Origin of the sequence: Mycolicibacterium alvei, from assembly GCF_010727325.1 — a bacterium.
Lineage (GTDB): Bacteria > Actinomycetota > Actinomycetes > Mycobacteriales > Mycobacteriaceae > Mycobacterium > Mycobacterium alvei.
The window spans coordinates 4447525-4562867 of the sequence record NZ_AP022565.1 but is presented as its reverse complement, the minus strand read 5'-3'; the positions used below and the strand labels follow the sequence as shown (position 1 = coordinate 4562867).

Annotated in this window: 97 protein-coding genes, 1 tRNA gene and 4 pseudogenes (2 of these 102 only partly in view); 48 read left to right on the top strand and 54 right to left on the bottom strand. The window is 65.6% G+C overall.

From position 1 onward, the window contains the following. On the bottom strand, nucleotides 1-1032 hold the 5' portion of the coding sequence (locus G6N44_RS21650; protein ID WP_163670234.1) for a cytochrome P450. The gene continues 186 nt to the left of window position 1, outside the view; only the first 1032 of its 1218 coding nucleotides appear in the window; the start codon lies at nucleotides 1030-1032; its stop codon lies off the left edge, out of view. Between the two features lie 2 nt (nucleotides 1033-1034). Then, entirely contained in the window at nucleotides 1035-2453 is a 1419-nt protein-coding gene (gene purB, locus G6N44_RS21645; protein WP_163667451.1) for an adenylosuccinate lyase, read from the bottom strand. A 50-nt stretch (nucleotides 2454-2503) separates the two neighbouring features. Between purB and relZ the strand changes: the two genes are divergently transcribed. Continuing rightward, entirely contained in the window at nucleotides 2504-4231 is a 1728-nt protein-coding gene (gene relZ, locus G6N44_RS21640; RefSeq protein ID WP_163667448.1) for a bifunctional ribonuclease/(p)ppGpp synthase, read from the top strand. Here relZ and G6N44_RS21635 read toward each other — a convergent pair. Next, nucleotides 4228-5667, bottom strand: a complete 1440-nt coding sequence (locus G6N44_RS21635; protein ID WP_163667446.1) for an APC family permease — start codon at nucleotides 5665-5667, stop codon at nucleotides 4228-4230. The two genes, relZ and G6N44_RS21635, sit on opposite strands and share 4 nt — an antisense overlap. 17 nt (nucleotides 5668-5684) lie before the next feature. Beyond that, the gene (locus G6N44_RS21630; RefSeq protein ID WP_163667444.1) at nucleotides 5685-6314 is read right to left on the bottom strand and encodes a TetR/AcrR family transcriptional regulator; all 630 of its coding nucleotides are present in this window, start codon (nucleotides 6312-6314) and stop codon (nucleotides 5685-5687) included. 126 nt (nucleotides 6315-6440) lie between these two features. Here G6N44_RS21630 and G6N44_RS21625 point away from each other — a divergent pair, with 126 nt between their 5' ends. Beyond that, nucleotides 6441-7274, top strand: coding sequence for an alpha/beta hydrolase (locus G6N44_RS21625; RefSeq protein ID WP_163667441.1), 834 nt, complete (start codon nucleotides 6441-6443; stop codon nucleotides 7272-7274). 8 nt (nucleotides 7275-7282) lie between these two features. On the opposite strand, the gene purD is transcribed toward G6N44_RS21625, so the two are convergent. Next, nucleotides 7283-8551, bottom strand: coding sequence for a phosphoribosylamine--glycine ligase (gene purD, locus G6N44_RS21620; protein ID WP_163667438.1), 1269 nt, complete (start codon nucleotides 8549-8551; stop codon nucleotides 7283-7285). A 108-nt stretch (nucleotides 8552-8659) separates the two neighbouring features. Here purD and G6N44_RS21615 point away from each other — a divergent pair, with 108 nt between their 5' ends. Both G6N44_RS21615 and G6N44_RS21610 read left to right on the top strand, forming a co-directional pair. Continuing rightward, complete coding sequence (locus G6N44_RS21615) at nucleotides 8660-9886, top strand: cytochrome P450 (RefSeq protein WP_179964601.1); 1227 nt, start codon at nucleotides 8660-8662, stop codon at nucleotides 9884-9886. 26 nt (nucleotides 9887-9912) lie between these two features. Beyond that, nucleotides 9913-10542 carry a TetR/AcrR family transcriptional regulator gene (locus tag G6N44_RS21610; protein ID WP_163667433.1) on the top strand — a complete coding sequence of 210 codons (630 nt, stop codon included), beginning with the start codon at nucleotides 9913-9915 and terminating at the stop codon, nucleotides 10540-10542. 14 nt (nucleotides 10543-10556) lie between these two features. Here G6N44_RS21610 and G6N44_RS21605 read toward each other — a convergent pair whose 3' ends face one another. Further along, nucleotides 10557-11255, bottom strand: a complete 699-nt coding sequence (locus G6N44_RS21605) for a M15 family metallopeptidase (protein WP_235682834.1) — start codon at nucleotides 11253-11255, stop codon at nucleotides 10557-10559. A 116-nt stretch (nucleotides 11256-11371) separates the two neighbouring features. Here G6N44_RS21605 and G6N44_RS21600 point away from each other — a divergent pair, with 116 nt between their 5' ends. Continuing rightward, complete coding sequence (locus G6N44_RS21600) at nucleotides 11372-12580, top strand: DUF6973 domain-containing protein (protein ID WP_163667427.1); 1209 nt, start codon at nucleotides 11372-11374, stop codon at nucleotides 12578-12580. A 101-nt stretch (nucleotides 12581-12681) separates the two neighbouring features. After that, nucleotides 12682-13041 (top strand): hypothetical protein, encoded by a 360-nt coding sequence (locus G6N44_RS21595; protein WP_163667424.1) that lies wholly within the window; start codon nucleotides 12682-12684, stop codon nucleotides 13039-13041. Nucleotides 13042-13051: 10 nt separating this feature from the next. On the opposite strand, the gene G6N44_RS21590 is transcribed toward G6N44_RS21595, so the two are convergent. From G6N44_RS21590 to G6N44_RS21570, 5 genes are all read right to left on the bottom strand, one after another. Next, nucleotides 13052-14278, bottom strand: a complete 1227-nt coding sequence (locus tag G6N44_RS21590; protein ID WP_163667422.1) for a hypothetical protein — start codon at nucleotides 14276-14278, stop codon at nucleotides 13052-13054. Next, nucleotides 14268-14711: a carboxymuconolactone decarboxylase family protein gene (locus tag G6N44_RS21585; RefSeq protein ID WP_163667419.1), complete on the bottom strand. Its 444-nt coding sequence runs from the start codon at nucleotides 14709-14711 to the stop codon at nucleotides 14268-14270. Before G6N44_RS21585 ends, G6N44_RS21590 begins: the two co-directional genes overlap by 11 nt. A gap of 2 nt (nucleotides 14712-14713) precedes the next feature. Beyond that, nucleotides 14714-15568 carry an NAD(P)-dependent oxidoreductase gene (locus G6N44_RS21580; RefSeq protein ID WP_163667416.1) on the bottom strand — a complete coding sequence of 285 codons (855 nt, stop codon included), beginning with the start codon at nucleotides 15566-15568 and terminating at the stop codon, nucleotides 14714-14716. Then, entirely contained in the window at nucleotides 15565-16317 is a 753-nt protein-coding gene (locus G6N44_RS21575; protein ID WP_163667413.1) for an SDR family oxidoreductase, read from the bottom strand. The genes G6N44_RS21580 and G6N44_RS21575 overlap by 4 nt, the downstream gene beginning before the upstream one ends. A gap of 82 nt (nucleotides 16318-16399) precedes the next feature. Beyond that, on the bottom strand, nucleotides 16400-17869 hold the full coding sequence (locus tag G6N44_RS21570) for an aldehyde dehydrogenase (RefSeq protein ID WP_163667410.1): 1470 nt from the start codon (nucleotides 17867-17869) through the stop codon (nucleotides 16400-16402). A gap of 188 nt (nucleotides 17870-18057) precedes the next feature. Here G6N44_RS21570 and G6N44_RS21565 point away from each other — a divergent pair, with 188 nt between their 5' ends. The 9 genes from G6N44_RS21565 to G6N44_RS21525 all read left to right on the top strand — a co-directional run bounded on the left by G6N44_RS21565 (nucleotide 18058) and on the right by G6N44_RS21525 (nucleotide 25393). Beyond that, the gene (locus G6N44_RS21565; RefSeq protein ID WP_163667407.1) at nucleotides 18058-18669 is read left to right on the top strand and encodes a TetR family transcriptional regulator; all 612 of its coding nucleotides are present in this window, start codon (nucleotides 18058-18060) and stop codon (nucleotides 18667-18669) included. Further along, nucleotides 18666-19868 carry a cytochrome P450 gene (locus G6N44_RS21560; protein ID WP_163667405.1) on the top strand — a complete coding sequence of 401 codons (1203 nt, stop codon included), beginning with the start codon at nucleotides 18666-18668 and terminating at the stop codon, nucleotides 19866-19868. The genes G6N44_RS21565 and G6N44_RS21560 overlap by 4 nt, the downstream gene beginning before the upstream one ends. Next, nucleotides 19869-20678 (top strand): SDR family oxidoreductase, encoded by an 810-nt coding sequence (locus G6N44_RS21555; RefSeq protein WP_163667402.1) that lies wholly within the window; start codon nucleotides 19869-19871, stop codon nucleotides 20676-20678. A gap of 7 nt (nucleotides 20679-20685) precedes the next feature. Then, a complete protein-coding gene (locus G6N44_RS21550) occupies nucleotides 20686-22047 on the top strand; it encodes a lanosterol 14-alpha demethylase (protein ID WP_163667399.1) in 1362 nt (453 codons plus the stop codon). A 10-nt stretch (nucleotides 22048-22057) separates the two neighbouring features. Then, nucleotides 22058-22264: a ferredoxin Fdx gene (locus tag G6N44_RS21545; RefSeq protein ID WP_065457680.1), complete on the top strand. Its 207-nt coding sequence runs from the start codon at nucleotides 22058-22060 to the stop codon at nucleotides 22262-22264. A gap of 1 nt (nucleotide 22265) precedes the next feature. Next, the gene (locus G6N44_RS21540; RefSeq protein ID WP_163667396.1) at nucleotides 22266-22805 is read left to right on the top strand and encodes a nuclear transport factor 2-like protein; all 540 of its coding nucleotides are present in this window, start codon (nucleotides 22266-22268) and stop codon (nucleotides 22803-22805) included. Nucleotides 22806-22898: 93 nt separating this feature from the next. Next, the gene (locus G6N44_RS21535; RefSeq protein ID WP_163667393.1) at nucleotides 22899-24032 is read left to right on the top strand and encodes an NDMA-dependent alcohol dehydrogenase; all 1134 of its coding nucleotides are present in this window, start codon (nucleotides 22899-22901) and stop codon (nucleotides 24030-24032) included. A gap of 94 nt (nucleotides 24033-24126) precedes the next feature. Continuing rightward, the gene (locus G6N44_RS21530) at nucleotides 24127-24540 is read left to right on the top strand and encodes a nuclear transport factor 2 family protein (protein WP_235682833.1); all 414 of its coding nucleotides are present in this window, start codon (nucleotides 24127-24129) and stop codon (nucleotides 24538-24540) included. Nucleotides 24541-24565: 25 nt separating this feature from the next. Beyond that, nucleotides 24566-25393 carry an SDR family NAD(P)-dependent oxidoreductase gene (locus tag G6N44_RS21525; RefSeq protein ID WP_163670230.1) on the top strand — a complete coding sequence of 276 codons (828 nt, stop codon included), beginning with the start codon at nucleotides 24566-24568 and terminating at the stop codon, nucleotides 25391-25393. 6 nt (nucleotides 25394-25399) lie between these two features. On the opposite strand, the gene G6N44_RS21520 is transcribed toward G6N44_RS21525, so the two are convergent. Beyond that, nucleotides 25400-26368: an acyl-ACP desaturase gene (locus G6N44_RS21520; RefSeq protein WP_163667390.1), complete on the bottom strand. Its 969-nt coding sequence runs from the start codon at nucleotides 26366-26368 to the stop codon at nucleotides 25400-25402. Nucleotides 26369-26522: 154 nt separating this feature from the next. On the opposite strand from G6N44_RS21520, the gene G6N44_RS21515 reads away from it, so the two are divergent. Beyond that, nucleotides 26523-26939 carry an HIT family protein gene (locus G6N44_RS21515; protein ID WP_163667387.1) on the top strand — a complete coding sequence of 139 codons (417 nt, stop codon included), beginning with the start codon at nucleotides 26523-26525 and terminating at the stop codon, nucleotides 26937-26939. Here the strand turns inward: G6N44_RS21515 and G6N44_RS21510 are convergent. Beyond that, nucleotides 26899-28332 carry a sensor histidine kinase gene (locus G6N44_RS21510; RefSeq protein WP_163667384.1) on the bottom strand — a complete coding sequence of 478 codons (1434 nt, stop codon included), beginning with the start codon at nucleotides 28330-28332 and terminating at the stop codon, nucleotides 26899-26901. The genes G6N44_RS21515 and G6N44_RS21510 overlap by 41 nt on opposite strands. 30 nt (nucleotides 28333-28362) lie before the next feature. After that, on the bottom strand, nucleotides 28363-29085 hold the full coding sequence (locus G6N44_RS21505) for a response regulator transcription factor (protein ID WP_163667381.1): 723 nt from the start codon (nucleotides 29083-29085) through the stop codon (nucleotides 28363-28365). A 96-nt stretch (nucleotides 29086-29181) separates the two neighbouring features. On the opposite strand from G6N44_RS21505, the gene G6N44_RS21500 reads away from it, so the two are divergent. Continuing rightward, complete coding sequence (locus G6N44_RS21500; protein WP_163667379.1) at nucleotides 29182-30000, top strand: hypothetical protein; 819 nt, start codon at nucleotides 29182-29184, stop codon at nucleotides 29998-30000. A gap of 26 nt (nucleotides 30001-30026) precedes the next feature. Next, nucleotides 30027-30101, top strand: a tRNA-Thr gene (locus G6N44_RS21495). 30 nt (nucleotides 30102-30131) lie between these two features. Here the strand turns inward: G6N44_RS21495 and G6N44_RS21490 are convergent. After that, complete coding sequence (locus G6N44_RS21490) at nucleotides 30132-31526, bottom strand: IS110 family RNA-guided transposase (protein ID WP_163667376.1); 1395 nt, start codon at nucleotides 31524-31526, stop codon at nucleotides 30132-30134. A gap of 257 nt (nucleotides 31527-31783) precedes the next feature. On the opposite strand from G6N44_RS21490, the gene G6N44_RS21485 reads away from it, so the two are divergent. Next, on the top strand, nucleotides 31784-32188 hold the full coding sequence (locus tag G6N44_RS21485; RefSeq protein WP_163667372.1) for an HNH endonuclease: 405 nt from the start codon (nucleotides 31784-31786) through the stop codon (nucleotides 32186-32188). A 4-nt stretch (nucleotides 32189-32192) separates the two neighbouring features. Here the strand turns inward: G6N44_RS21485 and G6N44_RS21480 are convergent, their stop codons facing one another. Continuing rightward, a complete protein-coding gene (locus tag G6N44_RS21480) occupies nucleotides 32193-32558 on the bottom strand; it encodes a DoxX family protein (RefSeq protein ID WP_163667369.1) in 366 nt (121 codons plus the stop codon). Nucleotides 32559-32698: 140 nt separating this feature from the next. On the opposite strand from G6N44_RS21480, the gene G6N44_RS21475 reads away from it, so the two are divergent. Further along, nucleotides 32699-33496, top strand: a complete 798-nt coding sequence (locus tag G6N44_RS21475; RefSeq protein ID WP_163667366.1) for an enoyl-CoA hydratase/isomerase family protein — start codon at nucleotides 32699-32701, stop codon at nucleotides 33494-33496. On the opposite strand, the gene G6N44_RS21470 is transcribed toward G6N44_RS21475, so the two are convergent. From G6N44_RS21470 to G6N44_RS21460, 3 genes are all read right to left on the bottom strand, one after another. Then, the gene (locus G6N44_RS21470) at nucleotides 33480-34625 is read right to left on the bottom strand and encodes a glycoside hydrolase 5 family protein (RefSeq protein ID WP_179964427.1); all 1146 of its coding nucleotides are present in this window, start codon (nucleotides 34623-34625) and stop codon (nucleotides 33480-33482) included. The two genes, G6N44_RS21475 and G6N44_RS21470, sit on opposite strands and share 17 nt — an antisense overlap. Before the next feature lie 90 nt (nucleotides 34626-34715). Beyond that, a complete protein-coding gene (locus G6N44_RS21465) occupies nucleotides 34716-35417 on the bottom strand; it encodes a cutinase family protein (protein WP_163667363.1) in 702 nt (233 codons plus the stop codon). 86 nt (nucleotides 35418-35503) lie between these two features. Continuing rightward, a complete protein-coding gene (locus tag G6N44_RS21460) occupies nucleotides 35504-36181 on the bottom strand; it encodes a M15 family metallopeptidase (protein ID WP_235682832.1) in 678 nt (225 codons plus the stop codon). 80 nt (nucleotides 36182-36261) lie between these two features. Here G6N44_RS21460 and G6N44_RS21455 point away from each other — a divergent pair. From G6N44_RS21455 to G6N44_RS21435, 5 genes and pseudogenes are all read left to right on the top strand, one after another. Then, a pseudogene (locus G6N44_RS21455) lies at nucleotides 36262-36441 on the top strand (hypothetical protein); the annotation flags it as partial. Between the two features lie 139 nt (nucleotides 36442-36580). Beyond that, nucleotides 36581-38950, top strand: a complete 2370-nt coding sequence (locus G6N44_RS21450) for a xanthine dehydrogenase family protein molybdopterin-binding subunit (protein WP_163667361.1) — start codon at nucleotides 36581-36583, stop codon at nucleotides 38948-38950. Nucleotides 38951-38952: 2 nt separating this feature from the next. Then, complete coding sequence (locus G6N44_RS21445; protein ID WP_163667358.1) at nucleotides 38953-39648, top strand: SRPBCC family protein; 696 nt, start codon at nucleotides 38953-38955, stop codon at nucleotides 39646-39648. Further along, nucleotides 39645-40529, top strand: coding sequence for an FAD binding domain-containing protein (locus G6N44_RS21440; protein WP_163667355.1), 885 nt, complete (start codon nucleotides 39645-39647; stop codon nucleotides 40527-40529). Before G6N44_RS21445 ends, G6N44_RS21440 begins: the two co-directional genes overlap by 4 nt. Then, entirely contained in the window at nucleotides 40522-41010 is a 489-nt protein-coding gene (locus tag G6N44_RS21435; RefSeq protein ID WP_163667352.1) for a (2Fe-2S)-binding protein, read from the top strand. Before G6N44_RS21440 ends, G6N44_RS21435 begins: the two co-directional genes overlap by 8 nt. A 134-nt stretch (nucleotides 41011-41144) precedes the next feature. Here the strand turns inward: G6N44_RS21435 and G6N44_RS21430 are convergent, their stop codons facing one another. Further along, nucleotides 41145-41981 carry an SDR family oxidoreductase gene (locus tag G6N44_RS21430; RefSeq protein ID WP_163670223.1) on the bottom strand — a complete coding sequence of 279 codons (837 nt, stop codon included), beginning with the start codon at nucleotides 41979-41981 and terminating at the stop codon, nucleotides 41145-41147. An 11-nt stretch (nucleotides 41982-41992) separates the two neighbouring features. Beyond that, entirely contained in the window at nucleotides 41993-42901 is a 909-nt protein-coding gene (locus G6N44_RS21425) for an enoyl-CoA hydratase (protein ID WP_163667349.1), read from the bottom strand. Between the two features lie 266 nt (nucleotides 42902-43167). On the opposite strand from G6N44_RS21425, the gene G6N44_RS21420 reads away from it, so the two are divergent. The 5 genes from G6N44_RS21420 (at nucleotide 43168) to G6N44_RS21405 (ending at nucleotide 46125) form a co-directional block, all read left to right on the top strand. Next, nucleotides 43168-43551, top strand: a complete 384-nt coding sequence (locus G6N44_RS21420; RefSeq protein WP_170309460.1) for an intersectin-EH binding protein Ibp1 — start codon at nucleotides 43168-43170, stop codon at nucleotides 43549-43551. Between the two features lie 68 nt (nucleotides 43552-43619). Beyond that, the gene (locus tag G6N44_RS21415; RefSeq protein WP_163670221.1) at nucleotides 43620-43940 is read left to right on the top strand and encodes a hypothetical protein; all 321 of its coding nucleotides are present in this window, start codon (nucleotides 43620-43622) and stop codon (nucleotides 43938-43940) included. Nucleotides 43941-44046: 106 nt separating this feature from the next. Next, nucleotides 44047-44433, top strand: a complete 387-nt coding sequence (locus tag G6N44_RS21410) for an intersectin-EH binding protein Ibp1 (protein WP_179964599.1) — start codon at nucleotides 44047-44049, stop codon at nucleotides 44431-44433. 45 nt (nucleotides 44434-44478) lie between these two features. Further along, entirely contained in the window at nucleotides 44479-44643 is a 165-nt protein-coding gene (locus G6N44_RS29105) for a hypothetical protein (RefSeq protein ID WP_170309417.1), read from the top strand. Continuing rightward, the gene (locus tag G6N44_RS21405; protein ID WP_163667343.1) at nucleotides 44644-46125 is read left to right on the top strand and encodes an alpha,alpha-trehalose-phosphate synthase (UDP-forming); all 1482 of its coding nucleotides are present in this window, start codon (nucleotides 44644-44646) and stop codon (nucleotides 46123-46125) included. A 38-nt stretch (nucleotides 46126-46163) separates the two neighbouring features. On the opposite strand, the gene G6N44_RS21400 is transcribed toward G6N44_RS21405, so the two are convergent. The 12 genes from G6N44_RS21400 to G6N44_RS21345 form a co-directional block, all read right to left on the bottom strand. Continuing rightward, a complete protein-coding gene (locus tag G6N44_RS21400) occupies nucleotides 46164-46649 on the bottom strand; it encodes a mammalian cell entry protein (protein WP_163667340.1) in 486 nt (161 codons plus the stop codon). Between the two features lie 3 nt (nucleotides 46650-46652). Further along, nucleotides 46653-47348 carry an Rv1363c family protein gene (locus G6N44_RS21395; protein WP_163667339.1) on the bottom strand — a complete coding sequence of 232 codons (696 nt, stop codon included), beginning with the start codon at nucleotides 47346-47348 and terminating at the stop codon, nucleotides 46653-46655. Next, a complete protein-coding gene (locus tag G6N44_RS21390) occupies nucleotides 47348-49036 on the bottom strand; it encodes an MCE family protein (protein ID WP_163667336.1) in 1689 nt (562 codons plus the stop codon). The genes G6N44_RS21395 and G6N44_RS21390 overlap by 1 nt, the downstream gene beginning before the upstream one ends. Then, nucleotides 49037-50233, bottom strand: coding sequence for an MCE family protein (locus G6N44_RS21385; protein WP_276039312.1), 1197 nt, complete (start codon nucleotides 50231-50233; stop codon nucleotides 49037-49039). Continuing rightward, a complete protein-coding gene (locus G6N44_RS21380) occupies nucleotides 50230-51630 on the bottom strand; it encodes an MCE family protein (RefSeq protein ID WP_163667333.1) in 1401 nt (466 codons plus the stop codon). Before G6N44_RS21380 ends, G6N44_RS21385 begins: the two co-directional genes overlap by 4 nt. Continuing rightward, on the bottom strand, nucleotides 51627-52685 hold the full coding sequence (locus G6N44_RS21375) for an MCE family protein (protein WP_163667331.1): 1059 nt from the start codon (nucleotides 52683-52685) through the stop codon (nucleotides 51627-51629). Before G6N44_RS21375 ends, G6N44_RS21380 begins: the two co-directional genes overlap by 4 nt. Then, the gene (locus tag G6N44_RS21370) at nucleotides 52678-53727 is read right to left on the bottom strand and encodes an MCE family protein (protein WP_163667328.1); all 1050 of its coding nucleotides are present in this window, start codon (nucleotides 53725-53727) and stop codon (nucleotides 52678-52680) included. Before G6N44_RS21370 ends, G6N44_RS21375 begins: the two co-directional genes overlap by 8 nt. After that, a complete protein-coding gene (locus tag G6N44_RS21365) occupies nucleotides 53727-54932 on the bottom strand; it encodes an MCE family protein (protein ID WP_163667324.1) in 1206 nt (401 codons plus the stop codon). The genes G6N44_RS21370 and G6N44_RS21365 overlap by 1 nt, the downstream gene beginning before the upstream one ends. 6 nt (nucleotides 54933-54938) lie before the next feature. After that, nucleotides 54939-55781 carry an MlaE family ABC transporter permease gene (locus tag G6N44_RS21360; protein ID WP_163667321.1) on the bottom strand — a complete coding sequence of 281 codons (843 nt, stop codon included), beginning with the start codon at nucleotides 55779-55781 and terminating at the stop codon, nucleotides 54939-54941. Next, nucleotides 55778-56542: an MlaE family ABC transporter permease gene (locus G6N44_RS21355; protein ID WP_163667318.1), complete on the bottom strand. Its 765-nt coding sequence runs from the start codon at nucleotides 56540-56542 to the stop codon at nucleotides 55778-55780. Before G6N44_RS21355 ends, G6N44_RS21360 begins: the two co-directional genes overlap by 4 nt. Before the next feature lie 271 nt (nucleotides 56543-56813). Continuing rightward, nucleotides 56814-57731: a 3-oxoacyl-ACP reductase gene (locus G6N44_RS21350; protein ID WP_163667315.1), complete on the bottom strand. Its 918-nt coding sequence runs from the start codon at nucleotides 57729-57731 to the stop codon at nucleotides 56814-56816. Nucleotides 57732-57744: 13 nt separating this feature from the next. After that, entirely contained in the window at nucleotides 57745-57936 is a 192-nt protein-coding gene (locus tag G6N44_RS21345) for a ferredoxin (RefSeq protein ID WP_163667312.1), read from the bottom strand. Between the two features lie 165 nt (nucleotides 57937-58101). Here G6N44_RS21345 and G6N44_RS21340 point away from each other — a divergent pair, with 165 nt between their 5' ends. From G6N44_RS21340 to fadD17, 3 genes are read left to right on the top strand one after another with little or no spacing between them, the layout of a single operon-like run. Beyond that, nucleotides 58102-59280 (top strand): acyl-CoA dehydrogenase family protein, encoded by a 1179-nt coding sequence (locus G6N44_RS21340; RefSeq protein ID WP_163667309.1) that lies wholly within the window; start codon nucleotides 58102-58104, stop codon nucleotides 59278-59280. Nucleotides 59281-59293: 13 nt separating this feature from the next. Next, the gene (locus G6N44_RS21335) at nucleotides 59294-60391 is read left to right on the top strand and encodes an acyl-CoA dehydrogenase family protein (protein ID WP_163667306.1); all 1098 of its coding nucleotides are present in this window, start codon (nucleotides 59294-59296) and stop codon (nucleotides 60389-60391) included. 2 nt (nucleotides 60392-60393) lie between these two features. After that, the gene (gene fadD17, locus G6N44_RS21330) at nucleotides 60394-61905 is read left to right on the top strand and encodes a long-chain-fatty-acid--CoA ligase FadD17 (protein ID WP_163667302.1); all 1512 of its coding nucleotides are present in this window, start codon (nucleotides 60394-60396) and stop codon (nucleotides 61903-61905) included. A 211-nt stretch (nucleotides 61906-62116) separates the two neighbouring features. Here the strand turns inward: fadD17 and G6N44_RS21325 are convergent, their stop codons facing one another. Together G6N44_RS21325 and G6N44_RS21320 are read right to left on the bottom strand one after the other, a co-directional pair. Then, on the bottom strand, nucleotides 62117-63322 hold the full coding sequence (locus G6N44_RS21325) for an IS4 family transposase (protein ID WP_163667300.1): 1206 nt from the start codon (nucleotides 63320-63322) through the stop codon (nucleotides 62117-62119). 45 nt (nucleotides 63323-63367) lie between these two features. Next, nucleotides 63368-64534 carry an NADH:flavin oxidoreductase gene (locus G6N44_RS21320; RefSeq protein WP_163670216.1) on the bottom strand — a complete coding sequence of 389 codons (1167 nt, stop codon included), beginning with the start codon at nucleotides 64532-64534 and terminating at the stop codon, nucleotides 63368-63370. A 39-nt stretch (nucleotides 64535-64573) separates the two neighbouring features. Here G6N44_RS21320 and G6N44_RS21315 point away from each other — a divergent pair, with 39 nt between their 5' ends. Beyond that, nucleotides 64574-65548 (top strand): NAD-dependent epimerase/dehydratase family protein, encoded by a 975-nt coding sequence (locus tag G6N44_RS21315; protein ID WP_163667298.1) that lies wholly within the window; start codon nucleotides 64574-64576, stop codon nucleotides 65546-65548. Here G6N44_RS21315 and G6N44_RS21310 read toward each other — a convergent pair. Then, nucleotides 65534-66088 carry a helix-turn-helix domain-containing protein gene (locus G6N44_RS21310; RefSeq protein WP_163667296.1) on the bottom strand — a complete coding sequence of 185 codons (555 nt, stop codon included), beginning with the start codon at nucleotides 66086-66088 and terminating at the stop codon, nucleotides 65534-65536. The two genes, G6N44_RS21315 and G6N44_RS21310, sit on opposite strands and share 15 nt — an antisense overlap. Nucleotides 66089-66188: 100 nt before the next feature. On the opposite strand from G6N44_RS21310, the gene G6N44_RS21305 reads away from it, so the two are divergent. Continuing rightward, a complete protein-coding gene (locus tag G6N44_RS21305) occupies nucleotides 66189-67742 on the top strand; it encodes a succinic semialdehyde dehydrogenase (RefSeq protein WP_163667293.1) in 1554 nt (517 codons plus the stop codon). A 48-nt stretch (nucleotides 67743-67790) separates the two neighbouring features. Here G6N44_RS21305 and G6N44_RS21300 read toward each other — a convergent pair whose 3' ends face one another. Together G6N44_RS21300 and G6N44_RS21295 are read right to left on the bottom strand one after the other, a co-directional pair. Continuing rightward, nucleotides 67791-68912, bottom strand: coding sequence for an NAD(P)H-dependent flavin oxidoreductase (locus G6N44_RS21300; protein ID WP_163667290.1), 1122 nt, complete (start codon nucleotides 68910-68912; stop codon nucleotides 67791-67793). Continuing rightward, a complete protein-coding gene (locus G6N44_RS21295; protein ID WP_163667287.1) occupies nucleotides 68909-70561 on the bottom strand; it encodes a medium/long-chain-fatty-acid--CoA/3-oxocholest-4-en-26-oate--CoA ligase in 1653 nt (550 codons plus the stop codon). The genes G6N44_RS21300 and G6N44_RS21295 overlap by 4 nt, the downstream gene beginning before the upstream one ends. A gap of 69 nt (nucleotides 70562-70630) precedes the next feature. Here G6N44_RS21295 and G6N44_RS21290 point away from each other — a divergent pair, with 69 nt between their 5' ends. Continuing rightward, nucleotides 70631-71431: a crotonase/enoyl-CoA hydratase family protein gene (locus tag G6N44_RS21290; RefSeq protein ID WP_163667284.1), complete on the top strand. Its 801-nt coding sequence runs from the start codon at nucleotides 70631-70633 to the stop codon at nucleotides 71429-71431. A gap of 55 nt (nucleotides 71432-71486) precedes the next feature. Here G6N44_RS21290 and G6N44_RS21285 read toward each other — a convergent pair whose 3' ends face one another. The 3 genes from G6N44_RS21285 to G6N44_RS21275 form a co-directional block, all read right to left on the bottom strand. Beyond that, nucleotides 71487-72692 (bottom strand): cytochrome P450, encoded by a 1206-nt coding sequence (locus G6N44_RS21285; RefSeq protein WP_163667281.1) that lies wholly within the window; start codon nucleotides 72690-72692, stop codon nucleotides 71487-71489. Then, nucleotides 72689-73369 carry an acetoacetate decarboxylase family protein gene (locus G6N44_RS21280; protein ID WP_163670213.1) on the bottom strand — a complete coding sequence of 227 codons (681 nt, stop codon included), beginning with the start codon at nucleotides 73367-73369 and terminating at the stop codon, nucleotides 72689-72691. The genes G6N44_RS21285 and G6N44_RS21280 overlap by 4 nt, the downstream gene beginning before the upstream one ends. A 133-nt stretch (nucleotides 73370-73502) precedes the next feature. Next, the gene (locus G6N44_RS21275; RefSeq protein WP_163667278.1) at nucleotides 73503-74534 is read right to left on the bottom strand and encodes an LLM class F420-dependent oxidoreductase; all 1032 of its coding nucleotides are present in this window, start codon (nucleotides 74532-74534) and stop codon (nucleotides 73503-73505) included. A 58-nt stretch (nucleotides 74535-74592) separates the two neighbouring features. Between G6N44_RS21275 and G6N44_RS21270 the strand changes: the two genes are divergently transcribed. The 8 genes from G6N44_RS21270 (at nucleotide 74593) to G6N44_RS21235 (ending at nucleotide 81573) form a co-directional block, all read left to right on the top strand. Continuing rightward, nucleotides 74593-75585, top strand: coding sequence for a Zn-ribbon domain-containing OB-fold protein (locus tag G6N44_RS21270; RefSeq protein ID WP_163667275.1), 993 nt, complete (start codon nucleotides 74593-74595; stop codon nucleotides 75583-75585). A gap of 13 nt (nucleotides 75586-75598) precedes the next feature. Continuing rightward, complete coding sequence (locus tag G6N44_RS21265) at nucleotides 75599-76660, top strand: thiolase family protein (RefSeq protein WP_163667272.1); 1062 nt, start codon at nucleotides 75599-75601, stop codon at nucleotides 76658-76660. Next, complete coding sequence (locus G6N44_RS21260; protein WP_163667269.1) at nucleotides 76660-77841, top strand: thiolase family protein; 1182 nt, start codon at nucleotides 76660-76662, stop codon at nucleotides 77839-77841. The genes G6N44_RS21265 and G6N44_RS21260 overlap by 1 nt, the downstream gene beginning before the upstream one ends. Before the next feature lie 2 nt (nucleotides 77842-77843). Continuing rightward, the gene (locus tag G6N44_RS21255) at nucleotides 77844-78722 is read left to right on the top strand and encodes a TIGR03619 family F420-dependent LLM class oxidoreductase (RefSeq protein ID WP_163667266.1); all 879 of its coding nucleotides are present in this window, start codon (nucleotides 77844-77846) and stop codon (nucleotides 78720-78722) included. 1 nt (nucleotide 78723) lies between these two features. After that, a complete protein-coding gene (locus tag G6N44_RS21250) occupies nucleotides 78724-79143 on the top strand; it encodes a nuclear transport factor 2 family protein (protein ID WP_163667263.1) in 420 nt (139 codons plus the stop codon). A gap of 62 nt (nucleotides 79144-79205) precedes the next feature. Next, a complete protein-coding gene (locus G6N44_RS21245; RefSeq protein ID WP_163667258.1) occupies nucleotides 79206-79838 on the top strand; it encodes a hypothetical protein in 633 nt (210 codons plus the stop codon). Nucleotides 79839-79945: 107 nt separating this feature from the next. Then, nucleotides 79946-81091: a 3-ketosteroid-9-alpha-monooxygenase, oxygenase component gene (locus G6N44_RS21240; protein WP_163667256.1), complete on the top strand. Its 1146-nt coding sequence runs from the start codon at nucleotides 79946-79948 to the stop codon at nucleotides 81089-81091. Between the two features lie 5 nt (nucleotides 81092-81096). Continuing rightward, nucleotides 81097-81573 (top strand): hypothetical protein, encoded by a 477-nt coding sequence (locus G6N44_RS21235; protein WP_163667253.1) that lies wholly within the window; start codon nucleotides 81097-81099, stop codon nucleotides 81571-81573. On the opposite strand, the gene G6N44_RS21230 is transcribed toward G6N44_RS21235, so the two are convergent. The 4 genes from G6N44_RS21230 to G6N44_RS21215 are packed head-to-tail and all read right to left on the bottom strand — an operon-like array spanning nucleotide 81570 to nucleotide 85658. After that, nucleotides 81570-82592, bottom strand: a complete 1023-nt coding sequence (locus G6N44_RS21230; RefSeq protein ID WP_163667250.1) for a TIGR03617 family F420-dependent LLM class oxidoreductase — start codon at nucleotides 82590-82592, stop codon at nucleotides 81570-81572. The two genes, G6N44_RS21235 and G6N44_RS21230, sit on opposite strands and share 4 nt — an antisense overlap. 7 nt (nucleotides 82593-82599) lie before the next feature. Next, nucleotides 82600-83748 (bottom strand): sulfotransferase family protein, encoded by a 1149-nt coding sequence (locus G6N44_RS21225; protein WP_163667247.1) that lies wholly within the window; start codon nucleotides 83746-83748, stop codon nucleotides 82600-82602. Further along, nucleotides 83745-84527: an SDR family oxidoreductase gene (locus G6N44_RS21220; protein ID WP_163667245.1), complete on the bottom strand. Its 783-nt coding sequence runs from the start codon at nucleotides 84525-84527 to the stop codon at nucleotides 83745-83747. Before G6N44_RS21220 ends, G6N44_RS21225 begins: the two co-directional genes overlap by 4 nt. 3 nt (nucleotides 84528-84530) lie before the next feature. After that, on the bottom strand, nucleotides 84531-85658 hold the full coding sequence (locus G6N44_RS21215; RefSeq protein WP_163667242.1) for a hypothetical protein: 1128 nt from the start codon (nucleotides 85656-85658) through the stop codon (nucleotides 84531-84533). Nucleotides 85659-85768: 110 nt separating this feature from the next. Here G6N44_RS21215 and G6N44_RS21210 point away from each other — a divergent pair, with 110 nt between their 5' ends. Then, complete coding sequence (locus G6N44_RS21210; protein WP_163667239.1) at nucleotides 85769-86674, top strand: IclR family transcriptional regulator; 906 nt, start codon at nucleotides 85769-85771, stop codon at nucleotides 86672-86674. A gap of 6 nt (nucleotides 86675-86680) precedes the next feature. Here G6N44_RS21210 and G6N44_RS21205 read toward each other — a convergent pair whose 3' ends face one another. The 6 genes from G6N44_RS21205 to G6N44_RS21180 all read right to left on the bottom strand — a co-directional run bounded on the left by G6N44_RS21205 (nucleotide 86681) and on the right by G6N44_RS21180 (nucleotide 96209). Next, on the bottom strand, nucleotides 86681-87004 hold the full coding sequence (locus G6N44_RS21205) for a hemophore-related protein (protein ID WP_163667236.1): 324 nt from the start codon (nucleotides 87002-87004) through the stop codon (nucleotides 86681-86683). 84 nt (nucleotides 87005-87088) lie between these two features. After that, on the bottom strand, nucleotides 87089-89971 hold the full coding sequence (locus G6N44_RS21200; protein WP_163667233.1) for an MMPL/RND family transporter: 2883 nt from the start codon (nucleotides 89969-89971) through the stop codon (nucleotides 87089-87091). 31 nt (nucleotides 89972-90002) lie between these two features. Further along, entirely contained in the window at nucleotides 90003-92891 is a 2889-nt protein-coding gene (locus tag G6N44_RS21195; protein ID WP_163667230.1) for an MMPL/RND family transporter, read from the bottom strand. Beyond that, entirely contained in the window at nucleotides 92888-93307 is a 420-nt protein-coding gene (locus tag G6N44_RS21190; protein ID WP_163667227.1) for an MmpS family transport accessory protein, read from the bottom strand. The genes G6N44_RS21195 and G6N44_RS21190 overlap by 4 nt, the downstream gene beginning before the upstream one ends. Before the next feature lie 356 nt (nucleotides 93308-93663). Further along, a complete protein-coding gene (locus G6N44_RS21185) occupies nucleotides 93664-94443 on the bottom strand; it encodes an alpha/beta fold hydrolase (RefSeq protein ID WP_163667224.1) in 780 nt (259 codons plus the stop codon). Between the two features lie 23 nt (nucleotides 94444-94466). Continuing rightward, a complete protein-coding gene (locus G6N44_RS21180; protein ID WP_163667221.1) occupies nucleotides 94467-96209 on the bottom strand; it encodes an AMP-binding protein in 1743 nt (580 codons plus the stop codon). 435 nt (nucleotides 96210-96644) lie between these two features. On the opposite strand from G6N44_RS21180, the gene pks2 reads away from it, so the two are divergent. Genes pks2 through htpG form a run of 3 tightly spaced genes read left to right on the top strand, consistent with a single transcriptional unit; the run spans nucleotide 96645 to nucleotide 105650 of the window. Next, on the top strand, nucleotides 96645-102872 hold the full coding sequence (gene pks2, locus G6N44_RS21175) for a sulfolipid-1 biosynthesis phthioceranic/hydroxyphthioceranic acid synthase (RefSeq protein ID WP_235683113.1): 6228 nt from the start codon (nucleotides 96645-96647) through the stop codon (nucleotides 102870-102872). A gap of 57 nt (nucleotides 102873-102929) precedes the next feature. Then, on the top strand, nucleotides 102930-103748 hold the full coding sequence (locus tag G6N44_RS21170) for a GAP family protein (protein WP_235682831.1): 819 nt from the start codon (nucleotides 102930-102932) through the stop codon (nucleotides 103746-103748). Between the two features lie 9 nt (nucleotides 103749-103757). Further along, nucleotides 103758-105650: a molecular chaperone HtpG gene (gene htpG / locus G6N44_RS21165; RefSeq protein WP_163667215.1), complete on the top strand. Its 1893-nt coding sequence runs from the start codon at nucleotides 103758-103760 to the stop codon at nucleotides 105648-105650. Here the strand turns inward: htpG and G6N44_RS29980 are convergent. The 3 pseudogenes from G6N44_RS29980 to G6N44_RS29975 form a co-directional block, all read right to left on the bottom strand. Beyond that, nucleotides 105651-106331, bottom strand: a pseudogene (locus tag G6N44_RS29980) (thioesterase domain-containing protein); the annotation flags it as partial. Nucleotides 106332-106415: 84 nt separating this feature from the next. Beyond that, nucleotides 106416-115208, bottom strand: a pseudogene (locus tag G6N44_RS21160) (amino acid adenylation domain-containing protein); the annotation flags it as partial. A gap of 39 nt (nucleotides 115209-115247) precedes the next feature. After that, nucleotides 115248-115343: pseudogene (locus G6N44_RS29975) on the bottom strand (non-ribosomal peptide synthetase); its annotated part runs 1689 nt beyond the window's last position; the annotation flags it as partial.

The window sequence follows — 115343 nt, the reverse complement described above, 5'->3', positions numbered from 1 at the left end:
CGGATTGGGTTTACGAGTGATGTCGAACACGTCTGCCCGCTCGAACACCAGCGAATCCCGGTTCGCCGAGCCCTCCCAGACCTGCACCTTCTGCCCGGGCTCGATGTCGCAACCACCCAAGGACACTGCCCGGGTTGCGGTGCGCCGCTTGGACGGAGACGGCGAGGTCCAGCGCACCATCTCCTCGATCGCCGTGGGTAGTTCCCCCAGGTCCTCGCGCAACAACGCCATCTGCGAAGGGTTTTCGATCAGCGCCAGCAACCCGCCCGCCACCGAGTTACGGGTGGTCTCGGCGCCCGCACTGAACAGCAGGCTGAAGAACAGGTACAGCTCGAGGTCCGACAGGGCCGCCGCTTCGTCATCACGAAAGGCGTTGGCCACCACAGACAGCATGTCGTCGGTCGGCTCGGACCGCTTTGCCGCAATCAACTCGGCGCCGTAGGTGTACATCCGCGAGCCGGCCTCTTCGGCCGACATCTGCGCCATCGCCGCCGACCGCGAACCACCGAAGTCAAACTGGGGCTCGATCGCGTGGAACAGCCAATGTCGTTCGGATTCAGGAATTCCCAACAGGATGCAGATCATCTGCATGGGCAGTTCGGCGGCCACGTCGATCAGGAAATCGAACGGCTCGCCCACCACCACCTCGTCGAGCAACCGGCGCGTCCGTGCCCGTAGGTCGTCTTCCACCCGCCGGATCATCCGCGGGGTCAGCCCGGAGCTGACCAGCCGGCGGATCTCGGCGTGTCGCGGGTCGTCCATCATGTTGAGCACCTGCCCGGCGATGGCCAGGTCCTGCAGCAGCGTGCCGCCGTAGGGCCGCGAGCCGCCGGTCACCGAGGAGTAGGTCTCCGCGTCCCGCAGTACCGCAAGGGTTTCGGCGTGGGTGGCCACCGACCAGAAGCCCTCACCGTCGGGAGTATGTTCCGTCGGCGGGTGCCAGTACACCGGGGCCTCGCGCCGGTGCGCAGCGAACAACCCGTGCGGGAAACCGGCGGCGAAATTGTCCAGATCGGTGAGGTCGGCCACCAACGTCACAATATGGCGCCCGAGGTGTACTTGGCGGCCTCGGGGTAGCGGCTGACCAGGTCGTCGACGGCTGCGACCACCCCGTCGACCTGGGCCCCGGCCGCTCCGGTGAAAGCCTGCTTGTCGGCCAACGCGGTCTCCAGGGCAACGCGGTCCAGCGGCAGTCGCGGGTCGGCGGCGAGCCGGTCCAGCAGGTCGGGCTCCAGCCCGCGCTCACGCATGTCCAGTGCGACGGCGACGGCGTGCTCCTTGATCACCTCGTGCGCGGTTTCGCGGCCCACCCCGGCGCGCACCGCGGCGATCAGGATGCGGGTGGTGGCCAGGAACGGCAGGTAGCGGTCCAGCTCGCGCTGAATCACCGCCGGGTAGGCACCGAACTCGTCGAGCACGGTCAGGAACGTCTCGGTCTGCCCGTCGACAGCGAAGAACCCGTCGGGCAGGGCGACGCGTCGTACCACCGAGCAGAACACGTCGCCCTCGTTCCACTGCGCGCCGGCCAGTTCAGCGGCCATCGACGCGTAGCCGCGCAACACCACCTGTAGACCGTTGACCCGCTCGCACGAGCGAGTGTTCATCTTGTGCGGCATGGCCGACGACCCGACCTGGCCGGGCGCGAAACCCTCGGTGACCAGTTCGTGGCCGGCCATCAGCCGGATCGTGTGCGCCAACGACGACGGCCCGGCACCGACCTGCACCAGTGCCGAGAGCACGTCGTGGTCGAGCGAGCGCGGGTATACCTGCCCAACGCTGGTGAAAACGTCTGTGAATCCCAGGAACTCGGCAACCCGGCGCTCCAGTTCGGCCAGCTTTTCGGTGTCCCCGTCGAACAGGTCGAGCATGTCCTGGGCGGTGCCCATCGGCCCCTTGATGCCGCGCAACGGGTATCGGTCGATCAGCTCACGCAGCCGGGTCAGGGCCAGCAGCGTCTCTTCGGCGGCCGAGGCGAACCGCTTGCCCAGCGTGGTGGCCTGGGCGGCCACATTGTGCGACCGGCCCGCCATGACGACGTCGCGGTAGACGACGGAGCGCTCGGCCAGCCGGGCCACCACTGCGATGCCGTGGGCGAACACCAGTTCCAGGGAACTGCGGATCTGCAGTTGCTCGACGTTCTCGGTGAGGTCGCGGCTCGTCATGCCCTTGTGCACGTGCTCGTGACCGGCCAGCGCATTGAACTCCTCGATGCGCGCCTTCACGTCGTGGCGGGTAACCCGCTCACGGGCCGCGATGGAGGCGAGGTCGACGTTCTCCAGGACCCGCTCGTAGTCGTCGATCACGCCGTCGGGCACCGGGACACCCAGCTCGGCCTGCGCACGCAGCACGGCGAGCCAGAGTCGGCGTTCGGCGACGATCTTGGCCTCCGGCGACCAGATCGCGACCATTTCGTCGCTGGCGTAGCGGTTGGCCAGAACATTCGGGATCGTCACGAACACACAGCTTACGGCCCGGGCCGGGGTACCAATGAGACAGTGGACGGATGTACTTCGTCGGACTCGACCTCGCGTGGGGCGAGAAGAATCAGACGGGTGTCGCTGTCGTCGACTCCAGTGGCCGCGTTCTTCACGTCGGTGTGGCGCAGGACGACGACGATATCGGGGCTGCGATCGAGCCCTACATCGGCGGCGACTGCCTGGTTGCCATCGATGCGCCCCTCATCGTGAAGAACCCGACCGGCCACCGGCCGTGCGAGCGGGATCTCAACCGGGACTTCCAGCGGTTCGACGCCGGGGCGCGCCCGGCCTTCACCGAGCGGCCCGAGTTCAAGCATCCGCGTGGTGCGCGTATCGCGTCGGCGCTTGGCCTCGACATGGATCCGTCGTCGTCGTCGAACCGGCGGGCCATCGAGGTCTACCCACACCCGGCGAGCGTCGTGCTGTTCGGGCTCGACAAGACCCTGAAGTACAAGCGCGGCGCGTTCGACGACCGGCAACGCGAACTGCTCAGGTTGATGACGTTCATCGAGGAACTCGACACAGCGACGCCGCGCCTGCGGGCGAACCGCAGTGTCAGCTGGGTGGAACTGCGCAAGCGGATCGAGGCCGCCACCCGGCCGGGCCAACTCGACCGCGACGAGGATCCCGTCGACGCCCTGCTCTGCGCCTATATCGCCCTGTACTGGTACCACCGGCCCGAGGACGTGACGATCTACGGCGACTTCGCCTCGGGCTACATCCTCACCCCGTCCCTGCCCCCCGACCGGCTCCCCCGGTCACGGCCGGCACCGGTGCGACAGGCGGCGCCCTCGACCGCGGTGGCCGAGTACGCTTCCCGGCGCCCGGACCTGGTGGCCGTCACCGAGCAGTACCTCAAGCTGGTCACCGGACTGCTCGACGACGCGGGGATCAACTACCTGAGCATCACCGCCCGTACCAAGAGCATCGATTCGTTCGCCGCGAAGGCCCACCGGCGCGCCGCCGACGGCACCCCGCTGTACAGCGATCCGTTGGTGGAGATCACCGATCAGGTGGGCCTGCGCGTCATCACCTACCTGCGTGCGGATGTCGACGCGGTGGCCAACCTGCTGGCCGAGGAGATGCGGCTGCTCGATGACCAGGACATGGGTCTGCACACCGCCCGTCAGGGCCGGTGGGGGTATGCGAGCCGGCATCTGCTGTTCGGGGTCGGGGGCGAACAGTATCCGGCGTCCATCCAGGTCCGTACCGTGCTGCAGCACGCGTGGGCGGAGTTCGAACATGACGTGCGGTACAAGGGCTCGGTACCGGCCGAGCATGTCAGCGAGCTGGACCGCCGGTTCACTTTGGCGGCGGGGCTTCTGGAATTGGCCGACCGCGAGTTCACCGAGATCCGGGAACGGCTGCGGCTGACCATGACCGAAGGGGAAGAGGACCCCAAGTTCGCCGCGCCCTCTTCGGACTCCCGCATCGCCACCCCGGTGCTGGCCACCTATCTGGGCAACCGTTTCGCCGACGCCGGCTGGTCGCGGACCGACCACTACGGCTGGATCTCGGGGCTGCTGCTCGAACTCGGCATCACCTCGCTGGAAGCGCTGACGGGCTTGCTGGATTCGGTGGACACCGACGAGATCAACCGGCTGATGGGCTACCGATACCCGCCGGGCGCGGTGCGCCGCCTCGATGACGCGTTGTTGGCCGTGTTCGATGACCGCTACCTCGGTCTCGACGGCAATGCACACCGGGTCGCGTTGCTGCAGAACCGGATTGCGAAGCTGCGCACCGAATCCTAAGGTGCGTCGCCGAGGTGGGTGGGGTCGGTGATGCCGGTCCCGCGGATGCCGAGCTGCCGGTTGATCATCATGGTGATGCCGAACAGTACGACGCCGGTGGCGACGAGTGCCAGGGCCAGAATGTACTGCTCCGACGGCCGTCCCGAGGTGGGCAGCACCAGGTACAGAGACGCGATGAAGCCGATGACGGGCAGCGCGGTCGGGGTCTTGAAGTGGCCGCCCGCTTTCTGGACATCGCGCCGCAGCACCAGTACTGCCACGTTGACCACCGAGAAGACCGCGAGCAGCAGCAGCGACGTGGTGCCGCCGAGGATCGCGACGGTGTCCCCGCTCGCGAACGCCGACACGTAGAAGATGAGTCCGAACGCGATGAGCGTGGTGAAGATGATTGCCACCCAAGGCGTATGGCGCTTCGGATGCACCACACCGAACATCGGCGGTAACACATGTTGGCGGGCCATGCCGTAGATCAACCGACTGGCCATCAGCATGTTGATCAATGCGGTGTTGGACACCGCGAACATCGAGATGATCGGCAGGATATTCGAGAACGGGAGCCCCGGCGCGGCGGTTTCCATCACCTTCACCAGAGGGGACGAGTCGGACTCGGCAAGTATTCCGACCGGCACCAGTGCGACCGCGATGACAGCCACGACGACATAGACGACGCCGGCGATACCCAGGCCGGTCAACAACACCTTGGGGAAGATCCGCACCGGGTCCTTGGTCTCCTCGGCCATGTTGACCGAGTCCTCGAATCCGACCATCGCGAAGAACGCCAGCGACGTCGCTGCGGTGACGGCGATGAAGGCGTTCTTCTCGCCTGAGGTGTCGAAGGCTACGACGCGGGAGAAGTCGACGTCGACCCCGCTGACGATGGCCCACAGTCCCACCACGATCACGATCACCAGGCCGGTGATCTCGATGAACGTCAGAACCACGTTCAGCTTGACACTTTCGCTGACCCCTCGCAGATTCACCGCGGCGATCAGTGCCATGAACAGCAGAGCCAGCGCGACAGTTCCCAGCCGCTGCCAGCTGAAAATATGGTCGAGGTTGATCTCGATCGCATCGAAGAAGCTGATCGCGAAGAACCTCGAAGCCGTTGAGGCCGAGGTGATTCCGGAGCACATCACAATGAAGGCCACCAGGAACGTGATGAACTGGACACCAAAGGCCTTGTGCGCGTAAAGCGCTGCGCCGGCCGCCTGTGGATACTTGGTGACCAGCTCCAGATAGCTGAATGCGGTGATGGTGGCGATCACGAACGCCACGAGGAAGGGAAGCCAGGCGGCGCCGCCGACTTCCTTGGCAACCTGCCCCGTCAATGCGTATACCCCGGTGCCGAGAATGTCGCCGACGACGAACAGCAGTAACAGTCCGGGCCCCATCACCCGCTTGAGCTGTGGCTGCGCCGCGGTTGCGGGTTGCGACATTCCCCCTCCTTCACCGGTCAGACGCGTACCACCCGTTCGTCGACGGGCGCCAATACGTCGATGACGTCGATCAGTGTGGCCCTGGCGTTGGCCCTGGGCCCCTCCCCTTCGTCGCCCAACGATGCCACAACAGCTCCGTCAACGGCACACACCAGGGCGGTGAGCAGTTCGGCCCGCACCGAGCGGCCTGAGCGTTCCACCACCTCGACGACAGCATCGGTGCGCTGTTGCCGGATCCGGCGCTGGATATCGCGCAGGCCGGGTTGCCGGGCGCAGGCGATGTAGCGCTCGTAGCGCGAGATCAACTCCTCGGTGCCGCGCCGTTCCCGAGATTCCCCGAGCAACAGATCGACAAGGACATCCGCGGTCGATTCGGCACCGCGGCGGCGTCGCGAGAGCGCGGCCACGCCGGCGGTGAGTTGTTCGGCTTCCTGGGTCCCGATGTATTCGACGGCCTTCGCGATGAGGTCGTCCAGCGAAGAGAAGTAATACGTCGTCGAGGCCAGCGGGAGCCCCGCCCGACGCGCCACGGCACGGTGCCGGACGGCGTCGAAACCGCCCTCACATAACAGTTCAGCGGCCGCCCTGACGAGGGCGTACCGCCGACGTTCCCCTTTAGGGGTGACCGCTGCCGTCACCTTTAGCATGGTGCCAGTCGACCCCCCTCCACATACGGCTTTCGGTCAATAATCAGGCTTTACTCAGGTTTTGCTGGCGGGTCGGCAACGCTGCGAGAATGCCACTGACCGCCGCCTTTGTCGGGCGGTGGCAAGATGGCCCGCATGCCCAACTTGAGCCGTCGCGCAGTCTTGCGCCTCGGCGTCGGCGCGGCTGCCGGTGCCGCCGGCGCCGTTGCCCTCGCCTCCGCCCCGGGTTCGGTGGCCAGCCCCGTCGCAGCGCCCACGATGTCTCGCGGCTCGTTCGCCTCGGCCGCACGCGGCGGGATGAACACCAACTGGGCCATCGCGCGCCCGCCCGGCCAAACCGGCAAACTCCGTCCGGTCATCGCCTTGCACGGCAAAGGACAGGACGCCGCAGGCGTGATGGCCGGCGGAGTCGAGCAGGGACTGGCCGAGGCCGTGGCTGCCGGGCTGCCGGCGTTCGCTGTGGTCGCCGTCGACGGTGGTGGAAGTTACTGGCACCAGCGCGCGTCCGGTGAGGACTCGGGCGCGATGGTGCTCGACGAGCTGATCCCGATGCTCGGCGATCAGGGCCTGGACACCTCGCGCGTGGGCTTCCTGGGTTGGTCGATGGGCGGTTATGGCGCACTGCTGCTGGGTGCACGTCTCGGGCCGGCACGCACCGCCGCGATCTGTGCGGTCAGCCCCGCGCTGTGGACGTCCCCGGGTGCCGCAGCGCCCGGAGCCTTCGACAGCGCCTCGGATTACGCCGCCAACAGCGTCTGGGGGCAACCCGCGCTGGGATCGATTCCGATCCGGATCGATTGCGGCAACAGTGATCCGTTCTATTCGGCCACCAAACAGTTCATCGCCGAACTGCCCACTCCCCCGGCCGGCGGCTTCTCCCCCGGTGGGCACGACGGAAGCTTCTGGAGTTCGCAGTTACCCGCCGAGATCGCCTGGATGGCGCCGCTGCTGGTCGCCTGACCCTGGGGCTAGATGCTGATGTGTCCCTGGGCGGCGGCGAGGCCGATGTCGCCACGGAAGTGGCTGCCCGGCAAGCGGATCGACTTGGCCAGCGCGTATGCCGCATCGCGTGCGCCGGGCAGGTCCGCTCCGGTGCCGACCACCGACAGCACCCGGCCACCCGAGGACACCACCGCGCCGTCCTCGCGGCGGGCGGTGCCGGCATGCAGTACACCGTCGGCTTCCGATCCGTGGATGACGTCACCGACGCGCGGACGGCCCGGATAGTTCTCCGCGGCTACCACCACGGTGACGGCGTAGCCGTCGCGCCACTGCAGGTCGCCGAAAGAGGCGAGCTCGCCGGTGGCCGCGGCGTTCAGCAGCTTCCCCAGCGGCGAATCCAGCAGAGCCAGAACCGCTTGCGTCTCCGGATCACCGAAGCGACAGTTGAACTCCACCACGGCCGGACCGTTCGAGGTGATCGCCAGGCCGGCGTAGAGCAGACCCGAGAACGAGCTGCCGCGGGCTACCAGTTCTGCCGCAACGGGTTTCACCACCTCGTCGACAATCTGGGTTTTCACCGAGTCCGGCAGCCAGGGCAGTGGGGCGTAGGCACCCATACCACCGGTGTTCGGTCCGGTGTCTCCGTCGCCGACCCGCTTGAAGTCCTGGGCGGGCAGCAGCGGAACCACGGTGGCGCCGTCGACGACACAGAACAGCGATACCTCCGGGCCGTCCAGGAACGACTCCAGCAGCACCGGATGTCCCGAGTCGAGCAGGCTGGCGGCATGCGCCCGGGCGGCGTCGCGATCGGCGGTGACCACCACGCCCTTGCCTGCGGCCAGGCCGTCGTCCTTGACCACCCAGGCGGCCTGGCCGGCGGGCGGACCGAACCGGTCCAGCGCCGCGTCGAGGCGGGCCGGGTTGTCGATGATCTCGCTGCTCGCAGTACGCACGCCGGCCGCGGCCATCACGTCCTTGGCGAAGGCCTTGGAGCCCTCGATACGGGAGGCGTCCTTGCTCGCACCGAAGCAGGCGATCCCGGCGGCCCGCACCGCGTCGGCCACGCCGAGCACCAACGGAACCTCGGGGCCGATCACCACCAGGTCGCTTTGGAGGCGCTGGGCCAGCTTGACCACGGCCTCTCCGGAGGTGATGTCGACGTCGTACTGATCGGCAATGGACCGGGTCCCGGCGTTGCCTGGGGCCACCGCCAACTCGTCGACCTGCGGGTCGCGGCGCAGGGCCAGCAGCAGGGCGTGTTCACGGGCACCGGATCCGATAACGAGGACGCGCACGGTCGTAGCGTAGCGGGAAACATCCGGGCATACACTTGACGCCACAGTGTATGGTCAAGGCAGGAATGTGCTCGCCGTCACACGAGGAGATGACCCGGCTTGACCACCATGAGTGCCTGCCCGTTCGGCGCCGGCTACGACTTCACCGATCCCGACGTCCTGCTCCGCGGAATCCCCGTCGACGAATTCGCCCAACTGCGTAAGACCGCACCGGTGTGGTGGAACGAGCAGGCCGATTCGATCTTCAACGACGGCGGTTACTGGGTGATCACCCGTCACGAGGACATCAAGACCATCTCCCGCGACGGCGGCGCTGTGTGGTCGACCAATGCCAAGGGCGCGGTCATGCGACTCCCCGAGGGGGTGACCGCAGAACAACTCGACCTCACCAAGGCGCTGCTGATCAACCACGACGCCCCGGAACACACCCGCCTACGCAAGCTGGTATCGCGACTGTTCACACCGCGTTCGGTGGCAGCGCTGGAGGAGAAGCTGGCCGTCGCAGCCCGTGACATCGTGGCCGCGGCAGCCAACAAGGACCGTGGCAATTTCGTCGACGACATCGCGATGAGCCTGCCGCTGCAGGCCATCGCGGACCTGATCGGCGTACCCGAGGAAGACCGCGAGAAGCTCTTCCACTGGACCAACGCCATCATGAACACCGACGATCCGGACTTCGACGCCGATCCGACGATGGCGAACGCCGAGCTGATGGGCTACGCCTACACCATGGCCGAGCAGCGGCGGCAGTGTCCGGCCGACGACATCGTCACGCGCCTCGTGCAGGCCGATGTCGATGGAGACTCGCTCGGCGAGGTGGAATTCGCGTTCTTCGTGATCCTGCTGGCCGTGGCCGGCAACGAGACCACCCGCAACGCCATGACCCACGGCATGAACGCATTCCTCGAAAACCCCGACCAGTGGGAGCTTTTCAAGCGCCAACGCCCGGAGACCGCCGTCGACGAGATCATCCGCTGGGCCACCCCGGTGCACTGTTTCCAGCGCACCGCCCTGGTCGACACCCAGATCGGCGATATCACCGTGAAAGCCGGGCAGCGCGTCGGCCTGTTCTACAGCTCGGCCAATTACGACGAAGAAGTCTTCGAATCCCCGTTCACATTCGACATCCTGCGCAATCCCAACCCGCACCTGGCCTTCGGCGGCAACGGCGCGCACTACTGCATCGGCGCCAACCTGGCCCGGATGGAGATCAAGCTGATGTTCAACGAGATCGCCGACCAAATCCCCGACATCACCAAACTGGCCGAGCCACAACGACTCCGGTCCGGGTGGATCAACGGCATCAAGGACCTGCCGGTCTCCTACCGCGGGTGATCCAGCCGTTGTTCTAGGATTCGCCCATGCGAACGCACGGGTGGTCCGGCTCCGCGCCGGCCAGCGACGAGGAGGCGATTGCCCGCATCCTCGTCGCTGCCGGCAACGCCATCGATGAACGGGGCGCCGACTTCTCGATCGCCGACGTGGCCCGCACCCTCGGCGTCACCCGACAGACCGTGTACCGCTATTTCCCGAGCACCGACGCCCTGCTGGTGGCGGCCGCGGTACACGCGGCCAGCGACTTCCTCGACCGGTTGGCCGCTCACATCAAGGGCATGACCGATCCGTTGGAGGCGGTCACCGAGTCGATTGCCACCTCGTTGGCATGGCTGCCCGAGGACAAGCACATCGGTTTGCTCGTGGCTCCTGGGCGCCCGAACGCCCACACCGAGTCGGTCACCTCGGACGTGGCGGTCGACTTTGCCCGAGCCATGTTGCACAAGATGGATGTCGACTGGGCTCAGGTCGGTTACACCGACACCGAACTCGACGAACTCGCCGAGTACGTTCTGCGAATCATCCAGTCCTTCGTCATCGACCCGGGGCGCCCGCCGCGCACCGGCGAAGCGCTGCGCAGCTACCTGCGCCGGTGGGTCGGCTCGGCCGTGGTGGCCGGCCAATTGGTGTCCGAGAGGCCGTCCGCCGGGCTTTAGACGGGTTCGGCACATCAACGTCGTTCGAAATGCTGGTAGTCGATCGGGTCATGCCAATGCCCACCCCAGCGCCACCCGTGCTCGGCGAAGATCCGCACCACGGCGTCACCGTCGCGGATCATCCCCGGATCGGTGCGGGTGCGGTCCAGATATACGCGTGCGGCGTTCGGCTGCAGGTCACCGGAGACCGAGAGGTACGGGTTGACCAGCGGGTTGATGTCGACCGCACGGCCGTAGGCGTGCAATGACCACGATCCGCTCGGCAGGCCCCGGCAATTGAACGCCGAGGTGTTGTCGTCCTGCATCGACAGCTCGTCGTCGGCGCGCGGATAGTGGTCCACCGTGTGCATCTTCTCGATCGGGAATCGCGCCGCATGCAGTTCCCCGAAGATCGCGATCACGTCGCCGACCAGATCACGGTGCACCACCAACTCGCCGCGGTGTGAGTGGCCATCAAAACCGATATACGACAATGTGATTCGGCGAAGGTCGGCGGGCGGTGCCGGGCATCCCGGCCGCCAGCTGGCGCCCAGCGCGGCCTCGTCGACCGGCTCCACAAGCGCCGGTTGCTGCGCCACCGAACCGGGCTGCGGCAAGGTGCTGGGAGTCCTCGGCGCCGTCACCGAATCGGGCGCACCACCGGCACACGCCACCGTGCACCCGGCGATAAGGCTCACCACCAGGGCACATACGCGGACCGTTGCGATGCCCACCCCCGCGACTCTAGATCGCGGACTGGCAGGCCCGGCCTCGGCGGCCGAAAAATTAGCGCCCTGAGTGGGGTTTGCCGGCACATAGACTTGAGACCCCATCCAGCCGGAGGTGAGCCGTGGGGGCCCTCGACGCCTTCCACACGACGTGGTCGCAGGCGCCCACCACGTTCGGTGAGGGTGCCCCGACGACGGGCGATACCTTCGACGGCAGCTCGCAGCTGCGCGACATGCAATCCACCATCGAGTCCGCGGCGCCTGATGACCGCTGGCAAGGCACGGCCTCTCAGGCCTACGCGGCCAAGAACGCCGAGCACGCGGCCGTCTACGGCAAGCTCGCAGATCTCGACCAGCGCATGGCCGCCGAAGTCAGCCGGGCAGCCGAGGTGGTCAGCTCCGGGCGGCAGAATCTCGAACACACCCGGAGTTGGGTGAGCAGCGTGGAGGCGTCGATCCCGCCGGGCAAGACCGGCGAAATCATGCGGGTGATCCTGGCCAGCAAGGGCATCGGACAGATCAGCGACGTCGTCACGCAATCGACTGGAGACATGGGTGATATCGGTCGACGCATCGAGGACATCCGCAAGGAATACGACGCGATCGCCGGCGAGAAGGCGGGCGCCGGTGTGCCGGAAGGCGAGCCCCCGCCGGTGGATCCACTCGACGAACTCAAGCGTAAATACCAGGTCGACGAGGATCCTGACGGCAAGCTCGACTGGGAGCCGGGTTGGCCGTTCAACATGTTCACCGAACCGCACCAGGTCACAGCTACCGAGGGGCGGATACTCGACGGCCTCTCAGTACTTGACCTGCGCGACCTCGACCAACTCACCGAGGCCGCCAAAAGCGATGCAATCAATCGATTTCCACCACCGCGGGGCCCTAACGACACGGCCGACAACCACACTGATGCATTCCGGCACGCATACTGGAACGCCCTGATGACTCAGCGCTTCGGTGAAAAATGGACACAGGATTTCACAACGGCACACGAGCGCCTACCACGCAACCCGTCCACAGCAGAAGCCATGGACCTCTACAACAACGAGGTAGGTAGAAACATTGCTCGAGCGCATCCCGACGCGACTCCGGCCGAGCTTGCCAACTATGTCGAGCAGGCCGTCCGACAAGGCGACACCGTGGTGGTGGCGCCGAACAGCGGTGGCGAACGGTTGGCCTGGAGCAACACAGTCAACGAGGGCGAAGCCGGTATCACTAGTCTGTCGACCATCCCCGGTCAGTCGCCTACGCCGACCGGGGCCGGACCAGGTGGGATCTACGACCCCGGTCAACCGGGTGGCTATGGAACATCAGCGGGAGGATATTAGTTGTGCCCAAATTGTCAGCATTACGGGTCGCACTCAGCGTGCTGCTGCTGTGTTTCTCCCTACCCAGCTGCGATCTGGTCCGGCAAGCAACGAGGCAGTCAATGGATATCGACTACAACGATCAAGGACTCAACGATGGCCTGGTCATGCTACTGGACGAGAACAAATCAGCCAGATTGAGCGACTTCACCAGCTGGGACTGGGACGAGGTTCATCTCTTCAACGAGTACTCAGAACGGGAGTACATCGAGAAGGTGGTCGGTGCGCCCGTTATCAAGAGCAAGTTCCTGAACTCCAAGGCCAACCTGCTGGTCTTTGAGCTCAATGGCAAACCCGTCAAAGCCGCTGGCGTCTCGCCGGATTTTCTCCGCCCAGAAGACCACCGGGTGACCTTCCCCGCCAACACGGTTCTGAAGCCCTCAGGCGGTGGAATTCTCATGCTAACCGTACCCGCTAACTAGAGCGATCCGATCACAACACGGTCAGCGGCAGTGACTTCCGCGACTCGAACACGAACTCGGCCCCGCCACTGAACTTCACGATCGCGACCTCGCCGAATTCCTTTGCCGCAGTATCAGTTTCAATCACCCGGGCGGTCCACTCCGCGTCGGATCCGATCACCTCGACCGACAGGTGCGGGTCGACGGCGGCGACGACGGCCTGCAGGGGCCGGGTCTCGGTGGGCGAAACCAGGGCCACCCAGGAACCGTCCTCATGCGCCGGCGACCGACGCACGGACACCGTGTCGGGACCGAACTCGGCGTCGACGTAGGCGGCCGGGTTGAGTAACGGGTGCAGTTCCAGCACGCGCACCGCACCTTCGACGCCGCCGGGCAGGCCCAGCGCCTTATGGATGCGCTCGGCGCCGACCCCCGCCACCCCGATCAGCTGCTTGGTGCAGATATCGGTCGCCAGCGCGGTGTTCGCCCCGGCCCGCTTGTCCACCGCGAGAATGAACGACAGGTTCAGCAGGTGCATCTGCAGGCACACCTCGTCGGCCATCCGGACCAGCGCGGAATGGGAGAATGCCGCGAAGTCGAAATCCGACAGCAGCGGCCCCGAGTAGTCCGAAGCACCCTCATCGGAGGGGTCGATCGGGTCCAAAACCGTTTGCGCTGCGTGGGTCCGGCCGATCACCTCGAGTGCCGGGATGTCGTCGACCTCCGGGTAGGACTCGTCGATGATGACGGTCCAGGCACAGTGAGGCTGCCGGTCGGCCGGCGTGCGCGGCGGCCGGTGAATCGGACGCACCTGGCATTTGCGGTTGGTAGCCAAGGCGGTGGCGTCGAACGTGGGGTCCTCGATGTCGTGGCACATGCCGCGCACGTAGTCCTCGCCCATCGGCTCGACGTCGAGCAGCGCCCCGCAGTGGTCGAGCTGGAACTCGCCGTGCCAGCGATCATGAACGGTATAGCGGAAATCCATGAACTGCGGCGGTGCGCCGATGTCGAGTTGCAGGCCCTTGAAGATGGTGATGATGTCGACACCCTCGTACTTCAGCGCCTTCTGCATCCGCCGGGTGTAGATGGGGCTCGAACCCGCCCACTCCTCGATGGCGATCTGCAGCATCTCTTCACGGCCGAAATTGCTGATGCACCAAGCCATCCCGGAGCGGTCGATCATCTGGCCCATGAGCAGCAGCTCGGGTACCAGCTTGACCAGTTCGTCGTGGGTCAGCGAGGCATACCTACTTGTCATCGAGCTCGCTCCCGGTGTTCATCTTGACTGCGGCGTTGACGTTCGCCTTCCGATCCTCGGCCAGCCCCTTCTCAGCGGCCTTGCGGCGCTTGGCCACAACCTTCGACACGGTTCCGTTGAGACCGGATCCGAGCGGGAAACCGAGGTACTGGGTGAGGAAGATGGCGACGTCCTTGAGCTCCTCCTCGGTGAACTCACCGTTGAGCAGCGCGGCATTGACCTGGATCTCGGCGAGGTCCTGCGAGCCGACGGCGGTCACCGCGGACAACGTCATCAACCGCTTCTCCCGCATCGACAGTCCAGGCTTGGACCAGATGGTGCCGAACAGATGGTCGACGGTCAGGTCGAAGTACGGATCCCCCTCGATGTTCGGCATCTCCCAGCCGTAGACCTCGTTCATCTTGGCCAGGCCCTTGGCGCGCAACTCGTCCATCGTCACTCCTGATCGTTCGTGTGCGGTACGCCGAGGCCGTCAGCGAGCCGCTGCAAGGCCACCTGAGCCAACGGAAGATCCACTCCTACAGCATCACCCAGGCCCAGCGCCAGGCTCAGATCCTTCTCCCCCAGCCCTCGGGTGTGGGTGAACGCGTCGTAGAGCCAGTGATCCGGGGTCAGCTCGGCCATGTTCTCGCGCACGATGATGGCGCCCGGCCCACTCGTCAACGCATCGGTGTGACGCACCACCCGGCCCAGCGCGCCCAGGTCCAGCCCGGCCGCCTCGGCCAGTTTCATCGCCTCACAGGCCGCCGCGTACGAGGTGAAGGTCAACATGTTGCGGGCCAGTTTCATCCGGGTGCCCGCGCCGGGTTCACCGGCATGGATCACCATCGAGCCGAACTGCTTGAGCGCCGGTTTGATCCGCTCGTAGACGGGCCGATCGGCGCCGACCATGATGGCCAGCTCACCCTTCTCGGCGGCCGCACCGCCACCGCTCACCGGGGCGTCGACGATGTGGATGCCCCGCGGCTTGTACTGCTCGGCGAGCTCGGCCGCGGTGGTGTCGCTGATCGTCGAGTGGATCACGATCACGGTCTCCGGCTTGATGTTCGGTGCCAGATCGGCGATCACCGACCGCACCTGTTCATCATTGAGCACCGTGATGCTGATGATGTCCGCGTCAGCAACACCCGTGACGTCGTCCGCCAACGTCGCGCCGAGCTCCGCGAAGGGCTCCATGGATTCGGCACGCACATCGAACACCGTGAACCCGCCCGGCCATTCGGCCAGCCGCTTGGCCATCGGGGCGCCCATGTTGCCCAGGCCGATGTAGCCGTATTTCAGATCGCTCATGACCGGATGATCTGTCCGCCGTCGACGTTGAAGATCTGGCCGGTGATCCACTTGGCCTGATCGCTCAGCAGGAACAGGCACATACCGACCAGATCCTCAGGCTGACCCATGCGGGACAACGGGATTCCCTTGACGATGTCGTCCACCATCTCCTTGGGCGTGGTGGTCCGATTGGCCTCGGTGTCGATCGGGCCGGGCGCGATGGCGTTGATCCGGATGTTCTGGCCGCCGAGCTCACGCGACAGCTGCTGGGTGAGGCCGTTGATGCCGACCTTGGCCAGGCCGTAGTAGTTGGCGTACAGCCAGGCCGCGGTGGAGGACTGGTTGACGATCGCGCCGCCGCCGCGCTTGGCCATCTTGCGGTACACCGCGCGGGTGCACACCAGCGCACCATCGAGGTTCACGCTCATGAACTTCTTGTAGTAGTCCCAGTCGACGGTGAGCAGGAAGTCGAGTTTCATCCCGCCGAAGATCGCGGCGTTGTTCACCAGGTAGTCGATGCCGCCGAACTCCGAAAGCGTCTGCGCGGCCATGTCCTTGGCCGAGTCGATGTCGGAGACGTCGACCCGCACCGCGAGAGCGTTGCCGCCCTCACCCTTGATGCCGTCGGCGACCTTCTGCGCACCTTCGGTGTTGATGTCGGCCACCACGACCGCCGCGCCTTCGCGTGCCAGCGCCTCGGCGTAGGCCTGGCCGATACCGCCACCGGCCCCGGTAACTATCGCAACCTTATCTTCGAACTGTCCCATGCCTATTCCTTTCCCGCCGAATGGCCAGTTATTGCACGGTTCTCGTGAGATCGCGTGTCACAACTGGCCGCTCGGCACTGTTTCACTTGGCCAACGTCGCGACGCATTTGATTTCGGTGTACTCCTCGAAGCCGGCCATGCCCATCTCGCGGCCGATTCCGGACTGCTTGTAACCGCCGAACGGGGCATCGGCCGAGTACCAGATGCCGCCGTTGACGTTGACGGTGCCGACCCGCATCCGGGCTGCCACGGCCTGCGCACGTTCGTCGTCACCGGAGAACACGGTGCCGGACAGGCCGTAGGGCGAGTCGTTGGCGATCCGCACCGCGTCGTCGTCGCCGTCGTGGGCGATCACGGTCAGCACCGGACCGAAGATCTCCTCTCGGGACACCCGGGCGTCGTTGTCCAGACCGGCGATCACAGTCGGCTCGATGAAGAAGCCCGTGTCCAGGTCGGCGGGACGTCCACCGCCGCAGGCGAACCGGCCACCCTCCTGCAGGGCCAGGTCCAGGTAGGACTGCACCCGGTCACGCTGGCGCGCCGAGATCAGCGGGCCGCACACCGTGCGCTTGCTGTTGGGATCCCCGGGCTTGATGCCACCCAGGGTCGCCGCTGCAGCCTCGACCGCCTCGTCGTAACGGGCCCGCGGGACGACCAGGCGGGTGGTGATCGCGCACCCCTGCCCGGCGTGCATGGCCACCGTGAAGGCCGCCATCGAGCAGGCGCCGGCCAGGTCGGCATCGTCGAGCACCAGGAATGCCGACTTGCCGCCCAACTCCAGGAACACCTTCTTGATGGTCAGCGCGGCATCGGTCATCACCGCGCGTCCGGTCGCAGTGGAGCCGGTGAACGAAACCATGTCCACCCGAGGGTCTTTGGAGAGCAACGCCCCCACCGAGTGATCGCTGGAGGTGACGACGTTGATCACGCCGGCCGGGAATTCGGTCTGCTCGGCGATGATCTGGCCGATGGCCGCCGCCGCCCACGGGGTATCCGGCGCCGGCTTGAGGATCAGGGTGTTACCCGCCGCCAGGGCCGGGCCGACCTTGGCCAGGTTGATCTGGTGCGGGAAGTTCCACGGCGTGATGGCGCCGACGACGCCGACGGCCTCGCGGGAAACGACGCGGTTGGTCGGGATGCCCTGCGGAGTGGCGTAGCCGAGATCGGTTCTCCACTCGTAGTTCTCGGCGGTGTCCGCCGAGTAGCCCAGATCGTCGATCGGGCCTTCCAGGTGCGCACCCGCGGTGAGCATGCGCGGAGCGCCCACCTCGGCGATGGTCAGTTCCCGCAGTTCCTCGACATTTTCACGCAGCGCGTCACGCAACTGCCGCAGGCAGCGCACCCGCAGTGCGGTGTTCGTCGACCAGTCGGTGTCATCAAATGCCCGACGCGCGGCGTTGATGGCGTTGCCCATGTCCTCGGCGTTGGCGTCAGCGGCGAGGCCGAGCACCTCTTCGGTGGCGGGGTTGACGGTCTCGAATGCTCCGCCGCCCCCGGCGACGAGCTTGCCGTCGATAAGCAGTTGACTCTGGCGATCGGCCAGTACCGGCATCGGTGAACTCCACTTCACGAATTCTGGACAACTGTCCGGCTGTCTCGCCTCGAACGATAGCCGCAGACAATGTCGAGCCGCAAGGGCGGCCCCCGACCCTGCCCACCCGGTACCAAAATAGCCAGCTCATTGCAGTGTTTCGCGATCCGCACTTGCCCAACCTCGGCATCGTCGGATAACTTGGACATGTGTCCAGCGATGCCGTGTCCGCAGTCACAGAGTCAGCTCCGGAGCCAGAGAAGGAATCACCGCGCAACCGCAGGCAGGAGGAGACCTTCCGCAAGGTCCTGACCGCCGGAACCGAAATGTTGCGCGAATCGTCCTACGCCGATCTGACGGTGCGTGCGGTTGCCGCACGCGCCGGTGTCGCGCCGGCGACGGCCTACACCTACTTCTCGTCGAAGAACCACCTGATCGCCGAGATGTACCTGGACCTGGTCAGCCAGTGCCCGTACTTCACCGACGTGAACGACTCCATGACCACCCGCGTCGATGCGGCGCTGCGTGCGCTGACCCTGGTCGTCGCCGACGAACCCGAGGTCGCGGCCGCCTGCACCACCGCCCTGCTGGGCGGCGGGACCGACCCCGCGGTACGCAAGGTGCGCGACCGCATCGGCGCCGAGATCCACAAGCGCATCCGCTCAGCCGTCGGGCCGGATGCCGATATCCGCATCGTCTCCGCCCTGGAGATGACGTTCTTCGGCGCGCTGGTCAACGCCGGCAGCGGCGCGTTCACCTACCACCAGATCGCCGACCGACTGACCTACGTCGTCGGGTTAATCCTGGGAGAAGACAAATGACTTTGAAGGAAGTCGAGTTGATCCTCGACCCGTACGACTACGACTTCCACGAGGATCCGTATCCGTACTACCGCCGCCTGCGCGACGAGGCCCCGATCTACCGCAACGACGAACTCAAGTTCTGGGCACTGTCGCGGCACAAGGACGTGGTGCAGGGTTTCCGAAACAGCGTCGCGCTGTCCAACAAGCACGGCGTCGCGCTGGACCCGATCTCACGCAATGACGAGGCGCACCGGGTGATGTCGTTCCTGGCCCTCGACGATCCGGCCCACCTGCGGCTTCGCACCCTGGTGTCCAAGGGCTTCACCCCGCGGCGCATCCGCGAGTTGGAGGGTCGCGTCACCGAGATCGCGGTGCAGCACCTCGATGTGGCGCTGGAACACCAAAGCTTCGATTACGTCGACGACTTCGCCGGCAAGCTACCGATGGACGTCATCTCCGAGCTCATGGGTGTGCCCAAGGAGGACCGGGTGCGCATCCGCGCACTGGCCGACGGTGTCATGCACCGCGAGGACGGCATCGCCGACGTGCCCGAGTCGGCCATCGCGGCCTCGGGTGAGCTGCTGGTCTACTACGCCGACATGGTGAAGCAGCGCCGCAAGCGGCTCACCGACGACCTCACCTCCGCGCTGGTCGAAGCCGAGATCGGCGGCGACAAGCTCACCGACGACGAGATCATGGCATTCCTGTTCCTGATGGTGGTCGCCGGTAACGAGACCACCACCAAACTGCTTGCCAACGCCGCATATTGGGGCTATAAGAATGCCGATCAGCTGGCCCCGGTATTCGATGACCATGAGCTGATTCCGCCGTGGATCGAAGAGACGTTGCGCTACGACACCTCCAGCCAGATCCTGGCCCGCGCCGTCGTCGAGGACATGACGTTCTACGACACCACGGTTCCGGCCGGCGACGTGCTGGTGCTGTTGGCCGGGTCGGCCAACCGCGACGAGCGTGTCTTCGAAAACCCAGACCAGTACCAGATCGGCCGCGACATCGGTTCGAAGCTGGTGAGTTTCGGCAGCGGCGCCCACTTCTGCCTGGGCGCGCACCTGGCCCGCATGGAGGCCCGGGTGGCGCTGACCGAGTTGTTCAAGCGAATCCGCGGATACGAAGTGGACGAGGCCAACGCCGTCCGAGTCCACTCCAGCAGTGTCCGCGGATTCGCTCACCTTCCGATAACAGTGGAGATGCGCTAAATGGCCCGTTTCGAACCCCATCCCGACCGCCGGCCGGCCATCGTGGCCGGTGCGTCGTCCGGCATCGGCGCCGCCACGGCGACCGAACTGGCCGCACACGGCTTCCCGGTCGCCCTGGGTGCACGCCGCGTCGAGAAATGCCAGGAACTCGTCGACCAGATCACGTCCGCCGGCGGCGAGGCGATTGCACTGCCACTCGACGTCACCGACGCCGATTCGGTCAAGTCGTTCGTGCACGGCGCCACCGAGGCGCTCGGGGATATCGAACTGCTGGTGGCCGGGGCCGGTGACACCTTCTTCGGTCAGCTCCACGAGATCAGCACCGATGAGTTCGAGAATCAGATCCAGATCCACCTGATCGGCGCCAATCGCCTTGCCGCAGCGGTGCTTCCGGGCATGGTCGAGCGGCGGCGCGGCGACATCATCTTCGTCGGCTCTGACGTGTCCCTGCGGCCGCGGCCGTACATGGGCGGCTACGGCGCGGCCAAAGCCGGCCTACTGGGGATGGCCAAGACCCTGCAGATGGAACTGGAGGGCACCGGTGTGCGCGCCTCCGTCGTCCATCCCGGGCCCACCAAGACCGCCATGGGCTGGAGTGCGCCGATGGACAAGGTCGGCGAGATGCTCGAGGACTGGGCCAAATGGGGGCAGGCTCGGCACGACTACTTCCTGCGTGCGGCCGATCTCGCGCGGGCGATCACCTTCGTCGCGGAAACCCCGCGCGGCGGCTTCATCGCCGAACTGGAGATTCAGCCCGAAGCTCCACTCACCGACGTCAAGGATCGTCAGAAGCTGAAAGTGGAAGGCTGAGAAACAGATGACAAGCTCAGAACTCAAGGAAGTGCAGCGCGTTTCGGGTGGTGAGGGCGAGGAACACGGTCACCTCGAAGAATTCCGCACCGACCCGATCGGCCTGATGCAGCGCATCCGTGACGAATGTGGCGACGTCGGCTGGTTCCAGCTCGCCGACAAGCAGGTGCTGCTGCTGAGCGGAGCTGAGGCCAACGAGTTCTTCTTCCGCTCCAGCGACAGCGACCTCAACCAGGCCGAGGCCTACCCGTTCATGACCCCGATCTTCGGTGAGGGCGTGGTGTTCGACGCCGACCCCGAGCGGCGTGCCGAGATGCTGCACAACACCGCGCTGCGTGGTGAGCAGATGAAGGGCCACGCCGCCACCATCGAGCGGCAAGTTCGCGGGATGATCGAAAACTGGGGCGAATCAGGGGAAATCGACCTGCTGGATTTCTTCTCCGAGCTGACCATCTACACCTCGACGGCCTGCCTGATCGGCGAGAAGTTCCGCAACCAGCTCGATTCCCGGTTCGCGAACTACTACCACCTGCTGGAGCGCGGCACCGATCCGTTGTGCTACGTCGACCCCTACCTGCCGATCGAGAGCTTCCGCATCCGCGACGAGGCGCGGGCCAACCTGGTCGAGTTGGTGCAGGAGGTGATGAACGGTCGAATCACCAACCCGCCCACCGATAAGAGCGATCGTGACCTGCTCGACGTGCTGGTGTCGATCAAGGACGAGGAGGGCAATCACCGGTTCTCGGCCAACGAGGTCACCGGCATGTTCATCTCGCTGATGTTCGCCGGTCACCACACCAGCTCGGGCACCTCGTCGTGGACGCTGATCGAACTGCTGCGCAATCCGGAGTACTACGCCAAGGTGCAGGCCGAACTCGACGACCTTTATGCCGACGGCCAGGAGGTGAGTTTCCATGCGCTGCGCCAGATCCCGAACCTGGACAATGCGCTCAAGGAGACTCTGCGCCTGCATCCGCCGCTGATCATCCTGATGCGGGTGGCCCAGGACGAGTTCGAGGTGGCCGGCCACCCGATCCACAAGGGCCAGATGGTGGCGGCCTCACCGGCGATCTCCAACCGGATTCCCGAGGACTTCCCCGACCCCGACGCCTTCGATCCCGACCGGTACGAGAAGCCGCGTCAGGAGGACCTGATCAACCGGTGGACCTGGATTCCGTTCGGGGCGGGCAAGCACCGCTGCGTCGGGGCCGCATTCGCCCAGATGCAGATCAAGGCGATCTTCTCGGTCCTGCTGCGCGAGTATGAGTTCGAGATGTCACAGCCGCCCGAGAGTTATCGGAACGACCACTCGAAGATGGTGGTCCAGTTGGCCCGGCCGGCCAAGGTTCGCTACCGGAAGCGGGTTTAGGAGCGCATCCATGGGTTGCTACCGCGTTGAGGTCGACGAGGATCTGTGTCAGGGCCACGCCATGTGCGAGCTCGAGGCTCCCGATGTGTTCCGGGTGCCCAAGCGCGGCGTCGTCGAGATCCTCGATCATGAACCACCCGACGAGCTTCGTGATGCCGTCGAGATGGCCGTCGAAATGTGTCCCACCCGAGCACTATCCATTACAGAGAAGGAATGACATGGCGTCACGCGAAGAACTGGAAGCCTGGTCCGACCGTTGGCTCAAGGCCAACCAGGACGCCGAGAAGGCCGGTGACTGGAAGCCGCTGGCCGACTTCTACACCGAGGATGCCACCTACGGCTGGAACATCGGCCCCAAGGAAGACGTGATGTGCGTCGGCATAGATCAGATCCGCGACGTGGCACTGGGCCTGGAGATGGAAGGCCTGGAGAACTGGGTCTACGAATACCAGCGGGTGCTGATCGACGAGAAGCAGAACGAGATCGTCGGCTTCTGGAAGCAGATCGCCAACAAGTCCGACGGCAGCACCGACGAGATCTACGGCATCGGGGGCAGCTGGTTCCGACTCAACGATCAGCTCCTCATCGAGTGGCAACGCGATTTCTTCGACTTCGGGCACGTGCAGAAGGCGTTCATGAACCTGATCTCCTCCGGTGACCTGACCCCGACGATGCAGAAGCGCATCGAGCGTTCGCTGGCCGGCGAGAAGCTGCCCGGCTACTACCCGCTCGGCGAAGCCCCGGTGAAGATCTGGTAGTTCCCGGCCAAGCAGTTGCTTGGGGGCGGGTGTGACCCAGGCAACTAATGGCTCTAGTCTGTGATCACCGGCTCTAGTGGAAGGCACGTACGGATGAAGACAAAAGGCGCTCTCATCTGGGAGTTCAACCAACCGTGGTCGATCGAGGAGATCGAGATCGGTGACCCCGTCAAGGACGAGGTCAAGATCCAGATGGAAGCCTCGGGCATGTGCCATTCCGATCACCACCTGGTGACCGGCGACATCCCGATGGCAGGTTTCCCGGTGCTCGGCGGCCACGAAGGCGCGGGCATCGTTACCGAGGTCGGCCCCGGCGTCGACCACATCCAGCCGGGTGATCACGTCGTGCTGTCGTTCATCCCGTCCTGCGGTGAGTGTCCGGCGTGCCAGGAGGGTCTGCGCAACCTGTGCGACCTGGGTGCAGGTCTGCTGGCCGGCACCGCGGTGTCCGACGGCACGCATCGCATCCACTCCGTGAAGAACGGCCAGCCCGTCATCCCGATGACCCTGCTGGGCACGTTCAGCCCGTACATGGTCGTGCACAAGAGCTCGGTGGTGAAGATCGATCCGTCCATCCCGTTCGAGGTGGCCTGCCTCGTGGGCTGCGGTGTCACCACCGGCTACGGCTCGGCCGTGCACAGCGGTGACGTCCGCCCGGGTGACGACGTCGTCATCGTCGGCGTCGGCGGTGTCGGCACCGGTGCGCTGCAGGGTGCGCTGGCCGCCGGTGCCCGCAATGTGTTCGCCGTGGATCCCGTTGAGTTCAAACGTGACAACGCGCTGAAGTTCGGCGCCACCCACGCCTACCCGGACATCTTCTCCGCGATGGCCGGCGTCGCCGAGGTCACCCAGGGCCGGATGGCGCACAAGACGATCGTCACCGTCGGTGAGCTCAAGGGCGAGGACATCGACCACTACATGAACATCACCGCCAAGGGCGGAACGGTCGTGGCCACCGCGGTCGCGAACATGGCCAGCAATGACGTCAAGCTCAACCTGTCGATGCTGACCCTGCTGCAGAAGCGCCTGCAGGGCACCATCTTCGGTGGCGGCAACCCGCACCACGACATTCCGCAGCTGCTGAGCATGTACAAGGCCGGCCGGCTGAACCTGGACGACATGGTGACCCGGCAGTACAAGCTCGAGCAGATCAACGACGGCTACAAGGACATGCTGGAGGGTCGCAACATCCGCGGCATCATCCGCTACACCGACGCCGACCGCTAGCATTCACCACCGCCGAGTGGCTACTTACGACACGGAACTCCGCGAGATACGTGTAATAGGTGGCCACTCGACGCTGTTTGTAGGAGGAAAACCCTTGTCTGACAATCCCGTCGTCATCGCCTCGCGGTCGTCGTGGAAGTGCGTGCAGTCCGGTGATCGCGCGGGCTGGCTGGCGCTCATGGCGGATGACGTCGTGGTCGAGGACCCGATCGGTGAGGCCATCACCAACCCCGACGGCACCGGCGTGCGCGGCAAGGAAGCCCTCGGCGCCTTCTACGACACCAACATCGGACCCAACGAGCTGACCGTCACCTGCGAAGAGACATTCCCGTCCAGCTCGGCGAGCGAGATCGCCTACATCCTGGTGCTGCGCACCAAGTTTCCCAACGGATTCACCGCTACCGTGCGTGGCGTCTTCACCTACCGGGTGAACGACGAAGGGCTGATCACCAACCTGCGCGGCTACTGGAACATGGACGCGATGAAGTTCGAAGAGGCTGCGGATTAGCGGATCGCTGGCCGGCCGCGGTGCGATCGTGGTCGGCGGTAGCCGCGGGATCGGGCTGGCGGTCGCCGAGCTACTGGCCGCCCAGGGTGCGGGCGTCGTGGTCAACGGCCGCGATCTGGGGGCTGCCACAGCCGCAGCCGAATCTATTTCCGGTATCGCCTACGCCGGTTCACCCGCCGACCCTGACGTGGCCGACGCGCTCGTCGATACCTGCGCGGCCGAGTTCGGTCGGGTCGACATCCTGGTCAACTGTGCCGGCACCGCAGAGCCGGCCGGGTCCTCGATCCTGAGTGTGACCAGTGCCGAGTTTCGGGACCTGCTCGACGCGCACCTGGGCACGGTGTTCGAAACCTGTCGCGCGGCGGCGCCGAGGATGGTGGCCCAAGGGAGCGGCGCCATCGTCAACACCAGTTCCTTTGCGTTCCTGGGCGATTACGGCGGCAGCGGCTATCCGGCGGGCAAAGGCGCGGTCAACGCGCTGACCATGGCGATTGCCGCCGAACTCTCCGAACACGGAGTGCGGGCCAACGTGGTGTGCCCGGGCGCCCGCACCCGGCTGTCCACCGGCTCGGACTACGAGCAGCAGATCACCGATCTCAACCGGCGCGGCCTACTCGACGACGTCAGCATGCAGGGCGCGCTGGACGCAGCGCCGCCGGAATACGTCGCCCCGACCTACGCCTATCTGGTCAGCGACGCAGCACGGGACGTGACGGGCCGCATCTTCATTGCCGCCGGTGGATTCATCGGCGAATTTGCCCGGCCCACACCAGGTTTCATCGGATACCGCGACCACCACGGTGCGCCGCCGTGGACCGTCGAGGAACTGCACGAGTCCATTTCCAAGGCATGACCGGGCTCAGGATGCGGCGCGCTCGCGCTTGGCCGCCTCGCGAGCAAGCATGCGGTCACGCTGCTCCTCGAACTTGACCACCTTCGTCTGCAGGTCTTCCAGGAACGCCGCCAACTGATCGCGACGGGCCTCACCGACGGGGCTGAAATCGTTGCGCTCGAAGATCTGCCACTTGCGCAGGTTCGGCATGACCACTTCTTCGAGGTGTTGGCGCAGATCGTAGATCCCGTGCTTGGCCATCAGCACGCCATTACGGCGGAAGTCGGGCATTCCCTGTCCCGGCATCCGGAAGTTCTCGACGACAGCGCCGACAGCGTCCAGCGCCTGATCGGGCGAGAGTTCCAGGGCCGCCTCGCACATGTTCCGGTAGAAGATCATGTGCAGGTTCTCGTCCGCGGCGATGCGTTGCAGGAGCCGGTCGGCGATCGGATCGTCGCAGACCTTCCCGGTGTTGCGGTGACTGACCCGGGTCGCGAGCTCCTGGAAGGTCACGTAGGCGACCGACATCAGGAATTCGGAGTCGTGCATCGCACGTTCTTCGTCGGTCGAGGTGAAGCCGTTGGTCACATGCGCCATGCGGGCCTGCTCCAGGGCGACGAGATCGACACCGCGGGTGACCACCAGGTAGTCCCGGATCGCGGTGCCGTGCCGGTTCTCCTCGGCGGTCCAGCGGTTGACCCAGGCGCCCCACGGTCCGTCCTGGGAGAAGCTCCCGGCGGCTTCACGGTGATACGACGGCAGATTGTCCTCGGTGAGCAGGTTGGTGATCATCGCCGCCCGGGCCACGTCACTGAGCTGAGAATGCTCGAGGTCCCAGTCCTGGCCCCCGCTCGCGGCGAAGTTGCGACCCGAATCCCACGGGATGTAGTCGTGCGGATACCAGTCCTTGGTCGTGGCCAGGTGCCGGTTGAGGTTTTCCTCGGCTATCTGCTCGAGTTCTGCCTGCAAAACCGTATCTGTGAGTTCCGCTTGCATGAGTCCCCTCAAAATCGATGTGCGGCCACATCGGACCAGCTAAAATTCCCCACCCGCTCAGCAAACATAGAGCACGGTCTGCCCAAACGACGATTCCGCAGTCGGCACCAAACTCGCAGCCGGCCCGGATCGGCGGCTCACTATGCTTCTCACCATGGCGTCCGTCTTCACAAAGATCATCAACGGAGAACTGCCCGGGCGATTCGTCTATGAGGACGATGAGATCGTCGCGTTCCTGACCATCGCCCCCATGACGCAGGGCCACACGCTGGTGGTTCCCCGCGCCGAGATCGACAACTGGCAGGACGTCGAACCGGCTGTGTTCGGCCGGGTGATGGAGGTGTCGCAGCTGATCGGCAAGGCCGTGTGCCAGGCGTTCGGCGCGCAGCGCGCCGGGGTGATTATCGCCGGCCTCGAGGTGCCGCACCTGCATGTGCACGTGTTCCCGGCCTACAACCTGACCGACTTCGGCTTCGCCCACGTCGACAACAATCCGTCGGCCGAATCGCTGGATGCGGCTCAGGCCAAGATCAAAGCCGCGCTGGCAGATCTGCAATCCGCGGCAGGCTGACGGTGAACCGGCAGCCCTGACCCGGCGCGGTGGAGACCGTCACCGTGCCGCCGTGTGCCAGCACCAGGGAATGCACGATCGACAGGCCCAGCCCGGTGCCACCGCTGGCCCGGGTGCGTGAGGAGTCGGCCCGGTAGAACCGCTCGAAGACCCGGCGCGCGTCATCCTGACTCATACCAGGGCCCTCGTCGCACACCTCGATGACGGCATTGCCGTCATCCGTGCCCACCCGCACGGTGATCCCGGCCGATTCCGGGGTGTGCTGCACCGCGTTGGCGACCAGGTTGCTCAGCACCTGGCGCAACCGGGCCTCGTCGCCGAGCACCTCCGGAGTTCCGGGACCGTCGAACACCTCCATGCGCACCTGACGGCTCGGTGCGATCGACTGCGTGTCGTGTACCGCATCGGTGGCCAGGGCCAGTAGGTCGACCCGGTGCTGATCGAGTGGCCGCTGCGCATCGAGGCGGGCCAGTAGCAGCAGGTCCTCGACGAGCAGACCCATCCGCCGGGACTCACTCTCGATCCGGCCCATGATCATCTCGACGTCCCGGGCGGCGCCCTGGCGGTACAGCTCGGCGAATCCGCGGATCGTCGTCAGCGGAGTCCGCAGCTCGTGGCTGGCATCGGTGATGAACCGCCGCATCCGTTCTTCGGAGGTGCGTGCCTGCTCGGCGGAATGATCGGAGGCCGCGACGGCCCGCTGGATCTGCGCGAGCATGCCGTTGAGGGCCAGCGACAGTCGTCCCACCTCGGTGCGCGGATCCCGTTCGGGGACACGGCGATCCAACTGTCCGGCCGCAATGGCGGCCGCAGTTCGTTCCACCTCGACGAGCGGACGCAGACTGCGGTGCACGACGGCGTAGCCGACGACGCCGAGAACCACCAGCACGACCGTGCCGATGCCCACCTGCGACCAGATCAACGCACGTACCGACGACTGGACGTCGGACAGGTCGATCGCGACGGTGGTGAGCTCGCCGTGCGGACCCTGCACGGTCATGGCCCGCCACTGCACGTCCGAGGACCCGACGGACTCGACGGTCACCGGTACCGGACCCACGTTGTTGTCGTCGGGCAGGTCGGGTTCCGCCTCGCGGTCGTTGACCGCGATCCAGGTCCGACCGTCCTCGTCGACGCCGCGGACGTAGAAGTTCGACGGCGGGCGGGCCGGGTTCGGCCCTTCCAGCGGGGTGGACGGAAGTTGTCGCGGCGCCTGGGCCCAGCTTCCCGCCGCATCGAGCAACGTCTGATCGATACGGCTGACCTCGGTGTGCCGCATGATCGAGGTGACCGCGACGCCCGACGCGAGCAGGCCACAGGCCACCAGAACCAGCGAGACCGCGACCAAGCCGACCCGCAGTGGCACACCGTGCCGCTCTACCCGGTCAAACACCCCAGAATTATGCCGCCGCCGGACGCGGCATCAGCGTGGCTCGCGCAAAACGTAGCCAACGCCGCGGAGGGTGTGCAGCAGACGCTTGTCACCGGTATCGATCTTGCGGCGCAGGTAGGACACGTAGGACTCGACGACGTTGACGTCGCCGCCGAAGTCGTAGCGCCACACGTGGTCGAGGATCTTGGGCTTCGACAGCACCGTGCCCGCATTGATGATGAAGTAACGCAGCAGGGTGAACTCGGTGGGCGACAGTGAAACGGGCTCGCCGGCCTTCCAGACCTCGTGCGTGTCCTCGTCGAGTTCGATGTCGGCGAAAGACAGCTTGGCGCTGCGCGGTTCCTCGACGCCCCGGCCGGACCGGCGCAGGATCACCCGCAGCCGCGCCACCACCTCTTCGAGGCTGAACGGCTTGGTGACGTAGTCGTCGCCGCCGAGCGTCAGGCCGGCGATCTTGTCCTGCAGACTGTCGCGCGCGGTGAGGAACAGCGCGGGGGCGTCGACGCCGTCGGCGCGCAACCGGCGCAGCAGCCCGAAGCCGTCCATGCCGGGCATCATCACGTCCAGGATCACGGCGTCGGGCCGGACCTCCCTGGCCTTGTCCAGGGCGGCGGCGCCGTTGGAGGCGGTGTGCACCTCGAAACCCTGGAACTTGAGGCTGACGGACAACAACTCCACGATGTTGGCCTCGTCGTCGACGACGAGGATCCGGGCCTCCGGGACACTCTCAGGTAATGAAGCAGGCATGGCCATTCCCTGATGTTGCTGGTACGTGTTGAACTCAACCTGCATGCACACTGTGCACTTCCTGTGAGTTTAACTGTGACACGGGTAACTACACTGACGCCCATGAACCTCGGCAAGACGCTGGTCCAGGTTGCTACCGCCCCCGTGCGAATCGGGCTGGCCGTGGCCGACGCCGGTCTCGGCATCGCCAACGAAACACTCAACGCCGTACAACGCGGCATCGGTGACGCAAATCCCCTCAACGGCAGGTCATCGATGGCCTCGCTGTTCGGCATCGACGACGCGGTGGAGCGGGCGAACCGGTTGGCACGACTGCTCGACGACGATGCGCCGCTCGGCCGGGCACTGGCGCCCGAAGGCCCGATCAACCGTTTGCTGCGACCGGGTGGGATCGTCGACCAGCTGACTGCCGAAGGCGGCCTGATGGACCGATTGACCGCAGACAACGGCGCCATGGCCCGAGCTGTCGCCCCCGGCGGCCTGGTGGATCAGGTCACCATGGAGGGCGGTCTGCTGGACCGGTTGACCACCGCCGATGGCGCCGTGTCCCGGGTGATCGCGCCCGGCGGGCTGGCCGATCAGCTGTTGGCCAATGACGGCCTGTTCGAGCGGGTGCTGCGTGAAGACGGGGTGGCCGATCGCCTGCTGGCCGAAGGCGGGCTGCTCGATACCCTCACCGATCCCGACGGCCCGCTGCTCAAGCTCGCCGATGTGGCCGACACCCTCAACCGGCTGGCCCCCGGACTGGAAGCACTCGCACCCACCATCGATGCACTGCACGAAGCGGTCATCACCTTGAGCCAGGTGGTCAACCCGCTGAGCAATATCGCCGGCCGGATCCCGCTGCCACGTCCGCGCAACCGGCGCACCAGCAGCCCGCGGCCGGTCAGTTCACAGCGAGTTATCGACGCCGACGAGTGACCCGCTAAGCTAGCCGCGTTCCACCCGCCTCCTTAGCTCAGTGGTAGAGCAACATACTTGTAATATGTAGGTCATCGGTTCAATCCCGATAGGGGGCTCCACGCCGAATCCGGTTGAGTTCCTAACTGGTGTCAAGCGACCTGGCGGCTCGTAGGCTTGCGTTTGGCGGGCTGGGATGTTGGAGCGCTTGGCGACTCCTGTGACTCCTGGCCCGCCGCCTGCTTGCGACGGTCTCGCATGCGCTGATGCCGGATGTTGTCGCGGCGGCGAGGCTCGATCTGGTAGCGCTCCTGGACGATCATGCGGCCTTGCGCCTCGGTGATCGGGGTGCCGTCCACGTCGCGCAGGATGTAGGGCTGTCGGTCGCGCATGCAGGTGGCGATCCGGGTGACCAGCAGGGTAGCCAGGTGGCAGATCGCCGAGTCGTGGTGGCGGTCACCAGCCATCAACCGCTGGTATTTCGCAGCGATCTGCGGGTCGATCTTGCGGGCTTGATCAGCGGCGGTGCAAAGCATTTCACGTAGCAGCGGGTCGCCAGCCTTGGTGATGTTCGATTCGACCTTGCTCGTCCCGGACTGGCTGACCTTGGGGACCAGTCCGGTGTAGGCGCGGATCGCGGCCAGCGAGTTGAACCGGTGAGCATCGCCGATCCGCCCGGCGATCACGGCGCTGATCACGGGTCCGACGCCGGGAGCCGAAGCAACGATGCCGTCGGGGTCGACGTCGGCGTAGAGGTTGGCGACCCGCTCGTCGATCTGCTTGATTTGTCGGGTCAAAAACAGCGCTTGCTCGGCCTCGTGGGCGATGTCCTCGGCGAGCTCAGCGAAGTTCATCCCGTCTGGTCCCCACAGTGCGAGGGTTTCCTTAGCCGCGACGAGGAGCCCGGCGGCGTGGTCGGCACGCCACGCGCCACGCGACCGGGCGATCAGAAACCGGCTCAGACGTCCCTGGCCGAGCCGAATCACCGTGTTCGGATCCGCGTAGCGAGCAAGGAACTCCAACGCCGCAAGGCCGTAGTTCGAGCCCAGCACCGCATACCAAGCCGGCCCGAGGAGTTCGACGAGCGCGTCGAGTCGGGCATAGACCGCAACCCGCCGTTTCACCATGGTGGAGCGCTGCTTGACCAACCGCCGCAACGGATCTGCCGGCCCCTGACCGGAATACTCGCGCAGGCCTTCGGGGTGCAGCAGCGGTAACCGGGCCAGCAGCTCGGAGTCGATCCGGTCGTTTTTGGTGTGCTTGGAGTAGTACTTGCGCAGATCCGCTGACCGCGTGGTCGGGACCATGACCACCCGGGCCCCTCGGCGGCGGAACCATTCAGCGACCACGATCCAGGCGTTGCGGGTGGGTTCGAGCACGACGGTCAACTCGGCCGGATCGACACAACCCAGCGCCGACCAGAGCCGTTCCAGGTCATCGGGCCTGGTCCAGAACTTGCGACCCCTCCACACGATGGCGCCATCACGCGCCAGGGTCCCTTGGTGGGCAGCCCTGCACGCCACATCGATACCCAACGTCAATGCCATTGCGGTCCTCCTGTCAGGTCACTCCGGTTACACCCAAGTGGCTGACCGCAACGGCCACGGCCCAGACATTCTCTAAGCAGGAGTCCGACCCCAAGGGTCGGCCCCAAGTTCCCGAACAAGGACACCGCTCGACCAGACACCGGGCCGCGAGCGACCACTCAATTCTCAGGGATCACCACGTGTCCCGGTCGGACGTTCGGCCCACCCGCAGACCCACTCAAAGGCTAAATGTCGGTAGCCGGTCGTAGCTTCAACCCATGAGACAGTGTCGCGGCTGCGGTTCGCCGCTCTCGAAACGCAGTCAGAAGGTCTACTGCGGTAATGCATGTCAGGTACTGGCCCAGCGTGACGCCAGTACGAAACAGTGGCTCGAATCCGGCGAGGCATGGATCGACGGCCGCCGCGGGCATTACGTCCGGCTCTATCTCGCCGAAGCGCAGTCAGGCTGTTGCGCCATCTGCGGCGCGGCCAGCACGTGGCAGGGTCTACCCCTCGTATTCGTGTTGGACCACATCGACGGCAACCCGACGAACAATCGTCGCGAAAACCTGCGCCTGGTCTGCCCGAACTGCGACTCGCAGCTGCCGACGTACAAGAGCCGAAACCGTGGTAATGGCCGCCATTTCCGCCGGGAGCGCTACGCCAACGGACAGTCCTACTAGGAGTTCACACCAGACCCCGGCCGATCATCACGAAGGCCGCCAGGGCGAATAGGACCGTGTTGACCAGCACGTTCCGGGGTTCGTGTAACCGGCCGTGGGCCCACGCCGCGCCGACCATCACCACGCACAACCCGGCGGCCGCCAACGGCGTCAGCACCGAACCGATTCCGGTGATCCCCGGCGCGATCAGTCCGATCGCAGCGAGCAGTTCCATTGCCGCGGTGAATCGGACGACCGGCATGGGAAACACGGCCACCCCGGTCTGGCCGGTGTCCAACAGCCGCTGGCGCGCCATCGTGAGTTTGGCGGTGCCCGAGACTGCGAATACCACGGCCAAGGTCAATTGAGCGGCCCATAATGCGACGTTCATGGTGGTATCCCTTCTGTTTTGGGTATCTGGACCTTTGACGAGGGACGGTGCCCGGTTGTGACAACGCAGGGCCACTGTCACACATCACCACGGCGCATCGTCTTCAGGAGTAAGAGGACAACTCACCTCGGGGAGGCACCATGGCAGAACGCACCGGCTACCAGACGATCCGCTACGAACGCCGAGCGCACGTCGGCACCCTCACGCTGAGTCGGCCCGCAAAGCTGAATGCGCTGAATCCCGAAATGCGCACGGAGCTAGGTGATCTCGGTGCCAAACTGGCCGACGACGATACGATCCGCTGCCTGGTGGTGGCGGGCGCGGGTACATCGTTCTCGGCAGGGCTCGATCTGGACGAGGCGATGACGGGCACGCTGGCCCGGTTCGCCGGCCGGGACCCCGACGACTATGCGACCATCGATCTCGGCCTCGAGGTGGCGGGTGTCTTCGAGTTCATCCCGAAGCTGCCGTACCCCAGCATCGCCGCCGTCCACGGGCACGCCTACGGCGCGGGCCTCCAACTCGCCCTGGCCTGTGACTTGCGGATCTTTGCCGAGGGTGCACGCGTGGGCCTCACCGAGACCCGTTACGGCCTGCTGCCGGACATGGGTGCCACCTTCCGCCTGCCGCGTCTCGTCGGTGAAGGCCGGGCACGCGAGTTGATCCTGCTCGGCGAGGTCATCGATGCCGCCGAGGCAGCGCGGATCGGGCTGGCCAACCGCGTCGTGCCCGATGACCAACTCGGTTCTGCGGCAGCTGAACTCGCTGAACGGTTGGCCGCCCAACCGCCGGCGGCCCTCCGCGGCGCGCGGGCGGCCATCGATGCCGGCTGGCGGTTGAGCCCCGCCGCCGGATTGCGGATGGCCGTCGCCGCGCAGGCTCGATGCCTCGCCTCGGACGAGTTCAGGAATGCGCTGGCGGTCAGACCCGGGTCGTGAGCTTCCGGAACGCCTGGTATTCGCTTTCCTTGTAGGGCCGTCCGTCGGGGCGCAGCAGATCGCTGAACCACACGTTCGGCACCTTCGTGTAGGGCTTGTCCCACGAATCCCACGGGAAGTACGTCTGGGTCTTGCCGGCCACCATGCCCCAGCTGTACGCACCGACGTTGTGCCGCTTGGCAACCGGAAGCACACCCTCGACGGTGCTGCCCTGGTCTCGGGCCAGGTATTCGGTGCACAGGATCGGCCTACCCAGCGGTGCGAGTTCGGCGATGCGAGCCTCGAATTCAGCAGGGCCGGCGTACGAGTGGAACGAGATGACGTCGGAGTTGTCGAGTTGGAAGTTGTCCATCTCGCTGCGGCTTCCGCGATCCCAGTTGCCCTGCCACACACCACTGGTCAACGGCTGCACGGCGTTGACCGAGCGCGCCCAGCCGAACACCTGGGGCAGCAGCCCTCCGACGGCGTCGATCTTGTCCTTGCGTTCGGTCTTGCGGTACTGCTTGGCCGGGTTGTCCGGCTCGTTCCACAGATCCCAGCCCAGGACCCGGTTGTCATTGCGGAATTGGCTCATCACCCCGACCACGTAGTCGCGCAGCACGGGGCGGTAGCGGGCGTCGTCGATGCGTTGGGCCCCAGGGCTCTGCACCCATCCCGAGTTGTGCACCCCCGGCGTCGGTGCCCGCTGCGCACCGACCTGGGGGTGGGGATCCCAACATGAGTCGAAGAACACGAACAGCGGCTTGATGCCCTGACGGGCCGCGATCCCGACGAATTGGGCCAGTCTGCTTTGGAATCCGGCGCGGTCCTGCGCCCACAGCAGATCGTGCAGGAACACGCGCACCGTGTTGAACCCGAGTAGCCGGCACGCTCCCAGTTCACTGTCGACGCGCCGCGCGTCGTAGGTACCGGGAGCAAACATCTCAATCTGGTTGATCGCGTTCGAGGTGATGAAGTTGGTGCCGACCAACCAGCCCTGCGCCTGATACCACGCGTTGGCTCGCTCGACCGGCCACTGGCCGGGTGCGGCGGTCGCCCGCGGGATCACGGGAAGGGGAGCCAGTGCCTGAGGAAGAGCGGCTGCAGCTGCCAGTACCAGCGGGATCTTGAGGGCCGTTCGACGGTGCACCTAGTGAACATAGTGGCGCCCAGCAAATACCCCGGACTCACGTATCACATTGCAATCATTGAGGTTTCAGATCGTTATCAACCCGGCACCTCAGAGCCGGCCCACCGTGAAGTCCGCCGCCTGCCCCGGCATCCCGTTGAGCAGGTAGGCACTGTGCGCGAAGTTGGGGACCCCGGCCGGGGTGCCGTCGCAGATGGTGTCACCCGGCTCGCACAACTCGATGGTCTTGTCCTTGTAGCGCGGGCCGATCACCATCGCCGGCGCGCCGATATCACGCATGAACTCGTCGGACGGGGTGCCCAGCAGCACCACCGAGGCCACATGGTCGGACACGGCGGGAGGCATGGGCTGCGGGATGAACTGCTTGTACTCGGGCGGGATGCCGTCAGGAATCGCGGCCGCAGTGGTGTAGCCGGCTACCACCGCGCCCTGGGAGTATCCGCCCAGTACCACCTTGGTGCCGGGACAGTCCCTGACCGTGGCCTCGATGTGGCCGGAGGCATCCCGGATGCCGTCGACGACCGTCCTGGCGAACTCGATGCGGTCACCGAAGTTACCGCTGGCCTGGTAGTTGACGGGATACACCTCGACCGAGCGTTGCCCGGCACGCGCACGCAACGCGTCGACGAATGTCTGTCCCGGACCGCCGACGCCCGGCGGTTCGTAGGTGCCGCGGGCGAACACCACCTCGACATCCGGGCACGGCTGCGCGGACGCGGCGGGCATGGGTGCGATGGGTATGGCGCAAGCAGCGATCAGCGTCGCACCCTGGATCATTTTGAGGACGTTCATTTCGGCTCCACGCCTGCGGGGGATCGTGTCGAACGTACGGTTCCCCGTGCCGGCACATTCCAAACCCGGACAACACGTCCAGGGACTTACCCCAGCGGTACGTCCAGGTAGGGCCGCGGGTCGGCCGCACCCGGGCCGTCGAAGTGCCACCACTCCCCCGAGTACACGGTCAGCCCGCCGGCCTTCATGGCCTCGCGCAGCCTCGCCCGATTAGCCTGAGCCGCGGGGCTCACCCCGTCGGTGGCGTACGCGAGGCTGCGCGGTGTGAAGTCGTCGAACCCCGTGCCCATGTCGACGAGCGATCCCCTGCCGGCGATCGTCACGTCGACCGAGCGGCCTGCCTCGTGACTGCGAGCGTAGGCGCTCGGCCGGGCCACCCAGTTGGGATTCGGCACCACCTCGAACATTCTGACCTGTACCTCATGTGGGCGGTAGCAGTCCCAGAAGACCAGCCGGTCGGGCCGCAGAGCGGCGGCGGCGGCCGCCAACCCGGGTGCCATCGACTGGTGCACCAGGCAGGGCGCGCCGGCCGGATAGAGCTGCTGACCGACGAAGTTGCCGGTCGTCGCGTACCGCAGGTCGATCACTGCGTCGGGCACCGCCGAGCGCACGTCGACAAGCCCGGCCTCGGCCGCCGGCCGGGCGGACGCCAGGGCGGGATTTACCACAGCGGAATTCACCACGATGGGCACCAGAACCAGGGCTGCGATGACACCTCGCCGAACCGACGTGCACCATGAAGCCTTAATTGCCTGTTCAAGCATCGTTTCGTCCTAGCCGTCAATTTCACCGGGCGGGCACCTACGCAGGGTTACGCTCATCCTGTTCTGCGCACGAGAACAAGATGAGCCTCGACGATAACCAGACATCGATCGATGAACTGCTCGACCGGGCCGTGCGTGCCTGCAACCGCGGCGATCGTGTCGCGACAAATTCCCTGGCCGGGCAGGTTCTGGCGGTGGATCACGGCAACACCGACGCCGAAGACCTGCTCGCCGCCTCCGACGGGCACGGCGAGATCCGCTAGCTCTGTAGCGGAAATGCCACTCTCCTCTTCAGGAACGTTGCTTTCCGATGTACGATAATCACACTCTTGAACTGGCGTCGGGACCCCGGCGGCCATCTACTTACGCGCAGAAGTACCGACGGATTGGAGCAATCCTATGGCGTCAGCCGTACCGGAGACCGTCGCGACCCGCTATGCCGGCCGACGGGTCGAACGGGTCGAGGACACCCGCCTGCTCACCGGGCGCGGGACGTTCGTCGACGACATCATGCGGCCCGGCATGCTGCACGCCTGCTTCGTCCGCAGTCCGTACGCGCACGCGAGGTTCAGCGCCGTCGACGCCGCCGCGGCGCTGGCGCTGCCCGGGGTACACGCCGTACTCACCGCCGCCGACCTCAACCCCGAGGTCAAGGAGGCCTGGCACGCCGTCGCAGGCAAGGACATGCCCGACACCCCTCGCCCACCGCTGGCCGAGGGCGAGGTGAAGTTCGTCGGTGACCCGGTGGCCCTGGTGATCGCCGAGAGCCGGTATGTCGCCGAGGACGCCGTGGATCTGGTCGACGTCGATTACCAGCCATTGCCCGCCATCGCCGACTTCCGTGGGGCCCTGACCTCCGATGTCGCGGTCCACGAGGCCTACCCGGACAACAATGCCGGTGGTATGGCCGGCATGCCGCCGGACGAGGAGGTCTTCGGCGCCGCCGCGCACGTGGTGAAGGAGCACATCTACCAGCAGATGCACGTGCCGGTGCCGATCGAGTGCCGCGGCATGGTCACCGAGTGGTCGGCGACCTCAGGCGAGCTGACCATCTGGGCCTCCACCCAGACCCCGCACGAACTGCGGGCCTTCGCGGCCCGCCTGCTCGGCATCCCGGCCCAGCACGTCCGGGTAATCATGCGCGACACCGGCGGCGGATTCGGCCAGAAGGTCGTCCCGATGCGCGAAGACATGTGCATCATGCTGGCCGCACGAAAAGTGCCGACCGCGCTGAAGTGGATCGAGGACCGCCGCGAGAACCTGATGTCGGCCGGTCAGTCCCGCCACGTCGACGGCGACGTGCGAATGGCTTTCGACGACAACGGCACCATCCTGGCTGCCGACATCGACTTCGTCCAGGACGTCGGCTCCTACCCGACCCCGTATCCCGTGCTGACCACCGCAGCCATCGGCATGTTCTTCCCGGGTCCGTACCGGGTCCCCAAGGCCAGCTTCAACTACAAGACGGTGTTCTCCAACACCGCGGGCCTGCACGCCTACCGCGGGCCGTGGCAGTACGAAACCCTCACCCGCGAAATACTTCTCGACATCGCCGCCCGCAAGATGGGTATGGATCCCGTCGACCTGCGGCGCAAGAATCTCCTGCGCCGCGACGAGATGCCGTACTTCAACCCCAACGGCATGCCCTATGACCACGTCGCCCCGATCGAGACCTTCGAGCAGGCCGTCAAGATCCTCGACCACGAGGGCTTCCGAAAGGAGCAGGCCGAGGCGCTGGCCCAGGGCCGCTACCTCGGGCTGGGCTTCTCGGCCTACATCGAGCCGACCGGTGCGGCCACGGGGCACCTGGCCAGCGAGGGATGCACGATCCGGATGGAGCCGACCGGCAAGATCAACGTCTACGTCAACGGCGGATCCACCGGAAACAGCTTGGAAACCACCGTCATTCAGCTCACCGCCGACGCTCTGGGCGCCGACATCGACGACGTCGCCACCATCCAGGGCGATACCGCGGTGACCCCCTACGGTGCAGGCACCCAGGGCAGCCGCAGCGCCCCGATGACCGCAGGCGCGGTCAACGAGGCCGGTACCATCCTGCGCAACCAACTGGTCGCGATGGCCGCCGCACGGCTGGAAGTCGAGGAAGCCGAGATCGAGCTCAGCGGGTCGAAGGCGGTCGCCCGCAACGATCCCGAAAAGAGCGTCAGCTTCGCCGATCTGGCCTTCCGCGCCCACTACGAGCCGCAGATGCTGCCGCCGGGCATGTCGGCGACCCTGGAGGCCACCGCGCGTTACACCGCACCGCCGACCGCACCGATCCATTGGGCGAACGCCACCCACGCCTGCACGTGCGAGGTCGATGTCGTCACCGGGCACGTCACCCTCACCCGCTACATCGTCAGCGAGGATGTCGGCCCGATGATCAACCCCAACGTGGTGGAGGGCCAGATCGCCGGCGGCACCGTCCAGGGCATCGGCGGGGCGCTGCTGGAGAAGCTGTCCTACGACGACGCCGGAAACCCGTTGTCCTCAACATTTGTCGACTACCTGCTGCCCACCGCCACCGAGGTTCCGACCATCGAGTACGGCCACGTCGAGATTCCGGGACCCGGCGTCGGAGGCTACAAGGGCGCCGGCGAGGGCGGCGCGATCGGCTCGACGCCCGCGGTGATCAACGCCGTCAACGACGCTCTGGCCCCACTCGGGGTCACCCTGACCACATTGCCCGCCACCCCGGCGGCCATCGTCGAAGCCATCGAGCAGGCGCAGGAACCCCGCTCACAGAAACAAAACGGAAGGGACCACTGATCGTGGAGCTCAACAACGAATTCCGGGTCGCGGTACCTGCGGCGAAAACCTGGGAGGTGCTCACCGACGTCGAGCGCGTCGCACCCTGCCTGCCCGGCGCCACCCTGCTGAGCGTGGACGGCGACGATTTCACCGGGGCGGTCAAGGTGAAGGTCGGCCCGATCACGGTGTCCTACAAGGGCGATGCGACGTTCCAGGAAAAGGACGAGGCGGCGCAGCGGGTGGTGCTCAAGGCCAATGGCAAGGAGACCCGTGGCAACGGCACGGCCTCGGCCGTCGTGACGGCCCAACTGAAGGACGAAGGTGATGCCACGCTGGTTGTCGTCACCACCGACCTGGCCATCTCGGGCAAGGCCGCGCAGTTCGGCCGCGGCGTGTTGGCCGATGTCTCCGGCAGCCTGATCGATCAGTTCGCCAAGAGCCTGGAGGCCGAACTCCTCGGCGTGACGGCGTCGGATACCGAAACCGGCTCCGCTCCAACCGAACAGGCACCACAGGAGGCCGCGCCGATCAACGCGATGGCCCTGGCCAAGGTGATGGCGGTACCGATGGCCAAGCGTTTCGGCCCGGCCATCGGAGCCGTCGCCGCCGCAGGCGTGCTCGGCTTCCTGATCGGCCGAGCCGGCCGCAGCAAGCGTAGGAACAGCGGGCTGACCACCGAGGACCTGCACGCCGCGCTGCTCCGGTTGGTGTCGTGAAGCCCGCCCCGTTCGCTTATCACCGGCCCACCACGGTCACCGAGGCGGTGGCCATGCTCGGTGAGTTCGGCGAGGACGCCAAGGTCCTGGCCGGCGGTCAGAGCCTGGTGCCGATGCTGGCGATGCGTCTGACGCATTTCGAGAACCTGATCGACATCTCACGGCTGCCCGAACTCAACGACATCACCCTGCAGGGCAGTGAGATCCGTATCGGTGCGGCCACCCCGCACGCCATGGTCGGCCTGGATGACGAGGTGGCCGATTCGGTCCCGCTGTTGACCATGGCCACACCGCACATCGGCCACTTTCAGATCCGCAGCCGCGGCACGCTGGGCGGTGCGATCGCGCACGCCGATCCGGCCGCCGAATACGCGGCGGTTGCGCTGGCGCTCGACGCGACCATCGAGGCCACCTCGTCGCGCGGCGTCCGCCACATCCCGGCGGCCGAGTTCTTCACCGGCCTGTGGGCGACCTCGCTGGCGTCTGACGAGATCCTGACCGCGGTGCGCTTCCCGGTGGCGGCAGGTCGCAGCGGCTTCGGCATCGCCGAATTCGCCCGGCGCCACGGCGATTTCGCGATTGCGGGCGCGGTGGTCGGATTCGAGCTCGACGAGGACGACCGGATCACCCACTGCGGCATCGGCCTGCTCGGGCTCGGCTCCACACCGCTGCGGGCCACCGCTGCCGAGACCGCGGTGCTCGGGACGCCGATCGGCGGCCTGTCCGCCGACGAGATCGGTCGGCTGGCGATGTCCGAGCTCACCGACATTCCTTCCGACCTGCAGGGTTCAGCGTCCTACCGGGCACGGGTGGGCGCTGCCATGGTGTCCAGAGCCTGGACCCAGGCCACCACGAACGTCGAGGAGACCCTCAATGCATGAACTGCCGGTAGCGCTTTCGGTCAACGGCCGTGATTACCAGGACGTGGTCGAGCCGCGGGTGACCCTGGCCGATTTCCTTCGGGAGAATTGCGGACTGACCGGTACCCACCTCGGCTGCGAGCACGGCGCCTGCGGTGCCTGCACGGTGCTGCTGGACGGGCAGGCGGTCCGGTCCTGCCTGGTGTTCGCGGTTCAGACCGACGGTCAGGAAGTGACCACGGTCGAGGGCATCGCCGGCCCGGACGGTGAACTGTCCGCGGTGCAGGCCGCGCTCAAGGAATGCCACGGCCTGCAGTGCGGCTTCTGCACCCCGGGATTCGTCACCTCGATCACCGCACTGCTGCGCGACAATCCGAACCCCACCGATGACGAGATCCGCGAGGGACTCTCGGGCAACTTCTGCCGGTGCACCGGTTACCAGGGCATCGTCAACGCCGTGCACCGGGTCTGCGAGAACGTCAGCCCACAGGGCCAGCAGTAGGTTCGGCCATCTGGATTGGTCGGCGGCCGGTGCGCTGAGCTCGTGGGAGGCCGGAGGGGAGCACCCGGCCCAGAAATGACAACGCTGAAGATTGCGGTCACGTGGTAACCGCAATCGTCAGCGCAATGTTCTATCTACTCGCTCGGGACGACGCCGCGCAGACCGTCGGCGCCGTACAGCGGTTCCAGCATTCCCGAGATGTCGGGACCGCGGCGCAGGCTGTGTCCACCGTCGACGCCGATGGACTGACCGGTGATCCAGCCCGCGGCGTCGCTGAGCAGGAACACCGCCAGGTTGGCGATGTCCTCGACCTCTCCGAACCGCGGCATCGGCGTGCAGGCTTCGTAGTCGTCGCGGGCGGCCGGGAGTTCGAAGACCGGGCCGACCATCTCGGTGCGGGTCAATCCGGGCCGGATGCTGTTGAACCGCACCGAGGACGGCCCGAGCTCGTCGGCGGCGAGTTTCAGCAGGTGATCGAATGCCGCCTTGCTCACGCCGTACGCACCGAACCAGCGGTGGGTATTGGTCGAGGCGATCGAGGAGATGCCGACGAACGAACCGCCACCACCACGGACCATTTCGCGGCCCGCGTGCTTGATCAGGTACATGGTGCCGTTGACGTTCAGGTCGACGGTCTGCCGCCACAGTTCGGAGTCGATCTGCGTGATCGGACCGATGGTCAGCGACCCACCGGCACTGTGCACCACACCGTGCAGTTGGCCGTTCCACCCGGTGGCGACGTCGACCGCGTGGCGTACCTCGTCTTCGCTGGTGACGTCGGCGGGCTCGTAGCGCACCGATCCGGGCCCCTGGGCGTTCAGTTCGTCGGCCGCGGCACTGAGCTTGTCGGCGTTGCGGCCGACGAGCAGGGCGTTGCCTCCGGAGGCGACGATGGCCGCCGCAGCGCCCCTACCGATGCCGCTGCCGCCACCTGTGACCAGGTAGGTGCGATCCTTCAACGACAGTTCCATTTCACTCATCCTTATGGTGTATCGCGTTGGGCCGGTTTCGGGGCCCCCAACGTCCGCCAGTCGGGAACATCGGGCGGCATACCCACCGGCCAGCGGTTCTCGTTGGTCGCAGCCCAGTGTGCGTGACCGAGCTCGTGAATGTGGAACGCGTGGCGCAGTGCCTCGGTGAAGCCCATCGCGTCGCTCGCAGCGTTGACGGAATCCTTGACCAGCAGGGCCGCCATCGTCGGCCGCTCGGCGATGCGCCGGGCGAATTCCAGTGTCTTGTCTTCGAGTTCGTCGCGCGCGAAGATCTTGGACACCATGCCCAATCGATAGGCCTCGTCGGCGTCGATCGAATCACCGGTCAGCAGTAGTTCTTTGGCCTTACGGGCACCGAATTCCCACGGGTGGGCGTAATACTCGACGCCCGGCATCCCCATGCGCACCCCGACGACATCGCTGAACTTCGCGTCATCGGCGGCCACGATCAGGTCGCAGGCCCAGATCAGCATCAGCGCCGCGGAGATCGCGTTGCCCTGCACCTGAGCGATGGTGATCTTGCGCAGATCCCGCCAGCGCCGGGTGTTCTCGAAGTAGAAGTGCCACTCCTGCAAATAGGTCCGTTCGGTGACACCGGCGGCGGTGGCACCGTGGGAGCGGAATGTCGGGTGCTGGTCGGGGCCCGGGGTACGCTCGGCCAACGCTTCTTCGGAACCGAGGTCATGGCCGGCCGAGAAGTTCTTGCCCCTCGCAGCCAGGATCACCACCCGGACCGCGTCATCGGCCTCGGCACGGCCGAACGCCTCGTCGAGTTGCACCAGCAGGGTCCGCGACTGGGCGTTCTGCGCATTCGGCCGGTTCAGCCAAATCCTGGCGATGCGGCCGTCATCGAGCGTCTCGTATTCGACCTGACGGGCTGAGTCATCGGGACCGGCCATATCGGACCACCTCTTAGTCAAGGTAAGTAAGTTACAGACTGCACATTACGTGTATCACGCGACCCGGCTCACACCGGGATCACAGCTACCGCGCAGAAGCCTCACAGCCCACTGCCCGACGATTCGTACCCAAATGTTCTTCACAGCGATTTAGCCTTGTGAGGCGTAGAATGCCGGAGGAACGACGACATCAAGAACCACCCTGATCGGATCACCGCGGCCGGATACCAGCAAACACCGTTAGGCCCAGAAGAGAAAGCATGACCATGGCTGCCTCCCTGTCCCACATCCGCCGCTTCATCGTCGCGGCAGGCGTCGCGGCCGCCATCGCCGCGGCCCCCGCCCTGACGGTGCTGTCGACGCCGTCGCAGTCACTGGCCTCGTGCCCCAACGGGGAAACCGAGGACACCTTCACGAACGTGTGCGTCCCCGACATCGTGCCGAACTCGCCCGGCAATTTCAGCAGCATCGCAGGCAATCCCAACGTGCCCGCGGTGAACGAGCCCGACGGCGGCGGCGCCATCCCCTGCACCGGCGCCAACTCCGGCCAGTGCATCGGCCTGGCCGAAGAACAGCAGTCTCAGGGCCCGGAACCGGTTCCGCAGTCGACGGTCGGTAGCAGCCCGACCGTGCACGGCTCCATCGGCTGACACAGCGCGACCGCAGACACCGCACAGTCAACCGTCAGCAGCCCTAGACTGCTGACGTGAAATCGGTCATGGCGCCCTCCGCACTTTTCGGCGTCGGCTGCGCACTGTTCCTCCTGCTCGGCGCGCCGGTCGCCCAGGCAACCTGCACCTCCGGCGAGGAAGAGGACGTGTACACGACCACGTGCACCCCGTTCCTGGTGCCGAATTCGCCGTCCCCGTTCAGCGCTATCCCCGGCAATCCGGACATGCCGGCGGTCGACCTGCCCGGCGGAGGCGGAGCCATCCCGTGCACCGGCCACAACGCCGGGGAATGCATCGGCCTGGCCGAGGAAGACCAGTCCGAGGGGCCGCGACCCATTCCGCGCTCAACTTTCAGCGCCAGCCCGTAACATCTTCAGGTCCCCACCAGCTACCTCATAGAAGCCATGCAGAACTCTCCCAGCTTCCATAGGATCGCTACAACGCAACAACCGCATGACTAGAGAAAGCGTGACGATGGCGACCTTCCCGATCTCGATGCGACGACTGATCCTTGCCGGCGGTTTCGTGATCGCCGCGGCCGCCGCCCCGGCGATCGCCGCGGTCTCTGCACCCGCTGCCGGTCCGGCGTTCGCCTGCCCCTCAGGCGAAGAAGAAGATCTCTACTCAGGGCAATGCGTGCCGCACACCGTGCCGAACTCCCCCGGCGCGTTCAGTGCCATCCCGGGTAACCCCAACCTGCCCGCGGTGAATCTGCCCGGCGGAGGCGGAGCCATCCCCTGCACCGGCGCCAACTCCGGTGAGTGCATCGGCCTGGCTGAGGAAGCTCAATCCCGCGGTCCGGCGGTGACCGCTGAGTCGACTTTCGGCAGTAGCCCGACGGTGCACGGTTCCATCGGCTGACAGCGTGCGGCGACCGGGCTGCGCCCGGTCGCCTACAGTTGTGTCATGCCTGCAAAAACTGACACCACCGACATGGACGACGTCGAGCCACTCGCCGACACCACCGCCCGCCAGGCCCGTCGCGTGGTGGCCACCTACGCCACCGACGCCGACGAATGCCGGATGTTCCTGTCGATGCTCGGCATTGGACCCTCGAAGAACGAGGCCTAGATGACCCCGGAGAGCGGCCCCAGGGCCGCCTCCGCCTCCGGTAACTCCGACTTCGTCGTGGTCGCCAACCGGCTGCCCATCGACATGGAGCGGTTGCCGGATGGCAGCACGACCTTCAAACGCAGCCCCGGCGGCCTGGTCACCGCATTGGAGCCGCTGCTACGCAAACGACGCGGCGCCTGGATCGGCTGGGCCGGAATCCCCGACAGCGGCGAGGAGCCCATCGTCGAGGAGGACGTCCAGCTTTTCCCGGTGCAGCTGTCCGCCCAGGATGTCGCGGACTACTACGAGGGGTTCTCGAACGCCACCCTGTGGCCGCTCTATCACGACCTCATCGTCAAGCCCGAATACCACCGCGAATGGTGGGACAGCTACGTCGAGGTGAACCGGCGGTTCGCCGAGGCCACCGCCCGGGCGGCCGCGCCCGGTGCCACGGTCTGGATCCAGGACTATCAGCTGCAGCTCGTCCCCAAGATGCTGCGCATGCTGCGTCCCGATGTCACGATCGGTTTCTTTCTGCACATCCCTTTTCCTCCGGTCGAGCTGTTCATGCAGATGCCGTGGCGCACGGAGATCGTCGAGGGCCTCCTCGGAGCCGACCTGGTCGGGTTCCACCTGCCCGGCGGCGCTCAGAACTTCCTGGTCCTGGCCCGACGCCTGGTCGGGGCGAACACCTCACGCGCCTCGATCGGTGTCCGGTCACGCTTCGGCGAGATCTCCTACGGCTTCCGCACCGTCAAGGTTGGCGCGTTCCCCATCTCGATCGACTCGGCCGATCTGGACACCAAGGCCCGCAAGCGGGCGGTCCGGCAACGGGCCCGGCAGATCCGCGCCGAGCTCGGCAACCCTCGCAAGATCCTGCTCGGCGTCGACCGACTGGACTACACCAAGGGCATCGACGTCCGCCTGCGCGCATTCTCTGAGCTGCTCGCAGAAGGACGGGTCAAACGCGACGACACCGTCCTGGTACAGCTGGCCACACCCAGCCGCGAGCGCGTCGAGAGCTACAAGGTGATGCGTGAGGACATCGAGCGCCAGGTGGGGCACATCAACGGCGAGTACGGCGAGGTCGGCCACCCGTTGGTGCACTATCTGCACCGTCCGGTGCCACGCGACGAGCTGATCGCGTTCTTCGTCGCAGCCGACGTCATGCTGGTCACCCCGCTGCGCGACGGGATGAACCTGGTCGCCAAGGAGTACGTGGCCTGCCGCAACGACCTCGGTGGCGCGCTGGTGCTGTCCGAGTTCACCGGGGCGGCCGCCGAGCTGCGCTCGGCCTACCTGACCAACCCGCATCATCTCGAGGGCGTCAAGGACGCGATCGAGGCAGCGCTCAACCAGAGCCCCGAGGAGGGACGACGGCGGATGCGCGCGTTGCGTCGCCAGGTGCTCGCCCACGATGTCGACCGCTGGGCGCGTGCATTCCTCGACGCGCTGGCGACGGCACAGCCCAACGACGGCACCCTCACGAACAACTCGTGATGCGGCGCTGACGCCGACGGCCTGCCGAGGAGTTACACCTAGATCGGGTTGATCCCGTTGATCAGCCAGTTCCCGTCGATCTTGCGGTAGTCGACGCGCAGCCGGCTGCCGTCATACAGCGGCTGGCGGGATTTGTCGGTGACCGTGCGGTTCATGTACACCAGCACTGATCCGGAGTCGCGCTGCGCGGTCATCACGCCGACACCGACGACGCTGATCTGGACCACCAGTTGACGCTTGCGTGCTTCGGGAATCACCTTGGCGGCCGCATCCTGCTGGAACTGACTCCGGAAGTCCGGGGCGAGCAGCGGGTAGGTCTCCATCAGGCTGCGTTCGACAGTCTGAAAGTCGTAGCCGAAGACCTTCGGGATCTGCTCGGCTGCCATTCCAGGCAACGCACTCCTGGTGGCTTCCTGCCCGCGTTGCACCACACCATTCCAGAACAGCGAGCCACCGATTCCGGCGAACGCGACGAAAGCCACCGCCAGCAGGCAGATCAGCAGGGCAGAGAGTTTAGAGCGCATCAGTTAGTTTCCACCGTCGGGGTACTTGAGGTCGTATCCGGTCATGTGCCCGTTGTCGTCCTCGTGCACGATCACCCGCAGCCGGTACGGGCGGGTCGGTGAATTGACGCCATCCACGTCGGTGACGGTGACGCGCACCGCCACCAGTACCGAGGCATTCCCGGCGATCTCGTCGACCTTCTCCAGCGCCGCGCCGTTGATCACAGCCTCAGAGCTGGCATTGGTGTCGCGGAACAACGCCTTGAGATTGTCGGCGTTGCTCCCCTGACTCATCATGTCGCGCAGTGGGCCGCTGGTGCCGTCGATGAAGCGGTTCACGCTCTCGTCGATCGTGTCCTGCGTATAGCTGAACATGTTGATCACGGTCTGCTTGCCGGTGTCGACGAAGCTCTCGTCGCGGGCCTGCACCGCGTCCACGGTCCGCTGCTGACCGAACATCACGTAGGACAGCGCACCCACCGTCACGGTCGCCACACCCAGCACCGCCGCCGCGACCAGCGCCACCAGTGTGCGGTGAGACCGCCGCCGGGCCGGCGCCTTGAGCGGCGTGGGTTTCGATGCCCTGGACACCGTGCCGAGCGAGGATCCGCCCAGCACCGTGGTTGTGGTCACCTCGTCGGCAGCGGCCCCGGTCGGGCCGGCCGCCCTGGACGCGCGCCTACGCACCGGCCTCGGGTTCGAGGCCGTTTCTTCAGTCATCAAGCCTGCCTTGGATCCAACATCAGGTCTACCCAGGTCTCCGCGGGAGCCAGATCGTCGGCGCCGGCTGCATACACACCCGTGCCTCCATCAGCTCCAGCGAAGACCCCACTGTGTTGATCGTAGGTGCCGATCCCAGCCGGGCTGGCCAGAGGTGGTGCCTCGGCCGGTAGTGGCGCATCCGATCCCGGCGCGGGGGCAGGTGCTTCTGCCGCGGGCGGAGGTGTCCGACCATACGGCGGCACGACCTGGTCCGGCGGCGCGAAGTACGGCCACGGCGCCGGGGGCGTTCCCGGCTCGTTCGGCGGCACCGGCAGCGGGAACGGCGCATGCGGCGCCGGGCCGGGTCCGGGTTCGACCCCGGGCGGTAGATGCACGGCCGGTGGGCCCGGATCCGGGTCGACCTGCGGCGGGATGTTCGGGAACTTGTTGGGCGGCAGGATGTTCCGCCCGTCCTCGATCGGCGTGCCGTACGGAACCGGCGGGCCGCGCCACGGGTTGCTGCCCAATGGCACATAGCCCTTGGGATCGCGGCACAGCTGAATCGTGGGTGCCCGCTTTCCGGGGAACTCCATGCACGGGTAGTTGCGTGCACCGCGCACCACCGCAGGGTCATTCTGCGCGGTCTTGCAGTACAGATCGGGCGGAAGCTCGCGCAGTGTCTCATCGGCCGGTGACCGGATCTGGGTCGCCGGAATGAAGCCGGTATTGCACGGCGGTGGGTCCTGCAGGTGGATCTTGAAGTCCAGCTTGGCGCCCTCGTCGGCAGGTGCCCCGCCGGCAACGGTGTTCAGCGCAGAGATCAGCGCCGGGAAGATCACCAGCGCCTGCTCGATCGACTTGCTGTAGATCACCCCGATGCGGCCGAAGTTGGCCAGGTTGGCTGCCAGAATCGGGAATGTCGGCCGGATACCGGTGAACGCGGTGTTGGCCGCCTCGGTGGCGCCCGGAACGGTCTTGAGGGTGGCGCGCAGCTGCGGGTCGGCCTTGTTCACCTCGCCGGTGAACCGGGCCAGCCCGTCGGCGAGCGACCGGATGTTGTCACCGCTGCGTATCTGGGCCTCCAGGAACGGCCCGGCCTGGTCGATCAGCTGAGTGGTCTGGCCGTAGTTGGCATTGGCCTCGTCGATCAGCAGGCGTGAGGATTCGATCAGCCGGGCGAGCTCGGGACCCGACCCGTTGAACGCCTTGAACGTCTCACGCAGCAGATCCTGCAGCCGGCTGTTGCCGATGCTGGTGACCAGGGTGTCGGCTTCGTGCAGCATCCCGGCGATATCCTGGCCGACCCGGGTGTTCCGCTGTTCGATGCTGGCGCCATTGCGCAGCTTGTTGGTCGACGGTGACTCCGGCGGAACCAGATCGATGTACTGCTCACCGACCGCCGAAACGCTCTTGACCGTGGCGACGACGTTGTCAGGTATCGCCGTACTGCTGTTGAGCGCCATCTTGGCGACCACACCATCGGGGGCCAGGCCCACCGAATCCACCCGTCCCACCGTGACGCCACGGTAGGTGACGTTGGCGTTCTGGTAGATCCCGCCACCGGCCAGGAAGTTGGCGTTGACGTGATAGGTGCCGATACCCACTGCAGCGGGCAGGTGCAGATAGAACAGCGAGATGGCACCCACGGTGAGCACCGTGACGACCGCGAAGATCATCAGCTGCATACGGGTGAGCCGGTCGATCATCTACGGCTTCTCCTCGTGCTGGGTGGCGGTTCCGGCCGGGACCTTGAACGGATCGGCGGCCTGGCCGGACAGGTTGGCCATCGCCCCGGTCAGGAAGTCTGGCGGAGTGATCACCTCGCTGAGGTGCTGCATGTTCGGGTCGAAGGCCCCAGTGGTGAAGATCGACTCACCGAACCGGCGCAGCGTCAGGTCGAAGGTGACGTACACGTTCAGGTAGTCACCCCGCACCGCCTGACGCAGGTACTTGTAGTGGAACGGGAACGTCGGAAGGAACTCCAGGTCCTTGATGAAGTCGTCGGCGTTGTCGTTGAGCGCCTTGATCACCGGATAGAGATCCTTGAGATCGGCCGCGAAATCGTCCTTGGTCTGCGACAGGATCCGCGAACCGACCTCGGCGAAGCCACGCAGGGCGGTGAACGCGTCGACGATGTTGGACCGGTTGTCGTTGAGCACCTTGAGCGCGCCGGGCAGCGTGTCGAGCGTGCGGCCCAGGTTGTCCTGGCTGCGGGCCAGGATCGACGCGAACCGGTTCAGCCCGTCGGCAGCCGCGATGATGTCACCGGTCTGCTGGTCCAGTGACGCGGTCAGCTCGGCCAGCCGCGGGATCAGGTCGGTGAAGGTGCCGGCCCGCCCGGCGACGGCCGCGTAGGCCTCATCGGTGATGTCCTGCAGCGCACCGAGATTGCCCTTGTTGACCACCATGCCCAGCGAGGACAACACCTCTTCGGTGGTGGGGTACCGACCAGTCTGATCCAGCGAGATGTTGGACCCCTGGCGCAGCTGCCCCTGCGGAGGCTCATCGACCGGGTCGGACAGCGCAATGTGCTGGGACCCGAGCAGTGACGTCTGGGCCACCCGCGCAACGGCATTCTCCGGGAGCTTCACGTCACCATTCAGCGACAGTTGCACCGCCGCATAGAAGGTGCCGTCCGGGCGCTGGGCCGCATCCACACCCGACACGCTGCCGACGGTGACGTCGTGGACCATCACCGGCGAGTTCTGCGGCAGGGTCGCCACGTCGGGCAACTGCACCGTGACGGTGTAGGAGCCGGACCCGTGCCCGGCGGTACCGGGCATGTTCAGCGAGTTGAGACCGCCGAACTGGCAGCCGGCCAACAGCATGGCGCCACTGCCGATCGCCAGGGTGCGACCGCCGATCCGGGATGCCTTACCCCTCAATGCTTTACCCCTCATCATCCGCCGGCACCAGCCTCGGCTGGCATCGGCGCAGGTGCGGCCACGGGCTCCGGAGCACCCGCAGGTCCGGGTGCGGGACCCACGCCCGCTCCGGGTGCTGACGCGGGCGCGTCAGGCGGCAGAACCAACGAGCTCAATGTTGCGTCCGCCGGGATCTGCGGCGGGGTCACGCCGGGAGCGTTCTGCCACTGCAGGTACGGCACCGGCGTCTGCGCCTTTGCTTCAGTTCCGGGGGTGTCGTAGATGATCTGCCCCTTGTAGGCGGTGATGCTGTTGACGGGATGGAACATCATCGGCGGATAGTTCATCGTGATGCGACGCAGCACCGGCGCCATCCGCTGCCGGCAGATCTCGGCGCGCTTGTAGTTGTCCGGGCTGGTACCGGTGTCGAAGTTGCCACCGCACAGGAACTGCACCGGGTTGGCGAAGTTCGGCAGGGTCAGGAGCCCGCCAACGGTGCCCTGCGCCGGGTTGTAGATGTTGTAGAAGTTCGCCAGGCCGTTGGGCGTGACGTGCAGGATCTGTTCGATGTCGTCACTGTGGTCGGTGAGAATCTGGGTGAACTCTCCCAGCTTGCTCACCTGGGCGATCAGCGCATCGTTGTTCTCGTTCAGGAAACCGCGGACGTCACCGAGGGCTTGATTCAGCGTTCCCAGTGTCTGGTCGAGCCCACTGGCGCTGTCCGCCAGCACCTGCGACACCGACGCCACGTGATTGGTGAACTGCACGATCTGTTCGTTGCTGTTGGACAGCGCGTCGACGAGAATCTGCAGGTTCTTCACCGTGCCGAACAGGTCGGTACGCGAATCGCCCAGCCGTCCAGCCGTTTGCGACAGCTCACGCAACGCATTGCGGAAAGAGTCGCCGTTTCCGTCGAACGTGGTCGCAGCCTGGTTGACGAACGCCGCGATCGGGCCCTGCACCGAGTTCGCCTGCGGTCCGAGTTGCGAACTGAGCTGGGTGAGTTGCTCCTTGACCTCGTCCCATTCGACCGGAACACCGGTGCGGTCCAGGCCGATGGACGCGCCCGCAGCCATCTCGTCGCCCTCGGTGTAGGCCGGCGTCAGCTGAATGAACCGCGCCGCCACCAGGTTCGGCGAAATGATCAACGCCTTGGCGTCCGCGGGCACCTTGATACCGCGGTCGAGGGTCATCTCGATCTTGACGTCAGACGGGCGCGGCTCGATCGAGTCGATCCGGCCCACCGGCACGCCGACGATCCGCACCTCATCGCCTGGGTAGATCCCGACGGCATTGCTGAAGTAGGCCGTGAGCTTAGGGCCGGTACGCGACGGCCACACCTGGTAGACGCCTACCGCCAGCGTCACGAGCAGGAGCGCGGCCAGGGCGATACGGACCCAGCGGCTCCGGCGGGATACCGAATTGTCTTGTGTCATGGCGATTTCGGCCTCACGATAACCCGTTCGGAAATATAACCGCGCAACATGTCGGACAGGCTGTCAGGCAGTTTGCCCGGCTGGAAGTAGGTGTCCAGCAGCACCTCGGCCATCCCGGCGGGCGGCAGACCGTACAGGTTGATCTGGAAGCCCGGACCCGAGCCCACCACCTCGCCGAGCGCGGTGGCATACCCTGGCAACCGTTTGAGCGCCTCGCCGATGTGCTCGCGCCGTTCCAGCAGGTTGTCCATCACCAGATTGAGCTTCTCCAGCGCGGGCTTGAACTCCTTGCGGTTGTCCGCGACGAATCCCGAAAGCTGATGCGACACATCGTCGATACCGGCGATCAAGTTGCTCAGCGCCTGCCGGCGCTCATCGAGCGCGGCGAACAGCTGATTGCCGTCGGTCAGCAGCTGGTTGACCTGCCCGGCCCGATTGGCCAGGAGATCCGACACCCGCTTGGCATGGGTCAACAGCCCCTCGAGTGCCTCATCCCGCTTGTTGATGGTGCGGGACAGGTTCGTGACGCCGTCCAGTGCACCACGCAGCTGCGGGGTGGCGTCACGCAACGTGTCGGTCAGCGTCTGCAGCGCCTGCTCGAACTTCGGCTTGTCCAACTCGCTGGCGTTCTGCCCGAGGTCCTGCAGCGCAGTGTTCAGCGTGTACGGAGTCGTGGTGCGTCCCAATGGGATAACAGTCGACGTACCGAAGCCCTTCGGGGTCACCGCAAGCGACTTCTGGCCGAGCACCGTATCGGTCTTGATCGCCACCAGCGATTGGTCGCCGACATCGATGTTGCGGTTGACGGTGAAGTTGACCTTGGCGGTGTCGCCGGCCAGGGCGATCCCGGTGACCTTCCCGACCGTGATGCCCGAGATGTTGACGTCGTTGCCCGGCGAGATGCCACCGGCATCGCTGAAGTAGGCCTCGAACTGCTTGCCCTGCGGGAAGAACGGCAGGCCGGTATAACCGAACGACACCAGGACCAGGCACGCCACCACGAAGATGCCGAGAATCCCGGTGCGCACGGGATTTGACTCATGCGAACTAGTCATTGGTCGGCGCACACCTCCCCTTGGACGGGTCCGGCGGGCCGCCGAACGGAATCAGGATGTCGCTGCCGGCCGGTCCATTGACCTTCAACCGCACCGAGCAGTAGAAGATGTTGAAGAAGGAGCCATAGGCGCCGAGCGCATTGAGCCGCAGGTAGTTCTCGGCCAGCGGCTCGATGACCTTGTTGACATCGCCCTTCCGCTCGTCCATGCGCTGCGCCAGCGGCCGGGCATTCTCGATGACCCCCTGCAGCGGGCGGCGGGACTTCTCCAGCATGGCGGTCAGATCGTTCTCGGCCGAGGCCAGCGGTGCGATCGCACCGGCGATCGGGTCACGGGCCTCGGACAGACCGGTGATCAGCTTCTGCAGCTCATCGACGCTGGTGTCGAACTGAGTGCCCTTCTCGTCCACCGTGCTCAGCACGGTGTTGAGGTTGGTGATCACGTCGCCGATCAGCTGATCGCGGGCGGCCAGGTTCTGGGTGAAGGCGCTGGTGCTGGTCAACATGTTCGCCAACGCGCCGCCTTGGCCCTGCAGCATCTCGATCACCGCGTTGGAGATCTCGTTGACCTTCGAGCCGTCCAGGCCCTTGAGTACCGGCCGCAGTCCGCCCAGTAGCGCATCGAGGTCCAGGGCCGGCTGGGTGTTCTGCGCCGGGATCGTCCCGCCGGGCGCCAGCTTGCGCAGTTCCCCCGGGCCCGAGGCGATCTCCAGGTAGCGATCGCCGACGAGGTTCAGGTAGCGCACCTTGGCCTGGCTCGAGCTGTAGAGCTGATACCGCTTGTTGACGTCGAAAGCGACATCGACGGTGTTGTCGGGGTTGAGCTTCACGGCGTTGACCTTGCCCACCGGAACCCCGGCGATGCGGACGTCCTGGCCGGACTTCAGCCGCGACGCGTCGCTGAACGTGGCGTGGAAGGTGTTGGCCGAGGCGAAGCGGAACTCGCCGAAGACCACCACCAGCATCGCCGCCACCAACACCATCGCAACGGTAAAGATGCCGACCTTGAGCATGGTCCGATCAGTACCCGCACCGGACGTCATCAGAATCGGTCCCTTTCCGCAAATGCGCCGTTGAACAAGAACTGCAGCGTCGCGGGTGCGTCGAACTGCACCTCGGTGTTCGGCTGGTACGGGACGTAGGCGTTGTCGGTGACCACGAACGGGGAGCGGTACCAGGTACCGCCGTACTGCTTGGTGGGTATGTCGGGAAGGCCGCGGCAGTTCGGCCCGCCGGAGGCGTTCACCATCGGCAGGCTCTCCGGATAGGTGTACGCCGGGGACCCTGGCAGGAAGTTGGAGTTGACGAAGAGGCCGGGCCGGATGCCGCCGATGATCGGGGCGAATCGCTCCGTTGCGACGGAGACGCCTTTCAGCAGACAGCCGAACTCGGGCGAGTAGTCGCCGGCCACCTTCAGCGGGGCACGCAACCGCTGGATCGCCGCGATGTAGTCGTCAGCCGCAGGCTCCAGCGTGGCGGTGCCGTTGTTGGCCAGCCCGGTCGCCGCCAGCAGCGTGGCATTGAGGTTGGCCTTCTCGTCGACGATCGTCTTGTTCAGCGCCGGCACGTTGTCGATGATCCGGGCCAGGTCGGGCCCGGCGTCGCCGTAGATGTTGGTGACCACGGCGGCTTTGGCGAAGTCCTCCTGCAGCGTCGGCAGCTTCGGGTTCAGTTGCTGCAGATAGGAATTCAAGCCCGACAAGGCCGCACCTGCATCGTCGCCATGGCCACGCAAGCCCTCACCGAGGGCGCTCAACGTGGCGTTGAGGCTGACCGGGTCGATCTTGTTGAGCACGTCCGACAACGTCTGGAACAGGGTGTTGACCTCGAGCTGCACATCCTTGGCAGCGACGGTGCTGCCCGGCTTCAACGACGTGGGCTCGGGCTGATCGGGCGGCTGGAACTCGACCGACTTGGCGCCGAAGATCGTGTTGCCTGCGATCCGGACGGTGGCATTGGAGGGTATGTAGCGAATCTCGCCGTGCTTGATCGACAGCGTCAACTTCGCCTCGCTGCCGGCGTACTCGATATCGGTGACCTTGCCGATCTGGATGCCGCGATACTTCACCTTGGCGTCGCGCTCCATCACCAGGCCGGCACGCGGCGCGGTCAGGCTGACGGTGTCGGTCGGCGTGAACGCGGCGGTGTAGGACAGGTAAGTGAAGATCACCGCGGCGGCCACGATCGCTGCCAGGATCGCCGCAGCGATCCTCACATGCCGCCGGTGCTTGGGGATTGCGTCTGACATCGCCGCCTACCCGGAGAGGTTGAAGTTGCCGGACGCGCCGTAGACGGCCAGGGAGATGAACAGGGTGATGGTGACGACGACGATCAGCGAGGTGCGCACGGCCTGGCCGACTGCGATTCCCACGCCGACCGGCCCACCGGATGCGTTGTAGCCGTAATAGGTATGGACGAGCATCACCGCGATCGCCATCACGATCGCCTGAAGGAAGGACCACAACAGGTCACTCGGTATCAGGAAGGTATTGAAGTAGTGGTCGTACAGACCCGCCGACTGACCGTTGATGAACACCGTGGTGAACCGGGCGGCGAAGAACGCGGCGAGCACCGACAGCGAGTACAGCGGCACGATTGTGATCATTCCGGCGATCAGCCGGGTGGACACCAGATAGGACACCGCGTGCACGGCCATCGCCTCGACGGCGTCGATCTCCTCGGCCACCCGCATCGCGCCGAGCTGCGCGGTGGCTCCCGCGCCGATCGTGGCGGCCAGGGCAATACCCGCGATCACCGGTGCGATGATGCGCACGTTGAGGAAAGCCGACAGGAAGCCGGTCAGCGCCTCAATGCCGATGTTGCCAAGCGACGAATAGCCCTGAACCGCAATGACGCCACCCGAGGCCAGCGTCAGAAATGCCGCGACACCGACGGTTCCACCGATCATCACCAGCGCACCCGTACCCAGGGTCATCTCCGCGACCAGGCGGATGGTCTCCTTGCGGTAGCGGGTGACGGCGTTGGGGATGTAACGCATCGTCTCGCCGTAGAACAGTGCCTGCTCGCCGACATTGTCGATCGACTTGGGCACGCTGCGGAACAGCCGCCGGAAGCGGAGGGTGGCGTCATAGCTCATCGGACAAGCACCCGGACCCCGATAGCCGTCATGATGACGTTGATGACGAACAGGCAGATGAAGGCGTAGACGACCGTTTCATTCACTGCGTTACCGACACCCTTCGGGCCTCCTTTGACGGTCAACCCGCGATAGCACCCGACCAGTCCGGCTACCACGCCGAACAGCAAGGCCTTGATCTCTGCCAGCACCAATTCGCCGAGGCCGGTCAGCACGGTCAGGCCGTTGATGAAGGCGCCGGGGTTCACGCCCTGCAGAAACACCGAGAAGACGTAGCCACCGGCGATGCCGATCGCACACACCAGACCGTTGAGCAGCAACGCGACGAACATCGACGCCAACACCCGCGGTACGACCAGACGCTGGATGGGGTCGATACCGAGCACCCGCATCGCGTCGATCTCTTCGCGGATGGTGCGGGCGCCCAGATCGGCACAGATCGCGGTCGCGCCCGCTCCGGCCACGACCAGCACGGTCACGACCGGGCCGAGCTGGGTGATGGTGCCGAAGGCGGTGCCGGCACCGGACAGGTCCGCGGCGCCGATCTCGCGGAGCAGGATGTTGAGGGTGAATGCCACCAGCACCGTGAACGGGATGGCGACGAGCAGGGTCGGAACCAGCGAGACGCGGGCGATCATCCAGGTTTGATCAAGGAATTCCTTGAGCTGGAATGGTCGGCGGAACATCTTGGCGAACGTGTCCAAGGACATCTCGACGAAACCGCCCACGGCCCGGGCCGGAACCGCAAGCTGTTCGATCAACCTGGGCTCCATTCTCGGTACGCGATGGGTGGGGGAATTTCACTGAGACTCGCGTTAGCGAAATACTGACGGCCACATGTTGTGGCTGCCCTCCCACCCCTTGGTCTTATTGCGCTCTTAGTGAGCCGGATCATGTTAACTAGAACATGTTCGCACTGTCAAAGAATTCAAGATGTTGGTTTCAACAGCTATTTTCCCAGCTTAGAGACCACAACGACCCGCCCACATTGCAACACGTTCTACTGCCGTTGAACGGCAGCCAACGAGACCGTCAGTCTCGTGACGCCATCAGCTCAGTGGCTGAGAATCCACGCTCGGGGTCACGCCCAGCAAAGTACTCGTGCAGTGTCTCGCTGAGTTCTGCCGGGTTCCACGCAGCGGAGTCTGCAGTGAACTGCTTCTCAGCCGTGGGCGGCGCAACCAACGTGACAGTTGGACCATAGACGATGAACAGCTGACCGTTGACCGCTTCGGACGCCGGCGCGGCCAGGAATCGCACAAGAGTGACGACATGGTCCGTCGACAGCGGGTCGACCTGCCCCTCGGCTGCCTCGGGCGCATCGCCGAAGACCCCCGCGGTCATGGCCGTGCGGGCCCGCGGCGCGATCGCGTTGGCCCGTACCCCGAAGCGCTCCAGCGCCCGGGCCGCCGACACGGTGAGCGCGGTGATGCCCGCCTTGGCGGCCCCGTAGTTCGGCTGACCGACCGGACCCGACAGCCCGGCCTCTGAGGAGGTGTTGATGATCCGGCCGTACACCGTGCCGTCCCCCGCCTTGGCCTTGCTGCGCCAGTAGGCCGCGGCATTGCGGGTCAGCAGGAAGTGGCCGCGCAAATGCACCGCGATGACCGCGTCCCACTCCTCGTCGCTCATGTTGAACAAGATGCGGTCGCGGGTGATACCCGCGTTGTTGACGACGATGCCCAGTCCACCCAGACCGTCGGCGGTCGCGACCAGTTCATCGGCGGTCGAGCGCGCGCTGATGTCCCCGGCCACGGCAACACCCTTGGAGCCTGCGGCCGCGATCTCGTCGAGGACGTCCGAGGCGTCCAGAGCACCCGCCATGTCGTTGACCACCACGGTGGCGCCGGCCTTGGCCAGTCCGATCGCCTCGGCACGGCCCAAGCCTGCGGCCGCGCCGGTGACCACGGCCACCTTTCCGGACAAGTCGATCTGAGCGTCGTCGGTCATTTTATGAATACCTCTAGTCTTTTCTGATCAGGGCTGCGCGGGGGCATTCGGCGATGGACTGCTCGGCCAGGGCTTCCTGATCGGCCGGCACCGGATCGGACTTGACCACCGCATAGTCGTCGTCGTCAAGATCGAATAAATCGGGGGCAATACCCACGCAGACCGCATTACCTTCGCAGCGATCACGGTCAACTTGTACTCGCATGGCGACCTCCTCACGACGTGTGCACGCACGGGGCTGGGTACGCGCAGCCACAGAATACGACCACACCCGACGGCAACCCGTCCGGCACCCGTATGGATCATAAGACTAGAACGTGTTACAACCAGGTGAGAACTCAGGTCTACCAAGCAGTGAGGAAGCAGCGCCATGCGGATCGGTTACACCCCCGAGCAGGAGGAGCTACGCCGCGAGTTGCGCGCGTACTTCTCCAAGTTGATGACGCCCGAACGGGTCGAGGCACTCAGCTCGTCCGAGGGCGAGATGGGACGCGGCAACATCTACCGCGAGACCGTCGCACAGATGGGCAAGGACGGCTGGCTGACGCTGAACTGGCCCGAGGAGTACGGCGGCCAGGCGCGTACCCCCATGGAGTCGCTGATCTTCACCGACGAGGCCGCGATCGCGGGCGCGCCGGTTCCGTTCCTGACGATCAACAGCGTCGCGCCGACGATCATGCACTTCGGCACCGAGGAGCAGAAGAAGTTCTTCCTGCCCAAGATCGCCGCGGGTGAGCTGCACTTCTCCATCGGCTACTCCGAGCCCGGCGCGGGCACCGACCTGGCGGCGCTGCGCACCACGGCCGTCCGTGACGGTGACGACTACGTGGTCAACGGCCAGAAGATGTGGACCTCACTGATCGCCTACGCCGACTACGTCTGGCTGGCCGTGCGCACCAACCCCGAAGCCAAGAAGCACCGCGGCATCTCGATGCTGATCATGCCGACGACCGCCGAAGGTTTCTCCTGGACGCCGGTGCACACCATGTCGGGTGTGGACACCAGCGCGACCTATTACCAGGACGTGCGCATCCCGGCCACCAACCTCGTCGGCGAGGAGAACGCCGGCTGGAAGCTCGTCACCAACCAGTTGAACCACGAGCGGGTGGCTCTGGTTTCCTCACAGCCGATCTACGTCGCGCTGGACGGGGTTCGCGAGTGGGCCCAGAACACCAAGGACGTGCACGGCAACCGGGTCATCGACTCGGAGTGGGTGCAGCTCAACCTGGCCCGGGTGCACGCCAAGGCCGAGGTCCTCAAGCTGATCAACTGGGAACTGGCCTCTTCGGACGGCGCACCTTCCCCCGCGGATGCGTCGGCGGCCAAGGTATACGGCACCGAGCTGGCCACCGAGGCCTACCGCCTGCTGATGGAGGTGCTGGGCACCTCGGCGACGCTGCGTCCGGACAGCTTGGGCGCGCTGCTGCGTGGCCGCATCGAGCGGTTCCACCGCTCGGCGCTGATCCTGACCTTCGGCGGCGGCACCAACGAGATTCAGCGTGACATCATCGGCATGGTCGCTTTGGGCCTGCCCAGGGTCAACCGGTAAGGACGGCACACCAATGGATTTCAAGACGACTGAAGAGGCCGCCGATCTCGGCGGCCTGGTACGCACGATCACCGAATCGGTGTGCACTCCCGAACGCCAGCGTGAGCTCGACGGGCTCGAGCAGCGGTTCGACGCCAACCTCTGGGCCAAGCTGGTCGAGGCCGACGTGCTGTCGGCCGCGGCACCGGAGTCAGTCGGAGGCGGCGGGTTGGGCGTGCTCGAGCAGACCGCCGTGCTGACCGCGCTGGGCCGCCAGCTGGCCGCGGTGCCCTACCTGGATTCGGTGGTTCTGGGCGCGGGCGCACTGGCCGCGTTCGGCTCCGAGGACCTGCGCACCCAGTGGGCTGCGCCCGCCGTGGCCGGCGACAAGATCCTGGCGATCGCCCTCGACGGGGAGATGGGCCAGGGCCCGGTACAGGCCCAAACTGACGGCTCCGGCTACAAGCTCACCGGCACCCGCACCCAGGTGAGCTACGGGCCGGTGGCCGACGCATTCCTGGTGCCGGCCGAAACCGATTCGGGCACGGTCGTTTTCCTCGTGTCCGGCGATGACCCCGGCGTGACGGTCAGCGTGCTGAGCACCACCGGCAAGGGCAGCATGGCCCTGCTTCAGCTCGAGGGCACCACGGTCGACGCCGCGCGCGTCGTCGGCGATGCCGAGGTCCTGGAGTGGTTGACCACGCATGCAGCCTTGGGCCGCACCGCCTTCCAGCTCGGCGTGCTGGAACGCGCGCTGGAGTTGACGTCGGAGTACGCCCGGGAACGTGAGCAGTTCGACCGGCCGATCGGCAGCTTCCAGGCCGTGTCGTCGCGGCTCGCCGACGGCTACATCGACGTCAAGGGCCTGCGCCTGACGCTGACCCAGGCGGCCTGGCGGCTGTCCGAGGACCTGCCCGCCGGCATCGATGTCGCCAGTGCGGCGTTCTGGGCCGCCGAGGCCGGACACCGCGTCGCGCACACTGCGGTGCACGTGCACGGTGGCGTCGGCATCGACATGGACCACCCGGTGCACCGGTACTTCCTGGCCGCCAAGCAGACCGAGTTCGGGGTCGGCGGGGCCACCGGGCAGCTGCTGCGCATCGGCCGCGAACTCGCCGACACCCCGGTCTAGGGATGGGGGGTCCAACCGAGACGCCGACGGTCTCCGAGCTGCTGGTCCCGCTGGTTGACGTCACTGATCGTGGTGTCTACCAAGAGGATTCGTTTGTCAGCTGGGCTGACCACATCGCCGCCGGCGCGCAACTCGCCGCGGCGCTGTGGGCACGGTTGGACCCCGCCAGACCCCCGCATGTCGGGGCGCTGCTGGGCAACACCACATTCTTCTCCAGCCTCCTGGTGGCTGCGGGCCTGAGCGGGTTGGTGCCCGTCGGGCTCAACCAGACCCGCCGCGGCGAGGCGCTGGCCCGCGATATCGGGCAGGCCGACTGTCAGCTGGTTCTGACCGACAATCCCGACGCCGTCCCACCCGGGGTGGATTTCATCGATGTCGAATCCGCCGAGTGGACAACCGAACTCACGTCGTACCGCAATACTCCGGTGACGTTCGCCGAGTTGTCGGCCGACGACCTGTTCATGCTCATCTTCACCTCGGGAACCAGTGGCGATCCCAAGGCGGTGCGGGTCACCCATGACAAGGTGGCGTTCCCCGGCCGGATGCTGGCCGACCGCTTCGGGCTCGGACCGGAGGACACCGTGTACCTGTCGATGCCGCTGTTCCATTCCAACGCCATCATGGCCGGGTGGGCCGTCGCGGCGGCGGCCGGTGCTTCGATTGCATTGCGGCGCAAATTCTCCGCATCCGGCTTCATGCCGGACATCCGGCGCTTCGGTGCCACCTATGCCAACTACGTCGGCAAGCCGTTGTCCTACATCCTGGCCACCGAGCCTGCGCCCGATGACGCCGACAACCCGTTGCGGATCCTGTATGGCAACGAGGGCTCACCGCGCGATCTGGGCCGGTTCGCCGAGCGGTTCGGTGTGACCGTGGTCGACGGATTCGGTTCCAGCGAGGGCGGTGTGGCGATCGCCCGCACCCCCGACACCCCCGAAGGAGCGCTGGGCCCGCTCACCGACCAGGTGGCGATCGTGGATGTGGATACCGGTGAACCGTGCCCGCCCGGGGTGGTCGGTGAGTTGGTGAACCCGACCGGCGCCGGGTGGTTCCGCGGCTACTACAACGATCCCGACGCCGAGGCGGAGCGGATGGCCGGCGGCATGTACCACACCGGCGATCTGGCCTACCTCGACGAGGACGGCTACGCGCACTTCGCCGGGCGGCTCGGCGACTGGATGCGGGTGGACGGCGAGAACCTCGGTACCGCACCGATCGAGCGCATCCTGTCGCGCTACCCCGACGTTGCCGAGGTGGCGGTGTATCCGATCCCGGACCCCGATGTGGGCGATCAGGTGATGGCCGCGCTGGTGCTGAGGGCGGGCACCCCGTTCGACGCCGACAGTTTCCGCACATTCCTGGCCGAGCAATCCGACCTCGGCCCCAAGCAGTGGCCGTCGTATGTGCGGGTCGGCCCCGGATTGCCGCGCACCGAGACGTTCAAGGTGATCAAGCGGCAGTTATCGGCCGAGGGCACCGAGTGCGCCGACCCGGTCTGGCCGATCTCCCGCTAACCCCAATACCGTTCAGTTAAGGGCGGTGATTCTGATATGCGGCGGATGCTCGGGTTGAGGCCAGTGTTGGTGCGCAGTCCTTTTGACGTGCCACCTGGGCATTTTGCGTTTGATCACGCGGGGTGCTGAGCGGGAGCGCCGTGCTGGGTTGAGTCGACCAAGGAGTCGGTGCACGAACGCGCGCCAGTGCCGGTCGGCTGATCGTCGCTGGTTAGGGGGAAAAAGCGCCCTGCTGGGCGACGGATTGACGGGCGATACGCAGTGCCGCGGTGAAACTGACCAGATCGGGGTCACGGCCGGCGTGCGCGGCGGCCTCGCCCATCAGTGATCGAATTGCATAGTGGCAGCACAGATATCCCCAGATCTCCTGCAGGACGAGATCTGGGGATTTCGAGCGCAACACCACCTTGGATCCACGTTGGTGGGTCTTGAGTTCGTCGAAGACGCTTTCGATCTCCCACCGTTGGGCATACGCGGTCGCCAGCACATCAGCAGGAGCTTCGGCGGGATCGAGCAAGGTCGTCATGAGTCGATAGACGGTGGGATTGTCGCGGCCATCATCAAGGGTGTAATCGATGACCCGCGCCAGCATCGGCTCGCTATGACGATCCTTGGACGCACGCAGATGCGCCAACCATGAACCGTCGGGCAGGTCTTCGACGTGTATCGGCGTCGGCCCGTTGCGTCCCGTGCTCACCCGCCACAGCAGGTCGCATCCGGTGTCAGAAGTATTGCGCCACAGAGCGTATGAAAAGAAACCGCGGTCGGCCAACAGCAGCATCCCCGGACTCAGCGCACCCCGTACACGCTCAACCATCGAGGCTTCAGAGTCCCGATAGGCGCCGATCGTGGCCGCAAAGATAGCGTGCGTACCGCACTCGGCGACAGCCAACAACCTCGCCTGCGGGAACGCCGACTTCTCGCCCTTGCTCACTGCGGGCCGACCGAAGAACTCGTCATTGACCGGGGTATCCGCCACATCAACGCACGTTCCGTCGATGGCGACCACTCGCCGCCGGGCCACCCACGTCCCTGGCGTATCAGGCCCACCCAACGGCTGAGCCACCCGCTCGAACAACGCCGCCAGCGGTGCCGATCCCAACCGCTCCCGAGCCTGAAAGATCGCCGACTTACCAGGCAACCGATACTGTTCGCGCCACCCCGATGCCCAGGCCAAACCATCAGTGAGCTGGGCCAACACATCCTCATACGAACCCTCGGAATACAGGCCCATCCCGATCGCGAAATAGGCCATCACCCGCGCCGGCAACGCACGATGACGCACCTGCATACGACCCGACGCCTCAATCACCTCATCGACCAACGCCGGCGGAAACACCCGCGTCAACACACCCACCGACACCAGATCCGACAACCGCCGATCCGACTCAGGCTTACGCCAACCCGCACGAGGCATGACTACAAACTACACCCTTGTAGTCTTAACTGAACGGTATTGCCGCTAACCCCGCACCACGCAGCGGGTGCCGCCGCTGTACACCGTCGGCATGCATTTCTGGCAGTGCACACACAATCCCGCCGTCGCCGAGCCATCGGCAAACCGGTTGACCAGAGCGGGATCTCGCAGCAGTGCCCGACCCATCGCGACGAACTCGAATCCCTCGTCCACGGCCGCCTCCACGGTGGCCAGCTCGTTGACGCCGCCCAGCAGGATCAGCGGCATGGTCAGCGCCGCACGGAACTGACGAGCCAGCGGCAGGAAGAACGCCTCTTCGAAGGGATAGGTCTTGAACAGCCGCGAGCCGAGTACTCGTAGACCCAGCCCCACCGCCTTCGGCTGGGAGGCGATGAACTCGTCGAGCGGGACCTCGCCGCGGAAGTAGTACATCGGGTTCTGCAGCGAGCTGCCGCCGGTCAGTTGCAGGGCGTCCAGATGGCCGTCGGCCTGCAGCAGTTTCGCGGTGGGCAGGCTGTCGGTCAGCCAGAAGCCGCGGCGCACACCGTCGTCCATGTTGAATTTCGCGGTCACCGCGATGGACCGGCCGACCTCGCCGCGGACCCGCTCGGCGACGCGGCGGGCCAGTTCTGCGCGTCCGGCGGTGCTGCCGCCGTATTTGTCGTGGCGTCTGTTCAGGCCGGGGCTGAAGAACGAGCTCAGCAGGTAGCCGTGGCCCATGTGGATCTCGACGGCGTCGAACCCCGCCTCGACCGCGTTGCGGGCGGCCACGCCGAATTGGTCGACCACGGTGTCGAGCTGTTCCGGTGTGGCCGCCTTCACCAACCCCATTGCCGGAGCACTGATCCGGGTGCTCGGGGCGAGCGAGGGCGCGCGGTTGGACAGCGTGTTGGCGACCAGACCCGCGTGCCCGATCTGGGCGCAGACCAGTGCCCCTTCCCGATGCACCGCGTCGGTGAGCCGCCCCAGCGCAGGCACCGCCTCGGCGTCGAGAACGACGGTGTCGCGATGCACCCGGCCGCCGGGCGAGATCGCACAGTAGGCGACGGTGGTCATCGCCGCGCCGCCGCGGGCCACCTCGGTGTGGAAGTCGACCACGTCATCGGTGACCTGGCCGCGGGGCATGACACCCTCGAACGTCGCGGCCTTGATGAACCTGTTCTTGAGGGTCAACGGCCCCAGGCGCATCGGCGTGAACGCTTTCGATACCATTGGCATCGAAATATGCTAACAGGCAGGTGGAGACGGATCATGCATATCGCAGTAACCGGGGGGACCGGCTATCTCGGAGCTCACACCGTTCGAGGCCTGCTGGAGGCGGGTCATCGCATCCGCCTGCTGGTCGCACCGGGTTGCACAGGCGACGAGGTGATCGGCCACCTCGCCACGCTCGGCGAGATGTCCGTGGTGGAGGGCGACATCCGCGACGGCGACACCGTCGGACGCCTGCTCGCGGGCTGCGACGCCCTGATCCACGCCGCCGGCATCGTCGGCACCGATCGCCGCCGCGAGCAGCTGATGTGGGAGATCAACGCGCACGCAGCAGAGGCCGTGCTGAACCGTGCCGTCGAAGCCGGGCTCGATCCCATCGTCTCGGTCAGCAGCTACAGCTCCCTGTTCCCGCCTCCCGACGGGGTGATCTCCGCCGACACCCCACCGGCGCCGGGCCGCAGCCCGTACGCACAGACCAAGGCCTACGCCGACCGGGTAGCCCGACGGCTGCAGGACGCCGGGGCCCCCGTCGTGGTCACCTACCCATCGAGCGTCGTGGGTCCGGCCTACTTCACCGCGGCCGGGGTCACCGAACGCGGCTGGGCACCGATCGCCAAGGCCGGTCTGGCGCCCCGGATGACCGGCGGCATGCAGATGATCGACGTGCGCGACGTCGCGCTGGTGCACGAGCGGCTGATGGCGCCCGGGCGCGGACCCAAGCGTTATGTCTGCGGCGGCGTGATGGTGTCGTTCAACGAGATGATCGATGTGCTGGAGCAGGGCCGGGGAAGCAAGATCCGCCGGATTCCGCTGCCGGGCGGCGCGTTCCGCGGCATCGGCTGGTTGTCCGACCTGGTCGGCGGGGTACTGCCGCTCGGCGACGGGATCAGCTACGAGGCCGCGCTGCTGCTCACCGCTGCCACCCCCACCGACGACAGGAGCACGCTCGCCGATCTGGCCATCGAGGCCTGGCGTTCGCCTCAGGCCGCCATGCTGGCGTCATTCGGCCGGTGACACCCCCAGTGCGCGGCTGAGCAGCCGCACCAACTGCTGTTGGAGTTCGGGCGAGTCGTCGTCGGTCGCCACCGTAGTCATGAACAACGCCGCCCCGGCTGCCATCGACAGGACAGCCTTCGCGTCCGATGCCGTCCCGTATCCCCTGGCCGCAAACATCTCGATCGCGGGCCCGCTGAACCCGTCCCACAGCGCCTTGCGCAGCGCGGTGTTTTCGCGCAGCGCCAGCAGCAGCCCGGGCACCGCTTCACTCACGTCGGAACGACTGAACAGCTGATGGCTCCCACGCACCACCCAGTCGATCCAGCCGGCCAGGTCGGTACCGGAAAACGGTGACATATCGGGTGATTCGCCGAGGATCGCGTGCAGCACCAGTTCGGCCTTCGACGACCAGCGCCGGTTGAGGCTGGACCTGCCCACCCCGCAGCGTGCTGCGACCAGCCGAACGCTCAGGTCGTCCCAACCGACCTCGACCAGCAGCTCACGCGTCGCCGCGAGCACCCGCTCGTCGATCGACGTGTCGCGTGGTCGCCCGGCCATTCCCCGATTCAACCCCATGGACAGGCTGCGCCTTGGTCGGACTGCCGGTACCGAGTAGGTTGGGCCTGACTGTTAGTTACTTGCCAGTAGGGAGTCCCCGATGCCCGCACCGTCCGCCGCCGACTTCGCCCGCCTGCGCGCGCTCGTCGCCATCGATGACGTCGATGCCCGGCAGTCCAAGCCCATCGACGAGGTGTTCACCGGCAAAGAGCTGACCACCATCCCGGTCGGCACCGCCGAGGATGTGACTGCGGCCTTCGCCAAGGCGCGCGCCGCCCAGGTGCAGTGGGCCAAGCGCCCGGTCAGGGAGCGCGCCGCCGTCATCAAGCGCTTCGGCGCCCTGCTGGCCCGCAATCGCGACTTCCTGATGGATGTGGCCCAGGCCGAGACGGGCAAAGCCCGCTCAGCCGCGCAAGAAGAGATCGTCGACATGATCTTGAACTCGAACTACTACGCGCGCGAGGCAGCCCGGCTGCTCTCGACGAAGCGGGTGCAGGGCCTGCTGCCCGGATTCGTCAAGACCGTGGTCAACCACCATCCCAAGGGCGTCATCGGCGTCATCTCGCCGTGGAATTACCCCATGACCCTGTCGATCTCGGATTCCATCCCGGCCCTGCTGGCCGGTAATGCCGTGGTGGTCAAGCCGGACAGCCAGACCCCGTACTGCACGTTGGCCAACGCCGAGCTGCTGTATCAGGCCGGTCTGCCACGCGATCTGTTCGCGGTGGTAACCGGACCGGGTTCGGTGGTCGGCACCGCGATCGTCGAGAACTGCGACTACATGATGTTCACCGGTTCGACGGCCACCGGGCGGGCCCTGGCCGAGCAGTGCGGCCGGCGGTTGATCGGCTTCTCCGCCGAACTCGGCGGCAAGAACCCGATGATCGTCACCAAGGGCGCCAACCTGAAGGTGGCCGCCAAGGCCGCCACCCGCGCCTGCTTCTCCAACGCCGGTCAGCTGTGCATCTCGATCGAGCGGATCTATGTCGAGCGGGATGTCGCCGACGAGTTCACCGCCAAGTTCGCCGAGCAGGTGCGCAACATGAACCTGTCCGCGGCCTACGACTTCACCGCCGATATGGGCAGCCTGATCTCCGAAGATCAGATCAAGACCGTGTCCGGTCACGTCGACGATGCGAAAGCCAAGGGCGCCAAGGTGATTGCCGGGGGTAATGCACGCCCTGACCTCGGCCCGCTGTTCTACGAGCCGACCGTGCTGACCGGCGTCACCGACGAGATGGAATGCGCCCGCAACGAGACCTTCGGCCCGCTGGTGTCGATCTACCCGGTCGATTCCGTCGCCGAGGCCATCGAGAAGGCCAACGACACCGAGTACGGCCTGAACGCCAGCGTGTGGGCCGGATCGAAGTCCGAAGGTGAGAAGATCGCCGCCCAGATCAGCTCCGGCACGGTCAATGTCGACGAAGGTTATGCCCTGGCGTTCGGCAGTACCGCGGCACCGATGGGCGGGATGAAGGCCTCCGGTGTCGGGCGCCGCCACGGCGCCGACGGAATCCTCAAGTACACCGAGTCACAGACCGTCTCCACCGCGCGGGTGATCAATCTCGACCCGCCGCTGGGGATTTCGCAGACGTTCTGGCAGAAGGCGCTCACCCCGATGATCCGGGCGCTGCAGAAGCTGCCCGGTCGCTAGGGCGCTGCCGCGACCAGAACGACATCGAGCGACGCGCTACGCGCAGACTCAGCTTCCGGCGATGCCGTTCAGGCGCTTGGTGGCCGCCTCGAAACCGCTCACCAGCTCCGCGATGATGTCGGCGGCCGGCCGGATCTCGTTCATCCGGCCCACGATCTGGCCCACCGGCATGGCGACCGCGGTCGGGTCGTCGGACAGGCTCATCCGCTGGTGCGCCTCGCCGACCAGGATGTTCTGCAGCGGCATCGGCAACGCTTCGGGTGCGCCCGGTGCGTCCCAGGCGTCGGTCCAGCGGCTCTTCAGGATCCGGGCGGGCTTGCCGGAGTAGATCTTTCGGCGCACCGTATCGGCGGAGGTGGCGTTCAGCAGGGCTTCCTGGATCACCGAGGCACCCGACTCACGACGCACGCCCAAGTCGTATTCGGCCGCCGTGAGGAACGCCGAACCCATCCACACACCCTGAGCACCGAGCGCCAGGGCGGCGGCCAGCTGGCGGCCGCTGCCGATCCCGCCGGCAGCGAGCACCGCGGCCTTCCCGTCGACGGCGTCGACGATTTCGGGCCACAGCACCACCGAGCCGATCTCACCGGTGTGCCCGCCGGCTTCGTGCCCCTGGGCGATCACGATGTCCACTCCGTTGGCGACATGGCTGAGCGCATGCTTGGCGCTACCGGCCAGCGCGGCCACCGGGACACCGGCCTCGTGAACCTGCTCGATGACGTCATTGGGCGGAGACCCCAGCGCGTTGGCGATCAGTTTGATCGGATGGCGCAACGCCACCTCGACGTGGCTTCGCGCCACCGAATGCAGCCAGCCCAGCACACCGGTGTTGTGCTCACCCTCCTCGGGGAGCGGCGGAACACCAAGATCAGCAAGGGTTTTCGCGACGAAGTCCCGGTGAGCCTGCGGGATCAGCTTGTCGATGTCGACGGCGCTGCCCTCGGTGGGGATCTTGTTGGGCATCACCACGTCGACGCCGTACGGCTTACCGTCGGTGTTGGCGTCCATCCAGGACAGCACGCTGTCCAACTCGTCGGGATCGTTGAACCGCACGCAACCCAGCACACCCAGACCGCCGGCCCGGGTGACCGCCGCAGCCACCTTCTCCGACGGGGTGAAGACGAAGATCGGGTATTCGACCCCGAACCGTTCGCTCAGGTCTGTCTTCACGACTTGGCTCCCGCGTGATTTGCGTGCACCTCGTCGGCGGCCCGCTCCTCGGTGGTGTCCTTGGCCCACCGGTAATCGGGCTTACCCGCGGGTGAGCGCTTGACCTCGTCGACCAGCCACAGGCTGCGGGGCACCTTGTAGCCGGCGATCTCGTTGCGCACGAACGCATCGAGATCGGCCAGCGTCGGACGCGCGCCTGCACGCGGCTGCACGACGGCGGCGACGTGCTGACCGAAACGCTCGTCGGGCACCCCGACCACGAGCGCGTCGAACACGTCCGGGTGCCCCTTCAGCGCGGCCTCGACCTCTTCGGGATAGATCTTCTCGCCACCGGAGTTGATCGACACCGAGCCGCGGCCCAGCATGGTCACGCTGCCGTCGGCCTCGACCTCGGCGTAGTCACCCGGAATGGCGTAGCGGACCCCGTGGAAGGTCCGGAAGGTCTCTGCGGTCTTCTTCTCGTCCTTGAAGTAGCCGACCGGGATGTGACCGCACTTGGCGATGATGCCGCGCACGCCCGAGCCCGGAACCACCTCGTTGCCGTCCTCGTCGAGCACCTTGGTGTTCCTGTCGATGGTCACCCGCGGACCGCCGGTGTGGCTCTGTCCCTTGGCCACCACGGAGGTACCGCCGAAACCGGTCTCCGAGGAGCCGATCGAGTCCGTGATGATCCGGTTGGGCAGCAGCTCGAGAAACTTCTCCTTGAGGCTGGTGGAGAACAGGGCTGCCGTGCTGGCCAGCAGGAACAGGCTCGACAGGTCGTATTCGTTCCCCGAGTCCTGTGCTGCCAGCAGCGCATCGAGCAGCGGCCGGGCCATCGCGTCGCCGGTGAAGAACAGCAGGTTGACCTTGTGCTCGTGGATCATCCGCCATACGGCGTCGGCGTCGAATTCCGGCATCAGCACCACGGTGTGGCCGGTGAACAACGCCATCCAGGTGGCCGACTGGGTCGCGCCGTGGATCATCGGTGGGATGGGCAGCCGGATCATCGGCGGGTTGGCGACGGCCTGCTTGGACAGGTCGTATTCGTCGGCGACGGGCTCGCCGGTGGCGAAGTCGGTGCCGCCGAACAACACCCGGTAGATGTCCTCGTGACGCCACATGACGCCCTTGGGGAATCCGGTGGTGCCGCCGGTGTAGAGCAGGTAGATGTCGTCCTCGCTGCGCGGGCCGAAGTCACGCTCGGGTGAGTGATCGGCGATCGCGGAGTAGAACTCGACGCCGCCGTACCGCTGGTAGTCGTCGTCCGACCCGTCTTCCACGACGAGGACGGTCTTGACGTTCGGGGTCTCCGGCAGGACGTTGTCCACCCGGTCGGCGTAACGGCGCTCATGGATCAGCGCGACCATGTCCGAATTCTCGAACAGGTACTTCAACTCGCCCTCGACGTAGCGGAAGTTGACGTTGACCAGGATCGCGCCGGCCTTCACGATGCCCAGCATCCCGATGACGATCTCGATGCGGTTGCGGCAGTAGAGGCCGACCTTGTCGTCCTTCTTGACGCCCTGGGCGATCAGGTAATGGGCCAGGCGGTTGGCCTTCTCCTCCAACTGCGCATAGGTCAGCTGTTCGTCGCCACAAATCAGGGCGACACGGTCAGGCACAGCATCGATGGCGTGCTCGGCAAGATCCGCAATATTCAGAGCCACAGAACCTAAACTAGAACGTGTTACATTTCGAGACAAGTCTGGGTGGAAAATGCAGAGGAGCTGGCACTCGTGAGCGAGACCGAAAAAGGGCCCGACGCCCTCATTGAGCAGCGCGGACACACGCTGATCCTGACGCTGAACCGGCCCGAGGCGCGCAACGCGCTTTCCACCGAGATGCTCTCGATCATGGTCGAAGCCTGGGACCGCGTCGACAACGATCCGGAGATCCGCACCTGCATCCTCACCGGCGCCGGCGGGTACTTCTGCGCGGGTATGGACCTCAAGGGCGCCACCAAGAAGCCGCCGGGCGATTCGTTCAAGGACGGCAGCTACGACCCGTCACGGATCGACGGTCTGCTCAAGGGCCGCCGGCTCACCAAGCCACTGATCGCCGCAGTCGAGGGCCCGGCCATCGCCGGCGGCACCGAGATCCTGCAGGGCACCGATATCCGCGTCGCCGGCGAGAGCGCCAAGTTCGGCATCTCCGAGGCCAAGTGGAGCCTGTACCCGATGGGCGGCTCGGCGGTGCGCCTGGTGCGTCAGATTCCCTACACCATCGCCTGCGACATGCTGCTGACCGGACGGCACATCACCGCCGCCCAGGCCCTGGAGTACGGCCTGATCGGTCACGTGGTACCCGACGGCACCGCGCTGGAGAAGGCCCTGGAGATCGCCGAGGTGATCAACAACAACGGGCCGCTGGCCGTGCAGGCGATCCTCAAGACCATCCGCGAGACCGAAGGCATGCACGAGAACGAGGCGTTCAAACCCGACACCGCCAACGGCATCCCGGTGTTCCTGTCCGCCGACGCCAAGGAAGGCCCGCTGGCCTTCAAGGAGAAGCGCGCGCCGGTGTTCCAGATGAAGTAGCCCCGAGGCAAAACTGAGGCCCTGCTCGACGATTCGAGCAGGGCCTCAGTGTCTTTCAGGCTCCCAGCGGCGCAGTGGGGGTGAAGACGACCGGCATGGTCTCGGGCCCGCTGACGAAGTTGGCCGGACGCAACGGCAGCGGGCTGTTGTCGGCCAGACGCAGGTCGGGCAGTCGGGTGAGCAACCGTTCGAGCATCAGCCGCAGCTCCAACCGGGCCAGCTGATTGCCCAGGCAGAAGTGCGTACCGAAACCGAAGGCCAAGTGGCTGTTGGGGTTTCGGTCGATCCGGAATTCATCGGGATTCTCGAAAACGGCTTCGTCGAAGTTGGCCGACTCGAACATCAGCATCATCTTCTCGCCGGCCTTCAGGTCGGTTCCGTGGAAGGTGGTGTCGGCGGTCAAGGTGCGGCACATGTTCTTCACCGGCGAGGTCCAGCGCAGCATCTCCTCGATGGCGCCGGGCAACAGGGACTGATCCGCCACCAGCGATTCCCACTGGTCCCGGTGGCGCAGCAGTTGCTCGGTCCCACCCGACAGCGTGTGCCGGGTGGTCTCGTCGCCACCGATCAGGATCAACAGCGTCTCCATGACGATCTCGTCGTCACTCATACGCTGGCCATCGACCTCGGCGTTGACCAGGATCGAGAACAGATCGTCGGTCGGCTCCGCGCGCCGCTTGGCGATCACCTCCATGGTGAAGGCGGTGTAGGAGGCGAACGTCTCCATCAGATTGGCGATGGCCGTCTCGTCCAGATGCGAGCTCAATCCGCAGACCAGATCGTCCGACCACTTCAGCAGCATGTCGCGTTCGGTGGGCAGCACTCCGAGCATGTCGCCGATCACCGCCATCGGCAGCGGCGCGGCGATGTCCCGGACGAAGTCGCATTCCCCGCGTTCGCACACCGCGTCGATCAGGGTGTCGCACAGGTTCACGATCGAGGGCACCTTGTCCATGACGCGCTTGCGCGTGAATCCGGCGTTGACCAGCTTGCGGCGCAACACATGTGCCGGATCGTCCATGTCGATCATGTAGGGCATGCCCGGTTGGTCGGGACGGATGCCGCCGGTGTTCGAGAACAGCTCGGGGTTACGTTCGGCGTCGAGCACAGCCGCGTAGGTGGTCGCGGCGGCCAACCCGTTGCGGTCGCGGAACACCGGCTCGTTGGCCCGCATCCAGCGGTAGGCCTCACGGGCTCCGCCGTCGGCATAGAAATTGCCGTCGGTGAGGTCGACATCGGGTTTGGTCAGGATATTGGTCACGAAATCTCCTTGGCGTCAGCGAACGTCATCTGCACATTTCGGGCCGAACTGGACAACAACGCCCGTTTGGGCAGGCCCAGGGCCGCGAGTTCTTCGGCGTACGGGTGGTCACCGAGCCGGATCCGGACCCCGCCCGGGCGGTAGCGCGCACCGGAAAGGCCGATCTGGCCTTCGGTTTCGCGTAGCACGCCGTCGAGGTGAGAGTAGGTGAACTGCACCCGAGGCTTGGCGGTGAATGCCGACGGAACCGGGATCCCCGGTTGGAAATCCATCTGCACCGCCAGTCGGCCGTCGATGCTGACATCGAACCCGAACGGACTACCGTCGCGGAAGGTGAAGTCCGCCAGGACTTTCGGATAGCCCCAGATCTGCCGGCCGGCTTGCAGCGTGAACTCGCCGTCGACCGGGAGGTGATGGATGAAGGCGCCCGCCGAGGCCAGGCCGCGCAGACCCGAGGCCTCCGATCCGGGCCGGTTCACCATGACGTTGGTGCCGTACTCCAAGTACCGGCCCAGATCACCGTCGATGTAGTGCATCAACATCACCACGACGAGCGCACGGCGCGGCCGGTATCGGTACACACGCAGGCCGCTGTAGTCGATCATGCGTTGCGCGGCATCTGCGTCCACGGAGAACACCGCCATATGCTGTTCAGCGGTACGGACCTGCACCGGCATTGTCACGACGGTGCCGAGCACATTGTGCCGCGAGGCGGATGTGGCGTCACTCACACCATTGAATCTAGACCCACTTGTAGACAGATTTCAAGAAGTGTCTACGCGAGACGCAAACCGAAGTGCCGACTCAGGATCAGACCAGCGCGGCGAGATCCTTGATCTGTTCCACCGAACGCGCTCCGACCACCATCATGGTCACCCCGGAAGCCTCCCATGCCTTGATCTGTTCCTTGACGTAATCCAGATCGCCGACGATTGCCGAGTCGTCGACCAGTTCGTCGGGAATGACCTTGGCCGCTTCGTCCTTGCGGTCGCTGCGGAACAGCCGAGTAACGTCGTCGACGACCTCCCCGTACCCCATCCGGCGGTAGACCTCGGCGTGGAAGTTGGTGTCCTCGGAGCCCATCCCACCCATGTACAGCGCCAGATGCGGCTTCATCAGCTCCATGATCGCCGGCCGGTCGTCGGTGACCACGACCTGCGCGGTCGCACAGATCTCGAACGTCTCGCGGGTGTGCCGGGCGCCGGGTCGGGCGAATCCCTCATCGAGCCACTCGTTGTACATGCCGGCGATGCGCGGCGAGTAGAAGATCGGCAGCCAGCCGTCGGCGATCTCGGCGGTCATCGCAATGTTCTTGGGCCCCTCGGCGCCCAACATCACCGGGATGTCGGCGCGCAGCGGATGGGTGATCGGCTTGAGGTTCTTGCCCAGGCCGGTCGTGCCCTCCCCGGTCAGCGGCAGCGGGTAGTGGGGGCCGTCGCTGCGTACCGGGGCCTGCCGCGCCCAGACCTGGCGCAGGATGTCGATGTACTCGCGGGTGCGGGCCAGGGGCTTCGGGAACTTCGCGCCGTACCAGCCCTCGACCACCTGGGGCCCGGACACGCCGAGGCCGAGGACGTGGCGGCCGCCGGAGAGGTGATCCAGGGTCAGCGCGGCCATCGCGCACGCGGTCGGGGTACGGGCCGACATCTGGACGACCGAGGTCCCCAGCCGCATACGGGTGGTTTCCCGACCCCACCAGGCCAGCGGCGTGTACGCATCCGACCCCCATGCCTCGGCGGTGAAGACGGTGTCGAAGCCTTCCGCTTCGGCGGCGGCGACGAGTTCGGCATGATTGGTCGGCGGCTGTGCGCCCCAGTATCCGAGTTGCAGACCCAGCTTCATTTAGATTGCCTTCCCACGTGTCCTTGCCACGATTGTTAGAACCTGTTCTACTCGATGGGTGACAGCCAGCCAAAGCCGCCCGGCCTCGACAGATCACCGCGAGCCGCCACTTTCCGCGCCACTGAAACTGTCTTTTGACTACACCCGTTCAGTGGGCCCACTGCTCAGCCAGTTCTTTACTGCCTTACGTGAGCGCCGGATCGTCGGCGTGCGCGGTTCTGACGGACGCGTGCACGTGCCACCTGCCGAGTATGACCCGGTCACCTACGAGGCTCTGACCGAGGTCGTCCCAGTGTCCAGCGTCGGGACCGTGGTGTCCTGGACCTGGCAGCCGCAGCCCCTTGAGGGACAGCCGCTCGACAGGCCGTTCGCCTGGGCGTTGATCAAGCTCGACGGTGCCGACACTCCGTTGCTGCACGCCGTGGATGTCCAGGAAGGCGAGCTCAGCACCGGCGCCCGCGTGCATGCGCACTGGGTCGACGAGCCGGTGGGTGCGATCACCGACATCGCCTACTTCGTCCCCGGCGAGACCGCCGAGGACATCCCGGCGGTGGCGACCGATGACCGTGACCCGGTGACCATGTTGGTGGTCCCTTCGTCCATCGAGATCCAGCACACGGCATCCCGGCCCGAGAGCATCTACCTGCGCGGGTTGCGCGAAGGCAAGCTGCTGGGTGCCCGCAGCGGAGACACCGGAAAGGTGTACTTCCCGCCAAAGGAAGCCGATCCGGCCACCGGCCAGGAACTCGACCAGTTCGTGGAACTGGTCGACAGGGGCACCGTCACCACCTTCGCCATCATCAACATCCCGTTCACCGGCCAGCGGATCAAGCCGCCCTATGTCGCGGCCTATGTACTGCTCGACGGTGCTGACATCCCGTTCCTGCACCTGGTCACCGACATCGATGCGTCCGAGGTGCGGATGGGGATGCGGGTCGAAGCAGTGTGGAAGCCCCGGGAGGAATGGGGCCTCGGCATCGACAACATCTCGCATTTCCGGCCGACGGGTGAGCCCGATGCCGAATACGACAGCTACAAGCACCACCTGTAAAGGGAAATCCCACATGACTGTTCGCGATGTCGCTGTCGTCGGTTTCGCGCATGCCCCGCATGTGCGCCGCACCGATGGCACCACCAATGGTGTCGAAATGTTGATGCCATGTTTTGCCGGCCTCTTCGAAGAACTCGGACTGCAACAGACCGATATCGGCTTCTGGTGCTCGGGCTCGTCGGATTATCTTGCCGGCCGGGCATTCTCGTTCATCTCGGCGATCGACTCGATCGGCGCGGTACCGCCGATCAACGAATCGCACGTCGAGATGGACGCGGCGTGGGCACTTTACGAGGCCTACATCAAGGTGCTCACCGGTGAGGTGGACACCGCGCTGGCGTACGGCTTCGGCAAGTCCAGCGCCGGCAACCTCCGCCGGGTGCTGTCCCTGCAGACCGATCCGTATTCGGTGGCTCCGCTGTGGCCGGATGCCGTGTCGCTGGCCGGGCTTCAGGCCCGGTTCGGCCTGGATTCGGGTAAGTGGACCGCCGAGCAGATGGCCCAGGTGGCCCTGGATTCGTTCGCCGCGGCCGACCGGGTCGACTCGGTGGAATCTGCCTCCACCGTCGCCGAGCTGCTGGACCGCCCGTTCTTCGCCGATCCGTTGCGCCGTCACGACATCGCACCCATCACCGACGGCGCCTCGGTGATCATCTTGGCGGCCGGCGACCGCGCCCGCGAACTGCGTGAAAACCCGGCCTGGATCACCGGATTCGAGCATCGGATCGAGACCCCCGTTCTGGGCGCCCGCGATCTGACCGTCTCGACATCCACCACCGCATCGGCTCAGGCCGCCACCGGTGGCGATGTCAGCTCGATCGAGGTGGCCGAGGTCTACGCCCCGTTCACCCACCAGCAGCTGATCCTCTCCGAGGCGATCGGGCTGGGCGCAGGCACCAAGGTCAACCCGTCCGGCGGCGCGCTGGCCGCCAACCCGATGTTCTCGGCCGGCCTGGAACGCATCGGCTTCGCCGCGCAGCACATCTTCGACGGATCCGCTGGACGGGTGCTCGCGCACGCCACCAGCGGCGCTGCGCTGCAACAGAATCTCGTTGCTGTCCTGGAGGGCAAATAATGGCTAAGAATCTCGCCGCGGTCCTGGGCACCGGGCAGACCAAGTACGTGGCCAAGCGGCTCGACGTGTCGATGAACGGGCTGGTGCGCGAAGCCATAGATAGAGCGTTGGCCGACTCCGGCTCCACGATGGACGACATCGACGCCGTGGTGGTCGGCAAGGCTCCGGACTTCTTCGAGGGCGTGATGATGCCCGAGTTGTTCATGGCCGACGCCACCGGCGCCACCAACAAGCCGCTGATCCGCGTGCACACCGCGGGTTCGGTCGGTGGGTCCACCGCGATCGTCGCGGCCAGCCTGGTTAAGTCCGGCAAGTACCGCCGGGTCTTGACCATGGCCTGGGAGAAGCAGTCGGAATCGAATGCCATGTGGGCGTTGAGCATTCCGGTTCCGTTCACCAAGCCGGTCGGCGCAGGTGCGGGCGGCTACTTCGCCCCGCACGTGCGCGCCTACATCCGCCGCTCGGGCGCACCGAACCACATCGGTGCGATGGTGGCCGTCAAAGACCGGCTCAACGGTGCCAAGAACCCGCTGGCCCATCTGCACCAGCCCGACATCACGCTGGAGAAGGTGATGGCCTCGCAGATGTTGTGGGACCCGATCCGCTTCGACGAGACCTGCCCGTCGTCCGACGGTGCGGCGGCCATGGTGATCGGCGATGAGACAGCCGCCGAGGCCCGGCTTGCCGACGGACACCCGGTGGCCTGGATTCACGCCACCGCGCTGCGCACCGAACCGCTGGCCTACTCTGGCCGCGATCAGGTCAACCCACAGGCCGGCCGCGATGCGGCCGCCGCACTGTGGCGAGATGCCGGTATCACCAGCCCGATCGACGAGATCGATGCGGCCGAGGTATACGTGCCGTTCTCCTGGTACGAGCCCATGTGGCTGGAAAATCTGGGCTTCGCACCCGAGGGTGAGGGCTGGAAGCTGACCGAGGCCGGAGAGACGGCCATCGGCGGCAAGATCCCGTTCAACGCCTCCGGCGGTGTGCTGAGCTCGAACCCCATCGGCGCCTCCGGCATGATCCGATTCGCCGAATCGGCGATCCAGGTGATGGGCAAGGGCGGCGACCATCAGATCGAAGGCGCCCGTAAGGCGCTGGGCCACGCCTACGGCGGTGGGGCGCAGTACTACTCGATGTGGGTGGTTTCCAGCGACAAGCCCGCGGCCACGAAATAGCCATGAAATACACCCTGAGCGTGGCCATGGGGCCGCTCGAGCATCTGATCGGATTGGCCCGCACCGCAGAAGAAGTCGGGTTCGATTCGATCGCATTGCCCGACTCGCTGTTCTACATGGAGTCCCAGGCCGCAGATTATCCGTACACCCCCGACGGGTCGCGGATGTGGAATGCCGAGACCCCGTGGGTCGACCCGCTGATCGCCGCAGCCTCGATGGGGGCGGCGACCTCGACGCTGCGCTTCTACACCAACGTGATGAAGCTCGGCTCACGTAACCCATTGCTGCTGGCGCGCCAGGTCGGCTCAGTGGCCAACCTGACCAACAACCGGTTCGGTTTCGGCGTCGGAATCGGCTGGGCACCAGAGGAATTCGAATGGTGCGGGGTGCCGTTCGCCAAGCGAGGCGCGCGCGTCGACGAGATGATCGAGGTGCTCAAACTGGTTCTCGGCGGCGGTATGGTCGAGTTCCACGGCCAGTTCTACGATTTCGAGCGGCTGCAGATGAGCCCGGCGCCCTCGGAGCCGGTGCCGTTCTACGTCGGCGGGCACACCTCGGTGGCGCTGAAGCGGGCGGCCCGGGTCGGTGACGGCTGGACCAGCGCGATGATGACGTGCGCACAGCTGGGCCAGACAGTGGCGGCGATCAACAAGCTGCGGGCCGAATATGGCCGGACCGAAGAGCCATTCGAGTTCCAGGCGGTGTGCATCGACAAGTTCGATCTCGACGGGCACCGTGAGCTCGCCGCGGCAGGCATCACCGACAACATCGTCATTCCCTGGATGCTGGAGGGCCTGGGGTTCGACGCCCCGCTGGACAAGAAACAGGATTCACTCAAGCGGTTCGCCGACACCTACATCCACTCCGGCTGGCAGGACTGACATGGCCGTCACCAACCCCGAACACCCCGCCCACCTGGCGGGCAAACGCTCCCGGGACGCGGTCGCCGCCCGGGACAAGCAGACCTGGCTGGACAATTTCGCCGACGACGCGATCGTGCAGGATCCCATCGGGCCGTCGTTCTTCGATCCCGAAGGTAAGGGCCACCAGGGCAAGGAAGCGATCGCGGCGTTCTGGGACAAGGCCATCGCCCCGACCGACAACCTGGAGTTCAACTTCCTCGACACCTTCCAGTGCGGCAACGAGGAAGCCAACGTCGGCAGCATCGTCACCACCATGGGCGGGCACCGGATCACCACCCCCGGGGTGTTCACCTACCGCGTGAACGACGAAGGCCAGATGGTCGCGCTGCGAGCCTTCTGGGAAGTGGACCGCGCGAGCGCCGAGAAGATCGAGGGCTAGAGCTCGGCAAGCCCCGACGGAAATGGGCGTCGGCGCGACGACGCGTACCCTGAACAGTAACTATGTCGCTCACGACAACCAATCTCCCGAAGTCCTTGCTCACCATCGGTCTTGCCACGGCCGTCATCGGCACGGCCGCAGCGTGCTCCCCGGCCGACGATTCATCGGGTACGCCGTGGGTTGCCGCGCCGTCCTCGTCGTCGGCGGCCGCGCCGAAGTCGCCGACATCGGAGGCATCCGACTACAGCCATCTGCTGGTGCAGGCCGAAGACGTCAGCATTCCGCCGGACACATTCACCTCTCGGTCGCGCAACATGAATCACGACGGTCAGCCGGGGGCCAGCGCATTGTTCGTCAACGCCGATGACACCAGGGCGATCGCCGACACGATCCTGGTATACCCGAATGCCGCAACCGCGTCGGCGACGCTCAAGCAGGCGTCGGCGGCCGTCAGCACGATAGTGAGCGGCGGGCAACCACAACCGGTGCCCGTGGGCTCGAACGGCACCGTCATCTCGGGGATCGCGCCCAACGGCTCCAAGGCAGTGACGCTGCTCATGTTCACCCAGGGACGCGCGGTGGTGCGCCTGGAGTTCAACAGCAACCCGGACGACCCGGTGCCGCCGCAGACGGTGGCCAGCGTGGGACGAATGCAGCAGATCGCTCTGCGAATCGGCCTTCCGGAGCGTGAGTAACAGCCGTCCAAGCAGGGTATTCCCCAGGTCACGCCTCAATTCTTGCCAGAAGGCCGTACAAAACTGTAACGTGTTCTAGTTAGGAGCACAGATACGGGAGGCCCACCGTGACTACCGAACATGCCGGCATCAGAGAGATCGACACCGGCGCCCTGCCAGACCGCTACGCGCGGGGTTGGCACTGCCTGGGACCGGTCAAGGATTTCCGCGACGGTCAGCCACACTCTGTCGAGATCTTCGGCACCAAACTGGTGGTGTTCGCGGACTCAGAAGGGTCCCTCAAGGTGCTTGACGGCTACTGCCGGCACATGGGCGGTGACCTGTCGCAGGGAACCATCAAGGGTGACACGGTCGCCTGTCCGTTCCACGACTGGCGCTGGGGCGGCGACGGCAAGTGCAAGCTCGTCCCCTACGCCAAGCGCACCCCGCGCCTAGCCCGCACCCGCTCCTGGCACACCGACGTGCGCGGCGGCCTGCTGTTCGTCTGGCACGACCACGAGGGCAACGACCCGCAGCCCGAGGTTCAAATCCCGGAAATCCCCGAGGCCGCCAGCGACGACTGGACCGAGTGGCAGTGGAACTCGCTGTTGATCGAGGGCAGCAACTGCCGCGAGATCATCGACAACGTCACTGACATGGCGCACTTCTTCTACATCCACTACGGACTGCCGACGTACTTCAAGAACGTCTTCGAGGGTCACATCGCCTCGCAGTACCTGCACAACGTGGGCCGGCCGGACATCGGCGGCATGGGCACCCAGTACGGCGAGGCGCACCTGGATTCCGAAGCCTCCTACTTTGGCCCGTCGTTCATGATCAACTGGCTGCACAACAACTACAGCGGCTACAAGGCCGAGTCGATCCTGATCAACTGCCACTACCCGGTCAGCCAGGACGCGTTCATGCTGCAGTGGGGCGTCATCGTCGAAAAGCCGAAGGGCATGGACGAGAAGACCACCCAGAAGCTGGCCGACGCGATGACCGACGGCGTCAGCAAGGGCTTCCTGCAGGACGTGGAGATCTGGCGGCACAAGACCCGCATCGACAACCCGTTGCTGGTCGAGGAAGATGGCGCCGTCTACCAGATGCGCCGCTGGTACCAGCAGTTCTACGTCGACGTCGCGGACATCACGCCCGATATGACCGACCGTTTCGAGATGGAGATCGACACCACCGCCGCCAACGAGAAGTGGCATGTGGAGGTCGAGCAGAATCTGAAGACCCAGGCCGCCGAAAAAGAAGCAGCGCAGTAAGACCGATGAGCAAACGCAACGAGCGGAGCCAGGCGCCCAGTGTTGACGACCTGGCCCGCTCGATGCTGCTACTGCACGGTGCGCACGATGACGACGATCATCACGCCGGCAGCAGCCCAGGTGCGGCCAGCGGGTCATGGGCCAAAGCACCGGATTTCGCGTCCGATCCACAACGGGCCGCCGCGGTCCGAGAGGCCAGCGCGCGCGACCGCGAGCGTTACCTGACTTCGGGACTGGTGTCCGTGGACTGCCGGTTCTGCCATGTGTCGGTGCAGGTGAAGAAGCTCAGCGCCGAACACACCTCCGTGCAGTGGACGACCGACGCGGTGCAGCGCTGTGCCACATTTGACGAGATCCGTTCCACCGGTGGGGATCCGGCCCGTGCCCGGTCCTGCCCGCGGCTGACCGACAGCATCAGGCATGCGGTCGCCGAGGGATGCCTGGAGGAAGTGTCCACGGCGCCCTCCCCCGGTGACGGCTAGTTCGCCCGCTGCAGTTCTGCCACGCACGCACCCAGCGACTCGTCGTCGCGCTCATCGCCCAGGGGCGGCAGCACGATGCCGTCGGCGATATCGTCGAACCTGGCCCGCAGCATCTCGGGTAGCTCGTCATGGCGCCCACACACCAACAGCTCATCCAGAATCGAATCGGTCAGCACCGAAGGCAATTCGTCCCACAACTCGGTACGGACCAGCGACCGGAGCCGCTCGGGGAGGTCGGCAAGGCCGCGGCGGGTCAGACCGGTGGCGTACGCGGGCGTCGAATACAGAAATGCCAACATCCGGCGCTGCCGTTCCCGCTCCCGGCCCACGGCCTCATCGGTCCTGCCGGTCGCGATCGCCGTCGATGCGATGACGAGCGGCGTGTCTGCCCTTCCGGATGTGCCGGCGCCCCGGTCCAATGCCGGGCGTACCACGTCACGTAGGTAGTCCGGATCGGAGTTGGTCGAGTGCGTCACGATTCCCCGAGCTAGTTCCCCGGCGAGTTCGCACATTCCGGCGTTGACCGCACCCAGCCAGATCGATGGCCGGACGGCGTCACTCGGCCCGGGGTTGAAGTAGGGCTGCATCCTGGTCAGCCGGTAGTTCTCGCTCTCGTAATGCACTGCGCCCCCATTGCGGAACGCGTCGAACAGGGCGTCGAGCGCACCCACATAGTCCCGGAGCCGGGTAATCGGATCGCTCCACGGCATGCCGTAGCGGTCCTCGATGTTCTGCTTGATCTGCGTGCCCAGGCCCAGTTCGAACCGCCCGCCGGAGAACAGCGACAGATCCCACGCCGTGTACGCCGTCAGTGTGGGGCTGCGTACGAACGCCAGAGTGATGGCGGTGCGGACGGTGATTCGCGACGTGTGCTCAAGAGCCAGCAGGGAGACTGCCAGAGAGTCGTGCACGGTCTCGGCTACGTGCAGGCCGTCACAGCCCAACCGTTCGACCCGCCGCGCGTAATCAGCGGTAGCGGTCAGCGGCCTACCCGGGTCCAACGCCACATAGACCTTCATGTTCCCCCTACAGCCCTTTGAACCGCTCCTTGACTGCCTCGGGGGTCAACCCGTAGTCGGCCAGAGCATAGGTGTGTTTCGGTGCCCGGGGCCCCTGCTGGCTGGCGGTATGACTCTGGACCATCGCCTGCCGCGCGGCGTCGGTGAAGTCCAGCCCGAACGTGCGGTAGATACCTTCGACCGCACCGACCGGATCCTTGACGAACTCGAAATAGTCGACGTCGCAGAACTGGGCCGGATCATGCTTGGCCCGCTCGGTGTCGAACAGTTCCAGGCCGCGCGACCAGGTTTCCATGGCGTCTTCGCCGATCACGTTCCCGGTGAACGTGTTGGACCAGCCGGCGGTCGTCTGCTGCGACAGCGAGCACATCGAGGCCATGATGGTCTCCGCCGGGCGGTGGCACTGGACGACCAGCGCGTCCGGATACGTGGCGAACAGCGCATCGAGCGCGAACAGGTGACTCGGGTTCTTGAGCACCCAACGCTTTTCAGGCTCGTTCAGGCCGATCAGCTGCAGGTTCTTGCGGTGCCGCCGGTAGGACTTGGTCCAGTCCTGACGGGCCAGCCACTGCGAGTAGGTCGGCACATGGGCCAGCGTCTCGTAGGACACCGAGTGCAACGACTGGCGCAGCAACTGCCAGCATTCCTCGACCTCGTCGGCGGTCATGAAATGCAACCCGGTGTAATCCGGGTTCTCCTCGTGCGCCTGCTTGAACCGGGCGTCGAGCGCGCTGAAAACCGGGTTGTCCGACCAGGTTTCCCGTGGCGGCCGCGGTTGCGGGAACTCCGCCAGCCACATCTCCAAACCCTGATGCATCGGGTCCGCCGCCAGCAACCGGTGGATCACCGTGGTCCCGGTGCGCGGCAGGCCGGTGACGAAGATCGGCCGCTCGATCGGCACATCGACGTGCTGCGGATACTGCTTGAACGCAGCTTCCGACACGAGACGGGCCACCAACGCATTTCGGGTGAAGAAGCGCTGCATCTTGCTGCCGAGCTCAGTCAGGTCGGCGTCGCGCTGAAAGGAATCCAGCAGCACCCCGAGCGCTTCGAGGTAATTGTCATCGTCGGTACCGAAGTCATCCAGACCACAGGCCTTCACCGCCGACGCGTGCAGATCCTCGACGGTGCCGACATCTGTGCGTGGGGCACTCATGCCTTGTACTCCCCGCAGTTCACATCGAGGGATTGGCCGGTGATGCCGCTGGACAGATCGCTGGCCATGAACAGGATCGCCGAGGCCACCTCATCCTCGGTCGGCAGCCGCTTGAGATCGGACCCGGCCGCCGACGCGTTGTAGATCTGGTCCACGGTGGTGCCGTACTTCTGCGCCTGATGGTTGAAGTACCCCTCCAGAGTTTCACCCCAGATGTAGCCGGGCATGACCGAGTTGACCCGAATGCCCTTCTCCCCCAGCTCGGTGGCCAGGGTCTGCGACATGGCCAGCAGCGCCGACTTGGCCATCTTGTAGGCGCCGTACTTGGCCTGCGAGTGCCGCACGACCATCGAATTGACGTTCACCACTGAGCCTTTGGCAGCCTCCAGGGCCGGCGCGAAGCCCTGGGTCATCCGCAGTGCGCCGAACACGGTCAGCTCGATCGCATCGCGCATGTGCTCGAAGGTGGTGTTCGCGAACGGCTTCATGGACGGCACCCGGAACGCGTTGTTGATCAACACGTCAGCCTTGCCGTACTCCTCCATCGTGCGGGCCACCACGTTGGCGACCTGTTCCTCGTCGGTGATGTCGGTGCCCACCGCGAGCGCGCGGCGGCCCAGTCCCCTCACCTCTTTCGCCACATCCTCGAGCCGCTCCACCGTGCGGGCGGCCAACACGAGGTCGGCACCGTTCTCCGCACAACGGCGGGCCAGCGTCGTCCCGAGCCCGGGCCCGACCCCGCTGATCACCACTACCTTGCCATCGAGCAGTCCGGCCATCGGTCAGCCCACCATCCTTTCGCCAATAAGTTTCTGACGCAGCGCAATCCGCGCCCGCCAATCATCGTCGGAAATCTTGTTGCTCTCGTAGTACGGCAGCTTCTCGGCCACCGAACCGAGGTCCACCAACTCCAGGGTCGGACCGTCCTCGGCGCTCAACTCACGCGAGACCCGCTGCCAGCGGAACTGCAGGTACCCCTTGGCGTGGCCCAACGTCTCGCACCAGTTGGTGACACCGGGACTGTTCTCCGACACCACGATCCGGATCTTGCCGTCCGGATCCGCCTGTGCCTGTGCACCGTTCAGTGAGGTCTGATGGTTGATGTAATCCAGCGAGATGTACCAGAGGCTGCCCAGCTGGAAGCCCAGGTAGGGCGCATCCGACACCGGCAGGGTGATTATCATCGCCTGGTCCGGTGTCATGTCGTAATGCCCGACCGACGAGTACTGGGTGGCCAGCCCGCCGGGGGTCAGGCGCGGTGCGGTCAAGGTGTTGACCGGCAGGTTGTCGTAGAACCACTTCGGGAACTGCAACCAGGTCTTGACCCGCTGCACGAGTTGCTTACCCGCAGTGGCGTAACGCTTCTCGATGAGTTCGCGGGTCAGCGGCGCCGGCGCCGTGCCGACGGTGTCGGTACGCGAGATCGCGAAGGTACCGCGCTGCGCCGACCAGTCGTTGTAGACCTCGCGGATCACCAGCTGCGACGGCGCAGCCGGGGTGAACCGCCACTCGAAGGTGCCGTCGGCGGCGATGTCGAGCTTGCGATCGTCGAATGCGGTGTCACTGTCGGGAACGTTCTCGTCGGTGTACTCCCCGCCGAGCAGTTGGAAGCTGACGTCGGTGGTGGTGCCGCGGCGTCCGGTCACGACGTACTCGTGGCCGGGTTGGACCCGGGTCCCGAAATACATGGTGTCGGGGTTGTCCAGGCCCATCTTGGTGAACGGTCCGGTCCCGCTGTGCAGGAACGGGTGGTCGCGGTCGTAGTCGAACGCGACATGCGTGCACGCCGCGATACACCCGGCCAGGTATTGCAGACCTTCGAGCAGGTCCGCCTCGGATTCGATGAAGGGGGCCGTGGCCACCAGGTGTTCGGCCTCGGCGATGGCGTCTGTCAACGGCTGTGAGTACATCCGGCATCTGCTCTCTCGGTCCAATATTGAACCGCAGTGGTAGAGTTTCCTACCTGACACTAGAACGCGTTCTAAATCGAGTCAACGGCGGCTTTAGTCCAGGAGGTCCAATGCCAGACGACGAGCCGGCCGGCCGCGCCTCACCGCCCACCGCCCGGGTGGTGGCCATCCTGGATTTCCTGTCCCGCCATCCACAGCAGCGGTTCGGACTGTCCGAGCTCACCCGGCGGGTCGGGCTGAGCAAGCCGACGTGCCTGGGAATCCTCAGCACACTCACCGATTCGGGCTACCTGATCCGCGACAGCACCGACAAGACGTACCGACTCGGACCGAGCCTGATCTCGCTCGGCCACGCGGCTCAGGAGTCGATGCGCGTCAACCCGGCGGCCCGAGCCGAGTTACACGCGCTGTCAGCCGCTTTCGACACCTCGGCGGGCCTGACCGCCGTGGTCGACGATCGGATCACCGTGCTGGAGGTTGTCGGCCCACCCGGCCGTGACGCCGGTGTGCGGGCCGGGCAGAGCTATCCGTTCGCACCTCCCGTCGGTCTGATGTTCGTGCTGTGGGATGACGACGCCCTGCGGGCATGGCTGGCCAAGGTGCCGACGATTCCGCTGCGTACCGAATCCGCCCGACTGCACCGGGTGATCGAAAGCTGCCGCGCCGACGGATATCTGGTGGAACGACTGACACCGGGCGGCCGCAGGCTCTATGCGCTGATGGCGGGGATGTCGACCAATCTGCCCGACGAACTGCGCGCGCTCCTGAGCGAGTTGGTATCCGATATCGGCGAGCGGGTGTATCTGCGCGACGAGGGACCCGGCGGCCGAGCGCCGCATGACATCAGCGTCATCTCCGCGCCGGTGTTCGACCACTATCAGCGTCAGGTCATGGCCGCGTCACTGCACATCGGAACGGCCTTGACGGACAAGGAGATCGCCGATCGGGCCCGAGCGTTGGTGGCGACGGCCGACGCGGTGACCAGCCAACTGGGCGGGGTCAAGCCGACGTACTGACGAGCTTCAGAAGTTGTTGCAGGTGTTGAAGATCTGCTGCATCAATCCGAGGTACTGCCCGTTCGAGCTCAGGATGATCTGGGCCATCTGCTGCCGTTCATCCCTTGGCGCGGCCAGGAACTGACGCAGGTAGGACTGCGATTGCGGCGACGCGTTGAATTGAGCGGTGGCCGCCGGATCCTGGGCATTTGCCGCCGCCATCACCTGCGGGTAGCTACAGGTGGTGTTGACGATCGAATCCATATTCGGGTCTGCCGACGCGATTCCGGCCCCAGCGCTCAGCGCCAACGCCAGAGCGCCCCCCGCGACAACCAGTGTTAGCTGCTTCATGTCACAACCTCCTCCTCCCGAGGCCCGAACTCTACTCGGTCAGCTTTTGCCCGGACCGCGTTTCGCTAATCTCCACATAGTTGTTTACTCGGGATTTTCTTGCTTCAGCAAATATGTGCGAACCAGTGGCCGGGGTCCTGTCTCACGCAGGAGCACGCTGGCAGGGCGGGGACGGACACGTTGCGGCCACCAGAACCAGCGGCCCAGCAGCGCGGCGATGGACGGCGTCATGAGGGCACGCACGACCAGGGTGTCCAACAGCAGGCCGATACCGATGGTGGAGCCCACCTGACCGATGATTCGGAGGTCGCTGACCACCATCGACATCATGGTGAACGCGAACACCAGACCCGCGGCCGTCACCACCTTGCCGCTACCGCCCATGGCCCGGATGATGCCGGTGTTGATCCCGGCGCCGAGTTCCTCTTTCATCCGGGACACCAGCAGCAGGTTGTAGTCGGAGCCGACCGCCAACAGGATGATCACGGACATCGCGAGCACGAGCCAGTGCAGATATATGCCCAGGATGTGTTGCCAGATGAGCACCGACAACCCGAAGGCCGCACCCAGCGAAAGCGCAACGGTGCCAACGATGACCAATGCGGCCACCAGACTGCGCGTCACGATCAACATGATGATGAAGATCAGACAGAGCGCGGCGACTCCCGCGAGCAGCAGATCGTAGGTGGCCCCGTCGCGCATGTCCCGGTACGTCGCCGCGGTGCCCGCCATATAGATCTTGGCACTCTCCAACGGGGTCAGCTTCAGGGCCTCCTCGGCGGCTCGGACCACCTTGTCGACTCGCGCGATGCCCTCCGGCGTGGCGGGGTCACCGCGGTGAGAGATGATCAACCGCACCGACTTTCCGTCGGGCGAGAAGAACAGGTTCATCGCGCGTTTGAAGTCCTCGTTGTCGAAAACCTCTGGGGGCAGATAGAACGAGTCGTCGTTCTGCGCGGCGTCGAAAGCCCGTCCCATGACGGCGGCGTTCTTGCTGTTCTCATCCATCAGGGCGAACGTTCCGGCCATGGTGCTGTGCATCGTCAGCATCATGGTCCGCATGATCTGCATGCTGGCGATCATCGAGGGGAACTGAGCAACCATCTTCGGCATGAGCGCATCCAGTTGGTCGAGGTTCCGAACAAGGTCTTGAGTCTTGTCCGCAACCGCGTCGACGCCATCCATCGCGTCGAAAAAAGACCTCATGGCCCAGCAGTACGGGATGTCAAAGCAATGCGGCTCCCAGTACAGGTAATTACGGATCGGCCGGAAGAAGTCATCGAAATCCGCAATGTGGTCCCGAACCTCCTTCAGCACATCCTCCATCTGGTGGGTGTTCTTCACCATGCTGTGGGTCGTGGTGACGAGCTTCTGTGTCACCGCGTAGAGATGCTGCATGTTCGCGATCATCTTCGACATGTCGTCGGCCTGCTTGACCAGGTCATTCATCCGATTCTTCTGAAACGGCAGCAGCTCCACCTGAGTTGCACTCTGGATGCTGAGCAGGAACGGAATTGACGTGCGGTCGATCGGGGTGCCCTCGGGACGCGTTATTCCCTGCACCCTCGAAATCCCGGGCACCGCAAATACGCTTTTTGCCAGCTTGTTCAGCACCAGGAAATCCGACGGGTTACGCATATCGTGGTCGGCCTCGACCAACAGAATGTCCGGTGTCATCCGCGACTGGGGAAAGTGCCGCTCGGCGGCGGCGTATCCGACATTTGCCGGAATGCTGCTGGGCACATACAACCGGTCGTTGTAACTGGTCTTGTACGCCGGGAGCGCCAACAAGCCGATCAGTGCCACCACCATTGCCGCGGCGAGGATGGGCGCCGGCCAGCGGACGATCGCAGTACCGAGGCGCCGCCAGCGCCGGACGATGATCTTGCGTTTGGGTTCGAACAAACCGAAGCGCCCGCCCAGGGCAAGCACGGCTGGAATCAGCGTCAGCGCCACCGCCACCGCGACGACCATGGCCACCGCGGTGGGAACACCCATGGTCTGGAAGTACGGCAGCCGGGCGAAACTCAGACAGAAGATCGCGCCGGCAATCGTCAGACCCGAGGCCAGCACCACCTTCGCGACGCTGTGATACGTCGTGTAGAACGCCTGCTCGCGTTCCTCACCGGCTTGCCGCGCCTCCTGATACCGGCCGATGAAGAAGATGCCGTAGTCGGTACCGACGGCGATCCCCAGCGATACGAGCAGATTCACGGCGAACGTCGAGAGCCCGATGACCTGGTGATCACCGAGCAGTGCGACGACACCTCGCGCTACCTGGACCTGCATCCCCACCATGACCAGCAGAAGAACTGCCGTGACCACCGAACGGTAGACGAAGAGCAGCATCGTGAGGATCACCACGAGGGTGACTACGGTGATCTTGATGATGGATTTGTCACCGGCATGGTTCATGTCCGATGCGAGCGGGGCGGGGCCGGTGACGTAAGCCTTGACCCCGGCCGGTAGTTGCGACCGTTGAACGATGTCCCGGACGGCCTCAACCGATTCCGTGGACAGGGACTCACCCTGGTTGCCCGCGAGATTCAGTTGGACGTAGACCGCCTTGTTGTCCTGACTCTGCACCCCGGAGGCGGTGAGCTTGTCCCCCCAGTAATCCTGCACATGCTGTACATGCTGCGTATCGGCTTTCAGCTGCCGCACCAGGTCGTCGTAATACCGGTGCACATCGTCGCCGAGAGGCTGCTGCCCCTCCAGGACGACCATTGCCACACTGTCGGAATCAGATTCCCGGAAGCTTCGGCCCATGCGCTGCATCGCCTGGAACGACGGGGCGTCTCTGGGGACCAGTGATACGGAGTAGTCCCTTCCGACCTGCTCCAGTGAAGGGACAGCGAAGGTCAGGACCGCAACGACCACCAGCCAGACGAGAATGATCAGCGCCGCAAGCCGATAGATCATCCGCGCGACGAACGGCGGATCGCTGTGCATCGACTGCTCGCTCATGCGGCTGTCCTCACGCGGAAGGACACCATCATCACGAGCCGCGTTCATCCGGCAAAAGCAGGAGCGACCGGACCAGCGGGCGCGGGCCGGTTGGCCGTAGCAGGGCACTGGCGGGCCGCTGCCGGACCCTCAGCGGCCACCAGAACCAGCGGCCCAACAGCGCAGCGATCGACGGCGTCATGAACGCGCGCACGATCAGGGTGTCGAACAGCAGACCGATACCGATGGTCGACCCCACCTGACCGATCGTGCGCACGTCGCTGGCAAGCATCGACATCATGGTGGACGCGAACACCAGCCCGGCGGCCGTGACCACCTTGCCGCTGCCGGCCATCGCGCGGATGATGCCGGTGTTGATTCCTGCTTTTATCTCTTCTTTCATGCGCGATACGAGGAGCAGGTTGTAATCGGAACCGACTGCCAAAAGAATGATCAGCGAAATCGCGAGCACGAGCCAGTTCAATTGGATTCCGAGAATGTGCTGCCAGATGAGCACCGACAGCCCGAATGCCGCACCCAGCGAAAGCGCAACCGTACCCACGATGACAAGAGCGGCCACCAGGCTCCGGATCATGATCAACATGATGATGAAAATGAGGCAGAGCGCCGCGACTCCCGCGATCAGGAGATCGTAGGTGGAACCATCCACCTGGTCCTTTGCCATCGCCGAGCTGCCGGTGAGATAGATCTTGGCGCTTTCCAGCGGTGTTCCCTTGAGCGCTTCCTCGGCCGCTGTTCGTAACGGTTCGACCCGCGCGATGCCCTCGGGTGTCGCCGGATCGCCCCGCTGCGTGATGAGCATCCGCGCCGCCCTGCCGTCTGGCGAGACGAATACATCCAGGACCTTTTTGAAGTCCTCGTTGTCGAAAACTTCGGGAGGAAGATAGAAGGAGTCGTCGTTCTGGGCGTTGTCGAACGCTTTGCCCATGGCTGTGGCGTTGTCGCCGTTTTCCTCCATCTGACCGAAGATTCCCGACATGGTGCTGTGCATCGTCAGCATCATGGTCCGGGTGCTCTGCATCGTCGCGATCATGGACGGGAACTGGGCGATCATCTGCGGCATGAGCAGATTCAGCTGATCGAGGTTTCCCACGAGCTGGTGCATCGTCGATGTCAACCGATCAACGCCGTCAAGCGCTTCGAACAGCGATTTCAGCGCCCAACAGACCGGGATGTCGAAACAGTGCGGTTCCCAGTACAGATAATTTCGAACAGGCCTGAAGAAATCGTCGAAGTCTGCCATGTGGTCACGCAATTCGTTGGTGACATCCTCCAGCTCATGGGTTTTCGTGACCATCGCATTCGTCGTCGTGGCGAGCTGCTGCATCAAGCCGAACATCCGCTGCATCGTGGTGATGGTCTTCTGCAGCTCCTCAGCCTGGGTGACCAGATCGTTCATCCGAGCCTTCTGAAACGGCAAGAGCTGCAACTGACTTGCATTGCCAGAACTCATGATGAACGGGATCGTCGTGTGTTTCAGCGGGGTTCCCTCAGGACGGGTGGCCCCCTGTACCCTCGCGATGCCCGGGACCGCGAGAACCCCCTTGGCCAGTTTGTTCAGCACAAGGAAATCGGCCGGGTTGCGCAGGTCGTGGTCGGCCTCGATATACAGGATGTCGGGAGCCGTCATCAGCGACTGCGGAAAGTGCCGGTCGGCCGCCGCATACCCTTCATTGGCCGGAATGTCTTTCGGCAGATAATTCTGGTCGTTGTAACCGGGCTGGTACCTCGGCAGCGCCAGCAACCCGATGAGCGAGGCGGCCAATGCCGTGACCAGAATCGGTGCGGGCCAACGGACGATCGCGGTACCGATGCGCCGCCAACGCCGCACGATGATCTTGCGTTTGGGTTCGAACAATCCGAAGCGTCCGCCGAGTGCAAGGACCGCCGGAATCAGCGTCAGGGCGACCGCAACGGCCACGACCATGCCCAACGCACACGGGATGCCCAGGGTCTGGAAATACGGCAGCCGGGTGAAACTCAGGCAGAACACCGCTCCGGCAATGGTCAGACCCGAGGCCAGGACCACCTTGGCGACGCTGCGATAGGTCGTATAGAAGGCCTGCTCCCGCTCCTCGCCGGCCTGACGTGCCTCCTGATACCGGCCGACGAAGAAAATGCCGTAGTCGGTCCCCGCGGCGATTCCGAGCGTGACCAACAGGTTCACGGCGTAGGTGGAAAGCCCGATCACCCCTTGATCACCCAGGAATGCGACCACTCCTCTGGCCACCTGGAGCTGAACCCCGACCAGTAGCAGCAGCAGAAGTGCAGTGACGATCGAACGGAAGAAGAAGAGCAGCATCACGAGGATGACCGTGAGACTCAGGCCGGTGACCAGGAGCACGGTCTTGTTGCCGCTCTGGCTCAGATCGGAAACAAGGGCGACCGGCCCGGTGACGTAGGCTTCCACCCCCGGCGGTGGCGGGGTGTTCTTCACGATGTTGCGGACGGATTCCAAGGACTCGGTCGCGGCGGCCTGTCCGAGGTCACCGGTGAGGCTCATCTGCACGTAGACGGCCTTGTTGTCGGCGCTTTGCGCCGCACCCGCGGTCAGCGGGTCGCCCCAGAAATCCTGGATGTGCTGCACGTGCGCCGTGTCGGCTTTCAACTGACGGATCAAGTCGTCGTAATAGCGGTGAGCATCGTCGCCGAGCGGTTGCTGCCCCTCCAGGACGATCATCGCCACACTGTTCGAGTTGGATTCTCGAAAGCTCTGGCCCATGCGCTGCATCGCCTCGAATGACGGCGCATCGTTGGGGATCATCGATACCGAGCGCTCTTTTTCCACCTGCTCCAACGGAGGGACGGCCGCACCGAGGATGTAGGTGATCACCAACCACAGCAGGATGATCGGTATCGCCAGTTTGCGGATCATCCGGGGGATGAACGGCGGCTCGTCGGCGGTGGGTTGGCTGCTCATGCGGCCTTCAGCGAGCAGAAGGTGAACGCGCTCGTCCCTTGCCCGGTCCGCTCCGACTTGACCTTGCCATCGACGGTGATACGGCAGCCGATGTTGCTACCAGTGCCCTGCGCGATGATGTTGACCATCGCCGTCGTCTCCGACATCGGGAACTTCAACGTCCATGGCAAGCTTGCGCTTTCAATGAACTGCGGCTCGGCGTCAACATCGAAATAGCTGATGCTCGCCGTCGTGCCCGGTGAACCGAACACCTCGTACACCAGCTGCTTCGGGTTGTAGGGCTTGCGTTCCTGGGTTTCGGTGTCGGAATACGCGGGGCGGATCTCGGAACCGAAGACACCGTGCAGCCGCAGCACCGTGAATCCGCCGGCGCCGAGGACGACAAGAATGAGCAGCGGAATCCACAGCCGCTTCATAACCCCCAAATCACGAACCCCCATCCGTGTCTAACCCGCCGATTCGGTTGCCGGTGGCGCCCCGAACCAGCCGTGCGGAGGGGTCACGGCGAACACGCTGTGATTCGGGCAGAATCCGAACCCGACAAGTACAGCATTCAGGCGACCTCCACATCGGTCTATTGCCAACGTGATACGGGATCGTAATGCAAACTGCGGGTGCACGATGCGGAACGGAAGCTACCGTCGCCACCGGTCGGCGCCGACTGGACTTCCGCTGGGAATCGGCTGTTCGTCGGGCCCGGTCCGGCGTTTCCGGTACCGACGGTCCGGCCTGACCGCCAACGTCGTTGTGGCCGTGGGACATACACTGGATCTCAGGCATCGGCGAAGAACTCCAGGATTGCCGAATTCACCGAATTCGGCCGTTCGAGGAATCCCAGGTGACCCGTGTCGGCGATTTCGAGGTAGCGGCCGTTCGGAAGGGCCGCTGCCACCTCTGCGCCGAGGTGCGGAGGCATCACGAGGTCATCGGCGAAACCGATCACCAGCACCGGTGTGGAGATCGACCGGTACGCGGGCCGCCGATCCCGCTCCGGAGCGACGTCATACTGAGCGCGAATCCCCCTGGTCGGCTTGGTCGGCCACATCGTGAAGGTATCGATCCAGTCCCGAACCGAGCCGTCGTCATTCAGAGTCCTTGGCGAAAAGTTTTCCAGCAAACGCAGTTTCGCCTCGTAGGCAGGCGGGACCCGCACATCTGACCCGGCAAGTTCCAATTCCGCCTGCCGAAAGAACTCGCGCGCCCGGTCGTTGCGGCCCCGCGTGGCCATCAACGCCGCCTGGCTCACCAGGTCCGGCCGGGACAGCATCAGCTCCTGGGCGATGTAGGCGCCCATCGAGACACCGACGAGCCGCACGGGTGCAACGCCCAGCCGCTCGATCAACTCGGCGGTGTCGGCCACCATCGTCGCAGTGGTGAACGTATCGGTATCCGCTGTGGCACCGACTCCCCGGTTGTCGAACGTGATGACGCGGTACCCGGCCGCACGGAATGCAGGCACCTGGTGAAGATCCCAGGTGCGTCCGAGACCGCCTTGGCCGGCAATGAACAGCACCGCCTCACCGTGGCCATGGTCTTCGTAGGCCAGATTCATTCTCCCCCGCCCCGCTTTGTCGGCTACGCGTCCAACCGGGCGAACTGGCCCTGCCGATAATGCTCGACACAGGCCGATCGCCGGACTTTGCCGCTCGTGGTGATCGGGATCGAACCCGGGGACACCGGAACGAGATCGGCGACACCGAGGCTGTGCGAGTGGGATATCGCCGAGGTCACTTCTCGCTTGACGGCCGAGAGTTTGTCCATCGTCTCCTCGTGAGAGTCGCCCTGCTTTCTAACTTCGATGATGACGACGAGCTTCTCGGTGCGGCCGTCCGGAACCGCGATGGCCGCGCAGCGACCCCGGGTGATCTCCTGGATCGTCGCCTCGATGTCGTCGGGAGAATGGTTGCGCCCGTACACGATCAGCAGATCTTTGATGCGGCCGACCACATACAGCTCACCGTCAGAGTCGAAGCCGAGGTCCCCGGTGCGCAGCCAGGGCCCCTCGGGAGTGCCGTCCGAGGGCGATACGAGTTGACCGCCGAACGTCGCCGCGCTCTCTGCGGGTCTGCCCCAATAGCCGGTCGCGACGTTGTCGCCGTACACCCAGATCTCGCCGACGGAACCGGGCGGACACTCCGTGCGGGTCTCCGAGTCAACGATGCGGATCATCGGCGACTGCGACATCTGGTAGCTGACCAGGGGTGTGCCGCTACTGTTCTCGCTACGCTGCGCCACACCGGCGGTCAGCTTGTCGGATTCGAAACGCACTACCGTCGGTGGCCGATCGGGTGGGTTGGTCGCCACGTAGACGGTCGCCTCCGCGAGCCCGTACGACGGGCGGATCGCCGCCGGGTTCAGCTTGAACTTCGCAAAGCGATCGGTGAAGCGCTCGAGCGTTGCCGGATGCACCCGTTCGGCGCCGGTGATGATGACCAGCACATCGGAGAGGTCACGGCCGGCCAGGTCATCGTCCGATGTTTTTCGCACAGCCAATTCGAAGGCGAAGTTCGGCGCGGCGGTATAGGCACGAGAATTGTTTGCCAACAATTGGATCCACCGGGCCGGTCGTTGCAGGAACGCCATCGGACTGGTGAGCACAGCGGGAACCCCGGCCAGCACCGGTGCGCAAACTCCGAGGTACAAACCCATGTCGTGATAGAACGGCAGCCACGACACAATGGTTGCGCCGGGCGGGATGACGTTTCCGGAGGCGGAGAAATAGCCGGGCAACAGTTGCCGGAAATTGGCCATCAGGTTCTCGTGCGACATCATCACCCCGGCCGGGTTCCGGGTGGATCCCGACGTGTACTGCAAATATGCGGTGTCGGGCGGGGTGTGGATCCCGGTGCCGTAGCGCCCCGGCGAGGCGTCGAGATCCAGCAGGTCGACCTCGACGATCGACGGAGTCGATCCGCCGGGCTGAGACGAGACGTACTCGGCCACCACTCCCGAGACCGCAGAGGTGGTGAGGATGACGGTCGGCAGCGCATTCTGCAACACCGATCCGACGCGGTCATCGCTGGCACCCCCCAACGGCACCGACAACGGCACCGCGATGCGCCCCGCCTGCATCGCGCCGAGAAAAGCCACGATGTACGCGATCCCCTGCGGAGCCAGGATCAGCGCGCGGTCACCCGGTGCCCCGAATTGTTCGAGATATCGCGCCAGATTCCGCGTCCGCCGATACAACTGCGCGAACGTCAGGCTCTCCGGAACACCGTCCCAACTATTTTCATAATCAATAAAAGTGACCGCAGTGTCATCACCTTGAAGTCCGGCACGCTCGTTCAGCAACGTCAGAATGGACGTATCACCCACGGGCATAGGGTAACGCCGCGACTGCGGCCGCATATCGAGAAAGCCCGGCAAACTTCAACCGCGCCGCGTGTGCGTCACAGTTATGTCATTTAGTCGTGCGGTCACACAAACTATTTGCAATCGTTCGTATTCATCCGATCGATTGCTCAGATCGTCGGACAACTCACCCCAGCGAATCTAGCGTTGGTGATTGTGACCGCCCGCTGAGGACCCTGCGCCGGCAAGGGCGGTGGGAGAACACCGGCGTAGCTGCGTCGGCCCACCGCACCGGCGCCGGGCATCCGAACCGGTGGCGGCCAGACCTGCCAATCGGCCTCGGGAGGAGGGCACTTGGCTATGTCCGAGAATGCAAACGACAGGTTGCCGGATTCCGATCCCGGCTTGTCTCCGAACCCGCGGCCCGGCAGACCGGTCACCCCGGTCGCCGTCATCGGGATGTCCTGCCGGCTTCCCGGCGGCATCGACTCCCCAGAACAACTGTGGGAGGCGTTGATCCGCGGCGATGACCTGGTCACCGAGGTGCCGCCCGACCGCTGGGATGCGGACGAATACTACGACCCGGAACCCGGGGTTCCCGGACGATCGGTGTCGAAGTGGGGTGCGTTCATCGATGATGTTGCCGGCTTCGACTCGGAGTTCTTCGAGATCAACGAGCGCGAAGCCACCGCGATCGACCCTCAGCATCGGATCCTGCTCGAGACGTCGTGGGAGGCCATGGAACATGCCGGCGTCTCCCGCGACGACCTGACGGACACCAGCACCGGCGTCTTCATCGGGCTGACGCACGGCGACTACGTGATGTTGGCTGCTGATGCCGAAGCCCTGGAGGCCGCGTACGGGTTCAGCGGCACCAGCTTCAGCCTGGCATCCGGACGGGTCGCCTACGCGCTGGGGGTACACGGCCCCGCACTCACGGTGGACACAGCCTGTTCCTCGGGCCTGACCGCGGTGCACCTGGCCTGCCGCAGCCTGCACGAGGGCGAGAGTGACCTGGCCTTCGCCGGCGGCGTCACCCTGGTGTTGGACCCGCGGAAGTTCGCCTCCGGATCAGCCGAGGGAATGCTGTCCCCCACCGGGCGCTGCCACGCGTTCGATACCGCGGCCGACGGATTCGTTTCGGGCGAGGGTTGCGCTGTGGTGCTGCTCAAGCGGCTGACCGACGCAGTGCGCGACGGTGATCGGATCCTGGCCGTGATCCGCGGCACGGCCGCCAATCAGGACGGTCACACCGTGAACATCGCCACGCCGTCGGATGCCGCACAGACCGCGGTGTATCGAATGGCGTTGGCCGCAGCCGGTATCGATGCCGACACGGTCGGCATGGTGGAGGCGCACGGGACGGGCACCCCGGTCGGGGACCCGATCGAGTACTCCAGCCTGGCGAAGGTGTACGGCGTCGACGGACGCTGCGCCCTCACGTCGGTCAAGACCAACATGGGGCATGCCCAGGCTGCCTCTGGCGCGCTCGGCCTGATGAAGGCCGTTCTCGCAGTGCACCACGGCGTGGTTCCACAAAATCTCCACTTCACCCGCCTACCCGATCAGCTCGCTCAGATCGCGACCAATCTGTTTGTGCCCCAGGAGACCACCGCGTGGTGCACCAACGGGAACCATCCCCGACGGGCGGCGGTCTCGTCATACGGGTTGTCGGGGACCAACGTCCACGCCATCGTGGAGCAGGCGCCCGTGCCGGCGCCGGAACCCACCACGGCAGCCGTACCACCCGAGTCGGACGCGGCACCACTGTTGTTCCCGCTGTCATCCACGTCACCAGAAGAGCTGCGTCACACGGCCGCCCGGCTGGCCGAGTGGGTACAGACACACGGTGATGTCACCCTGCCTGATCTGGCATACACCCTGGCGCGCCGACGCGTGCACCGGTCGGTACGCACCGCCGTCGACGCGCGCAACCGCGCGGAGCTCACTGCGGCGTTACGTGAGATCGCTGACGGCGATGACCCCCATCAAGCCGCTGTCGGGCGCAACGACCGAGGTCCGGTCTGGGTGTTCTCCGGCCAGGGTTCGCAGTGGGCGGCAATGGGTGCCGAGCTGCTGGCCAACGAACCGGTGTTCGCCGCTACCGTGGCCCGGGCCGAGCCGATCATCGCCGCCGAGTCGGGATTCTCGGTGACCGAGGCGATGTCGGCGGCACAGACCGTCAGCGGTCAGGACCGGCTGCAGCCGACGCTGTTCACCATGCAGATCGCCTTGGCCGCCACCATGCGGGCATACGGGGTGCACCCCGCTGCGGTCATCGGCCACTCCCTGGGTGAGGGCGCGGCAGCCGTTGTCGCGGGCGCGCTTTCGCTGGAAGACGGACTACGCCTGATCTGCCGGCGGTCGCAACTCATGTCCCGGATCGCCGGGACAGGTGCCACCGCCGCGGTGGAACTTCCTGCCAAGCAGGTACTTTCAGAGCTGACCGGACGCGGAATCACCGATGTCGTGGTGGCGGTCGTGGCCTCGCCGGAATCCACCGTCGTGGCCGGTGCCACACAGACGGTTCGCGAGCTCGTCGCCGACTGGGAACAACGCGGGGTGATGGCCCGTGAGATCCCGGTCGATGTCGCCTTCCACTCACCGCAGGTTGAGCCGATCGTCAGCGACCTGACCGCGGCCCTGGCCGACCTGAAACCGATGCCGCCGGAGATCCCCTTCTACTCGGCGACCCTGTTCGATCCCCGCGAGCAACCGGTGTGCGACGCCGCATACTGGGTGACCAACATGCGCCGGATGGTGCGGTTCGCCACCGCGGTACAAGCTGCGCTGGAGGACGGGCACCGGGTCTTCGCCGAACTGTCGCCGCACCCGCTGCTCACCCGGGCCCTCGAACAGACGGCCCGCAGTCGCGAGACGCCGATGGCCGCCCTGGCCGCGATGCGCCGAGAACAGGCCCTGCCGAATGGGTTGCGCGGATTCCTGATCGATCTGCACAGCGCAGGCGCGGCAGTCGACTTCACCGCACTGTGCCCGAACGGGCGGTTGGTGGACGCACCACTTCCGACCTGGACGCACGGTCGACTGTGGCTGAACGGGGGTGGCCACGATTCACCGACGCACGGCGGTTGCACCATCGCGGTACACCCGCTGTTGGGGCCCGGCGTGCGCCTGCAGGAACAGCCTGAGCACCACGTGTGGCAGGCAGATGTCGGCACGGCCGCCCAGCCCTGGCTCGCGGACCACCAGATCCGTAGCGTTGCGGTGCTTCCCGGAGCCGCGTACTGCGAGATGGCGCTGGCAGCCGCCAACGCGGTGCTGGGCTCGGCGTCCGAAGTCCGCGACGTCCACTTCGAGCAGGCGCTGCTGTTGGACGAGCAGACCCCGGTGGGCGCGTCGGCGTTGGTGGCGTCGCCGGGTGTCGTCGACTTCACCGTGGAGACAAATCATGAAGGCGACCAGGCACGGCACGCGAGCGCCGTACTGCGGGCCGCCGAAGATGTGCCGCCGCCCGACTACGATCTATCTGACCTCCTGGTTGCTCTCCCCGGCGACGAGGACGGTGACGGGGTACGAAATCGTGTGAGTGAGCACGGTATTCAGTACGGCCCGGCATTCTCCGGACTCGTTGCAGTGCACACCGGGGCAACCCAGGCCGTGCTCGCCGAGGTGGCGCTACCCCGCTCGATCCGATCACAACAGGACGCCTACGTCGTGCACCCGGCGCTGCTGGACGCGTGCTTCCAGTCCGTCGAGGCCATCCCCGACGTGCAGACCCTCGGTGGCGAGTTGCTGGCGTTGCCGCTGGATGTCCGTCGATTGCGGGTCTACGGCTCGGCCCGCAACGCGCGTTACTGCTACACCCGGTTGATCCACGCCGACACCGCGGAGATCGAGGCCGACATCGATGTGCTCGACGAGAACGGTTCGGTCCTGCTCAGGGTCCAGGGGCTACGACTCGGCGCCGGGGTCTCCGGAAGCGCACACGACGATCGGGTTCTCAGCGAGCGACTGCTGACGGTGGAATGGCAGGAACGTGAACTGCCGGAAGCGGAGTATGCCGATGCCGGATCCTGGCTGCTGATCGGCGCGACGGCCGCTGCCGAGGCCGTGACGTCCAGGTTGAGCAGTGTGTTGACCGGCCATGGCGCACAGTCCACCACCATGACCTGGCCCAGCCGAGACGATGACCCGTCGACGGGGCGCGAGTTCAACAGCCGACTGCGCGGCGGGCACTTCACCGGTGTGGTGATCCTGGCGGAACCCAAGAGCAACGATGCCGACGACCAGTTCCCGTTGCGGGGCCGCGAGTATGTACGTCATCTGGTGCACATCACCCGCGAATTACCCGAGATACCAGGCGAACTGCCCCGCCTCTACGTGGTGACGCGCGGCGCCCAGACCGTGGTCGCCGGCGACGTGGCCAATCTCGAGCAGGCCGAGTTGCGAGGATTGATCAGGGTGATCGGAGCCGAGCATCCGCATCTCGTGGCCACCCAGATCGACGTGGACGAGGCCACCGACGTGGAGCAGTTGGCGCTACAACTGCTCAGCGGGTCCGAGGAAGACGAGACCGCCTGGCGCGACGGCCAGTGGTACACCGCCCGGTTGTGCCTTGCTCCGCTGCGCCCCGAGGAACGGCAAACCACCCTCGCCGACCATGAGCGTGACCGGATGCGCCTGCAGATCCGCACACCCGGCGACCTCGAGTCGATGGAACTTGTCGCCTGCGAACACGTTCCGCCGGGGGCGGGGCAGATCGAGGTCGCAGTCACCGCGTCGAGCATCAACTTCGCCGACGTGCTGGTCGCTTTCGGCCGTTATCCCGCATTCGACGGCCGACTTCCGCAACTCGGCATCGACTTTGCCGGAGTGGTGACCGCGGTCGGACCCGACGTGACCGACCACCAGGTCGGCGATCATGTCGGCGGACTGTGCGCCGACGGTTGTTGGGGCACGTTCGTCACGTGTGACGCGCGCCTGGTCACTACGCTGCCTACCGGATTGTCCGACGCCGAGGCAGCGGCGCTGACCGTAGCGACCGCCACCGCGTACTACGGGCTCAACGACATGGCCCGCATCAAAGCGGGTGACAGGGTGCTGATCCACTCGGCGACCGGCGGGGTCGGCCAGGCGGCGATGGCGATCGCGCGAGCCGCGGGCGCAGAGATCTTCGCCACCGCCGGCAGTGAGCAACGCCGGCAGTTGTTGCACGACATGGGTGTAGAGCATGTCTACGACTCACGGACTCTGGAGTTCGCCGACCAGATCCGCCAGGACACCCAGGGGTACGGCGTGGACATCGTGCTGAATTCGGTGACCGGCGCCGCCCAACGGGCCGGACTCGAATTGCTGGCATTCGGCGGGCGATTCGTGGAGATCGGCAAACGGGATATCTACGGCGACACCCGGCTGGGTCTCTTTCCCTTCCGGCGCAACCTCTCGTTCCATGCCGTCGACCTGGCGCTGATGTCGGTCAGTCACCCCGACCGGCTCCGAGAGTTGCTGGCCACGGTGTACCTGCTGACCGCGGAGGGCGACCTGCCGATGCCGGAGTTCACCCGGTATCCACTTGCCGAGGCTTCCAATGCTATTCGGATGATCGGCGGCGCCCAGCACACCGGCAAGCTCGTGCTCGACATCCCGCATACCGGATCCAGCCGGCTTGTGGTCCCACCGTCACAGGTGCCGGTGTTCCGCCCCGAGGGCGCGTACATCGTCACCGGTGGTCTCGGCGGGCTCGGTCTCTTCGTGGCAGAGAAGATGGCCGCCAACGGCTGCGGGCGCATTGTGCTGTCCTCCCGGTCACGGCCGAGCGGCCAGGCGCTGACGACCATCGATCGCATCCGCGCGGCCGGTGCCGACATCGTCGTCGAATGCGGCGATATCGCCGAGCCGGGTACCGCGGAGCGGTTGGTGACCGCTGCGACTGCCGGTGGGCTTCCGGTGTGCGGCGTGTTGCACGCGGCCGGGGTGATCGAGGATGCAGCGTTGACCAACATCACCGATGAGCTCATCGAGCGAGACTGGGCCCCCAAGGTTTACGGCGCCTGGAATCTGCATACCGCCACCGCTGACCAGCCCTTGGACTGGTTCTGTTCGTTCTCGTCGGCGGCCGCACTGGTCGGCTCACCCGGTCAGGGAGCCTACGCAGCGGCCAACAGTTGGCTGGACGCATTCAGCTTGTGGCGCCGGGCCAAGGGCTTGCCTGCCATGGCGATCGCGTGGGGCGCCTGGGGGCAGATCGGCCGCGGCACCGACCTGGCGGAGGGCACCGGCATCGCGATCACGCCCGAGGAGGGCGTGTACGCCTTCGAAGCGCTGCTGCGGCACAACCGCGCTTACACCGGGTACGCGCCGATCACCGGCACGCCTTGGTTGAGTACCTTCGCCGAGCGGATACCTTTCGCCGAGGCGTTCCGGTCCAACGGTCAAAACCACCTGGGCACAAGTAAACTGCTCGCCGAGCTCGACAAGATTCCGGCCGAGGAGTGGCCCCTGCGGGTGCAGCAGTCGATCTCGACCCAGATCGGTCTGATCCTGCGCCGCAGCGTCGACCCCGACCGTCCGCTGGCCGAGTACGGCATGGACTCGCTGGGGGCGCTGGAACTACGCACCCGAATCGAAACCGAGACCGGCGTGCGAATTCCCGCTACCGGCATCACGACCATTCACGCCTTGACGGAACTGCTGTGCGCGAATCTCATTCCCGCGAAAGCCTCGTGAGACACCCGGGTACGCGATCGACAGACTGACATCAACGAATCGGACAGGGGGACAACCATGTGGGGGTCACTGCTGGTACTGGCGCTTCTGACGTCGATCAACCCCGTGCGGCTCGGCATCATCCTCGTGGTGCTGTCCAGGCTCAGGCCCCTGCGGAACCTGGTCGCTTACTGGACGGGCGCGGCGATCATCGGGCTGACCACCCTGATCGTTCCGCTGATTGCGCTTCACGCCGCACCGACCTCGGCGACCTTTCTCAGAGATTTCGCCAACCCGACCGCGAACCCCGTCGCCCAACGAACTGCGATCACCATCGGTGTGGCTCTGCTGGTGATCGCCGTACTGATGCTGGCGCGTTCATTGCGGCGAAGCCCGGTCCCGCCCGGCAAGCCCGCCGTTGCGGACCCTGCCAGCCCCGGAAGCGTATCGACGCTGTTGCTCGATTCGTCAGCACCGCCGGCAATCTCGCGTCTGCTGCAGACAGCCGCGGCGGCTGCCGCAGAAGAAGGCGAATCACCGATCCGTCGACTGTTCGGCCGGATCCGCGTTGCCTGGCAGGAGGGGTCCCCGTGGATCTCGTTCGTCATCGGTGTCATCGTGCTGCCGCCTCTTGACGGGGTGGTGTTCGCCCTCGCGATCATCGTGGCTTCCGGGGCTGCACTCGGCGTCCAGGTCGGTGCTGCGATCGCGTTCGTCATCGGCGTGCTGGCGGTGGAGGAGATCATTCTGATCAGCAACGTGGCTGCTCCGGCCAGGACGCAGGCAGCACTGCAGCGACTACACGACTGGGCGCGCACCCATCATCGGAAGTTCGCGGCCGCCATTCTGGCAGTCGTCGGTATCTCGCTGGTGGCCCGCGGCATGGGAGGTCTCTAAACTCGTCCCATGTCACCACAGATCGAGCACTTGGAATTTCAGGCCCAGGCACGCCAACTGCTGGAACTACTGATCCACTCGGTGTACTCCAACAAGGATTCCTTTCTGCGGGAGCTGGTCTCGAACGCCTCCGACGCCTTGGACAAGCTGCGGCTGGAGTCTCTGCGGAACAAGGACCTCAACACAGACACCTCTGACCTCCACATCGAGATCGAGGTCTCCCACGAGCCGCGCACCCTGATAGTGCGCGACAACGGCATCGGCATGACACATGAGGAAGTGGTCGACCTGATCGGCACTCTCGCGAAATCGGGTACCGCCGAATTGCGTCAGCAATTGAGCGAAGCCAAGAACGCGGCTGCCTCCGAAGAATTGATCGGCCAGTTCGGTGTCGGCTTTTACTCGACGTTCATGGTGGCCGACAGGGTCGAGTTGCTGACCCGCAAGGCGGGCGAGAGCGGTGCCACCCGATGGGTGTCCACCGGTGACGGCACGTACACCATCGAATCCGTCGATGACGCTCCCCAGGGCACCACGGTCACGCTGCATCTCAAGCCCGAGGACGCCGAGGATCAGCTGCACGACTATGCCGCGGAGCCGAAGATCAGAGAGCTCGTCAAGAAGTACTCCGACTTCATCGCCTGGCCGATCCGGATGAACGACGAGACGCTCAACTCGATGAAGGCGCTGTGGGCGAAGCCCAAGGACGAGGTCTCCGACGAGGAGTACAGCGAGTTCTACAAACACATCGCCCATGCATGGGACGACCCGCTCGCGGTCATCCCGATGAAGGGTGAGGGCACCTTCGAGTACCAGGCCCTGCTGTTCATCCCCTCACACGCCCCGTTCGACCTGTTCACCAGGGACGCCAGGGTCGGGGTGCAGCTGTACATCAAACGTGTTTTCGTCATGGGCGATTGTGACGAACTCATCCCCGGTTACCTGCGCTTCGTGAAGGGTGTGGTCGATGCACAAGGGATGTCGCTCAACGTGTCCCGCGAGATCCTGCAGCAGGACCGGCAGGTCACGGCGATCCGCCGGCGGCTGACCAGGAAAGTCCTGTCGACGATCGCCGATCTGCAGTCAGGGCAACCGCAGGACTACCGCACGTTGTGGACTCAGTTCGGCGCCGTTCTCAAGGAAGGCCTGATGTCGGACCCGGACAACCGGGACACGCTGCTGCGAGTCTCATCCTTCGCGTCCACCTTTTCCGCCGCAGCGGGCGAGGACGGCCTCACCACGCTGGCCGAGTATGTCGAGCGCATGAAGGACGGGCAGGAACAGATCTTCTACGCCACGGGACCATCGACCGATCAGCTCCTGAAATCACCGCACCTGGAGGCATTCAGAGCCAAAGGCTACGAGGTGCTGTTACTCACGGACCCGGTCGACGAAGTCTGGGTGGGGTCGGTACCGGAGTTCGACGGCAAGCCACTGCAGTCGGTCGCCAAGGGCGAGGTGGACCTCGACTCCGAGGAGGAGAAGTCGGCACACGAGGCTGCACGCACCGAGCAGGAGAAGGAGTTCGCCGACCTGCTGGCCTGGCTGACGGAAACGCTGAGTGACCACGTGTCGGAGGTGCGATTGTCCAGCCGGCTGACGGAGTCGCCGGCCTGCCTGATCACGCCCGCGTTCGGCATCACCCCGGCACTGGCCCGCATGTACCGGGCGTCCGGACAAGCGATTCCGGTCGGAAAACGGATTCTCGAGCTCAACCCGGCGCATTCGCTTGTCACCGGGCTACGTCAGGCATATCGGCCGGACGACGGTGCCGATCTGACCCAGCTGTCTGAAACTGCCGAACTACTCTATGGCACAGCACTTCTCGCTGAAGGCGAGGTTCCCGAGGACCCAGCCAAGTTCGCCGGCCTGCTCGCCGACCGACTGGCTCGCACGGTCTGATCAACGGGTGCCGTCGACGCAGACCTGCCTGAGCCGATCACCGTACGTGCTGACCACAGGAGCGGTCAGCATGTCCTCATGCGTGCAGTCGACGAAATGCTCCGTGACATCGCCGGCCACGAAGGGACGCCAGTTCTGTTCAGCGGACGACGTGGTAGCGGTTTTCTTGCGCAACGCCGAGAAGATGACCATGTCACCGTCGAACAGACCCGGCTCGTGGGTCTGGTACAGCGCCACGTTGGTGTTCACATTGCGAACGGTCATATCCAAAAGCGGTTTGTAGCGGGAGAACTCGACGCCGGTAAGTTCCCGTACGAGTTCCTCGACCCGCTCATAGGTGAGCGGTTCATCGGGGTCCTGCGCCCCGATACCCGCGAACCGCAGGATCTCCTCGAGGACGTCCTCCTCTTTGACGCGGCGGTCCGGGATGTTGGCGTCGCCCTCGGGCTGGGCGTCGAGCAGGATCAGCCGCCGGACGTCGCATCCGCGGCGTTGCAGTTCGATCGCGATTTCGTGGGCGACGACACCGCCGAAACACAGGCCGAGGAGGTCATACGGACCGGCCGGATGGGCTTTCTGGATCCTGTCCGCATAGTTCTTCGCCATATCGTGAATCGACTCGGGCCAGCTCTCACCGCTGTCGAGGGTTTGTTGTACTCCGAGGATCGGGCAGTCCAGATAGTTGCCCAGCGTGGAGTAGGCCCAACTCATACCGGACCCGGGGTGGATGCAGAACAGCGGTACGCCGAGGCCCTGCTTCAGCGGCTGAACCGGAACCACTTCCTGCACACCGATGGTGTCTGATTGCAGCCGCTCGCTCAGGCTCATCACCGTGGGTGCCTCGAACACCGTGGGCACGGACAGATCGATGTTCAGTGCGGTCTTGATCGCCGCGATCAGACGCATCGCCGTCAGCGAGTCTCCGCCCAGTGCGAAGAAGTCATCGTCGAGACCCGCCCGCTCCACACCCAGCACATCGACAAACGCTTTGGCGACGGTCTTTTCGATCGGGGTCTGCGGCTCCCGGAACGTCGCGGCGGCGAACACCGGCTCCGGCAGCGCCCGTCGGTCCACCTTGCCCGATGAGGTCAACGGGAACTCGTCGAGCACCATGATCTGGGTCGGCACCATGTACTCGGGCAACCGCGAGCTCAACTGCTGACGAACCACGCTGATCCTGGTGTTGGTAGCCGGATCGTTGGCGAGGTGGCTGCGCTCGCCGACCCCGTTCGGCGACAGATAGAGATCGGTGAACGCCCGGTCATCCGCGATATCGTCCAGCGCGACGAAGACCGCATCGACGGTGCCGGATTGGGCGCCCCAGGTGACCGCGACGCGATATCGGGTCGCCTCTCCGAGCCGGTGCAGCTGTTCGGGAGTGGCGGTGTCGTCGGGTGCCGAGCCGGAAGCCCCGGCGGTGGCTTCCGCCACGGAACGACCCGCGGCCAGGGCCTGTTCGGCACCCACATCGGCGATCACCCCGGCGCGCGGGATGGCACTGACTCGCACGATGGGCGGACGTTGCGACATGAGCCGGCTGTGCATCCCGCTCACACCCGCACACTCGGTCCACTCCCACGTCGGCACCTCTGCCAGGGAGCGCACGGCCGCAGGTGTCTTGTGGATGACGACGTCATAGCGGTACCGCGTCAGCTCGTTGTCGGCCACACCGCGTTTGACCTGAATGTCGACACCTGCCACCGATGGCCGGTCGGCCGCCCACGTGGTGAAAAATTCTGGTGCCAAGAGCAATTCGGTCTCATCTATGACTGCGCGCTGCGCCCGCTTGCGAATCTCGTCACCGGCCTCGGTGGTGGCGCACGCCAACGCGATACCGGTCTGGAACGCGCTCTGCAATCTGAGGTTGCGCACGTCGCCGACAAACACCGCCCCGCCGGGAGCCAACAGTTCCACTGCCTTGTCCATGACCTCGGCCAGGTAGCCCGCACTCGGGAACTTGCCGACCACCGAGTGAAGGATGACGGTGTCGAAGTGCCCCTGCGGCAGTGCGCCGGTCACGTGCTCGGATTGCGTCAGGAGGTGCACCCGGTCCCGCCACGGCTGCCTCGCCACCGCCGCCTGCAACGTCTGGATACGCGGCGCGGAGAAATCTGTCGCCCAGTATTCCTCACACTCGGAGGCAACCTGGGACAGGATCTGTCCAGCCCCCACACCGATCTCCAGCACCCGCCGCGGCTGCAGCCCGAGAATGCGGTCCACCGCGGCCGAACGCCATTCGGCCATCTCCGGCAAGGGAATCGGCTCCCCTGTGTAGCTGCTGCGCCAACCTTCGAAATCGCCGCCGAACTCCGACATCTCCAGTTCGGCGTCGTACAACTCGTCACGGCCGCCGTGCCTCAGGTCGAGCATGTCGGCTCCGTCGCCGACGACGGTCTCCTCCAGCGTCACGTAGGCAACCAGATGGTCGGCGGTGTCGCCGCGGTGCACCGCCGCAGCGGCCCGACTCACCTGCGAGCAGGCCAGCAGGGCGTTCTCGATCTCACCCAACTCCAGGCGTTGACCGCGCAGCTTCACCTGGGCATCGGCACGGCCGAGGTAGTCCAGCAGTCCCACAGCGTTCCAGCGCACCAGGTCGCCGGTGCGGTACATGCGGGCCCCCGGCACACCTGTCAAGCCGGAGGGATCGGCCACGAACCGTTCCGCAGTCAGTTCCGGCCGACCCACATAACCGCGCCCCACCGCAGGCCCGGCCACATACAACTCCCCCACCAGGCCGACCGGGACCGGGTTCAACCGCGCATCGAGCACCAGCGCGCACACACCGCGGATCGGGGCTCCGATGCTCACCGGTTGACCGGCCGACAGCGGCGCACAGGTCACCCACACCGTGGTTTCGGTGGGGCCGTAGCCGTTGAACATCCGCCGGCCCGGCGCCCAGGCAGCCACCAACTCCGCGGGGACGGCCTCGCCCACCGCGATCACCGTGCTCAAACCGTCCAGCCGGGCCCGGTCCAGTGTCGCCAGCACCGTCGGGGTCAGCACCGCCGCGTCGACGTGCCGGTTGTCGAGTATCTCCGTCAGGGCTTCCCCGGCATAGGAATCCGGCGGCGCCACCACCAAGGCGGAGCCCGAGGCCACCGCAAGCAACCACTCGCCGACCGACGCATCGAAGGTGGGCGCGGAGACCATCAAGACCCGTGACCGGGCATCCAGTCCGAACATCTCCCGTTGCGCTGCAGCCCAACCGAGCAGACCGGCATGGCTGACCTCGACCCCCTTCGGGGTTCCGGTGGACCCCGATGTGAAGATCACGTACGCGGCATCATGAATGTCCAACGCCGCCAACCGATCCGCATCGGTGATCGGATCCGCGGACCATTGGGTCAGATCCAAGGTGTCGAAGCGCAGCACCGGGTGTTCCCCGGCACCGCCGACCTCATCGACATCTCGGCTCAGGACGCAGACGGCATCCACGGTGTCGAGCAGAGTCGCGATCCGTGCCTCCGGATGAGCCCGATCCACCGGAACATACACGCCGCCGGCCTTGAGCACCGCCCACCATGCCACCACCAGTTCGGCTGAGCGGCCCATCGCCACACCCACTGCGCGGTCCGGCCCCACCCCGGCGTTGATCAGCACCCTCGCCAACCGACTGGACAGCTCATCCAGCTCGCGATATGTCAGGACCCGCTCCCCGTCGATGATCGCAGGAGCATCCGGATCCGTGGCGACGGCCGAGGCCAACAGCTGATCCCCCAACCCCACCGGGGCCTGCAGATCGGCGCCGGACAACTCGTGCAGCACCAGTTCCCGCTCGTCGGGATCCAGCAGGTCCACGTCGCCCACCACCACCGACGAGTCAGCCACCACCGCTTCGAGTACCCGACCGAACCAACCCACGAACCGCTCGATCGTGGCGCGGTCGTACAGATCGGTCGCGTACATCACCATGCCGGCAGCCATCGGGGCACCCGACGCTTCGTTGCGCACCTCGCTCAGATGGATGTCCAGGTCGAACTTGGCTGTGCTCGTATCTGCCTGCAACGCCTCGACGCTGACCTCGTTGATCTCCAAGGCCTCGGGCCGCATGTTGTTCTGGAACACCATGAGTACCTGGAACAGCGGGTGGTGCGAGGTGGAGCGCACCGGGTTGAGCTGCTCCACCAGCAATTCGAACGGCACATCCTGATTGCTGTACGCATTCAGTGCCTTCTGACGCACCTGTTCCACCACATCGTCGAACCGCAGGGCAGGGTTCACCCCGACCCGCATCACCAGGGTATTGACGAAGAACCCGACCAACTCGTCGAGCGCCTTGTCGGTTCGTCCGGCGATCGGGGTGCCCAGTGCGACATCCTCTCCGACCCCGGCCCGGTGCAGCACCACCGCCATCGCAGCCTGCAACACCATCGACACCGTCGCGTGGTGCGCGTCGGCCAACGCCTTGACCCCGGCCCAGGTCTGCGGGTCGACATGCAGCGGTACCTCGTCGCCTCGATAGCTGGGCACCGGCGGACGCCGCCGGTCGGTCGGCAACGACGCCACCTCGGGCAGCTCCGCCAGCTCGCGGCGCCAGTACCCCAGCTGTGCGGCGAGTACGCTGTCGGGATCGGACTCCGAACCCAGCCATTCCTGTTGCCACAATGCGTAATCGGCGTACTGCACCGGCAACGGCTCCCAGTCCACGTCGTGCCCGGCGCACCGGCTGGCGTAGGCCAACCCCACGTCGCGCACCATCGGGGCCATCGACCAACCGTCGAAAGCAATGTGATGCACCACAATCGCCAGCACGTGCTGCTCGGGACCCAGCGCGTAGATCTGCGCCCGAATCGGGATCTCGGTGGCCAGATCGAACCGATGTTCCACCAGGGTCATCAGTTCGCGCGCCATGTCGGACTCCGACAGCGGCACCACCGCCGGGCCCCCACCCCGCCACATCCCGGCCTCGGCAGGCAGCACATCCTGGAAGGCCACACCGTCGGTGTCGGGGAAGACCGTGCGCAGCGACTCGTGCCGGACGATGACATCGTCGAGCGCCTCGCCCAGTGCGTCGACATCCAGCGGCCCGTTGATCCGCAACACGTTCGGCATGTTGTAGGTCGCGGCCCCGCCCTCGAACCGGTTGAGGAACCACATCCGCTGCTGCGCATAGGACAGCGGAATACGTTGTGGCCGCGACATTGCCTGCAGCGGCGGGCGACTGGCTCGGCCATGGGTGCGGTCGAGGTAATCGGCCAGACCGCCGACGGTGGGCGCATCGAAGAGGCACCGCACCGGCACATCGCGACCGAGCGCTGACTGCAGGCGGGCACACACCCGGGTGGCGATCAGCGAGTCACCGCCGAGCGCGAAGAAGTCGTCATCGAGGCCGACCCGACCGAGTCCCAACACCTCGGCGAAGGTCTCGGCAACAGTCTTCTCAGCCGGAGTCCGCGGTGCACGGAAGGCCGTGACGGTGAACACCGGCGCAGGCAGCGCCTTACGGTCGATCTTGCCCGAGGAAGTCACCGGAAGCGCATCGAGTACCACGATCTGAGTCGGCACCATGTAGTCGGGCATCCGCGCACTCAACCACTGCCGTACCGCACTGACCTTGCTGTTGGCGTCGGGATCGTTGGCGAGACTACTGCGCTGCTGCAGCCCGGACGCCGGCCGATACAGGTCCGTGAGCGCTGCCGAGTATCCGGGGTGGTCCGCCGAGACGAACGTCGCCTCGACCGTGCCGGGTTCGGCGCCCCAGGTGACGGCGACCCGGTACCCCGCCTGCTGACCCAACCGATACAACTGTTCGGGCGTAACAGTATCGGCACGGGGCGCGGCATCCACCGCCTGGCCTCCGGCAGCCAGAGCCTGCTCGATACCCACATCGGCGATCACCCCGGCCCGGGGAATCGCGGTGACCCGCACCACGGCCGGGCGTTCGGAAACCAATTCGTTCTGCAGCCCGTTCACGCCCGCACAATCCACCCATGCCCGCACGGGTGCATCCGCCAGCGAGCACACCGCAGCCGGAGTCTTGTGAACGACGACGTCGTAGCGATACCGCGTCAACTCGTTGTCGGCCTCACCGCGTTTGACCTCGATACCCAGGGCACCCACCGCCGCATTCCCGTCCACCCAGGACGTGAAAAACTCTGGAGCCAAGAGTAACTCAGGCTCACCGAGTACGGCCCGCTGAACCCGCTGCCGAACCTCGTCGGCGTCGGCAGCGTCGACGTGCGACAGGGCGATGGCAGTCTGGAAGGCCCCCTGCAGGGTGTGGTTGCGCACGTCGCCGAGGAACAGTGCCCCGCCGGGCGCCAACAGTTCCATGGCCTTGTCCATCACGTCGGTCAGATACCCGGCGTTGGGGAAGTACTGAACCACCGAGTTGATGATGATCGTGTCGAAATACCCAGCCGGCAAACCGTCGACGACATCAGCCGGTTGCACCTGCAGCCGCACCCGGTCACCCCACTGCTGCCCGGCCACGGCCGTCTGCAACTTCTGTACGGTGGGCGCCGAAAAGTCTGTGCCCCAATACTCTTCGGACTCGGGGGCCACCTGCGTGAGTATCAGACCTGAACCGACCCCGATCTCCAGCACCCGACGCGGCCGCAGGGCCAGGATCCGACTGACGGCCCCGGAACGCCACTCCCGCATCTGATCGAGTGGAATCGGTTGCCCGGTGTAACTGCTGTTCCAACCCCGGAAGTCGCTGCCGAACTCCTCGGCCTCATCCCGGGCGTCATAGAGCTCGTCGTACAGTTGCTGCCACTGATCGACAACCTCGGCCTCATGGTCGGCGGTGCTCGTGCGCTCCAGGCTGACGTAGGCGACCAGGTGATCGGCCGTATCGGTGTGGTGCACAGCCGCTGCGGCACGACCTACCTGCGGGCAGGCCAACAGGGTGTTCTCGATCTCACCCAACTCGATGCGCTGCCCGCGCAACTTGACCTGCGCGTCGGCCCGACCCAGATACTCGAGCGTACCCGTGGCGGTCCAGCGCACCAGGTCACCGCTGCGATACATTCGCAACCCCGGTCCGCCAAAGGGGTTGGCCACGAAGCGATCTGCGGTCAGATCCGCCCGACCCACGTAACCGCGTGCCACTGCCGGCCCAGCCAGATACAGCTCACCCACCACCCCGACCGGGGTCGGGTTCAACCGCGCATCGAGTACCAGTGTGCGCACCCCGGTGATCGGGGTGCCGATATCCACCGGTTGCCCCGCCGTCAGCGGTGGTGTGCAGCTGGCCCAGATGGTGATCTCGGTAGGCCCGTAGCCGTTGTACATCCGCCGGCCCGGCGCCCAGGCGGCCACCAGCTCTGCCGGCAATGCCTCCCCGACCGTGATCACCGTCGTCAACCCGTCCAGCCGGGTCCGGTCCAGCGTCTCCAGCACCGTAGGCGTGAACACCGCCACATCGACCCGCTGATCCACGATCACCGACGTCAGCGCTTCCCCGGCGTAGGAATCAGGAGGCGCCACCACCAGAGCGGCAGCCATGTCGACGGCCAACATCCACTCGTACACCGAGGCATCGAACGTCGGTGCGGCCACCGTCAACACCCGCGAATCCGCACCGATCGCGAAGCACTTTCGGTGCGCCGCAGCCACTCCCCACAGGCCGGCGTGACTCACCGCCACGCCCTTGGGGGTGCCGGTGGACCCCGAGGTGAAGATGACGTAGGCGGCGGCGTCGACAGTCAACGGCGCCACCCGGTCCGCGTCGGTGATCGGGGCGGCACTATGCCCCGACACGTCCAGGGTGTCGAGGCGCAACACCGGACGAGCCCCGGCGCCGGCCAAGGTGTCAGCTCCGCAGATCAGTACGCACGAGGCCTCGGCAGTGTCGAGGACGGTGGCGATCCGCTCGGCCGGGTGCCCCGGGTCCACCGGTACATATGCTCCACCGGCCTTGAGTACCGCCCACCACGCCACAAGCAGTTCCGCGGACCGGGCGACAGCCACCGCCACCGTGCGTTCCGGGCCCACTCCGATGGCGATCAGCGCCCGTGCCAACCGATTCGACGCCTCGTCCAACTCGCGATACGACAGCCGGCGGGTGCCGTCGAGGATCGCCGGCCCGTCCGGAGCGACCGCGACGGCCGCAGCCAGTAACTGGTCGCCCAGACCCACAGCCGCATTGACCTCGGCGCCGGACCACTTGTACAGCATCTGATCCCGCTCATCGGGGCCCAGCAGGTCCACGTCGCCCACCACCACCGACGAGTCGGCCACCACCGCCTCGAGCACCCGACCGAACCAACCCACGAACCGCTCGATGCTGGAACGGTCGTACAGATCGGTGGCATAGGTCACCATGCCCGCGGCCATCGGCGCATCCGGGTCCTCGCCGGGCACCTCGCGCAGATCGATGTCCAGGTCGAACTTCGCGGTCCGGATATCGGCCGCCAACCCCTCGACGCTGACCCCGTCGATCTCCAGAACTTCGGGGCGCTTGTTGTTCTGGAACACCAGGGCGGCCTGGAACAGGGGATGATGCGAAGTGGAACGCACCGGGTTGAGCTGTTCCACCAACCGCTCGAACGGCACATCCTGATTGCTGTAGGCGTCCAACGCCTTCTGCCGCACCTGTTCAAGTACCTCGCTGAAGCGCAGCGCAGACTTCACCCCGACCCGCAACACCCAGGTGTTGACGAAGAACCCGACCAACTCGTCGAGCGCCTGGTCCATCCGTCCGGCGATCGGGGTGCCCAGGGCCACGTCGTCACCGGCGCCGGCGCGGTGCAGCACCACCGCCGTGACGGCCTGCAACACCATCGAGACCGTCGTGTTGTGTGCTGCAGCAACCGCCTTGACCCCGGCCCACAGCTGCGGGTCGATGTTCAGGTCAACGGCCTCACCACGGTAGGTGGGTGCCGGCGGACGGGGCCGATCCGCCGGCAACGACACCACCTCGGGCAGGTCCGCCAACTCGTGACGCCAGTAGGCCAGCTGGCCGGCGATCACACTGTCGGGATCCGACTCCGAACCCAGCCAATCCTGCTGCCACAACGCATAATCGGCGTACTGCACCGGCAACGGCGCCCACGCGGGGGGTCGGCCGACGCTTCTGCTGGCGTAGGCCACGCCCACGTCCCGCACCATCGGCGCCATCGACCAGCCGTCAAACGCAATGTGATGCAACACGATCGCCAGCACGTACCGCTGCGGGCCCACCTCGTAGATCTGGGCCCGGATCGGAATCTCGGTGGCCAGATCGAACCGGTACCCGGCCAACGACATCAGCTCGCCCATCACATCGGACTCTGCCAGCGGTATGACCACCGGTCCACCACGTCGCCACATCCCCGACTCGGCGGGCAACACCTTCTGGAGGGCCACCCCGTCGGTATCCGGAAAGACGGTGCGCAGCGACTCGTGCCGAGCGATCACATCGTCGATGGCTGCGCCCAGTGCATCGACATCCAGTGGTCCGTTGATCCGTAATGCGGTCGGCATGTTGTAGGTGGCGGCTCCGCCCTCGAACCGGTTGAGGAACCACAACCGCTGCTGCGCATAGGAAAGCGGTACCGCCTCGGGCCGCTCTCTGGCTGCCAGCGGGGTGCGGCGGCCCGACCCCTCGCCGATATGTGGTGCCAGTTGTGCCACGCTCGGGGCATCGAAGATCGCACGGACCGCAAGCCCCGAATCCAGGCTCGTGTTGGCCGCGGCGATCACCCGCATCGCCAACAGCGAGTCACCACCGAGATCGAAGAACGAATCGTCGACCCCGACCCGTTCCAA

Bases quoted from the DNA above. Each gene is read 5' to 3' on its own strand.
- G6N44_RS21345 (WP_163667312.1), bottom strand. From the start codon at position 57,936: ATGCGAGTACAAGTTGACCGTGATCGCTGCGAAGGTAATGCGGTCTGC.
- pks2 (WP_235683113.1), top strand. From the start codon at position 96,645: ATGTCCTGCCGGCTTCCCGGCGGCATCGACTCCCCAGAACAACTGTGG.
- G6N44_RS21475 (WP_163667366.1), top strand. From the start codon at position 32,699: ATGGCAGAACGCACCGGCTACCAGACGATCCGCTACGAACGCCGAGCG.
- G6N44_RS21260 (WP_163667269.1), top strand. From the start codon at position 76,660: ATGGCTAAGAATCTCGCCGCGGTCCTGGGCACCGGGCAGACCAAGTAC.
- G6N44_RS21370 (WP_163667328.1), bottom strand. From the start codon at position 53,727: ATGACGTCCGGTGCGGGTACTGATCGGACCATGCTCAAGGTCGGCATC.
- G6N44_RS21225 (WP_163667247.1), bottom strand. From the start codon at position 83,748: ATGAGTGCCCCACGCACAGATGTCGGCACCGTCGAGGATCTGCACGCG.
- G6N44_RS21485 (WP_163667372.1), top strand. From the start codon at position 31,784: ATGAGACAGTGTCGCGGCTGCGGTTCGCCGCTCTCGAAACGCAGTCAG.
- G6N44_RS21400 (WP_163667340.1), bottom strand. From the start codon at position 46,649: ATGCGCTCTAAACTCTCTGCCCTGCTGATCTGCCTGCTGGCGGTGGCT.
- relZ (WP_163667448.1), top strand. From the start codon at position 2,504: ATGTACTTCGTCGGACTCGACCTCGCGTGGGGCGAGAAGAATCAGACG.
- G6N44_RS21450 (WP_163667361.1), top strand. From the start codon at position 36,581: ATGGCGTCAGCCGTACCGGAGACCGTCGCGACCCGCTATGCCGGCCGA.
- G6N44_RS21380 (WP_163667333.1), bottom strand. From the start codon at position 51,630: ATGACACAAGACAATTCGGTATCCCGCCGGAGCCGCTGGGTCCGTATC.
- G6N44_RS21215 (WP_163667242.1), bottom strand. From the start codon at position 85,658: ATGTACTCACAGCCGTTGACAGACGCCATCGCCGAGGCCGAACACCTG.
- G6N44_RS21515 (WP_163667387.1), top strand. From the start codon at position 26,523: ATGGCGTCCGTCTTCACAAAGATCATCAACGGAGAACTGCCCGGGCGA.
- G6N44_RS21580 (WP_163667416.1), bottom strand. From the start codon at position 15,568: ATGAGCGATCTGAAATACGGCTACATCGGCCTGGGCAACATGGGCGCC.
- G6N44_RS21275 (WP_163667278.1), bottom strand. From the start codon at position 74,534: ATGAAGCTGGGTCTGCAACTCGGATACTGGGGCGCACAGCCGCCGACC.
- G6N44_RS21335 (WP_163667306.1), top strand. From the start codon at position 59,294: ATGGATTTCAAGACGACTGAAGAGGCCGCCGATCTCGGCGGCCTGGTA.
- G6N44_RS21365 (WP_163667324.1), bottom strand. From the start codon at position 54,932: ATGTCAGACGCAATCCCCAAGCACCGGCGGCATGTGAGGATCGCTGCG.
- htpG (WP_163667215.1), top strand. From the start codon at position 103,758: ATGTCACCACAGATCGAGCACTTGGAATTTCAGGCCCAGGCACGCCAA.
- G6N44_RS21405 (WP_163667343.1), top strand. From the start codon at position 44,644: ATGACCCCGGAGAGCGGCCCCAGGGCCGCCTCCGCCTCCGGTAACTCC.
- G6N44_RS21375 (WP_163667331.1), bottom strand. From the start codon at position 52,685: ATGACTAGTTCGCATGAGTCAAATCCCGTGCGCACCGGGATTCTCGGC.
- G6N44_RS21595 (WP_163667424.1), top strand. From the start codon at position 12,682: ATGGATATCGACTACAACGATCAAGGACTCAACGATGGCCTGGTCATG.
- G6N44_RS21490 (WP_163667376.1), bottom strand. From the start codon at position 31,526: ATGGCATTGACGTTGGGTATCGATGTGGCGTGCAGGGCTGCCCACCAA.
- G6N44_RS21230 (WP_163667250.1), bottom strand. From the start codon at position 82,592: ATGAAGGTCTATGTGGCGTTGGACCCGGGTAGGCCGCTGACCGCTACC.
- G6N44_RS21255 (WP_163667266.1), top strand. From the start codon at position 77,844: ATGAAATACACCCTGAGCGTGGCCATGGGGCCGCTCGAGCATCTGATC.
- G6N44_RS21340 (WP_163667309.1), top strand. From the start codon at position 58,102: ATGCGGATCGGTTACACCCCCGAGCAGGAGGAGCTACGCCGCGAGTTG.
- G6N44_RS21500 (WP_163667379.1), top strand. From the start codon at position 29,182: ATGAACCTCGGCAAGACGCTGGTCCAGGTTGCTACCGCCCCCGTGCGA.
- G6N44_RS21315 (WP_163667298.1), top strand. From the start codon at position 64,574: ATGCATATCGCAGTAACCGGGGGGACCGGCTATCTCGGAGCTCACACC.
- G6N44_RS21210 (WP_163667239.1), top strand. From the start codon at position 85,769: ATGCCAGACGACGAGCCGGCCGGCCGCGCCTCACCGCCCACCGCCCGG.
- G6N44_RS21630 (WP_163667444.1), bottom strand. From the start codon at position 6,314: ATGCTAAAGGTGACGGCAGCGGTCACCCCTAAAGGGGAACGTCGGCGG.
- G6N44_RS21480 (WP_163667369.1), bottom strand. From the start codon at position 32,558: ATGAACGTCGCATTATGGGCCGCTCAATTGACCTTGGCCGTGGTATTC.
- G6N44_RS21535 (WP_163667393.1), top strand. From the start codon at position 22,899: ATGAAGACAAAAGGCGCTCTCATCTGGGAGTTCAACCAACCGTGGTCG.
- G6N44_RS21185 (WP_163667224.1), bottom strand. From the start codon at position 94,443: ATGAATCTGGCCTACGAAGACCATGGCCACGGTGAGGCGGTGCTGTTC.
- G6N44_RS21250 (WP_163667263.1), top strand. From the start codon at position 78,724: ATGGCCGTCACCAACCCCGAACACCCCGCCCACCTGGCGGGCAAACGC.
- G6N44_RS21195 (WP_163667230.1), bottom strand. From the start codon at position 92,891: ATGAGCAGCCAACCCACCGCCGACGAGCCGCCGTTCATCCCCCGGATG.
- G6N44_RS21425 (WP_163667349.1), bottom strand. From the start codon at position 42,901: ATGGCCGGTCCCGATGACTCAGCCCGTCAGGTCGAATACGAGACGCTC.
- G6N44_RS29105 (WP_170309417.1), top strand. From the start codon at position 44,479: ATGCCTGCAAAAACTGACACCACCGACATGGACGACGTCGAGCCACTC.
- G6N44_RS21220 (WP_163667245.1), bottom strand. From the start codon at position 84,527: ATGGCCGGACTGCTCGATGGCAAGGTAGTGGTGATCAGCGGGGTCGGG.
- G6N44_RS21360 (WP_163667321.1), bottom strand. From the start codon at position 55,781: ATGAGCTATGACGCCACCCTCCGCTTCCGGCGGCTGTTCCGCAGCGTG.
- G6N44_RS21545 (WP_065457680.1), top strand. From the start codon at position 22,058: ATGGGTTGCTACCGCGTTGAGGTCGACGAGGATCTGTGTCAGGGCCAC.
- G6N44_RS21505 (WP_163667381.1), bottom strand. From the start codon at position 29,085: ATGGCCATGCCTGCTTCATTACCTGAGAGTGTCCCGGAGGCCCGGATC.
- G6N44_RS21520 (WP_163667390.1), bottom strand. From the start codon at position 26,368: ATGCAAGCGGAACTCACAGATACGGTTTTGCAGGCAGAACTCGAGCAG.
- G6N44_RS21265 (WP_163667272.1), top strand. From the start codon at position 75,599: ATGACTGTTCGCGATGTCGCTGTCGTCGGTTTCGCGCATGCCCCGCAT.
- G6N44_RS21615 (WP_179964601.1), top strand. From the start codon at position 8,660: ATGAGTGCCTGCCCGTTCGGCGCCGGCTACGACTTCACCGATCCCGAC.
- G6N44_RS21245 (WP_163667258.1), top strand. From the start codon at position 79,206: ATGTCGCTCACGACAACCAATCTCCCGAAGTCCTTGCTCACCATCGGT.
- G6N44_RS21625 (WP_163667441.1), top strand. From the start codon at position 6,441: ATGGCCCGCATGCCCAACTTGAGCCGTCGCGCAGTCTTGCGCCTCGGC.
- G6N44_RS21310 (WP_163667296.1), bottom strand. From the start codon at position 66,088: ATGGCCGGGCGACCACGCGACACGTCGATCGACGAGCGGGTGCTCGCG.
- G6N44_RS21235 (WP_163667253.1), top strand. From the start codon at position 81,097: ATGAGCAAACGCAACGAGCGGAGCCAGGCGCCCAGTGTTGACGACCTG.
- G6N44_RS21320 (WP_163670216.1), bottom strand. From the start codon at position 64,534: ATGGTATCGAAAGCGTTCACGCCGATGCGCCTGGGGCCGTTGACCCTC.
- G6N44_RS21560 (WP_163667405.1), top strand. From the start codon at position 18,666: ATGACTTTGAAGGAAGTCGAGTTGATCCTCGACCCGTACGACTACGAC.
- G6N44_RS21350 (WP_163667315.1), bottom strand. From the start codon at position 57,731: ATGACCGACGACGCTCAGATCGACTTGTCCGGAAAGGTGGCCGTGGTC.
- G6N44_RS21415 (WP_163670221.1), top strand. From the start codon at position 43,620: ATGGCGCCCTCCGCACTTTTCGGCGTCGGCTGCGCACTGTTCCTCCTG.
- G6N44_RS21430 (WP_163670223.1), bottom strand. From the start codon at position 41,981: ATGGAACTGTCGTTGAAGGATCGCACCTACCTGGTCACAGGTGGCGGC.
- G6N44_RS21325 (WP_163667300.1), bottom strand. From the start codon at position 63,322: ATGCCTCGTGCGGGTTGGCGTAAGCCTGAGTCGGATCGGCGGTTGTCG.
- G6N44_RS21280 (WP_163670213.1), bottom strand. From the start codon at position 73,369: ATGCCGGTGCAGGTCCGTACCGCTGAACAGCATATGGCGGTGTTCTCC.
- G6N44_RS21610 (WP_163667433.1), top strand. From the start codon at position 9,913: ATGCGAACGCACGGGTGGTCCGGCTCCGCGCCGGCCAGCGACGAGGAG.
- G6N44_RS21635 (WP_163667446.1), bottom strand. From the start codon at position 5,667: ATGTCGCAACCCGCAACCGCGGCGCAGCCACAGCTCAAGCGGGTGATG.
- G6N44_RS21190 (WP_163667227.1), bottom strand. From the start codon at position 93,307: ATGAAGCGGCTGTGGATTCCGCTGCTCATTCTTGTCGTCCTCGGCGCC.
- G6N44_RS21205 (WP_163667236.1), bottom strand. From the start codon at position 87,004: ATGAAGCAGCTAACACTGGTTGTCGCGGGGGGCGCTCTGGCGTTGGCG.
- G6N44_RS21385 (WP_276039312.1), bottom strand. From the start codon at position 50,233: ATGATGAGGGGTAAAGCATTGAGGGGTAAGGCATCCCGGATCGGCGGT.
- G6N44_RS21550 (WP_163667399.1), top strand. From the start codon at position 20,686: ATGACAAGCTCAGAACTCAAGGAAGTGCAGCGCGTTTCGGGTGGTGAG.
- G6N44_RS21570 (WP_163667410.1), bottom strand. From the start codon at position 17,869: ATGCCGGTACTGGCCGATCGCCAGAGTCAACTGCTTATCGACGGCAAG.
- G6N44_RS21395 (WP_163667339.1), bottom strand. From the start codon at position 47,348: ATGACTGAAGAAACGGCCTCGAACCCGAGGCCGGTGCGTAGGCGCGCG.
- G6N44_RS21575 (WP_163667413.1), bottom strand. From the start codon at position 16,317: ATGGGACAGTTCGAAGATAAGGTTGCGATAGTTACCGGGGCCGGTGGC.
- G6N44_RS21555 (WP_163667402.1), top strand. From the start codon at position 19,869: ATGGCCCGTTTCGAACCCCATCCCGACCGCCGGCCGGCCATCGTGGCC.
- G6N44_RS21585 (WP_163667419.1), bottom strand. From the start codon at position 14,711: ATGGACGAGTTGCGCGCCAAGGGCCTGGCCAAGATGAACGAGGTCTAC.
- G6N44_RS21390 (WP_163667336.1), bottom strand. From the start codon at position 49,036: ATGATCGACCGGCTCACCCGTATGCAGCTGATGATCTTCGCGGTCGTC.
- G6N44_RS21540 (WP_163667396.1), top strand. From the start codon at position 22,266: ATGGCGTCACGCGAAGAACTGGAAGCCTGGTCCGACCGTTGGCTCAAG.
- G6N44_RS21200 (WP_163667233.1), bottom strand. From the start codon at position 89,971: ATGAGCGAGCAGTCGATGCACAGCGATCCGCCGTTCGTCGCGCGGATG.
- G6N44_RS21465 (WP_163667363.1), bottom strand. From the start codon at position 35,417: ATGAACGTCCTCAAAATGATCCAGGGTGCGACGCTGATCGCTGCTTGC.
- G6N44_RS21170 (WP_235682831.1), top strand. From the start codon at position 102,930: ATGTGGGGGTCACTGCTGGTACTGGCGCTTCTGACGTCGATCAACCCC.
- G6N44_RS21590 (WP_163667422.1), bottom strand. From the start codon at position 14,278: ATGACAAGTAGGTATGCCTCGCTGACCCACGACGAACTGGTCAAGCTG.
- fadD17 (WP_163667302.1), top strand. From the start codon at position 60,394: ATGGGGGGTCCAACCGAGACGCCGACGGTCTCCGAGCTGCTGGTCCCG.
- G6N44_RS21460 (WP_235682832.1), bottom strand. From the start codon at position 36,181: ATGCTTGAACAGGCAATTAAGGCTTCATGGTGCACGTCGGTTCGGCGA.
- G6N44_RS21420 (WP_170309460.1), top strand. From the start codon at position 43,168: ATGGCTGCCTCCCTGTCCCACATCCGCCGCTTCATCGTCGCGGCAGGC.
- G6N44_RS21435 (WP_163667352.1), top strand. From the start codon at position 40,522: ATGCATGAACTGCCGGTAGCGCTTTCGGTCAACGGCCGTGATTACCAG.
- G6N44_RS21305 (WP_163667293.1), top strand. From the start codon at position 66,189: ATGCCCGCACCGTCCGCCGCCGACTTCGCCCGCCTGCGCGCGCTCGTC.
- G6N44_RS21410 (WP_179964599.1), top strand. From the start codon at position 44,047: ATGGCGACCTTCCCGATCTCGATGCGACGACTGATCCTTGCCGGCGGT.